The sequence below is a fragment of the Pseudomonas sp. SM4 genome, assembly GCF_051913165.1.
Taxonomy (GTDB): domain Bacteria; phylum Pseudomonadota; class Gammaproteobacteria; order Pseudomonadales; family Pseudomonadaceae; genus Aquipseudomonas.
The window spans coordinates 1-98690 of record NZ_JBODOE010000003.1; the positions used below are offsets into that span (position 1 = coordinate 1).

The 98690-nt window shown below is 59.5% G+C and carries 89 protein-coding genes, 2 tRNA genes, 5 pseudogenes and 1 riboswitch; of the genes and pseudogenes, 43 read left to right on the forward strand and 53 right to left on the reverse strand.

What is annotated here, in order from left to right:
* Positions 1 to 175: 175 nt before the first annotated feature.
* From ACQ4MY_RS05630 to ACQ4MY_RS05640, 3 genes are read left to right on the forward strand one after another with little or no spacing between them, the layout of a single operon-like run.
* Positions 176 to 835: a paraquat-inducible protein A gene (locus tag ACQ4MY_RS05630; protein ID WP_008079596.1), complete on the forward strand. Its 660-nt coding sequence runs from the start codon at positions 176 to 178 to the stop codon at positions 833 to 835.
* Complete coding sequence (locus ACQ4MY_RS05635; protein ID WP_008079595.1) at positions 822 to 1445, forward strand: paraquat-inducible protein A; 624 nt, start codon at positions 822 to 824, stop codon at positions 1443 to 1445. The genes ACQ4MY_RS05630 and ACQ4MY_RS05635 overlap by 14 nt, the downstream gene beginning before the upstream one ends.
* Complete coding sequence (locus ACQ4MY_RS05640; RefSeq protein ID WP_008079593.1) at positions 1438 to 3741, forward strand: PqiB family protein; 2304 nt, start codon at positions 1438 to 1440, stop codon at positions 3739 to 3741. Before ACQ4MY_RS05635 ends, ACQ4MY_RS05640 begins: the two co-directional genes overlap by 8 nt.
* A gap of 183 nt (positions 3742 to 3924) precedes the next feature.
* Here ACQ4MY_RS05640 and mksF read toward each other — a convergent pair whose 3' ends face one another.
* The 3 genes from mksF to mksB are packed head-to-tail and all read right to left on the reverse strand — an operon-like array spanning position 3925 to position 8745.
* Positions 3925 to 6765, reverse strand: a complete 2841-nt coding sequence (gene mksF, locus ACQ4MY_RS05645) for an Mks condensin complex protein MksF (protein WP_440094281.1) — start codon at positions 6763 to 6765, stop codon at positions 3925 to 3927.
* The gene (mksE, locus tag ACQ4MY_RS05650; protein ID WP_440094283.1) at positions 6762 to 7463 is read right to left on the reverse strand and encodes an Mks condensin complex protein MksE; all 702 of its coding nucleotides are present in this window, start codon (positions 7461 to 7463) and stop codon (positions 6762 to 6764) included. The genes mksF and mksE overlap by 4 nt, the downstream gene beginning before the upstream one ends.
* Entirely contained in the window at positions 7453 to 8745 is a 1293-nt protein-coding gene (gene mksB, locus ACQ4MY_RS05655) for an Mks condensin complex protein MksB (protein ID WP_008079590.1), read from the reverse strand. The genes mksE and mksB overlap by 11 nt, the downstream gene beginning before the upstream one ends.
* Positions 8746 to 8977: 232 nt before the next feature.
* Here mksB and ACQ4MY_RS05660 point away from each other — a divergent pair, with 232 nt between their 5' ends.
* Positions 8978 to 9724: an energy transducer TonB gene (locus tag ACQ4MY_RS05660; protein WP_158836236.1), complete on the forward strand. Its 747-nt coding sequence runs from the start codon at positions 8978 to 8980 to the stop codon at positions 9722 to 9724.
* Positions 9717 to 10169: a ribosomal protein S18-alanine N-acetyltransferase gene (rimI, locus tag ACQ4MY_RS05665; RefSeq protein ID WP_008079588.1), complete on the forward strand. Its 453-nt coding sequence runs from the start codon at positions 9717 to 9719 to the stop codon at positions 10167 to 10169. The genes ACQ4MY_RS05660 and rimI overlap by 8 nt, the downstream gene beginning before the upstream one ends.
* 139 nt (positions 10170 to 10308) lie before the next feature.
* On the opposite strand, the gene ACQ4MY_RS05670 is transcribed toward rimI, so the two are convergent.
* A complete protein-coding gene (locus ACQ4MY_RS05670) occupies positions 10309 to 10713 on the reverse strand; it encodes a serine kinase/phosphatase (RefSeq protein ID WP_440094286.1) in 405 nt (134 codons plus the stop codon).
* 141 nt (positions 10714 to 10854) lie between these two features.
* Here ACQ4MY_RS05670 and can point away from each other — a divergent pair, with 141 nt between their 5' ends.
* The gene (can, locus tag ACQ4MY_RS05675) at positions 10855 to 11499 is read left to right on the forward strand and encodes a carbonate dehydratase (RefSeq protein WP_008079586.1); all 645 of its coding nucleotides are present in this window, start codon (positions 10855 to 10857) and stop codon (positions 11497 to 11499) included.
* An 8-nt stretch (positions 11500 to 11507) separates the two neighbouring features.
* On the opposite strand, the gene ACQ4MY_RS05680 is transcribed toward can, so the two are convergent.
* From ACQ4MY_RS05680 to ACQ4MY_RS05690, 3 genes are all read right to left on the reverse strand, one after another.
* A complete protein-coding gene (locus ACQ4MY_RS05680; protein ID WP_158836225.1) occupies positions 11508 to 12032 on the reverse strand; it encodes an SET domain-containing protein-lysine N-methyltransferase in 525 nt (174 codons plus the stop codon).
* Between the two features lie 179 nt (positions 12033 to 12211).
* Entirely contained in the window at positions 12212 to 13378 is a 1167-nt protein-coding gene (locus tag ACQ4MY_RS05685) for a hypothetical protein (RefSeq protein WP_440094289.1), read from the reverse strand.
* 118 nt (positions 13379 to 13496) lie between these two features.
* Positions 13497 to 15197, reverse strand: coding sequence for an acid phosphatase (locus ACQ4MY_RS05690; RefSeq protein ID WP_440094291.1), 1701 nt, complete (start codon positions 15195 to 15197; stop codon positions 13497 to 13499).
* A gap of 147 nt (positions 15198 to 15344) precedes the next feature.
* Here ACQ4MY_RS05690 and ACQ4MY_RS05695 point away from each other — a divergent pair, with 147 nt between their 5' ends.
* Positions 15345 to 15635 carry a nucleotidyltransferase family protein gene (locus ACQ4MY_RS05695; RefSeq protein ID WP_440094293.1) on the forward strand — a complete coding sequence of 97 codons (291 nt, stop codon included), beginning with the start codon at positions 15345 to 15347 and terminating at the stop codon, positions 15633 to 15635.
* A 125-nt stretch (positions 15636 to 15760) separates the two neighbouring features.
* Positions 15761 to 15976, forward strand: a complete 216-nt coding sequence (locus tag ACQ4MY_RS05700; RefSeq protein WP_440094295.1) for a HepT-like ribonuclease domain-containing protein — start codon at positions 15761 to 15763, stop codon at positions 15974 to 15976.
* A gap of 36 nt (positions 15977 to 16012) precedes the next feature.
* Here the strand turns inward: ACQ4MY_RS05700 and ACQ4MY_RS05705 are convergent, their stop codons facing one another.
* On the reverse strand, positions 16013 to 17431 hold the full coding sequence (locus ACQ4MY_RS05705; RefSeq protein WP_440094296.1) for a short-chain fatty acid transporter: 1419 nt from the start codon (positions 17429 to 17431) through the stop codon (positions 16013 to 16015).
* A gap of 313 nt (positions 17432 to 17744) precedes the next feature.
* On the opposite strand from ACQ4MY_RS05705, the gene ACQ4MY_RS05710 reads away from it, so the two are divergent.
* From ACQ4MY_RS05710 to ACQ4MY_RS05740, 7 genes and pseudogenes are all read left to right on the forward strand, one after another.
* Positions 17745 to 19058, forward strand: coding sequence for an MFS transporter (locus tag ACQ4MY_RS05710; RefSeq protein ID WP_440094298.1), 1314 nt, complete (start codon positions 17745 to 17747; stop codon positions 19056 to 19058).
* A gap of 206 nt (positions 19059 to 19264) precedes the next feature.
* Positions 19265 to 19951 (forward strand): annotated as a pseudogene (locus ACQ4MY_RS05715) (PAS domain-containing protein); the annotation flags it as partial.
* Between the two features lie 102 nt (positions 19952 to 20053).
* Positions 20054 to 20491: pseudogene (locus ACQ4MY_RS05720) on the forward strand (methyl-accepting chemotaxis protein); the annotation flags it as partial.
* Between the two features lie 179 nt (positions 20492 to 20670).
* Positions 20671 to 21282, forward strand: coding sequence for a flavin reductase family protein (locus tag ACQ4MY_RS05725; protein WP_008079577.1), 612 nt, complete (start codon positions 20671 to 20673; stop codon positions 21280 to 21282).
* A gap of 92 nt (positions 21283 to 21374) precedes the next feature.
* Positions 21375 to 21935, forward strand: a complete 561-nt coding sequence (locus tag ACQ4MY_RS05730; protein WP_440094300.1) for a DUF2975 domain-containing protein — start codon at positions 21375 to 21377, stop codon at positions 21933 to 21935.
* Between the two features lie 7 nt (positions 21936 to 21942).
* Entirely contained in the window at positions 21943 to 22164 is a 222-nt protein-coding gene (locus ACQ4MY_RS05735) for a helix-turn-helix domain-containing protein (RefSeq protein WP_008079575.1), read from the forward strand.
* An 81-nt stretch (positions 22165 to 22245) separates the two neighbouring features.
* Positions 22246 to 22878 (forward strand): LysE family translocator, encoded by a 633-nt coding sequence (locus ACQ4MY_RS05740; protein WP_440094302.1) that lies wholly within the window; start codon positions 22246 to 22248, stop codon positions 22876 to 22878.
* Between the two features lie 136 nt (positions 22879 to 23014).
* On the opposite strand, the gene ggt is transcribed toward ACQ4MY_RS05740, so the two are convergent.
* Positions 23015 to 24847, reverse strand: a complete 1833-nt coding sequence (gene ggt, locus ACQ4MY_RS05745; RefSeq protein ID WP_440094304.1) for a gamma-glutamyltransferase — start codon at positions 24845 to 24847, stop codon at positions 23015 to 23017.
* Between the two features lie 269 nt (positions 24848 to 25116).
* Here ggt and ACQ4MY_RS05750 point away from each other — a divergent pair, with 269 nt between their 5' ends.
* A complete protein-coding gene (locus tag ACQ4MY_RS05750; RefSeq protein WP_440094306.1) occupies positions 25117 to 26217 on the forward strand; it encodes a DUF2817 domain-containing protein in 1101 nt (366 codons plus the stop codon).
* 211 nt (positions 26218 to 26428) lie between these two features.
* Here the strand turns inward: ACQ4MY_RS05750 and ACQ4MY_RS05755 are convergent, their stop codons facing one another.
* Genes ACQ4MY_RS05755 through ACQ4MY_RS05765 form a run of 3 tightly spaced genes read right to left on the reverse strand, consistent with a single transcriptional unit; the run spans position 26429 to position 30549 of the window.
* A complete protein-coding gene (locus ACQ4MY_RS05755) occupies positions 26429 to 27586 on the reverse strand; it encodes an MFS transporter (protein ID WP_440094308.1) in 1158 nt (385 codons plus the stop codon).
* A gap of 48 nt (positions 27587 to 27634) precedes the next feature.
* Positions 27635 to 29191, reverse strand: coding sequence for an aldehyde dehydrogenase family protein (locus ACQ4MY_RS05760; RefSeq protein WP_440094310.1), 1557 nt, complete (start codon positions 29189 to 29191; stop codon positions 27635 to 27637).
* Entirely contained in the window at positions 29131 to 30549 is a 1419-nt protein-coding gene (locus ACQ4MY_RS05765; protein WP_440094311.1) for a hypothetical protein, read from the reverse strand. Before ACQ4MY_RS05765 ends, ACQ4MY_RS05760 begins: the two co-directional genes overlap by 61 nt.
* 569 nt (positions 30550 to 31118) lie before the next feature.
* Here ACQ4MY_RS05765 and ACQ4MY_RS05770 point away from each other — a divergent pair.
* A pseudogene (locus tag ACQ4MY_RS05770) lies at positions 31119 to 31421 on the forward strand (DUF2817 domain-containing protein); the annotation flags it as partial.
* A 190-nt stretch (positions 31422 to 31611) separates the two neighbouring features.
* Complete coding sequence (locus ACQ4MY_RS05775; RefSeq protein WP_440094313.1) at positions 31612 to 32001, forward strand: helix-turn-helix domain-containing protein; 390 nt, start codon at positions 31612 to 31614, stop codon at positions 31999 to 32001.
* A 73-nt stretch (positions 32002 to 32074) separates the two neighbouring features.
* Here the strand turns inward: ACQ4MY_RS05775 and ACQ4MY_RS05780 are convergent.
* The 6 genes from ACQ4MY_RS05780 to ACQ4MY_RS05805 form a co-directional block, all read right to left on the reverse strand.
* Positions 32075 to 32151, reverse strand: a tRNA-Met gene (locus tag ACQ4MY_RS05780).
* Between the two features lie 86 nt (positions 32152 to 32237).
* A complete protein-coding gene (locus tag ACQ4MY_RS05785) occupies positions 32238 to 33692 on the reverse strand; it encodes an amidase (RefSeq protein ID WP_440094315.1) in 1455 nt (484 codons plus the stop codon).
* Between the two features lie 60 nt (positions 33693 to 33752).
* Positions 33753 to 34799 (reverse strand): ABC transporter substrate-binding protein, encoded by a 1047-nt coding sequence (locus ACQ4MY_RS05790; RefSeq protein WP_440094317.1) that lies wholly within the window; start codon positions 34797 to 34799, stop codon positions 33753 to 33755.
* A 27-nt stretch (positions 34800 to 34826) separates the two neighbouring features.
* Entirely contained in the window at positions 34827 to 35633 is an 807-nt protein-coding gene (locus ACQ4MY_RS05795) for an ABC transporter permease (protein ID WP_008079566.1), read from the reverse strand.
* Positions 35633 to 36553 (reverse strand): ABC transporter permease, encoded by a 921-nt coding sequence (locus tag ACQ4MY_RS05800; protein WP_008079565.1) that lies wholly within the window; start codon positions 36551 to 36553, stop codon positions 35633 to 35635. Before ACQ4MY_RS05800 ends, ACQ4MY_RS05795 begins: the two co-directional genes overlap by 1 nt.
* 15 nt (positions 36554 to 36568) lie before the next feature.
* Entirely contained in the window at positions 36569 to 37687 is a 1119-nt protein-coding gene (locus ACQ4MY_RS05805; RefSeq protein WP_440094319.1) for an ABC transporter ATP-binding protein, read from the reverse strand.
* 226 nt (positions 37688 to 37913) lie between these two features.
* Between ACQ4MY_RS05805 and ACQ4MY_RS05810 the strand changes: the two genes are divergently transcribed.
* Positions 37914 to 38816 carry a LysR substrate-binding domain-containing protein gene (locus tag ACQ4MY_RS05810; protein WP_440094321.1) on the forward strand — a complete coding sequence of 301 codons (903 nt, stop codon included), beginning with the start codon at positions 37914 to 37916 and terminating at the stop codon, positions 38814 to 38816.
* On the opposite strand, the gene ACQ4MY_RS05815 is transcribed toward ACQ4MY_RS05810, so the two are convergent.
* A complete protein-coding gene (locus ACQ4MY_RS05815; protein WP_440094322.1) occupies positions 38809 to 40866 on the reverse strand; it encodes a methyl-accepting chemotaxis protein in 2058 nt (685 codons plus the stop codon). The two genes, ACQ4MY_RS05810 and ACQ4MY_RS05815, sit on opposite strands and share 8 nt — an antisense overlap.
* A gap of 503 nt (positions 40867 to 41369) precedes the next feature.
* Here ACQ4MY_RS05815 and ACQ4MY_RS05820 point away from each other — a divergent pair.
* Positions 41370 to 42587 (forward strand): MFS transporter, encoded by a 1218-nt coding sequence (locus tag ACQ4MY_RS05820; protein WP_440094324.1) that lies wholly within the window; start codon positions 41370 to 41372, stop codon positions 42585 to 42587.
* Between the two features lie 180 nt (positions 42588 to 42767).
* Here ACQ4MY_RS05820 and ychF read toward each other — a convergent pair whose 3' ends face one another.
* The 8 genes from ychF to ACQ4MY_RS05860 form a co-directional block, all read right to left on the reverse strand.
* Positions 42768 to 43868, reverse strand: coding sequence for a redox-regulated ATPase YchF (gene ychF / locus ACQ4MY_RS05825; protein ID WP_007912904.1), 1101 nt, complete (start codon positions 43866 to 43868; stop codon positions 42768 to 42770).
* A gap of 22 nt (positions 43869 to 43890) precedes the next feature.
* Positions 43891 to 44475 (reverse strand): aminoacyl-tRNA hydrolase, encoded by a 585-nt coding sequence (pth, locus tag ACQ4MY_RS05830; RefSeq protein ID WP_008079560.1) that lies wholly within the window; start codon positions 44473 to 44475, stop codon positions 43891 to 43893.
* Positions 44476 to 44646: 171 nt separating this feature from the next.
* Positions 44647 to 45246 (reverse strand): 50S ribosomal protein L25/general stress protein Ctc, encoded by a 600-nt coding sequence (locus ACQ4MY_RS05835; protein ID WP_008079559.1) that lies wholly within the window; start codon positions 45244 to 45246, stop codon positions 44647 to 44649.
* A 142-nt stretch (positions 45247 to 45388) separates the two neighbouring features.
* Positions 45389 to 46330 carry a ribose-phosphate pyrophosphokinase gene (locus ACQ4MY_RS05840; protein ID WP_003171603.1) on the reverse strand — a complete coding sequence of 314 codons (942 nt, stop codon included), beginning with the start codon at positions 46328 to 46330 and terminating at the stop codon, positions 45389 to 45391.
* 45 nt (positions 46331 to 46375) lie between these two features.
* Positions 46376 to 46450 (reverse strand) — tRNA-Gln (locus ACQ4MY_RS05845).
* Between the two features lie 36 nt (positions 46451 to 46486).
* The gene (gene ispE, locus ACQ4MY_RS05850; protein WP_440094327.1) at positions 46487 to 47338 is read right to left on the reverse strand and encodes a 4-(cytidine 5'-diphospho)-2-C-methyl-D-erythritol kinase; all 852 of its coding nucleotides are present in this window, start codon (positions 47336 to 47338) and stop codon (positions 46487 to 46489) included.
* Positions 47339 to 47341: 3 nt separating this feature from the next.
* Positions 47342 to 47959 carry a lipoprotein insertase outer membrane protein LolB gene (gene lolB, locus ACQ4MY_RS05855; protein WP_440094329.1) on the reverse strand — a complete coding sequence of 206 codons (618 nt, stop codon included), beginning with the start codon at positions 47957 to 47959 and terminating at the stop codon, positions 47342 to 47344.
* A 3-nt stretch (positions 47960 to 47962) separates the two neighbouring features.
* Positions 47963 to 49687: a tetratricopeptide repeat protein gene (locus tag ACQ4MY_RS05860; RefSeq protein WP_008079556.1), complete on the reverse strand. Its 1725-nt coding sequence runs from the start codon at positions 49685 to 49687 to the stop codon at positions 47963 to 47965.
* Positions 49688 to 50036: 349 nt separating this feature from the next.
* On the opposite strand from ACQ4MY_RS05860, the gene hemA reads away from it, so the two are divergent.
* The 6 genes from hemA to ACQ4MY_RS05890 all read left to right on the forward strand — a co-directional run bounded on the left by hemA (position 50037) and on the right by ACQ4MY_RS05890 (position 55398).
* The gene (gene hemA, locus ACQ4MY_RS05865; RefSeq protein WP_440094331.1) at positions 50037 to 51323 is read left to right on the forward strand and encodes a glutamyl-tRNA reductase; all 1287 of its coding nucleotides are present in this window, start codon (positions 50037 to 50039) and stop codon (positions 51321 to 51323) included.
* Positions 51320 to 52402, forward strand: a complete 1083-nt coding sequence (gene prfA / locus ACQ4MY_RS05870) for a peptide chain release factor 1 (protein ID WP_008086180.1) — start codon at positions 51320 to 51322, stop codon at positions 52400 to 52402. Before hemA ends, prfA begins: the two co-directional genes overlap by 4 nt.
* Positions 52403 to 53233: a peptide chain release factor N(5)-glutamine methyltransferase gene (gene prmC, locus ACQ4MY_RS05875; protein WP_008086177.1), complete on the forward strand. Its 831-nt coding sequence runs from the start codon at positions 52403 to 52405 to the stop codon at positions 53231 to 53233.
* Positions 53227 to 53982, forward strand: coding sequence for a molybdopterin-synthase adenylyltransferase MoeB (locus tag ACQ4MY_RS05880; protein ID WP_008086176.1), 756 nt, complete (start codon positions 53227 to 53229; stop codon positions 53980 to 53982). Before prmC ends, ACQ4MY_RS05880 begins: the two co-directional genes overlap by 7 nt.
* The gene (murI, locus tag ACQ4MY_RS05885; protein WP_008086174.1) at positions 53975 to 54766 is read left to right on the forward strand and encodes a glutamate racemase; all 792 of its coding nucleotides are present in this window, start codon (positions 53975 to 53977) and stop codon (positions 54764 to 54766) included. Before ACQ4MY_RS05880 ends, murI begins: the two co-directional genes overlap by 8 nt.
* 113 nt (positions 54767 to 54879) lie before the next feature.
* The gene (locus ACQ4MY_RS05890) at positions 54880 to 55398 is read left to right on the forward strand and encodes an acyloxyacyl hydrolase (RefSeq protein WP_008086172.1); all 519 of its coding nucleotides are present in this window, start codon (positions 54880 to 54882) and stop codon (positions 55396 to 55398) included.
* Positions 55399 to 55493: 95 nt separating this feature from the next.
* On the opposite strand, the gene ACQ4MY_RS05895 is transcribed toward ACQ4MY_RS05890, so the two are convergent.
* From ACQ4MY_RS05895 to ACQ4MY_RS05950, 12 genes are all read right to left on the reverse strand, one after another.
* Positions 55494 to 55799 (reverse strand): YkgJ family cysteine cluster protein, encoded by a 306-nt coding sequence (locus ACQ4MY_RS05895; RefSeq protein ID WP_008086170.1) that lies wholly within the window; start codon positions 55797 to 55799, stop codon positions 55494 to 55496.
* A 52-nt stretch (positions 55800 to 55851) separates the two neighbouring features.
* Positions 55852 to 56343, reverse strand: coding sequence for a DUF2878 domain-containing protein (locus tag ACQ4MY_RS05900; RefSeq protein WP_440094335.1), 492 nt, complete (start codon positions 56341 to 56343; stop codon positions 55852 to 55854).
* Positions 56336 to 57601: a class I SAM-dependent methyltransferase gene (locus ACQ4MY_RS05905; protein ID WP_440094336.1), complete on the reverse strand. Its 1266-nt coding sequence runs from the start codon at positions 57599 to 57601 to the stop codon at positions 56336 to 56338. Before ACQ4MY_RS05905 ends, ACQ4MY_RS05900 begins: the two co-directional genes overlap by 8 nt.
* Positions 57588 to 58403 (reverse strand): DUF1365 domain-containing protein, encoded by an 816-nt coding sequence (locus ACQ4MY_RS05910; protein ID WP_440094338.1) that lies wholly within the window; start codon positions 58401 to 58403, stop codon positions 57588 to 57590. Before ACQ4MY_RS05910 ends, ACQ4MY_RS05905 begins: the two co-directional genes overlap by 14 nt.
* The gene (locus tag ACQ4MY_RS05915) at positions 58400 to 59647 is read right to left on the reverse strand and encodes an NAD(P)/FAD-dependent oxidoreductase (protein ID WP_440094340.1); all 1248 of its coding nucleotides are present in this window, start codon (positions 59645 to 59647) and stop codon (positions 58400 to 58402) included. Before ACQ4MY_RS05915 ends, ACQ4MY_RS05910 begins: the two co-directional genes overlap by 4 nt.
* Positions 59644 to 60426: an SDR family NAD(P)-dependent oxidoreductase gene (locus tag ACQ4MY_RS05920; protein ID WP_008086161.1), complete on the reverse strand. Its 783-nt coding sequence runs from the start codon at positions 60424 to 60426 to the stop codon at positions 59644 to 59646. The genes ACQ4MY_RS05915 and ACQ4MY_RS05920 overlap by 4 nt, the downstream gene beginning before the upstream one ends.
* Positions 60423 to 60845: a nuclear transport factor 2 family protein gene (locus tag ACQ4MY_RS05925; protein ID WP_008086159.1), complete on the reverse strand. Its 423-nt coding sequence runs from the start codon at positions 60843 to 60845 to the stop codon at positions 60423 to 60425. The genes ACQ4MY_RS05920 and ACQ4MY_RS05925 overlap by 4 nt, the downstream gene beginning before the upstream one ends.
* Entirely contained in the window at positions 60838 to 62283 is a 1446-nt protein-coding gene (phrB, locus tag ACQ4MY_RS05930; protein WP_440094342.1) for a deoxyribodipyrimidine photo-lyase, read from the reverse strand. Before phrB ends, ACQ4MY_RS05925 begins: the two co-directional genes overlap by 8 nt.
* Before the next feature lie 16 nt (positions 62284 to 62299).
* Complete coding sequence (locus ACQ4MY_RS05935) at positions 62300 to 63241, reverse strand: MerR family transcriptional regulator (RefSeq protein WP_440094343.1); 942 nt, start codon at positions 63239 to 63241, stop codon at positions 62300 to 62302.
* Entirely contained in the window at positions 63241 to 64203 is a 963-nt protein-coding gene (locus ACQ4MY_RS05940; protein WP_440094345.1) for a YbgA family protein, read from the reverse strand. Before ACQ4MY_RS05940 ends, ACQ4MY_RS05935 begins: the two co-directional genes overlap by 1 nt.
* A gap of 181 nt (positions 64204 to 64384) precedes the next feature.
* Positions 64385 to 64603 carry a TIGR02450 family Trp-rich protein gene (locus tag ACQ4MY_RS05945; RefSeq protein ID WP_440094347.1) on the reverse strand — a complete coding sequence of 73 codons (219 nt, stop codon included), beginning with the start codon at positions 64601 to 64603 and terminating at the stop codon, positions 64385 to 64387.
* A complete protein-coding gene (locus tag ACQ4MY_RS05950) occupies positions 64600 to 65586 on the reverse strand; it encodes an NAD(P)/FAD-dependent oxidoreductase (RefSeq protein ID WP_008086150.1) in 987 nt (328 codons plus the stop codon). The genes ACQ4MY_RS05945 and ACQ4MY_RS05950 overlap by 4 nt, the downstream gene beginning before the upstream one ends.
* Before the next feature lie 197 nt (positions 65587 to 65783).
* Here ACQ4MY_RS05950 and ACQ4MY_RS05955 point away from each other — a divergent pair, with 197 nt between their 5' ends.
* Together ACQ4MY_RS05955 and hemH are read left to right on the forward strand one after the other, a co-directional pair.
* Positions 65784 to 66686 carry a TIGR01777 family oxidoreductase gene (locus tag ACQ4MY_RS05955; protein WP_440094349.1) on the forward strand — a complete coding sequence of 301 codons (903 nt, stop codon included), beginning with the start codon at positions 65784 to 65786 and terminating at the stop codon, positions 66684 to 66686.
* A 13-nt stretch (positions 66687 to 66699) separates the two neighbouring features.
* Positions 66700 to 67725: a ferrochelatase gene (hemH, locus tag ACQ4MY_RS05960; protein WP_440094350.1), complete on the forward strand. Its 1026-nt coding sequence runs from the start codon at positions 66700 to 66702 to the stop codon at positions 67723 to 67725.
* A gap of 115 nt (positions 67726 to 67840) precedes the next feature.
* Here hemH and ACQ4MY_RS05965 read toward each other — a convergent pair whose 3' ends face one another.
* Together ACQ4MY_RS05965 and upp are read right to left on the reverse strand one after the other, a co-directional pair.
* Entirely contained in the window at positions 67841 to 69115 is a 1275-nt protein-coding gene (locus ACQ4MY_RS05965) for a uracil-xanthine permease family protein (RefSeq protein WP_008086144.1), read from the reverse strand.
* Positions 69116 to 69117: 2 nt separating this feature from the next.
* Positions 69118 to 69756, reverse strand: a complete 639-nt coding sequence (gene upp / locus ACQ4MY_RS05970) for a uracil phosphoribosyltransferase (protein WP_007912842.1) — start codon at positions 69754 to 69756, stop codon at positions 69118 to 69120.
* A 174-nt stretch (positions 69757 to 69930) separates the two neighbouring features.
* Between upp and ACQ4MY_RS05975 the strand changes: the two genes are divergently transcribed.
* The 3 genes from ACQ4MY_RS05975 to ACQ4MY_RS05985 all read left to right on the forward strand — a co-directional run bounded on the left by ACQ4MY_RS05975 (position 69931) and on the right by ACQ4MY_RS05985 (position 71443).
* Positions 69931 to 70488, forward strand: a complete 558-nt coding sequence (locus ACQ4MY_RS05975) for a hypoxanthine-guanine phosphoribosyltransferase (RefSeq protein WP_008086142.1) — start codon at positions 69931 to 69933, stop codon at positions 70486 to 70488.
* 124 nt (positions 70489 to 70612) lie between these two features.
* On the forward strand, positions 70613 to 71092 hold the full coding sequence (locus tag ACQ4MY_RS05980) for a hypothetical protein (protein ID WP_008086141.1): 480 nt from the start codon (positions 70613 to 70615) through the stop codon (positions 71090 to 71092).
* A gap of 63 nt (positions 71093 to 71155) precedes the next feature.
* Positions 71156 to 71443: a PA4642 family protein gene (locus tag ACQ4MY_RS05985; protein ID WP_440094353.1), complete on the forward strand. Its 288-nt coding sequence runs from the start codon at positions 71156 to 71158 to the stop codon at positions 71441 to 71443.
* 223 nt (positions 71444 to 71666) lie between these two features.
* On the opposite strand, the gene mqo is transcribed toward ACQ4MY_RS05985, so the two are convergent.
* Both mqo and ACQ4MY_RS05995 read right to left on the reverse strand, forming a co-directional pair.
* Positions 71667 to 73175: a malate dehydrogenase (quinone) gene (gene mqo / locus ACQ4MY_RS05990; RefSeq protein ID WP_440094355.1), complete on the reverse strand. Its 1509-nt coding sequence runs from the start codon at positions 73173 to 73175 to the stop codon at positions 71667 to 71669.
* 707 nt (positions 73176 to 73882) lie between these two features.
* The gene (locus tag ACQ4MY_RS05995) at positions 73883 to 74116 is read right to left on the reverse strand and encodes a hypothetical protein (protein WP_008086138.1); all 234 of its coding nucleotides are present in this window, start codon (positions 74114 to 74116) and stop codon (positions 73883 to 73885) included.
* Positions 74117 to 74321: 205 nt separating this feature from the next.
* On the opposite strand from ACQ4MY_RS05995, the gene ACQ4MY_RS06000 reads away from it, so the two are divergent.
* Positions 74322 to 74906 (forward strand): YajG family lipoprotein, encoded by a 585-nt coding sequence (locus tag ACQ4MY_RS06000; RefSeq protein WP_008086137.1) that lies wholly within the window; start codon positions 74322 to 74324, stop codon positions 74904 to 74906.
* A gap of 160 nt (positions 74907 to 75066) precedes the next feature.
* On the opposite strand, the gene ACQ4MY_RS06005 is transcribed toward ACQ4MY_RS06000, so the two are convergent.
* Complete coding sequence (locus ACQ4MY_RS06005; protein ID WP_008083982.1) at positions 75067 to 75273, reverse strand: hypothetical protein; 207 nt, start codon at positions 75271 to 75273, stop codon at positions 75067 to 75069.
* A gap of 193 nt (positions 75274 to 75466) precedes the next feature.
* Here ACQ4MY_RS06005 and ACQ4MY_RS06010 point away from each other — a divergent pair, with 193 nt between their 5' ends.
* A complete protein-coding gene (locus ACQ4MY_RS06010; RefSeq protein ID WP_053123707.1) occupies positions 75467 to 75745 on the forward strand; it encodes a hypothetical protein in 279 nt (92 codons plus the stop codon).
* Positions 75746 to 75885: 140 nt separating this feature from the next.
* On the opposite strand, the gene ACQ4MY_RS06015 is transcribed toward ACQ4MY_RS06010, so the two are convergent.
* Positions 75886 to 77049, reverse strand: coding sequence for a 1-acyl-sn-glycerol-3-phosphate acyltransferase (locus ACQ4MY_RS06015; RefSeq protein ID WP_440094358.1), 1164 nt, complete (start codon positions 77047 to 77049; stop codon positions 75886 to 75888).
* A 142-nt stretch (positions 77050 to 77191) separates the two neighbouring features.
* On the opposite strand from ACQ4MY_RS06015, the gene ACQ4MY_RS06020 reads away from it, so the two are divergent.
* From ACQ4MY_RS06020 to ACQ4MY_RS06030, 3 genes are read left to right on the forward strand one after another with little or no spacing between them, the layout of a single operon-like run.
* Positions 77192 to 77374 (forward strand): CPXCG motif-containing cysteine-rich protein, encoded by a 183-nt coding sequence (locus ACQ4MY_RS06020; RefSeq protein ID WP_007912820.1) that lies wholly within the window; start codon positions 77192 to 77194, stop codon positions 77372 to 77374.
* Between the two features lie 9 nt (positions 77375 to 77383).
* Complete coding sequence (locus ACQ4MY_RS06025; RefSeq protein ID WP_008083988.1) at positions 77384 to 77644, forward strand: putative signal transducing protein; 261 nt, start codon at positions 77384 to 77386, stop codon at positions 77642 to 77644.
* A 36-nt stretch (positions 77645 to 77680) separates the two neighbouring features.
* Positions 77681 to 78304, forward strand: a complete 624-nt coding sequence (locus tag ACQ4MY_RS06030; protein ID WP_440094360.1) for an SOS response-associated peptidase — start codon at positions 77681 to 77683, stop codon at positions 78302 to 78304.
* Positions 78305 to 78403: 99 nt separating this feature from the next.
* Here ACQ4MY_RS06030 and ACQ4MY_RS06035 read toward each other — a convergent pair whose 3' ends face one another.
* Positions 78404 to 79246: a methyl-accepting chemotaxis protein gene (locus ACQ4MY_RS06035; RefSeq protein WP_440094753.1), complete on the reverse strand. Its 843-nt coding sequence runs from the start codon at positions 79244 to 79246 to the stop codon at positions 78404 to 78406.
* 12 nt (positions 79247 to 79258) lie between these two features.
* A pseudogene (locus ACQ4MY_RS06040) lies at positions 79259 to 80635 on the reverse strand (HAMP domain-containing protein); the annotation flags it as partial.
* Positions 80636 to 80807: 172 nt separating this feature from the next.
* Between ACQ4MY_RS06040 and ACQ4MY_RS06045 the strand changes: the two are divergent.
* A complete protein-coding gene (locus tag ACQ4MY_RS06045; protein WP_158836139.1) occupies positions 80808 to 81626 on the forward strand; it encodes a M48 family metallopeptidase in 819 nt (272 codons plus the stop codon).
* A gap of 199 nt (positions 81627 to 81825) precedes the next feature.
* Here the strand turns inward: ACQ4MY_RS06045 and ACQ4MY_RS06050 are convergent, their stop codons facing one another.
* The 3 genes from ACQ4MY_RS06050 to ACQ4MY_RS06060 all read right to left on the reverse strand — a co-directional run bounded on the left by ACQ4MY_RS06050 (position 81826) and on the right by ACQ4MY_RS06060 (position 84670).
* Entirely contained in the window at positions 81826 to 82410 is a 585-nt protein-coding gene (locus ACQ4MY_RS06050) for a TMEM165/GDT1 family protein (RefSeq protein WP_158836137.1), read from the reverse strand.
* Positions 82411 to 82498: 88 nt separating this feature from the next.
* Positions 82499 to 82623: riboswitch (yybP-ykoY riboswitch) on the reverse strand.
* Positions 82624 to 82673: 50 nt separating this feature from the next.
* The gene (locus ACQ4MY_RS06055; protein ID WP_440094362.1) at positions 82674 to 83672 is read right to left on the reverse strand and encodes a methyltransferase; all 999 of its coding nucleotides are present in this window, start codon (positions 83670 to 83672) and stop codon (positions 82674 to 82676) included.
* Between the two features lie 32 nt (positions 83673 to 83704).
* On the reverse strand, positions 83705 to 84670 hold the full coding sequence (locus ACQ4MY_RS06060; protein WP_440094364.1) for a 2-hydroxyacid dehydrogenase: 966 nt from the start codon (positions 84668 to 84670) through the stop codon (positions 83705 to 83707).
* Positions 84671 to 84955: 285 nt separating this feature from the next.
* On the opposite strand from ACQ4MY_RS06060, the gene ACQ4MY_RS06065 reads away from it, so the two are divergent.
* Positions 84956 to 85585, forward strand: coding sequence for a LysE family translocator (locus ACQ4MY_RS06065; protein WP_008084004.1), 630 nt, complete (start codon positions 84956 to 84958; stop codon positions 85583 to 85585).
* A 99-nt stretch (positions 85586 to 85684) separates the two neighbouring features.
* On the opposite strand, the gene ACQ4MY_RS06070 is transcribed toward ACQ4MY_RS06065, so the two are convergent.
* The gene (locus ACQ4MY_RS06070) at positions 85685 to 86449 is read right to left on the reverse strand and encodes an AraC family transcriptional regulator (protein WP_440094366.1); all 765 of its coding nucleotides are present in this window, start codon (positions 86447 to 86449) and stop codon (positions 85685 to 85687) included.
* A gap of 85 nt (positions 86450 to 86534) precedes the next feature.
* Here ACQ4MY_RS06070 and ACQ4MY_RS06075 point away from each other — a divergent pair, with 85 nt between their 5' ends.
* The 5 genes from ACQ4MY_RS06075 (at position 86535) to ACQ4MY_RS06095 (ending at position 96236) form a co-directional block, all read left to right on the forward strand.
* Positions 86535 to 87719 carry an MFS transporter gene (locus ACQ4MY_RS06075; protein ID WP_440094367.1) on the forward strand — a complete coding sequence of 395 codons (1185 nt, stop codon included), beginning with the start codon at positions 86535 to 86537 and terminating at the stop codon, positions 87717 to 87719.
* 146 nt (positions 87720 to 87865) lie between these two features.
* Positions 87866 to 89548, forward strand: coding sequence for a fatty acid--CoA ligase (locus ACQ4MY_RS06080; RefSeq protein WP_158830462.1), 1683 nt, complete (start codon positions 87866 to 87868; stop codon positions 89546 to 89548).
* A gap of 335 nt (positions 89549 to 89883) precedes the next feature.
* Entirely contained in the window at positions 89884 to 91773 is a 1890-nt protein-coding gene (locus ACQ4MY_RS06085; protein ID WP_440094368.1) for a DUF1302 domain-containing protein, read from the forward strand.
* Positions 91774 to 91800: 27 nt separating this feature from the next.
* Positions 91801 to 93165, forward strand: coding sequence for a DUF1329 domain-containing protein (locus ACQ4MY_RS06090; RefSeq protein ID WP_440094370.1), 1365 nt, complete (start codon positions 91801 to 91803; stop codon positions 93163 to 93165).
* A gap of 338 nt (positions 93166 to 93503) precedes the next feature.
* Positions 93504 to 96236: a LuxR C-terminal-related transcriptional regulator gene (locus ACQ4MY_RS06095; RefSeq protein WP_440094372.1), complete on the forward strand. Its 2733-nt coding sequence runs from the start codon at positions 93504 to 93506 to the stop codon at positions 96234 to 96236.
* 95 nt (positions 96237 to 96331) lie between these two features.
* Here the strand turns inward: ACQ4MY_RS06095 and ACQ4MY_RS06100 are convergent.
* Together ACQ4MY_RS06100 and ACQ4MY_RS06105 are read right to left on the reverse strand one after the other, a co-directional pair.
* Positions 96332 to 97518, reverse strand: a pseudogene (locus tag ACQ4MY_RS06100) (IS3 family transposase); the annotation flags it as partial.
* 137 nt (positions 97519 to 97655) lie between these two features.
* The coding region (locus tag ACQ4MY_RS06105) for a calcium-binding protein (RefSeq protein ID WP_440094373.1) at positions 97656 to 98690 on the reverse strand (1035 nt) is incomplete at its 5' end.

The following is a 98690-nucleotide window of genomic DNA, read 5'->3' on the forward strand; positions in this document are numbered from 1 at the left end:
TGTGAGAGTAGGTCATCGTCAAGATTAAATTCCGAAACCCCAATTGCGAAAGCAGTTGGGGTTTTGTTTTGCCCGCAAGAAAAGTTTTTCAACTGCGATCAGCGAACAAATTTGCACAGTTATTTTCAAACCAGAACACTAGAATAGCCCCACCTTATTCGGAGCCAGAGCCTTTATGTCAGAGTCGGTTGACGCCCCAGGGCTGTCAGATTTACCGCTGGAAGACTTGGTGGCCTGTCACGAGTGCGACCTGCTGATGCGCAAGCCAACGCTTGCCCACGGCGAGAAAGCCCTCTGCCCGCGCTGCGGTTACGAACTGTACGCTCACCGTCATAACGTGGTGCAGCGCAGCCTTGCCTTGGTGATTGCAGCGTTATTGTTGTACATCCCGGCAAACTTTTTGCCCATCATGCAGCTCAATATCCTCGGACAGTCTTCGCAGGATACGGTCTGGAGCGGCGTTCTCGGCCTGTTCAACACCGACATGCAGGGCGTTTCGATTGTCGTATTCCTGTGCAGCATGGCCATACCGCTGCTCAAGTTGCTGTGTCAGCTGTTCGTTTTACTGACGATTCGTTTCAACTTCGGCCGTAGCTACGGTCTGCTGCTCTATCGCATTTACCACCACCTCAAAGACTGGGGAATGCTCGAGGTTTACCTCATGGGCGTACTGGTGGCGATCGTCAAACTGGCGGACATGGCGGCGATTACTGTAGGCCTCGGGCTGGCGTGTTTTATCGGACTGTTGTTGGTACAGGTCTGGCTGGAAGTGGTGATGTCACCGCATCAGATCTGGCAGGCGTTATCAGGAGAAGACGCGCATGCGGGCGATTGATGCGGGCATTCTGGTCTGTACCGAATGTCATGAGTTAAACAGGCGGGAAGCGGACACCGACGAGCAAACCTGTACCCGCTGCGGTGCCTTGGTTCACGCTCGCCGGCCGAACAGCCTGACCCGCACCTGGGCGCTGCTGATCACGGCCGCGATCATCTATATTCCGGCCAATGTTCTGCCGATCATGACTGTCAGTTCTTTGGGGCAGGGTGATCCGAGCACCATCATGTCCGGGGTGATCCAGTTGGTGCAGCACGGCATGATTCCGATTGCCGCGGTAGTCTTTATCGCCAGTATTCTGGTGCCGACCTTCAAACTGGTCGGCATCGCGCTGCTGCTGTTTTCGGTGCAACGACGCCAGCCGTTGTCGGCGCGTCAGCGCATCTGGATGTACCGCTTCATCGAGTTCATCGGTCGCTGGTCGATGCTCGATATTTTTGTGATCGCCATTCTCGTGGCGGTCGTCAACTTCGGCCGGCTAGCCAGTGTCGAAGCCAATCTTGGCGCCATCGCCTTCGCCAGTGTGGTGATTCTGACGATGCTCGCCGCAGTAACTTTCGATCCCCGACTGATTTGGGATAACACGGAGTCGGACGACGACCATGACTGATTTGCCCGTAGCGAAAACCCGACCGGCCTCGAACTGGTCTGCCATTTGGGTACTGCCTCTGATCGCGCTGATCATCGGTGGCTGGCTCGGCTGGCGTGCCTATTCCGAAACCGGTATCGAGATCCAGGTCCGCTTCGAGAGTGGCGAAGGCATCCAGGCCAACAAGACCGAAGTCATGTACAAAGGCATGTCGGTCGGCAAGGTCAAGACGCTCAAGCTCGATGACGAGGGCAACTCCAAAGGCGTGATCGCCACCGTGGAGATGAACAAGGACGTCGAGCAATACCTCAAGACCAGCACGCGCTTCTGGCTGGTCAAACCGAGCGTGACTCTGGCCGGTATCACCGGACTGGAAACCCTGGTTTCGGGTAACTACGTCGCCATCAGTCCTGGTGAAGGCGAGCCGACTCGCAAGTTCAAGGCGCTTTCCGAAGAGCCGCCGCTGTCCGACGCCAAGCCTGGCCTGCACCTGACCATCAAGGCTGATCGACTCGGTTCACTGAGCCGCGGCAGCCCGGTGTTCTACAAACAGATCAAGGTCGGCCAGGTCAAAAGTTACCTGCTCTCGGAAGACCAAAGCACCGTTGAACTGAAAGTCTTCATCGAACCGACCTACGCCAAACTGGTGCGCAAACACACGCGTTTCTGGAACGCCAGCGGCATCAGCATCGACGCCAACCTGTCCGGGGTAAAAGTGCGCAGCGAGTCGCTCGCCAGCATCGTCGCCGGTGGTATCGCCTTCGCCACGCCGGAAAACCGCAAGGACAGTCCGCCGACCGATCCAAGCCTGCCGTTCCGTCTCTACGAGGATTTCGACGCCGCTGCTGCCGGGATTCGCGTGAAGGTCAAACTCAGCGACTTCGAAGGCCTGCAGGCTGGCCGCACGCCGGTGATGTACAAAGGCATTCAGGTCGGCAACCTGAAAGCCTTGAAGGTCGATCCGGATCTGAACAGCGCCACCGCCGAACTGACGCTTGATCCTTTGGCCGAAGATTATCTGGTCGACGGCACGCAGTTCTGGGTGGTCAAACCGTCGATTTCCCTGGCGGGTATCACTGGGCTGGAAGCTCTGGTGAAGGGTAACTACATCGCCGTACGCCCGGGTGACAAAGGCGCTGCACCGAAACGCGAGTTTGAAGCACGGCCGAAAGCGCCGCCACTGGATCTGCGCTCGCCGGGCCTGCACTTGGTGTTGTTCACCGATACCCTTGGCTCGATCGATGTCGGCAGCCCGATCCTGTACAAGCAGGTCAAGGTCGGTTCGGTTCAGAGTTATCAGTTCTCCAAGACGCGCAAGCAGATCATCGTCGGCGTGCACATCGAGAAGGAATACGAAAACCTGGTCAACGCCTCGACGCGTTTCTGGAACGTCAGCGGTGTCACCCTCACTGGTGGTCTGACTGGCGGTATTCAAGTAAAAAGTGAGTCGCTGCAAACCCTGATGGCCGGCGGTATCGCCTTCGAAACGCCGCAAGCCAAGGCGCCGCTGCAGAAGCGCATCCCGCGTTTCCGTCTGTTCGCCAATCATGACGATGCCAGCAAAAAAGGCAGCGTAGTGACGATCAAAGTCGATCGCGCCGACGGTCTCAGCAGTGGCACGCCGGTTCGCTTCAAAGGACTGGACGTCGGCAAGATTGAAAGCGTCGATCTGACTGATGACCTGCAGTCGGTCATCCTCACGGCGCGCATCACTGAAGTGCCAGAAAAGATCGCGCGAGTTGGTAGTCAGTTCTGGGTGGTCAAGCCTGAGCTCGGCCTGATCAAGACCGAGAATCTGGAAACCCTGGTGACCGGCAAGTACATCGAAGTGCAACCGGCGGCGAAGAATCTTGGCCCACAGAAGAACTTTGTCGCGCTGGCCAATGCGCCGGAAGTGACCAAGCAGGAAGCAGGGTTGAGTCTGGTACTGAGCGCTGCCCGTCGTGGTTCGCTGAAACCGGGTGTGCCAGTGACTTACCGTGAAATCACTGTGGGTAAAGTGACGGGGTATGAACTGGGACAGACCGCAGATCGGGTGTTGGTGCACATTCTGATCGAGCCGAAATACGCGCCACTGGTGCGCAGTGGCAGCCGGTTCTGGAACACCAGCGGTGTTGGGTTTGATATCGGGTTGTTCAACGGGCTGACAGTGCGAACCGAATCGCTGGAGACGGCGATTCAGGGCGGGATTGCTTTTGCTACGCCGGAGGGTGAACGTATGGGCAACCCGGCGCGGGCTGAACAGACTTTCCCGTTGTTCGACAAGTTTGAGGATGAGTGGCTGACGTGGGCGCCGAAGATTTCACTCGGTAAGTAAATCCTGCGGTGTTTGAAGTGGCGCCATCGCGAGCAGGCTCACTCCTACAGGGGAACGCATTCCAACTGTAGGAGTGAGCCTGCTCACGATTACGCCCGCAAAATCAACACAAATCCCAAGCATAAAAAAAGGCCGCGATCCCATCAGATCGCGGCCCTTTTTTTGCCTTTCAGTTAACGCCGATCAAACCGCATCCAGCTCCGGTTCATCTGCCTCAACATTCACCGTCGCCTTCACCACATCATGGCGACGGATGTACTTCCAGTCCGCCTCATCAATGTAGATACCCGCCGGGCCGCTGCCGCCTTCGAGGTCGATCGCGACACTGGCGCAGACCTGCGGCTTCACGCTCGCCAGAATCGGCACGAAGCCCAGTTGCAGGCTGGTTTCCAGCAGTGCGGCCTGGTTCTTCTCGTCGATGTCCGCCGCCTCGTCGAGGTAATACGGCAGTCGCACGCGGCCGGCCAGATCGCGATCCATCAAGTGCAGCAACAAGTACATGTTGGTCAGCGCCTTGATGGTCATGGTCGTACCGTTGGACGCCGCGCCGTCGATGTCGGTGTGAATCACCGGCTGGCCGTTGACCTTGGTGATCTCAAACGCCAGCTCAAACAGATCCTTGAGACCGAGCTGGTTGTGGTTTGCCGCCACCAACCGCGCCAGATATTCCTTGGCCTCTTCGTTCTTGTTGTCCTGCTCGGCGCTCTGGCTGAGGTCGAACACCGACAGGGTTTCGCCTTCTTCGTACTGACCGGCGCTGTGGATGATCTGATCGATGTGCTTGAGCGCTTCCTTGTTCGGCGCGAGAACGATGCGGAAGCTCTGCAGGTTGGAGACCTGACGCTTGTTGATCTCGCGGTTGAACAGCGCCAACTGGTGCTCAAGGCTGTCGTAGTCGCTGCGAATGTTGCGCAAGGTGCGGGCGATATCGGTGACCGCCGCACGACGGGCCTTGCCCAGCGTCAACGCTTCATCGGTGCGGTGCGCGTAAGCGTTGATCAGCAGCGACAGACGGCGCTCCATGTCGTCTTCGCTGTCGAACTTGGCCACGCCCTTGAGGCGCACTTGCGCGTACAGCGCTTCGATTTGACCGTCAGCGCGCAGCAGGCCTTGCCAACTGTCCTGATAGTCGTTGAGCAGCGGCAGCAGGTTGTCCATCGAATCGTCGACCGGATCCATGAACGGCGTACCGAACGGCAGATCCGCCGGCAACAGCTGACGACGGCGCAGCGCATCGTCGAGCGTGCGTTGCTTGGCTTCCATGTCGGCGATCTGCCGGCCGACCAGTTGCAGCTTGGCCGACAGTTGCTGGACGCGTTCGGTGAAGGCATCGCTGGAACGCTTGAGTTCGTCCTGTGCGCCTTCCATCTGCGCCAGTTGCTCGAGCTTGTCGCTTTCTTCAGCGCTCAAAGTCTGCGTACGGCGGAAATCTTCCAAGGCTTTCTGCGCGTCCAGCACTTGCTGGTACAGCGCTTCGGTCTGGGTCTTGCTCGCGGCGCGGTCGGCAGCAACGGCCTGTTGGGTTTTCAGTTGCTTGAGTTCTTTTTCCAGACGCTCTTTCTGATCGCGCAACGCGGCACGGTCGGCCAGCGCTTGCAGGGCCGGCGGTTCGATATTGGAGATGTCGATGGACAGGCCCGGCACTTCGAAACGCTCGCCCTTGAAGCCATCAAGGATCAGCTCGACCGATTTGACCCACTCGCCATCGTCGTCGAGGGTGATGCCGTGTTCGCCCAGCGGCAGGCTGAACAGTGCGCTGTTGAACAGGCGCATCAGGCGCTCGACGTCCTGTTGCGAGAACTCTTCGCGCAGACGCGCATAGCTGTTGTTGTCGGCGTGATCGAGTTGCAGCTTCACCGACTTCAGGCGTTTTTCCAGATCGCGCAGACGCTCTTCGAGATCTTCGGCACTGAACTGACGCGATTGCGCCAAGGCACCGGCCAGTTCGTCGTGCGCGTCTTTGGCCGCGAGCAACTGTTGCTCCAGCACTTTGACGTCATCGACCAAGGCGAAGCGATTCTTCAACACCGACAATTCGCCGAGCCAACGCTGGATGCCGGAAATTTCCCGCTCCAGACGCATCAGTTCCTGGGTGCCACCGCGCTGATCGTTTTGCAGACTGTCCTGCTCACCACGGTAATGGTCGGCCTGAATCGTCAATTCTTCCTTGCGCGCACTGGCGTAATCCGACCAAGTACCGAGCAACGAGTCGAGCAGCGGCGACAGCCGATGCAGTTTGCCGCGCAGCACGTCGCGCTGTTTCACGCCGTTGGCCAAGGCTTCAACCAACGGGCCGGCAGCGACCAGCGAGTTGTAGTCCTGTTCCATACGACGCACGTCGCGGAAGGCTTCTTCGCACGCGGCGATGTAGTCGACGCTGCCCGAACGCAGGCTGTGTTCGAAGGCATCAAGGAACAACTGCTTGAGCTTGGCCGCAGTGATTTCGCGCATGTGCAGCAGGTTGATGAACAGTGCGCGGAAGGTCTTCAGGCTCTGCTCGCTGGTGGAGCGCAGCGGGATCAGGGTCAGATCCAAAGGAATAGACGTGTGACCGCCCACCAGCAAACGACGCAGTTCATCCGGCTTGAGTTCGTAGGCTTTCAGGCCTTCTTTCTCAAGGTTGCTGAACAGCTCTTTCTGGCGCAGGCAGGTGTCGTTCTTCTGGTAATGCGCCAGATCGAGCTTGCCGGCGTAGGCGAAGAACTGGTGACCGAAACCACCGCCCGGGCCGCGCCCGACCACGCCGATCACGTGCGGGCCGTGCGGCAGATTCACTTCGACGAGGATGTAGCTGGTGTCGGAAGCGAAGTAAAAGCGCCGCGATTGTTCGAGGCTGTACTTGCCGAAACTCATGTCCGACATGCGCGCCAGAATCGGGAACTGCAAGGCGTTGATCGACGCCGATTTACCGAGGTTGTTCGCGCCGTAAACCGACAACGGTTCTTCCAGCGGAAACAGGCCGAGGCTGTAACCGGCGGTGTTCAAAAGGGCAAAGCGGCGGATGCCGTAGCGTTCCTGGCTCATGCGTCGGACTCCTGTTCTTCGGCAATGGCGCGAGCCAGTGCTTCTTCTTCGCTCTCTTCATCGAATTCGGTGAGATCGAGCGGGTCGTCGGTTTCGAGGAATTTGGCTTCCGCCGCTTCGTCGATCAGCACCGGGGCTGGCAGCGGCAGAACGCTGTGCACGCTGGCCGCGAGATCGCGGTCTTGCTGCACCGACAGGCACACGTCGAGGAAACGGTGCATCGGCGGCAGGAAGCGATACACACCGTTTTCTTCGCCGGCGAAACCCAGTTGAGTCATGCGGCGCATGATCTTTTCTTCGAGTTCTTCAACGGTCTGCACTTCGGCCTGAATGAACAGGTCGCGGTACTTCTCCAGCAACGATGGCAGTTCTTCACGGCCGAGGCTGCCGCCATCGAGCACGGCGATCGGGTCGCGGCCCTGATCGGCCAGGTGCTCGACGAGGATGAAGGTGAACAGCGCCAGACGCTGGGCAGTCTTGTTCACCGCCGCTGCGGCCATGTCCGGTACGAAGTAGTAGAAACCACGGGTGTCGCAGACCAGTTCAAAACCCAACGCCTTGAACAGCGTGCGGTACTGATCCTGGAAGTTCGACAGTTGCGCGTACAACTCCGGATCACGGCGACTGACGTGGTAACCCTTGAACAGCTCACGGAAGATCGGCGCGAGTTGCGACAGTTCGGAAAGATCAAGTTGCATTTGAAGTACCTGCAGAGAGGGCGCTCGCAGAATCCTCGGCGGCGCTGTCGCTGGCCGAGAGCAGGGCGAAGGAGCGCAGGCTGACCTGGTGCTCGTGAGTGTGGTATTCGCGGCGTTCCAGACGCTCGCGCTTGAAGCGTTTTTCCCGCGACAGGCGCGAGAACCAGTAGAGCAATTCGTCGGTGGCGCCGTCCGGTTCCTGCTCGAGCAGCCAGGTCATCAGATCCGGCATCGGCAGGGCTTCTTCGCAACGGTCGACCATCTCGCGCACGGTGCGTGGCGCGCGGGGGGCTTCGCCTTTCTGGGTTTTGTGCGCTTTCGGGAAACGCGCCGGTTTCGGCTCGAAACGCGCCAACGCATACACGTAGGCTTCGACCTGACTGGCGCTGCCGAGAAAGGTACTTTGCGGACGGGTGAACAGCGGCATCGCCGCTTGCGGCACGGCGTCGATGCCTTTGCGGCGAATCGCCGCCAATGCGAGCGCAGCACCACGGGTCACGGCGTTGTGCCGGCGTGCTTCTTCACGCAGCGGCAGTAGCAGTTCGCGGGCGTGACGCAACGTCAACTGAGCGCTGGTCTGCATTTCGAGGATGCGCGCGTGGGTGCGCAACAACATGTCGTCATCAACCAAGTGACCGAGGCGCTGTTGCTCGCTGAGCATCTTCAGCAACACGGTTTCGACCTTGCGCACGCCTTGTTCGAAGGCACCGTCGGCGTTCACCAGATCGATCATCGGCTCGACGTATTCGTCCCAGGTCGCCAGTACTTCGGCGTACCGCTGACGCAGCGGAATCTGCCGGTCGCTGGTCTTCGCGCGTTCGGCCACCGCCACCAGCGCCTGTTCGTCGTTGTCGAGTTTCTTCAGCACGTCACGCACGCGCATGTCGAGCAAACGCAATTGGCGCGCGAGGTCGTGGCCGTCGCGGATGTCGAAGGCGTCCTGGATGTAACCAGCCAGACGTTCGAGGTGGCGCAGATACGCTTCAATTTCCAGGCACAGGCCCAAGCGGTGTTCACGGCGCAAGTACGCCAGGAAGTCGTGAATCTGCGCGTTCAGCTCGAAACGGTTCGGGCTTTTCGCCACCGGAATCAGAATATCGAGGCGAATCCACACGTCGAGCAGGCTGGTGATGTCCTGTGGCGTGCTGTCCAGTTGTTGGGCGGCCAGTTGCGCGCGCAGTTCGTTGAGGCTCAATGTGCCTTGGTCGAAATGCTCGCACAAAGGCTCCAGAAGCGCCCAGTGTTCAGCGAGGGCGCGCAAGACGCGCTTGGGTTCGATCATCGGAATGCCCGGCTGGTTGGCAATGAAAAGCGGCGATTGTACTGCATCATGAAGGAGGCGATTCACTCTCGGGACGGACTGTCGCGTTTCTCCCTGTGGAAGACGTTGATCAAGTCTATCGATCAACAACGGGCGATCTTGAGCGAAGGGCGGTAGAATCAGCCCACTTCAGTTATCCACAAGTGGCCGACCCTTGCTAATCGAGTCCCGCCGCCGCGCCTATTTGAACGCCATGCAGGTGGTCAACTGGCTGCCGCGCACCGAATTGCCTTTCGCCGCGCCGTCGCGGCCCGAGCTGCTGGACATGCCCGAGCCAGAGGTAGAGGCGCCGATGGTGCTTGCTCCGCAGGCCGAGGCGCCGGTGCAACCGACCGCTCGTCCGAGCGAACGGCCGAAAATCGAAGTGCCGCGCCCTTCGCTGGCCAGCACCCGAACCAACGCCAAACCGGTGGAAGCGGCCGACGACACCCCCGTGGTGGCCAAACCCGCGCCGGTGCCGCCACCGCGTTTCGCTCTGCAATTGCTCCGTGCCGGGCGCTGTCTGCTGTTGGTCGAGTTACCCACAGGCGAACCGTTCCAGAGCCGCGACCCGGCTTATCTGCTGCTCAAAGACATGCTGCGCGCCGCCGGTCTGCCGGATGCACCGCAAATCGTCGGCGAGCCAGTGCGTTGGCCGTGGCTCAATCGCGGCACCATGGATCAGGGCCCGGAGGCGGCGCGCGACTTCGTCCAGGGTTTCCTTTCGGTACAAATGGAAGCCGCACCGTGCGCCTGCCTGTGGCTGATCGGCCTGCCGGCAGTGCGTTTTGCCGGTGAAGCGGACGCTGAAGCATTCAATCGTGAATTGCAGATCGAAGGTCTGGGCTCGGCCTGGGCCATTCCCGGTCTGGAGTTGTTAATGGAAGAGCCACAGCGCAAGGCCGCCGTGTGGCAAGCCATGCGTCGGCTGATGGCGCGCTGGAAAGAATCGAATGAGTGACGCTGTAACCTTCCGCCCGATGATCGAGGCGGATCTGGACGCTGTGCTGAAGATTGAATTCGCCGCGTACAGCCATCCATGGACTCGGGGCATTTTTCTCGACGGCTTGGGCAAATACCAGATCTGGCTGATGTTCGAAGGGCAGCAACAGGTCGGGCATGGCGTGGTGCAGATCATTCTGGATGAGGCGCACCTGCTCAATATCACGGTTAAACCGGAGAATCAGGGGCGAGGCTTGGGGCTGACGTTGCTCGAGCATTTGATGTCGCGGGCCTATGCGGCGCAAGCGCGGGAATGTTTTCTCGAAGTGCGCGACAGCAATCGCTCGGCGTTCCGCTTGTACGAGCGCTATGGTTTCAACGAAATCGGCCGGCGCCGGGATTATTATCCGGCGGTGGGCGGGCGCGAAGACGCTGTGGTCATGGCCTGCACCCTGGTCGACTGATCCCCTGACTCATTCTGCGGATACAACATCCCCCTGTAGGAGCTGCCGCAGGCTGCGATCTTTTGATCTTGTTCCGGGTCATGCAAAAAAAGATCAAAAGATCGCAGCCTTCGGCAGCTCCTACAGGAAGGCGCGTCTGTTAGCGGTTACCGTCCAGCGGGTCGCGCCGCGCCAACTCCGCTTCATCCAGCCCGTTACCACCGCCGATATCATCTTCATCGACCAGGCTCAAGTCCCAATCTGCCGGATTACCTTCACCGGCCTCTTCGGCATCCCGCGCGCCATCCTCATGGATCAGGGTTTCCGGGCTCATGTCATCGTCCGTTGGCTCATGATCGCTGACCGAAGCCCCGGTCATCCCCGCCTCGCGCACGCGCTCATTGGGCATCAACTGCTCGCGTTCACGTTCTGGAATCTCATCACCAATCTTCGCGCTCGGCTCGTCTTCATCGAAATCCAGCTCATGCACCGAACCCATGCGGTCTTCGTTATCATCGATGGGCTCCGGTTGCACCGCATCGTAAGGGCGTCGTGAATCAGTCATGGCAAATCCTCATACTGTGGGCCTTACTAAGGTGGACTCACCAGGCACACGAGAATTCCCATGAAATCACTTGCGTTGGCGGCGTGACCCCGACGGGCGGTCGACTGTCATACCAGCGCATCTTTCTTGAGGCCTAACAGCATGCACGACTTACAAGACCTGATTGATAACAACGAGCGTTGGGCTGACGCGATCACCAAGGAAGACCCGGATTTCTTCGCCAAGCTGGCGCGCCAGCAAACGCCGGAATACCTGTGGATCGGCTGCTCCGACGCCCGCGTGCCGGCCAACGAAATCGTTGGCATGTTGCCCGGCGACCTGTTCGTTCACCGTAACGTTGCCAACGTGGTGCTGCACACCGACCTCAATTGCCTGTCGGTGATTCAGTACGCGGTCGATGTGCTCAAGGTCAAACACATCCTTGTCACCGGCCACTACGGCTGCGGCGGTGTGCGCGCCTCGATGCAGGACCGTCAGTTCGGCCTGATCGACGGCTGGCTGCGGTCGATCCGCGATCTGTACTACGAAAAACGCGAAGAACTGGCCAAGTTGCCGACCGAAGAAGAGCAGGTCGATCGTCTCTGCGAACTCAACGTGGTCCAGCAAGTGGCCAACGTCGCCCACACCAGCATTATCCAGAACGCCTGGCATCGCGGGCAGAGCCTGTCGATCCATGGATGCATCTATGGCATCAAGGACGGTCGCTGGAAAAGTCTCAACACCACCATCAGTGGTTTCGAGCAGTTGCCGCCGCAATATCGTTTGCGTCCGGTCGGCGCGCCGTAAGACACGCGTCAGCGCCCGCTCGAATGTCGCCAGCGCTGGAGAAAACGCTGACCTTCAAGGTTGGGTGGATCGTCGTAGCCGGTGATCCACCCGCGACAGAGCGACGCTCCGCACGTGCAGGCGAACTGCTGCAGGAGTTTGTCTTCGGTGGCGGCGTAATCCATGGTCAGGCGCTCGCCACTGTGGATATCTTTCAGCGCCCACAGCCATAACTCGCTCATGTCGAGAAAGACGTTGGGGTCGCAGGAGTGCTCCAGCAGGCCGCAAAAACGCGGGTCGTAAATGTGAATGCCGATCTGCAACTGGCGGGTTTGCCGACACCGATAGGGCAGCAATTGCCCGGACACCCGGCACATCCGACTGATACGCAGAAAATCCCGCCGGGCCACCACTGCTGCGCCATTGCCCGCGTCCGGGTGAACGATTTCGAAATCAAGGCAGGAGGGGAAACCCAGGCGAACAGGCAGTCCGGCGAACGGATAAATCCCTTTTGCATCCCTCGCCTGACTGGCTTGAAAGGCATGACTGTTCATAACGTTCCTTGTTGTTCGGGTGTTGCGACTCCCGAAGGCTGACGTCCTGTCAGTCCTGCAACACGTTCTGTGGAACCAATCGTCGTGTATGTGCCGAGACGGGTCTACTGTCAGATCTGACAGGCGCGATAGACGCATCCCGCGTCAGCTCTGGCTGACACAGGAATACCCTTCACCGATTACAGATGCGGTGCTGCAACGTCGGCTTGCGGCAGTGGCGCCTGCAATTGCTTGAGTTGCGCCTTGATTGGCGTCGAGGCGCATTTGGCGGCGGCCTCTGCCTGGCTCAGATTACGGATCGAGGTGTAGAACAGTTCGCAGGTTTTGCCTTTCTGCGTCACTTGCCAGGTCTGCGTGCAATTGTTGAGCGTGGTCTGCGCATTGCTTGCCGGTCTGGTGCCCATGTCGGCCTGCCAACAGGCGGCGCTCAAGTCCTGACCCATGACCTTGAGGCCGGCCGCGTCTGCCTTGGCCGCGTCGCCGTCGTAGCTCGCCGGGTCAGCGGCGTACCAGATGTAGCTCGGATGGTTGGAGCCCAATACCGGCACTTTCACGCCTGCGCTCGGGCTGATGCTCGCCAGGCCCAGGACATTCACGGTCGGCCCGTATTGCTGCTTGATCCAGTTACGCACCGGCGCACCGAATGCGACCATCGGCAGGGTGGTGCCGGCGGCGTTCTGGCTGAACTGTTGGACCAGCGTGGTCTGATAGTCCTTGAAGTAGTCATAAACACCTTCGAGATCCTTGCCCGCACTGGACGGCGCCGCGATCGGCGCGATGTCGATGATGGTCTGGAAGGCGGGCGTCTGCTCGGCGGGAATGCCGTTGAAAGTGAGCAACGCTGCCCAGCGATCGGTGGTGTTGGAACGTAAATAATCCTGCGCCTGAGTCAGTGAGTAATCCGGCGGGAAGTGCAGCAACTCAATACTTTTGCGATTTTCCAATGCCATGCCCAGCGGCAGGAACAGGTACCAGCTGTACGCCCACTTGCCGTCGGCGTTGAGTTTGCTCGCGCCGGTATAAGCCAGGTCGCCAGCGTCGAGCAGCGCGGACAGCGGCTTGTCATAGCCCTTCGGCACGCCACTGATTTCAGCGTAGAGCTGGCCGTTATCGTTTTTCACCAGAACCCTGGCGTCGGTGTAGCCGTCGCGCTGCACGCTTTGGCTCAGGTAGTGGGCGACGGTCTGCTCCAGCGACCAGTTGCGAAAGCAGATCACGTTGCAATTGTTGGGATAGGCGAAGAGGCGCGTGACGCGCTCGGTGCTGCCCAGCTTCAAGTCGACATCGGCGTGGGCGGCCGCGCTCAACGTCAGCGCGGCGAGGGTCAGTCCTGCGAGTTTGAACATGCTCAGATCCTTTTCAGCGTGGTTCCCGTCGGTCGGGGGCGGCTCATAGTGGATCAGCCGCGTGGCGCAGAAAAGCGGTCATGCGCAGTTTTTTGCGCCACCTCGCAGGGCCCTTTGCTCAGGCCCGGAACTGCAGGGCGTTGGTCAGATCGCCCATGGGTTTCTGGCCACGGGCGATCATCGCGTCATCGCGCTGCTTGAGGCCGTCGAGCGTTTCCAGTTGGAACACCCGGGTGATCAGACGCAGGATCGATGCGGTGTCGTACACCGTGTGATCCACCGTACCCTTGCGGGCAAACGGCGACACCACCAACGCCGGCACCCGTGACCCCGGCCCCCAGCGATCGCCTATGGGCGGCGCGACGTGATCCCACCAGCCGCCGTTTTCATCGACCGTGACGATCACCACCATGTTTTTCCACTGCGGGCTTTCACGCAAAACCTTCAACGCGCGGACGATATGGCGATCCCCTGAGGCAACGTCGGCGTAACCGGCGTGCATGTTCAGGTTGCCCTGAGGCTTATAGAAACTCACCGCCGGCAGCTTGCCGGCCTCGGCATCGGCGAAGAACTTGTTGCTGGTTGACTCGTCACCCAGACCGGCATCGCGCAGGCGTTTGTCACGCTCGGCGGGGTTTTCCGGGCCTTGCTGTTTGAAGTAGTTGAATGGCTGATGGTGATACTGAAAGTTGGGGATTTTCGGGATGCCGCCGGAATCCTTGAACTGCTCCAGCGTCGCTTGCCACGCACCGGCGTACCACGCCCAATCGACATTCTTCTTCGACAGCTTGTCGCCGATGTGCTCGTGAGTCTGCGGCACCATGACATTGGGCAGATCGGGCTTGGCATACGCCGGGCGTTGCGGGTCGCGAATCCACGTCGGCCAGTAGGGCGGGGCGAGCGTGTTGACGCCAAAACCATCCGGGGTCAATGCACTCGGGCCGAACTGCGGCGGGCCGGTCATGGCGCTGGCTGGGGACTGTTCCAGCGGTTTCAGGCGCGAATCTTTCGGATCGTCGCTGTGCAAGGCAGCGATCTGCGACTTGGCCACCGAATTGGCCGCGTCCGGATAGAACGGCGCGGTGGCGCTGATCAAGTACTGGTGGTTGAGGAACGAGCCGCCGAAAGCGCCCTGGAAGAAGTTGTCACACAGCACGAATTCCCTGGCGACATCCCACAGGCGCAATGAATAGCGACTCTGGGCGTAATGGCCCATGGTCAAACCGCCGGAGTCCGCCCAGGCGACGAAGCTGTCGTTCTTGCCGCCATTGATCTGCATCTGGTTCTGGTAGAACACGTGCCACAGATCGCGCGTCACCAGGCCGAACGGCAGATCCTCGCCGCTCGGGCCTTTAAGGGCGAACGGCGCGTTGGGCAGGTTTTCCTGAAACTGCGTGGCGCTGGGGTAGGTCACGCCATCGAGGGTTTGCGGGCCGATCTGCAAGGTGCCGCCCCAGACGGGCGGCAAGGTTTGCAGCAATGAGCCGTCGCGATCACGTTGCTGATAGTCGGCGGGATTGAGCGCCGCCAGCGGCTTTTCGACACCGGGGAAATCACCGAACAGGTTATTGAAACTGCGGTTCTCGGCGTAGATCACAACTACGGTTTTCACCTGCTCGCGCAGGGCCTTGTCCAGTTCGGTCGGGGTTAACGGATGTTCGGCCGGTTTGCCGGGCTGTTCGCCGGTGTTGCCACAGGCCGCCAGCGTCGCGCCGACACCGAGCACCGCGACACCCCCGAGGAAGCGGCGGCGACTGGTATCGGTGGGATTGTCGGATTCAGGGGAAGGTGCGTCGGTGCCGTCTGTTTCGTCGATCATGTCTCAGCCCGCTTTGCTTAAATGTTTCAGTATGTTTCGGGCGGACGCTAGCAAGGGTGTGTGACGGTTGGGTTACATAAGGCGCGGTGTTTGCAGCTCTCGAGCCCTGCTAGACTGGCGCTACATTGAATCTGGCATGGGTGAACCATGAAACCTTCCACTGCTCTTGATTTGCAGCGATCAGCCGTTCGCGAGGTTATAGGCCGTTTTCGCGTGGCCAATCCTCGGGTGTTTGGTTCCGCGTTGTTAGGTACGGACATGGAAGGAAGCGATCTTGATTTGTGGGTAGATCCCCTGCCCGGCACTACCCTGTTCGATCTAGGTGGGCTTCAAGTTGAGTTGGAGGACCTGCTGGGTGTCACTGTTGATTTGCTGACTCCAGGAGACCTCCCGCTGAAATTTCGCCAGAAGGTTCTTGATCAGGCCCGTCCCGTATGACCGAAAACCGCCTCAGCGATTACCTTGAGCACATGCGCCAGGCGTCGAGCGATGCGTTGATCTTTGTGTAAGGCCTGAGCAAGGAAGAGTTCGTTGACGATAAGCGAACTCAGCAAGCGGTCATCATGAGTCTGATCATCATTGGCGAGGCCGCGACCAAAATAATGGACCGCTTTCCGGATTTCGTGGCGCAGCATCCAATGATTCCCTGGCGCAATATGCGCGGAATGCGTAACCGGATTGCTCACGGTTACTTCGATATCAACCTGGCTGTAGTGTGGGAAACGGTTCATTGCGCTTTGCCTGAATTACTAGCCTCCTTACCCACCGCGTCAGATTGATTGCACCCGCCCTGAAGCAGGTGCAATCAACTCAAACTACGGCATCACCGGCGGCGTATACGCCAATGTCGTCCCCAGCGCCCACAGCAACAGCAGCACCAGTGGCGTGTGCACCAGCAACTGCACGAACGAGAAGCCGATCAGATCCCGCGCCTTCAACCCAAGCACCCCGAGCAACGGCAGCATGTAGAACGGGTTGATCAAGTTCGGCAGGGCTTCCGCCGCGTTGTAGATCTGCACCGCCCAGCCAAGGTGGTATTGCAGATCGTTGGCGACCTGCATCACGTACGGCGCTTCGATGATCCACTTGCCGCCGCCCGACGGAATGAAGAAACCGAGAATCGCCGAATACACGCCCATCAGCAGCGCATAGGTGTCGTGCGAGGCGATGCTGACGAAGAACGTCGAGATGTGATGCGCCAGGGTTTGCGCATCGGTGCCTTTGACCGTGGTCATCAGCGCGGCGATCGAGCCGTACAACGGGAACTGGATCAATACGCCGGTGGTGGTCGGCACCGCACGGGCCACGGCATCGAGGAAGCTGCGCGGACGCCAGTGCAGCAGGGCGCCGAGCATGATGAACAGAAAGTTGTAGGTGTTCAGCCCGGAGATCGCGGTGATCGCCGGTTTGGTCGAAAACTCGTGGAACAGCCATCCCGCCGCCAGCAGCACCAGCACGATGATCAGCAGCGGGCTGTGTTCCAGCCATTCACCCGGGCGGGTGCGTGGTTGCAGCGGCGGCAGATTGAAGGCCGGGTCAATGCCGCAGGCCTTGGCGTCCCGCGCAGAGTTCGGGCCGGGCGCGGTGGCGTAGGCGATGATGATCGAGATCACGATCAGCGCCAGCAGCATGACCCCGGACTGCCAGAGGAAAATGGTTTCGGTGAACGGAATCACCCCGGTGATCGACAGGATCGATGGCGGCAGGCTGCCGGGGTTGGCCTGCAACTGTGCCGCCGACGAGGACAGGCCCAACGCCCATACCGCGCCGAGGCCCAGATACGCTGCGGCACCGGCGGCGCGGTAATCCATTTTCAGATCGCTGCGGCGGGCGAGGGCGCGCACCAGCAAACCGCCGAACACCAGCGACAGGCCCCAGTTGAGCAACGAGGCGACCATCGAGATCAGTGCGACCCAGGCCACGGCGGAGCGGCCGTTCTTGGGGATTCGCGCCAGACGGTCGATCAGTTTTACAGCGGGCGGCGAACTGGCGACGACGTAGCCACCAATCACCACAAAGGCCATCTGCATGGTGAACGGGATCAGGCTCCAGAAACCATCACCGAAGGCCATGGCGGCATCGGTGGGCTTGGCGCCCATCGCCAGCGTCGCCAGCGCAACGATGATGACGGCCAACGCGGCGAACACCCAGGAATCGGGAAACCAGCGTTCGGCAAAACTTGAACAGCGCAGGGCAAAGCGCGCAGAGCGGCTATCTTCGATATCAACGGCCACAGGAATACCTCGGATTTTTATGGTTATTGTGGTGTTGCGGATGAAACAGCCATTACCTGTGTAGGAGCGAGCCTGCTCGCGATAGCGTCCGTTCATTCAACATGTGAATTGACTGATCTGGCGCCATCGCGAGCAGGCTCACTCCTACAGGGGTTTGACCGTGGGAGTCGCCATGTCTCAACAGTAATTCAACTGCCGACGCTTTGTGAGCAGGTTTTGCAAAACCGGGACTATGGTCTAACGGGTTGTCCATCCGCCCGTTTGCGTAGACCATGGGCGCCTTGGTTTTTTGCCTGATCCAGAGTTCTTTGCCATGACTGCCCAATCCACGGCCAAACCCGCGCCGTTCAGCCGCTCCGACTACAAGACCCTCGGCCTTGCGGCCCTTGGCGGGGCGCTGGAGATCTACGATTTCATCATTTTCGTATTCTTCGCCCTGACCCTCAGCCAACTGTTCTTCCCGCCAGAAATGCCCGAGTGGCTGCGTCTGCTGCAAAGCTTCGGCATCTTCGTCACCGGCTATCTGGCTCGGCCGCTGGGCGGGATTCTGATGGCGCATTTCGCCGATAAACTCGGGCGCAAGAAAGTTTTCAGCCTGAGCATCCTGATGATGGCGCTGCCATGCCTGCTGATCGGGATCATGCCGACGTATGCGCAGATCGGCTATTTCGCGCCGCTGCTGTTGCTGGCGCTGCGCATCCTGCAAGGCGCGGCGGTGGGCGGTGAAGTGCCGAGCGCTTGGGTGTTCGTTGCCGAACATGCGCCGACCGGCCATCGCGGTTATGCGTTGGGCTTTCTGCAAGCCGGGCTGACCTTCGGTTACCTGATCGGCGCGCTGACCGCGACGTTCCTGGCACAAGTCTTCACCCCGACGGAAATCCTCGATTACGCCTGGCGTTATCCGTTCCTGCTCGGTGGTGTGTTCGGCGTGATTGGCGTTTACCTGCGTCGCTGGCTGAGCGAAACCCCGGTGTTCATGGCCATGGAAGCGCAACGCGACGCGCGCGTCGAACTGCCGTTGCGCACGGTGCTGCGTGAGCATCGGCTGGCGATGTTGCCGGCCATGCTGCTGACCTGCGTGCTGACCTCGGCGGTGGTGGTGTTTGTGGTCATCACCCCGACGATGATGCAGAAAACCTTCGGCATGTCCGCCAGCCACACCTTCGCCCTCAGCGCCTTGGGCATCGTCTTTCTGAATATCGGTTGCGTGCTCGCCGGGCTGCTGGTCGACCGCATTGGCGCCTGGCGTACGGTCATGCTCTACAGCTTGTTGCTGCCGCTGGGCATTGGCGTGCTCTACGGCTGCCTGATCAGCGGCGGCGACTGGATTGGCATCGCCTACGCCATTGCCGGTCTCGCCTGTGGCGTTGTCGGCGCGGTGCCTTCGGTGATGGTCGGTTTGTTCCCGGCGCGCATTCGTGTGTCGGGCATTTCCTTCACCTACAACATTGCTTACGCCGCCTGGGCCAGTTTCACACCGCTGTTGCTGATCGGTCTGATGCCGTGGAGCCCGTGGATCTGTGTGATTTTCTGCGCGGTGATGGGCGTGGTAGGCATTCTGGCTGCGGCGTATTTCGGCGCGCGGATGCCGCGTACGGGACAGTGTCAGGTGGCGGGCCCGGCCTGATCGTGCGCAGTCGAATTATTTTTGACTGACGGGTCGCAAGGGCGCTTCAGAAAAACTTTCCAAGGCCGATGGTTAGGCTGCATCCCGCTTTCTATCCTGCCCATCGGTACCTTGCCATGTTCAACAAACGCCTGAAGCAAGAGCTGGCCGCTCTTCGTGAAGAACTCTCCAGCCTTGTACAAGTGAAGGAAAGCCTGGAAAGCGAGATGCTGGTGCTGAACCTTGAGCCCGATGGCCGGGTGCAGTCAGTCAACCAGAACTTCCTCAACGAGATGCTCTACAAGAGCCACGACCTCATTGGTCGGGCGATTGAAGACATCGTACCGGTGCATGTGAAGTCCGACGATTTCCATCATCGCTTCAAGAACGCCCTGACCCGCGGCGAGCATTTCGCCGGCGCCATCCGCCTGATGCGCGGCAATGGTGAAGAGGCGTGGCTGCGCTCGATTGTGCAGCCGGTGCGCTCTTCGGATGGGCGGATCAAGCACATCTCGATCTTTGCCAGTGACCTGACCCGCACCATCGAAGCGTCTCGCGAACATGAAAACCTGATCGGCGCGCTGGTGCGTTCCACGGCAGTGATCGAGTTCGATCTCAATGGCAATGTGCTGAACGCCAACGACCGCTTTCTCAACGGCATGGGCTACAGCCTGGCGCAGATCAAGGGCAAACATCACCGCATGTTTTGCACGCCGGAGGAGTACAACAGCGTTGATTACCAGAATTTCTGGCGACGTTTGAACAATGGCGAATTCGTGGCTGAACGGTTCAAGCGAGTCGACAGTCATGGTCGTACGGTCTGGCTGGAAGCGTCCTACAACCCAGTGGTCGATGCCAACGACAAACTGTACAAAGTGGTGAAGTTCGCCACGGTGATCACCGATCAGGTCAATCGCGAACAAGCCGTGGCCGAAGCCGCCAACATTGCCTACAGCACCTCGCAGCAAACCGACAGCACCGCCCAGCGTGGCACCACGGTGGTGACCGAAGCGGTCAACGTGATGCGCGATTTGTCCAGGCACATGCAAACCGCCGGGGAAGGCATCGAAGCGCTGAACGAGCAGTCGCTGGTGATCGGCACCATCGTCAAAACCATCAGCGGGATTGCCGAGCAGACCAACCTGCTGGCGCTCAACGCGGCCATCGAAGCCGCGCGGGCCGGTGAGCAGGGCCGTGGCTTCGCGGTAGTGGCCGATGAAGTACGCCAACTGGCCTCACGTACCAGCCAGGCGACCGACGAGATCGTTGGTGTGGTGCGACAGAATCAGGAAATGGCTCGCAACGCCGTGGCGCTGATGACCGACGGCAAGCTCCAGGCTGAACAAGGCCTGGCGCTGGCGGCAGAGGCGGGCACGGTGATCGTCGAGATTCAGGACGGCGCGCAGAAAGTCGTCAACGCCGTCGGCCAGTTCGCCAACCAACTCTCGCACTGAAGCCCCACCCAATCACTGTAGGAGCTGTCGAGTAAAACGAGGCTGCGATCTTTTGACCTTAATGTTGAGGTCCAAGATCAAAAGATCGCAGCGTTCCGCCGCTCCTGCAGGTTTTTCACCAGCAGATATTTCGGTGCTGGCGCTACAATCGGCTCCTTTTCTCCCCGGAGCAGATCCCCATGAGCGATTCCCACCGCCGCCCGGTTCCCCTCAACAAAGCCTACCGGTTGCTCAACCACGGGCCGACCGTATTGGTCAGTGCCGCTCATGACGGCCAGCGCAATATCATGGCCGCCGCCTGGGCGATGCCGCTGGATTTCGAACCGCCGAAAGTTGCCGTGGTGCTCGATAAAGCGACCTGGACGCGGCAGTTGCTCGAAGCATCGGGCACGTTCGTCCTCAACGTACCGTGCGCACAACAGGCCGATATCGTGCAAACCGTCGGCACCACTTCCGGTCTGGATCTGGTTGGCAATCAGGGCCACGACAAGTTCGAAGCGTATGGCCTGCAAACTTTTGCCGGAGATCTCGTAGACGCGCCGCTGCTCGACGGCTGTGTTGCCTGGCTTGAATGCCGGCTGCTGCCGGAGCCGCACAACCATCAGCAGTACGATCTGTTCCTCGCCGAAGTGATTGCCGCTCACGCCGATGCGCGCGTATTCAGCGAAGGGCGCTGGCATTTCGACGGCCACGATTCACTGCGCACGCTGCACCATGTGGCGGGCGGGCATTTCCTCACCATCGGTGATGCGCTGGATGGCAAAGTGCTGGAGGCGAAACCATCTGTGTGAAATATAAATTAACGTTTTGCAGTAATTAATTATTGTTTTACGATAATTTTATCGTCTATGGTTTGTCTCACATTCATTCTGTGAGGCATCCCATGACTTCCGTTTCTCTCGCGCAATTCAGCCGTCGCATGGCCACGATCACGCTGCTGCTGATCATTCTCATGCTGGTACTCAACGCCGCAGTCTGGTTATTCCCGACGCTGGGCAGCAAGGACGGTCTGGGCCTGGGGTTCGCGTTGAGCGAACGCCAGCTCTCGGACATGACCAGCGCTGCTGCGGTGTTTCCGTGGTGGCAAACCCTGGGCGCCATCGTGCTGTCGAGTATTCCCCTGATCGCACTGGCCTTTGGTTTGAAAGCGCTGCGCCGTCTTTTCCAGTGCTACGCCACGGGTGAGTATTTTTCCGCTGAAGCCGCCGGTCATCTGGGCAAGGTCGGGCGCGCCGTGGCCCTTTGGGTACTGCTGGATTTTCTCTGCGAGCCAATGCTCAGTCTGTGGGTTACGCAAAACGCACCGGTCGGCGAGCGAATGGTGACCCTGAGCGTCACGGCTTCCACCTTCGTCGCGCTGTTCATGGCCGGCTGCATTTCGATCATTGCGCGCATCCTGTCGCAAGCCAGCGAAGTGGACTCCGAAAACCGTACTTTTATTTGAGATCGCCATGTCTATCGTGATTCAGCTGGATGTGATGCTCGCCTTGCGAAAAGTCAAATCGAAGGATTTGGCCGCAGCCATCGGCATCACCGAGGCCAATCTGTCGTTGCTCAAGCAGGGCAAGGTCAAGGGCCTGCGTCTGGCAACTCTGGACGCCATCTGTGAATACCTGAACTGCCAACCCGGCGACCTTTTGATACGCGTGCCGGATGGCGAACCTGCTGTTTAAAAGCAGTGTTCAACCCATGGCAAAACGCTGTGGGATGCTGCAAGGTATGGGGCATTGTCGAATCAATCAGGCACATGCCCCATGGATCTCTCAACTGTGAGCTACTTTGCTCCACTGCTGTCGCTGGCGCTGTTGTGGACAGTCGCGGTGATCACGCCGGGGCCAAACTTCTTCAATATCGCGCAACTGGCCGTCAGCCGTTCGCGGCGCCATGGCGTCGTCGCCGCACTTGGCGTGGCCAGCGGCACGGTGCTCTGGGGCTTGGCTGGCGGGCTGGGCATCCAGTCGTTGTTCAGCGCCGCACCGACGCTGTACCTCAGTTTCAAGATCGCGGGTGGCTGCTACCTGATCTACCTCGGCCTCAAGCAATTCAAGCGCAAAGCCGCTACCGCGCCGGGTACGCTGGATGCGTCGCAGCAAACACTGCGCGGCGCCTATGCCCGGGGCTTTCTCGGCAACATGACCAACCCGAAATCGGCACTGTTTGTCGCCACCATCTTCGCTACTGCAATGCCGGCACACATACCGCCGTTATTGCTGGCGCTGGCGGTGCTGACCATGGCCACGCTGTCATTCAGCTGGTATTGCAGCGTCGCACTGTTCTTCGCCAGCCGCCGGATGGCGAGTATTTACGAACGCTCGCGTAAGTGGCTGGATCGACTGGCGGGTGGCTGCTACTTGCTGTTTGGCGCGCACTTGGTGGCGAGCCGTTGAGCGAAAACAGGCTGAACGAACAGAACTTGTGGCGAGGGAGCTTGCTCCCACCGGGGCGCGAAGCGGCCCCAATCTTAAATCCAGGAGCAGGGCCTGCTGCGCAGTCCAGCGGGAGCAACCTCCCTCGCCACAATCCTCAATCCCCCAAAGCTTCGCCTTCACGCCGCGGATCCGCGCCACCTTCGAGCGTTGCTTTGCCCTGCGCATCCTTGACCCGCACGATGGCCTGAGTGCCGCTGGTCATGTCGATTTCGTTCACGGCATGTCCCTTGTCTTTCAGTGCTTGAATCAGCATCGGGCTGAACTGGCCTTGCTCCAGTTCGGTCGGGCCATTGCGGCTGCCGAAGTTGGGCAGGCTGATGGCGCTTTGTGGGTCGAGGTTCCAGTCGAGCAGGCCGATGGTGGTTTTTGCCACGTATTCGATGATCTGCGAGCCGCCCGGTGAGCCGACGCTGGCGAGGAATTCGCCGCTGTTGCGATCGAAGATAAGCGTGGGAGCCATCGACGAGCGTGGGCGTTTGCCGGGTTCGACGCGGTTGGCGACTTTTTGGCCGTTCTCTTCAGGGATAAAGGAGAAGTCGGTCATCTGGTTGTTGAGCAGAAAACCCTGAACCATCAGGTGCGAACCGAACGCTGCTTCGATGGTGGTGGTCATCGACACGGCACCGCCGAGGTCATCCACCGCGACCACTTGTGACGTCGAGATACGCAGTGGCGAACGGTCGGGCGCGTAGGCCACCTGCACACCCGGCGGTGTGCCAGGTTTAGCGGTGCCCATGCTGCGCTCGCCGATCAGGCTGGCGCGGCTGGCCAGATAACCCGGGTCGACCAGGCCTTTCACTGGTACAGGAACGAAGTCAGTATCGGCCACGTATTGCGCACGGTCGGCGTAGGCCTGACGTTCAGCTTCGGCGATCAGGTGCACCGCTTGTGGCGCGGGTTCGATGCCGGCGGGTTTGTCAGTTTTCACCGGTTTCAGTGGGGTGAGTGACAAGCGCGGATCGCGGGTTTCCAGCGCCTGCAAGGTGCCGAGAATCTGCGCCACCGCGATGCCGCCCGACGACGGTGGCGGCATGCCGCAGACCTGCCAGCGTTTGTAATCGGTGCACAGCGGCGCGCGTTCTTTGGCTTGATAGTGCTGAAGATCGTTCAGCGACAGGCTGCCGGGGTTGGCATGGCCCTGCACTTTGGCGACGATTTCTTCAGCGATCGGGCCTTTGTACAACGCATCGGCACCTTCATTGGCGATGCGTTTGAGCACGGCGGCCAACGGTGGATTCTGCAAGCGCGAGCCGACGGCTTTGACGCTGCCATCAGCGTTGAGGAAATACTTGGCCATGTCGGGCGAATGGCGGATCACCGGGTCTGATTCCAGCAGCGAGTGCAAACGCGGCGAAATCGCAAAGCCTTGCTCCGACAGTTTGATCGCCGGTTCAAACAGCTTCGCCCAAGGCAGGCGACCGTGTTGTTTGTGCGCCAGCTCAAGTGCACGCAATACACCCGGCGTACCGACTGAGCGACCGCCGATCTGTGCCTGTGGGAACGACATCGGTTTGCCGTCAGGGCGCAGAAAGAGTTTCTCGGTAGCACTGGCCGGTGCGGTTTCGCGGCCGTCATAGGTGCGCACCTGTTTACCGTCCCACAACACGATCATCGCGCCGCCACCGATGCCGGAGGATTGCGGCTCAACCAGCGTCAGCACCGCTTGCATCGCAATCGCCGCATCAATCGCCGAACCGCCCTGACGCAGCATCTCGCGACCTGCTTCAGCGGCCAATGGATTGGCAGCCGCTGCCATGTGTTTGCTGGCGTGACGGGTTTGCAGATCGGTACGGAAACCGGACGCGGCTTCCGGTGCCAGCGGCAAAGTCGAGGAGGGCGGGGCGTTGCAGGCGGTGAGGGTCAGGGCGCTGATGATCAGTGTCAGGGCAGGCAGGCGAAAGCGCTTCAAGGGCAAGGCTGAAAACACGCGGGCTCTCCGTCCGTGGATTAAAAGTCTGAGGGACTTTATCGACCGCTCGGTCGCGACGCAAACCGGTGGGCATTTTTGTCTTTCTTTTCGGGGCGGATGTTCGCTAGGGTCAGCGTCAATTGACTGACCGCACACGTCCCCCTGTAGGCCTTCGCCTGCTCGCGATAGCGGTGGGTCAGTCAGCAATGATGTTGGATGTGATGACGCTATCGCGAGCAGGCGAAGGCCTACAGAGGTCAAACCATAAAAATCACAAGAGGCCAAGAATGCACAGCGAGTTCCCCACCGACTCCACTTACCGCAATCAACGCGAACAGTTCCTGGCCGCCGCCAACGCCGCCGGCGCCACGCTCACCTCCTACGCACATCCGCGCTGTGGGCCATTTGGCGAACCGTTGAGCACCGACGTCGCTGTGCTCGGTGATCCACAGGCCAAACGCCGATTGGTAGCGCTCAGCGGTACTCACGGCGTGGAGGGGTATTACGGTTCCGACTGCCAAATCGATTGGCTGAAAGATTTCATCCCTGGCTCCCTGCCCAAGGATGTCGCGGTGGTCATGGTGCATCTGATCAATCCATGGGGCACCGCATGGCTGCGCCGGGTCAACGAAGACAACATCGACCTCAACCGCAATCACCTGGATTTCACCGTGCCGCTGCCGGACAACCGCGCGTACGCCGCACTGCATGAAATCTACGCCTGCACCGAACTGAACGGCGCCGAGCGTCAACTCGCGGATGCCATGCTCGATGCGCAAATCAACGAACACGGCTGGCCAGCGGTAATGTCGATTGTCGAGGGCGGTCAACACAGTCATCCCGACGGACTGTTTTACGGTGGCCGCGCGCCGAGCTGGTCGAATCGCACCTTGCATCAAATCATCGAGGCGCACCTGGCTGGCGCTGAAACCGTGATGTGTTTCGACCTGCACACCGGCGCCGGCGAATACGGTCATCCGATGTTGCTGACGATTACGCAGGCACCTTACCCGGCACTCGCGCAAGCTCAGGCAATTTACGGCCCATGGCTCTACACCCTGCACACCGGCGCCGACACGTTGAGCGAAACCGGAGTGGCAGCGACGGCTACCGGATACACCTCGCAAGCGTTGCTCAATGTTTTACCGGATGTGCAGTTGATGCCGTTCGTGATCGAGTGCGGGACCTATCCGGGCGCGGACGTGCACCGGCATTTGCGTGATGACCATTGGCTGCATCTGCACGGCGATCCACTGGATGCAACGGGGAGGGCGATCAAGCTGAATCTGCTCGAACAGTTTTATCCAGCCGATCCTGACTGGCGCGCGATGGTCGGTTTGCGCACCCGGCAGATCTGGGCCAAAGGTCTGGCGGCACTGGCTGACTAATAGTGGCGAGGGGATTTATCCCCGATGGGCTGCGAAGCGGCCCCAATGTTCATCCGGTAAAAAGGTCATCTCGTGCCCCATCGAGGATAAATCGCCCTCGCCACAACGGGCATAAAAAAACGGCCTGCCTTGCGGTAAGCCGTTTTCAGTACGTGTAAAACGTCGAAAAAACCGACGGCGCCGAAGAAAAACTCCCCGGCCTCAGCGTTTTTTATCGCAACGCTTTCACCCTGACCGTCCTTCTGAACAGCGGCAACGCGAACAACACAAACAGCGCCGCCGCAGCAGACAGCGCTAACGGCAGGCCGTGGGCGCTGGTTGTCATCGCTGCGCTGCTGACCAAGGGCCCGAGCAAACTGCCGACCCCCCATAAAAAACCGGCGCTGGCATTCGCGGTGACCAGGTCGGGGCCCTTGAACCCTTCGCCGATCAGAATGATCGCCAGGGTATAAACGCCGCCAGCAACGGCGCCGAGTACCACAAGGCTTGGCCAGAGCAAGAGGGGATAGTTCATCAACCACGGCAAGCAGACACCGATGGCCAGAGAAAGCACACCGCACCCCAAATAGACAATCGGCCTGGCAACGTTGTCCGAGAGCCAGCCCAGTGGGAACTGGAAGGCCGCGTCACCGAGCAGAATCACCGTCACCATGAGCGCAGCGAATTTGATCGCATAGCCGTGATCGGCAGCGTAAACCGGAAACATCGAGAGGATCACGCTATCGAAAAACGAGAAGAAAATGATGCCCATACACAGCGCCGGCGCCACTTGAATGAAGCCCAGCACCGAGAACGTCTTGCTTTCCGAATGCCCGTGATGCTCCTTTTGCCTGGGCAAGGTGAACCAGATCATCCCTAGCGCCAATAGATGTCCGCCAATCACCACACTGATCACCTGGGGGCCAGCAGTGCCGAAGAGGGCCACCATCCCGGGCCCCAGTAGCTGGAACACCGTAAAGCAGGTGGTGTAGATCGCGACAACCCGGCCTCTGTAATGGTCCTCGGCGATTTCATTCACCCAGGACTCCCCCAGAATAATGATCACCCCCGCCGCGAGCCCCATCGCAAACCTGGCCAGTGCCAGGGCGTACACCGTCGAGGCGAAGAACTCGACGGCGGCCACGCTCAGGGTCGACAGGGCGAAACATCCCAAATAAATATGTCGACGGCTCAGCCGCTGGCAGATCCAGTCCACCAGAAAGGCCGACAGCATCATTCCGGCTGCGGGCAGTGCCGACATCACGCCGATATGCACAGCCGACGCTCCCGCCTGGTACAGGCGCAACGCAACCACTGGCACGGTCGAACCGATACATAACCCGACAATGGAAACGCCGAGTACCAGCGCCGCCAACAATAATCTATTCATTCATCACACCTCAGGCTCACTGCCCATCGATAGCTGGCCCGCGCACGCTCAAACCGCCACGAGATGCTCGTGGATATCCCGTTGAGGCAACGTCGGTTTGGCAATTCGCACGCCGTTCACATACAGGCAGGACGCCGCGACCCCATACCCGCCGTAAGGGTTGTAGCCCTTCTCCACGACATGCAGGTCGGTGTTGTTCAGCACAGTCTCCGCGGCATGTTTGCCTGACGCTACCAGCTCGTCGATGTAGCCACTGCTGCCAAACAACGATACGTACATGGAATTGGGGGCATAGAGCGGATGTTCGAAGTAGCCCGCCAGCTCGCTGTCATCTGCATAAGGTTGAACGAAGAACACGGGGGCAAAAAACTCTTTGTAGTTGCCGCCCAGCGACAATGGCCGCTCGAACACGGTTGGACGTATCAACCCGCTGATCGGATTGATCTCGCCGCCATACGTACAGTGTTCGCGATACTCCTTGAACATCTTCACCACTTTCAACGTATGGTCAGGGTCGCTATTGGGGCCGACGATGTTCTCTTTGCGTGCGTAATCGCCCACATAGTCCTCGCACTTGACCAGCTCTTCGCGCAGCCGACGGATGAACTCACCGTAGACCTGGCGATGCACCAGGATGCTGTTGGGACCGGCGCAATCCTGTCCCTGGTTGTACAACACCACCCGCAGCGCACTTTCGATCGCGGTGTCGATTGATGCATCTGCCGACACCACCAGTGGGTTATGGCCCGCCCCGTTGAGGATGAACAAGGTGCGCTTGAGGTAGGACTTTCTGACTTTGGTCGCGTTTTCCGGCGTGCCGGTAAAAATAACCACATCGGACATCGCAGCGGTCTGGCTGACGAACGTTTCTTTGTCGGCAAAAGAGACATTCAGGTTCGGAAAGAAGCGCTCCAGCTGCAACGACTCCAGCAACTTCCTGTAGTGCGAGTGCATCGCCGTCGGTGGTCGAAGCCAGGCTGAATCGGCCAGCAATGAAGGAATAATGCCAAAACACGTCGTGGCATAGATCGGCTGGTTGAGCGGCAAGTAACTGGTCACGCAACGCACCCGGCGTTCAAAGAAAGGGCTGTTAAGCGCCAGGCACTCAAGAAATTCGACACACCGCTCAATCTCATCCACCGCCACGTTGTAGCATTCGAACCCCGAAAGGCTCTCGGCAATTGCCTCACTGTTGCTTCGAAGATGCTGTGCAAACGCTGCGGCACGGGCTTTGACCTCTTCGAAATCGATGGCTTCCAGCACTTGCCGGGCCTCTGGTGGCCTTTCAATCGTGGCCATCGGGCGCGGAACTTCGGACAACTCGGTGGTGGCTTGATTGAACTGCACTTCGCTCATGGTTTCACTTTCCCTGTATTGAGTTGCCTGTTTGATCCGTGATTCGAGTTGCGCACTAAAAGCCTGAACACCCAGACGATTGACGTACCCGTGGAGTCGCGGCCCGCTTTCCTCGCCGAACAGACAGGCGTAAAGCATCCGGTAAGCATCGCCGTGACTGGCGACGCCAACCTGATCGAAGATTTGCGTTATCTGTTCGCGAGTAACCGGTCCTGGGTGGACCGCCAGTTGTTTGAACTGCTCCGACATCCGATAGAGCACCGACTCCCCGTTCTTGTTGAGCATCCGTGGCAGGAAAAGTGGGCAACTCGTTCCTGGTAATAGGTAAATGCTTTCTGGACCACATCGGTGAAGCCGTCATCCGCCACGATGTCCTGTCGGGTTTTGTCGTGCTGGAGCAGGTAGTGGTAAGCCGCATCAATGTTTTCTGGATGGCAGGCAGTAAAGATGTTCAGCATCCGCTGATAGGTGGTGCGACGCTTGCCATGGCGCGGTGGGCGATGGAAATAACCGACGGGATTGTCATCGTCGCCCTCGACCATGCGCGCATGGTCAGCCCGGTAATGGTCATAGGCCTTGATCGACACCTGAGGGTGGAAGCGCGTGGTGCGATAAGGGTTGTTGAACATGAAATGCTGCAACGCCCCCTCGGGCATGTATTTGCTCACTTGCTCCAGAGAAAAGCCATTGCCTTTGCTTTTGGATATTTTTTTGCCGGCGATGTCGGTAAACAGCCCGTACTTCATCAGGATCGGAGCTCGCACATCCAATACCTGGCAGATATCGCGCACCGTATTCGCCGAGTCGGTCAGGTCTTCGCCATGCATTTCAAAAGCAATATTGCGGTGAATCAGGCGCATTGCCCAATCGGCCTTCCATTGCAACTTGCAGTGACCATCCAACACTGAGGTGGTGATGTCTTCGCCAATCGGCTCGTCGGCGTAGTACTCCTGTGACGTAATGCTGTATTCCTCGCCTGGCCGGTTGATCAGCAGGTCTGGCGGGATCTGATAGACAATTTCCCCGTGCTGCACATCCACATGCCGAACCACCAGATGCTCGATGATCCGCCCTGAAAAGCGCGAAACGGGCATGAACATGCTGTAGCTCTTTCTACGGGTAATTCCCAGACGTGAGGCCACGACCTGATTGATCGCCTCCATTCGAGAGAGAAACTGCTTGATGGTCGAGTTGTAGTAACCGGATCGATAGAGCGCACTGTTTTCAATCAACTGATAGTCGAGCGCATAGGGCATCAGTGCCTGATCAAGTCGAGCGTTAATGCCTGCCGACAGACTGCCCGCCTGTTCAAATGGGTCGGGAATATCGCACAACGGTAGCCCCAGACTACTTTGCAGGAGCTGCGGCTGAGGGAATGTTCCGGGTACTTTTCGCAGCGCGTCCAGATCGTCGGAAACAATAAACAGCCGGGTTTCCTTGCTGGATATTTTCTCGAAGGCGGTTTTTACGATGCTGACGCGCAACACCTCACACAACGTTCCGATATGGGGAAGCCCGGAGGGTCCGAAACCTGCGCCGAACGCGACGACCCCATTGTTATCGGCAGTTCTTTCCTGAATTTGCCGAGCAAGACTCTTCCACCACATGCAGTGAACTCCCTGTTAGATGCATCAAAAGACCCGCCCCACCCAAGTGGACGTCCCGTTAAAAAGGCTCAGGCAATCGCTGACAGGCAGGCCAAGGCACCCGGCCAGTTATCAGGAAGGCAATAGGTTCAATAACGACTTAGCGTTTTTGGGGGGGAGGAGAGAAAGTAAAGGCAAACAAAATGCTGCGACGACGACTGTTCGCAACATGGCTATCGAAAAGGGCGATATCCGGGCGGACATGCGCGATGAGTCGATGTGGGCTCAATAAGGAAGGGAACATGAGAGTATCAATAACCAGATATTCGCAAACGCTTCTACCTACGCGTTCGCCGTGTTCGATTACAGGCAGGCAACAAAACGCCTACCAACCCTTGTAAAAATGAAGCTCCTGATCTGGTACTGATGTGTGCCGTCATCCGACTCAACCTTGAGAAATGACTGACACGATCAACGGAAACAGCCTACGTCAGCGGCTCATCAGAAATCAATCCCCCGGACATTAACCCCACCAGACAAAACCACAAGGGTTCATTCTGCTCTGGAGAGTGCGTCCGATTGCCTGACGCGAAACCGGAGTGGCAGCGACGGCTACCGGGTACACCTCACAGGCGTTGCTCAATGCTTTACCGGACGTGCAGTTAATGCCGTTGGTGATCGAGTGCGGGACGTATCCTGGGCCGGATGTGCATCGTTATTTGCGCGATGACCAGTGGCTGCATCTGCATGGCAATCCGCCGGATGCGACGGGGAGGGCGATCAAGTTGAATCTGCTGGAGCAGTTCTATCCGGCTGATCCGGAGTGGTGCGAGATGGTCGGTTTGCGCACTCGACAAATCTGGGCGAAAGGGTTGTCGGCGGCGGCTTGCTGAAAAGGCATTTCGCGCCTGTAGTACCTCGCCCCCGACCTAGCGGTTGTTCTGCATTTCTCCTACAAACCTTTCAGGTCGACAACTTACGCGCCTTTACCTGAGGATGTTTTCTGTTGTTTTTCCAGGATGGATTTCAGATGAAAAGGATGAGTCCGTTGCCAATCAACTCTATTTTCAGTCGGCCATTGTCATGAGTATTTCCAATGAGGATCGCGATTTTCTGGTGGCGCTGGGCAGTCGCATTGCTCACTTACGCACAGTGCACGAGATCACACAGACGCGGTTTGCACGGGCCTTAGGTCTTTCCCGGCAAACCTTTCAGGGCTACGAGGAGGGCACGCGCAGCATGCCGGTCACGACACTGGTGAAGATGGCATTTGCGCTTCGCGTGCCTGTTGAGGACCTGCTTGGGGTGCCTTCGTACACGGAGACGCCCAGACGCAGCTTGACCTCGACATGGTATCGACGCCTGCAGTCCATCAATGAGCTTTCGAAGGTTCAACAGAAGGTCATTGCGCAGATGCTCGACGCCCTGATCGCACAGGCAGCGACCAAAGCGAGCGAAGAGAAGGATGTTTGAAGTGACAGATCACTTCGACTTTTCTCGAGACATAAAAAAACGGCCTACCTTTCGGTAAGCCGTTTTTAGTACTTGGTGGCTACACAGGGACTTGAACCCCGGACCCCAGCATTATGAATGCTATGCTCTAACCAACTGAGCTATGTAGCCAAGTGGCGCGCATTATTCCCCTGAAATGGAAAAGCGTCAAGCGTAAATTTAAAAATTTTTTCTACGCTTTCAACCGTTTATCAAAATCACCGGCTGAGCAGCGGCGAAGGGCAGCGTTGGAACCAGCGGCTGGCCTGTTCATAAGCGTGCGCCAATTGCAGGACAGCGAAGTCGGCCTGGTGCTTGCCGATGATCTGCAACCCCATCGGCAAACCGTCCGCATTGAACCCCGCCTGGACGTTCGCAACCGGGCAACCCGACAAAGTGCCGGGAATCACGACTTCCATCCAGCGGTGATACGTGTCCATCGCCACGCCCTCAATCGACGTCGGCCAAGGCTGGGTTTTATCGAACGGGAACACTTGGGCGCTGGGCAATAGCAGGTAATCGTACTTTTCGAACAGCCGAGAAATCGCCCGATACCAATCGCTGCGAACCACTGAGGCGGCGAACACTTCGCTGGCCGACAGCTTCAGGCCGTTTTCCACTTCCCAAATCGCTTCCGGCTTCAACAATGTACGCTTCTGTGGATCGGCATACGTCGCGCCCAAAGACCCCGCGACCATCCAGTGCCGCAACGTCCGCCAACTGCTCCACAGCCGCTCAGGCGCGAAATCCGGCAGAACGGACTCAACGTGGCAGCCGAGGCTCTCAAAGTCGGCAAAGGTCTTCTCACACAGCGAGAGCACGCCTTGCTCCATCGGCAGATACCCACCGAAATCGCCCAGCCAACCCAACCGCGTGCTTTTGAAGTCACGCCCCAGCGGAGCGGCAAACGCCTCACCGGATTCAGCGATGGACAGCGGCGCCCGCGCATCACCGCCAGCCTGCACCGACAACAGCAACGCCGCATCTTTCACACTGCGCGCCATCGGCCCTTCGTAACCGAGCTGATCAAAAAACAGATCGGCACTGTCATCGAACGGCACACGTCCCTGCGACGGGCGAAAACCAAAAATGTTGTTGAACGCCGCCGGATTACGCAGCGAACCCATCATGTCGCTGCCATCCGCGACGGGCACCAGATGCATCGCCAGCGCGGCCGCCGCGCCACCGCTACTGCCGCCCGCCGTCTTGCTCGGGTCGTACGCGCACGCGGTGGCGCCAAACAACGGGTTGTAACTCTGCGAACCGAGGCCGAATTCTGGGGTGTTGGTCTTGCCGATAATGATCGCCCCAGCAGCCTTGATCCGCTCGACCATGATGCCGTCGCGCTCAGGCACAAAGTTTTTGTACAACGGCGAACCCAGCGTGGTGCGGATGCCCTGGGTCAGCGACAGATCCTTGATCGCATGGGGCAGGCCATGCATCCAGCCCCGGTATTCGCCACGCGCCAGTTCGGCATCGCGTTCGTCGGCCTGAGCCAGCAGATGTTCCGGTGATTGCAGGCTGATCAACGCATTGACCAGCGGGTTGAAACGTTCGATATGGGCAAGGTAAGTCTGCATCACTTCCCGGCAGGAAACCTGGCGCAGGCGAATGCGGTCGGCGAGCTCGTGAGCCTGCAACAGGACCAGTTCGCTGATGTTATTAGAGTTCATTGCAAGCGGCCTTTCAGACGGCTGGAAAAACGCCCCGCCAGTGCGACGGGGCGGTAGCGATCAACGCATCAGGTTGGTCCAGAGACGGTCAGCGAGGCGGATCGCGCCTTCACCGCAGGTCTTGCTGAACACCACGTTGGTGCCCTCGGGAATGTGCAATTCCGGCGCGTCCTTGAGCGCTGCGTCGAGGAACGGTTCGACGCCTTTGATCGGGCTCTGGTGCTTGAGGAAGTTCTGCGTCATCGCCGAGTTTTCCGGCTGACTGAGGAAGGCGATAAACGCCTTGGCATTCGCCGGATTTTTGCTGCCGGCAGGGATGACCATGTTGTCGACCCAGGCCAGCACGCCTTCTTTCGGGTAGAGGTATTTCAGTGTCGGTTTCATCTCGCGAGCACGCATCGATGAACCACCCCAGAACATCGACATATCGATTTCACCCGAGGCGAGATTCTCGCGAATCGAGCCGGCCTTGGAGCTGTAGGTTTTCACGAATGGCTTCTGCGCCTTGAGCAGCGTCAGCACCTGCTGCATCTGTTTCGGGTCTTCGCTGCACAGCGGAATGTTCAGGTACAGGCTAGCCATGTCGACCATGTCGCTGACCGAGTCGAACATGTTGATGCGCCCCTGCAGCTCGGCTGGCGGCTCATACAAAACCTTGTAGCTGTCGGCCGCGCCTTTGTAGCGCGCGCTGTCGAGGACGACGCTGGTGGTGCCCCAAATGAACGGCACCGAATACGCGCCCTCCGGGTCCCAACTCGGTTTTTTCAAGTTATCCACAACGCTGGCGTAGTAGGGCTCTTTGACCGGGTCGAAGCGTTCCAGCAGGTTTTCCTTGATCAGAATCGGCACGAACTGGTGCGACGGAATCGCCACGTCATAACCGGCGCCACCCTGTTTCAATTTCGCCAGCAGCGTCTCGTTGGAATCGTAGGAATCGACGGTGACTTCGATACCGGTCTGCTTCTGGAACTTGGCGAGAATCTCCGGCGAAAAGTAGCCGCTCCAGCTCACCACGTTGAGTTTCTCGGCGGCCTGAACGCTGCCCGTCATCGCCAGCGGCACAGTCAGGAACAACGAAGTGCCAACGCTTTTTATCCACTTGCTCATGATATTTCCCCACAGGTCGTAGAAGGTTCAGGCGTTCTTTTTGCCCAACAGGTAAGAGAGGCTGACGAACAGCACCGAGACGCCGAGGATCAGCGTCGACACGGCGTTGACGTCGGGTGTCACGCCCATGCGCAGCAGGCCGAAAATGAAGATCGGCAGGGTTGTCGTGCCGGCCTGCGAGACCATCATCGAGATGACGAAGTTATCCAGCGAGACGATGAAGGCCAGCATCAGCCCGGAGAAAATCCCCGGCATCAGCAGCGGCAGAGTGACCTTGCGAAAGGTGCGCCACGGGCCGGCATAGAGATCGGCCGAGGCTTGTTCCAGCGACAGGTCCATGTCGTTCAATCTTGCGCGAATCGGCAGGTAGGCGAAGGGAATGCAGAACACCGTGTGCGCGATGATCAGGTTGCCGTAACCCAGCGACAGACCGATGGTGGAGAACAGCGCCAGCGTCGCTACACCAACGACAATTTCCGGCAACACCAGCGGCAACATGATCGCGCCCATCGACAATTGCAGACCCTTGAACTTGGCGCCGCGCGAGGTGCCGAGGGCAGCGAGGGTGGCAATCGCCGTGGCGATCATGCTTGCGCAGACGGCGATCAACAGGCTGTTGCCGGCGGCCTGGCGCAAGGCCTGATTGGCGAACGCGGCGCGATACCAATCGAGGCTGAAACCGGTCCACACCGTCGCCGATTGGTTGGCATTGAAGGAGAACACCACCAACACCACGATCGGCGCGTAGAGGTACAGATAGAACAGAAAACTGAAGCCGCCGAAGCCGGGGAAGTCCTGCACACCCAGCCCTTTGCGTTTGAATAGGCCGATCATTACGCACCTCCTTTGGCGATGCGCTGGCGCTCAGCGCGCAAGGCATAAACGGTCAGCACCAGCATCACTGCGGCCATCAGCACCAGCGACAACGCCGCGCCAAACGGCCAGTTACGCGCATCGCTGAACTGCCGGAAAATCAGGTTGCCGAGCATCATCCGCGTGCCGCCACCGAGCAGTTCCGGGGCGATCATCGCGCCCAGACACGGCACGAAGGTGAGGATGGCGCCGGCGAGAATTCCCGGTTTGGCGATCGGCAAGACGACTTTGCGCAAGGTGCGGATGCGCCCGGCATAGAGATCCTGCGCGGCTTCGAGCAGGCGGATATCCATCTTTTCCAGCGTCGCGTAAATCGGCAACACCACGAACGGCGCATAGGTGTAAACCAGCCCCAGCAGCACCGCGCCGTCGGTGTACAACAACTGCAATGGTTCGTGGATAACGCCCATGCCCATCAGGCTGTTGTTGATCACTCCGGTGTTACGCAGCAGCAGAATCCACGCGTAAGTGCGGATCAGCAGGTTGGCCCAGAACGGCACGGTGATCAGAAAGATCAGCAAGCCGCGACGATGCGCCGGCTGCATCGCCAGCCACACGGCGACCGGAAAACCGATCAGCAATGTGATGATCGTGGTCAGCCCGGCAATGCCGATCGAGCGCAGGGCGATGAGCAAATACGAGTCGGCAAAGGCGAGGCTGTCGTCCAGTTGGCGCTCGAACAGCAGCGAGGTGTAGGCGTCACTGCTGAAGACTTTATTGACCCCGCCGTAGGGGTTGGCCTCCATCAGCGAATAGCCGATGACGATGAGAATCGGCACCACCAGAAACAAACAGATAGCGATCAGCGCCGGGCTGACCCCGAGGAAACTCTGGAAGGCTTTGCGCCGCTCCAGCGTGTTGGCAATCGGTAAGGCGTGCATGGCAATTCCTCCGGCTCAATCGTGCAGGACGCTGGCGCTGCCCTGGTCGAACAGCAAACCGGCCTGGGAGCCGACCGCAAAGCGCAGGCTTTGGTCGACGCAATTGGGCGTACGCACGGTGAGGCGCGAACCGTCGCTGAGGCTGACCTGATATTGCAGATCAGTGCCGAGATAGATCTGCGCTTCGATCCGGCACGGCAGCGCGGTTTCGGTAGCCGCTGGCACCAGATGCAGACGCTCAGGTCGTACCGACAGGCTGACGTTGGCGCCGACCTGCACATCGCTGCACGGTTGCGCGGGCAGCGGATGCCCGGCAGGCCCGGCGAACCACGCCTTCCCGTCCTCAACGCGAGTGACGGTGCCTTCGATGAAATTGGTTTCGCCGATGAAGTCGGCGACGAAGCGATTACGCGGGCGTTCGTAGATATCTTCAGGCCGACCGACCTGCTGCACTTCGCCTTCGGACAATACGGCGATGCGGTCGGACATGGTCAGCGCTTCTTCCTGGTCGTGGGTGACGAAGATGAAGGTGATGCCGGTCTTGGCCTGGATGGTTTTCAACTCTTCGCGCATCGCCTGACGCAGCTTGAGATCGAGTGCCGACAGCGGCTCATCGAGCAACAGCACTTTCGGATGCGGTGCCAAAGCGCGGGCGAGGGCGACACGTTGTTGCTGACCGCCCGACAGCTGCGCCGGTTTGCGATTGGCGAAGCGCTCCATCTGCACCAGCGCCAGCATCTCGCGCACACGCTCGGCGATTTGCGCCTTGGTGAGGACTTTGCCCATCGGCTGTGATTCGAGGCCGAATGCCAGGTTCTCGGCGATGGTCATGTGCGGGAACAGCGCGTAATGCTGGAACACCGTGTTGACCGGACGTTGGAACGGCGGGCGATCAGCGATGTTTTCGCCGTAGAGAAGAATCTCGCCTTCGGTGGGAAATTCGAAACCGGCGATCATCCGCAGCAGCGTGGTCTTGCCGCAGCCGGAAGGGCCGAGAAGGGTGAAGAATTCGTTGTCGCGGATGTCCAGGTCGATGCTTTTCAGCGCCACCGGACCGGTCTGCGGATCACCGTAAACCTTGCGCACTGAGCGGATCGAGACCGCCAGCGTTTGCAGCGAATGCAGGGCATTCATGCGTTACCTCCGATTCCCCCATCGCCTGCGACTCGCTTTGCAAAGCGTTGCCGTCGGGCCATGGATATTATTTTTTTGGGCAGGATCGAGATTGCGTTCGGGTGTGAAACCAGCTGTTTTTTTGTTTTGCTGTGGCTCGATTATCAGCCAGGGGTTGCGCGGCGCGACACTTCAATTTAAACATGGCAGGTGTTAGTTAATTTAACAGTCGAAGGTGCCAGGAATCATGCCCGACCACCGTTTGCCACCGCTCAACGCGGTGCGTGCCTTTGATGCCGCTGCGCGTTTGGGCAGCTACGTCGAAGCCTCGAAAGCCCTGCACGTGACCCAGCCTGCGATTGGCCGCCACGTGAAATTGCTCGAGGACTGGTTGGGCATTCAATTGTTCGAGCGCACTTCGCGCGGGGTCAACCTAACCCCGGCGGGGGACAAGTACCACCGCAAGATCAGCGCCGCTTTGCAGTTGATCATTGAAGCGGGCAAGGAAGCCCGGCCGAAAGATGCTGAGCGCTGGCTGCGGATCATGGTGGTGCCGGGTTTCGCCAAGCGCTGGTTGATGCCTCGGATCGAAGCGCTGCGGCATTTGCGCCCGGGATTGAAACTGGCGATCGAGCCCAATTCGACCTTCACCGAAGTGGACGGCAAGAGCGCCGATCTGGGCATCGTTTACGGCCTCGATGGGCAATACGCGGACTCACGGGAAGCGCTGATTTGCCCACGGGTATTCCCGATCTGCACACCGGCGTATCTGGCCAGCATCGCCCCGATCAGCAGTCCCGCTGACCTGGTCAGAAACGATCTGATCCACGTCGATGACGGCGAGTGGTGGAACCTGTGGTTCGCCGCGCACGACCTCGATATCCATCTCAATTCTGACATGCTCTACGTCAACAACGATCACGCGCTGTCCGTGGCCGAGAGCGGGCAGGGGATCGCGCTGGCCAACGAGGTGCTGGTGCGTCATGAACTGGCCAGCGGCAAACTGGTGCGTGCGGTCGATGCTGAGGTGAAGCTTGAGAGCTATCGAGTGCTGACGCCGTCCGCCGAACTCTCGGCGGATGTGGCGTGGTTTATTCAATGGCTCAAGGCTGAACTGGAAACGGACTTCCCCGAGGCTGTGATCAACTGAGGCGGAAGCGTGCGGTGTTGTCGCTTAGCGCCTTGCTGCCTTGGCTGAGGGTGTCTGCGGCAAGATTCACTGCGCGTGCGCCTTCCAGCAAACGTACGGCGGCCTGATCGACCTGCTGGATATTGCCGCTGACCTCATCGGCGGTACTCGCTTGTTCTTCAACGGCTGTGGCGATCTGCGCCAGGGTATCGGTGACGCTCTGCACGGCGCTGGCGATTTCGCCCAGGCGTTCACCGAGACCGGTGACCGACTCGGCATCGGTTTGCGCCTGGCCGCACGCCGCTTCCATCAAGCTCACCGCTTCGTTGACCGTGGCGCGCAAGCTGTCGACCGTGCCGGCGATCTGCGCGGTGGATGATTGCGTGCGTTGCGACAGGCTGCGCACTTCGTCGGCGACCACGGCGAAACCGCGACCCTGCTCACCGGCACGCGCAGCTTCAATGGCCGCGTTGAGCGCGAGTAGATTGGTTTGCTCGGCAACGCCGCGAATAGTGTCGACCACCAATTGAATCTGCTGGCCTTGCTCGCTGACTCGACCGAGTGCCGCTGCGGTGTCGTTCAAGCGTTGATTGAGCTGCTGAATACTCGCCGTGGTGCGTTGGCTGTCGCGGCTGCTGTCAGCAGCGATGCGCTGGGTGTGCTGAGCGCTGCCTGAGGCCTGCTCACAGCTTTGCGCCACGCCTTGCGAGGTGGCGGCCAATTGCGTGGCGGCTGCGGCGATCTGGCTGATCTGCAACTGTTGCGCTTCGACTTCGCCGAGGGCGCCGCTGGAGTGCTCGTTGAGGCTGCGCACGGCATGGCTTAACTGCGAGGTCTCGTGATCGACGCCGAGCATGCTCGTGCGCAGTTGCACCACGGCAACGTTGAGCGCAGTGCTGATCGCCGCCAACTCATCGCGGCCCACCACCGGCACTTGCAGGCTCAGGTTGCCGTCGCGCAGAGCTTCGGCGAGCAGGGTGATGCCGCTGGCGCTGCGGCGAATCGAAGCTTGCAGGCAGATGAACAGATACAGCGCCGCGAGCAGCAGGCAGCCGAAGATCGCCGCGACGATGATGAACTGACGGATCGCCGAGCCGTGATAGGCGTCGAGTCGTTGATCCAGCGACACCAGTGATTGCTGGCGCAGGGCGGCGAGATCGGTCAGCAGGGCATCGAGGTTGCGCTCGAAGTCGTCCGGTTTGAGCGTGATGCTGCCGCCGAACACGCCGTCGTCGAGCACCTTCAGGCCGCTGTCGAGACGTTTCAGGCTGTCGTGGTATTGGCTGGCCCAGCTCTGTTGATCTTTCGGCAAGCGTGCTTCGAGCAGCGTGGCGGTTTTCACCAGTTGTTCGCGGGCATCGCCGATGCGGCTGCGCAAGTCGCGTAATTGCAGACGGCTTTGCAGGGTGAATTGGCCGGAGACGACCGAGGCTTGACCGACGGCGGCGAGGCGGCCGACCCGTTCGATCAGGTCCGGCGCGTGTTGCGTGGAAATCTGCGTGAGCAGATAGGTTTCCAGCCAGGGTGCGAGGGTCAGGCGATTGTCCATGACGATCTGTTCGCGCAACGCCTGCAGAGCGCTGAGGGCGTTGGTGAAACGGTCGTAACCGTCTGGCCACCAGCCGACGCTGCTGAGGCTTTTCGAATCCAGACCATTCAGAGCGGTTTGCAGCGCCTGATAGCGGCTGAGGGTTTCGTCTTCGGCACCTTCGTTTTTCAGGGCGTTACCCAAGTCCGTGGTGGCTTGCACAACTGCCGGTTGCACCGTGTCGAATGCGCCCATGGCGGCGAGGGTAGCGGGCGTCGGCTGGCGATTGGTTTCCGTGGCGCGCCAACGGGCGGCGCGATCACGTTGGGCGGCGAGCAGGTTGTCCAGCGCATCCAGCGCCAGCAACTGGCGCACGCCGGCACGTTCGCCGGAAATCAGATTGAGCTTGTCGCGATAGTCCTGGCCGATCATCAGCAGACTGCCGGCCAACGGCAGAATGAACAGCAGAAACAACAACTGGAATTTACCTGCGAAGCCAAACCGCCCCAGCAATTTGATCCCCGGTGAAAGGAAAGCCTGCATGCCCCATGACTCCTCTGGACACCACGCACCAATGGCGTGCATCGCGGTCGTGCGACCTGGATGTTGTGCCCTGCTAAAAGGCCTCGAAAGTTCACTCTCGCCCGCTCTGTAGGCCGGCTCTGTAGCGAAACTTCCCATTGTCGGTGCCCTTTGTAAGGGCGCCGCGTTCAAGAGATGAAACAAGGCAAGATTCAGACCATGGCGTTGCGCTATCACTCATCCCATGTAGGAGCTGCCGAAGGCTGCGATCTGTTGATCTTTGTTTTCAAGATCAAGATCAAAAGATCGCAGCCTTCGGCAGCTCCTACATAATTCATGTCAGTCAGTCAGTCAGTCAGTCAGTCAGTCAGTTGGTCAGTTGGTCAGTCAGTTGGTCAGTCAGTTGGTCAGTTGGTCAGGTTTAGTTGGTTAGTTAGCTGGCTAAGGGGATGGCGCTCGCGCACTGAAAAATGGCACATTGACGCACCTGCCTGTGCGCACCCATCTGTTGTCCGGAAATTCTCATGGCTATCAGCAACGCTCAGACCGCCGCTGCCTCGGCGCCCGCTGCTCCGCAAAGCAGTCCATTGGTGATGCGCATCATCGGCGCGGTGGCGCTGGCGCATTTGATCAACGACTTGATCCAGTCGGTACTGCCGTCGATCTACCCGATGCTCAAGGCCAAATACGATCTGAGTTTTACTCAGGTCGGCCTGATCACCTTGACCTTCCAGTTGACGGCCTCGCTGTTGCAGCCGTGGGTTGGCTATCACACTGATCGGCATCCGAAACCATGGCTACTGCCGGCCGGTTCTATCTGCACGTTGATCGGCATCGTGATGATGTCGATGGTCGGCAGTTTTCCGTTGATTCTGCTGGCGGCGGCGCTGATCGGCATCGGCTCCTCGACGTTCCACCCCGAGGCCTCGCGGATTGCGCGGCTGGCTTCCGGTGGACGTTTTGGTCTGGCGCAATCGACCTTCCAGGTCGGCGGGAATGCCGGTTCCGCGTTCGGTCCGCTGCTGGCGGCGGCGATCATCATTCCGTTCGGTCAGGGCAACGTGGCGTGGTTCGGCTTGTTCGCGGTATTTGCGCTGTTCGTGATGTACCGCATCAGTCGCTGGTACGCCCATCACCTGAACCTGTTCAAACTCAAGGCCGGCCAGGCGGCAACTCACGGGCTGTCGAAGGGCAGGGTGACCAGTGCGTTGGTGGTGCTGGGGCTATTGGTGTTTTCGAAGTATTTCTACATGGCCAGCCTGACCAGTTACTTCACGTTCTACCTGATCGAGAAGTTCGACCTGTCGGTGGCGAGTTCGCAACTGCACCTGTTCCTGTTCCTCGGTGCGGTAGCGGCGGGGACCTTCTTCGGCGGGCCGATTGGCGACAAGATCGGGCGTAAGGCGGTGATCTGGTTCTCGATCCTCGGCGTGGCGCCGTTCACGCTGCTGATGCCTCACGTTGATCTGTTCTGGACGACTGTCCTCAGCGTGGTGATCGGCTTCATTCTGGCGTCGGCGTTCTCGGCGATTGTGGTGTATGCGCAGGAACTGGTGCCGGGGAATGTCGGGATGATTGCCGGAATCTTCTTCGGTCTAATGTTTGGTTTTGGCGGGATTGGCGCGGCGTTGCTGGGGCATCTGGCGGATGTGCACGGGATTGAGTACGTGTATTTCCTGTGTTCGTTCCTGCCGTTGTTTGGCGTGTTGGCGATCTTCTTGCCGCGTACCAAAAGGGCCTGATTCACACATGACCATTGTAGGAGTGAGCCTGCTCGCGATAGCGGAGTGTCTGTTACAGTTGATTCGACAGACATACCGCTATCGCGAGCAGGCTCGCTCCTACAGGGGAATGTGTTGAGGCATAAATGTCAGGCACAAAAAAGCCGCGTATCAAACGCGGCTTTTTCTTGGGCGTAATGCTTACACGTTGAATCGGAAGTGCATCACGTCGCCGTCCTTGACGATGTAATCCTTGCCTTCCAGACGCCATTTACCGGCTTCTTTGGTACCGGCTTCGCCCTTGTACTGGATGAAGTCGTTGTAGGCGATGACTTCGGCGCGGATGAAGCCTTTCTCGAAGTCGGTGTGGATCACGCCGGCAGCCTGAGGTGCGGTGGCGCCGACTTTGACGGTCCAGGCGCGGACTTCTTCGACACCGGCGGTGAAGTAGGTCTGCAGGTGCAGCATTTCGTAGCCGGCGCGGATCACGCGGTTCAGGCCAGGCTCTTCCAGGCCCAGGGCCTCAAGGAACATGTCCTTCTCTTCGCCGTCATCGAGCTCGGCGATTTCCGCTTCGATCTTGTTGCAGACCGGAACAACCATTGCGCCTTCTTCTTCGGCAATGGCGCGAACCACGTCCAGGTGCGGGTTGTTCTCGAAACCGTCTTCAGCGACGTTGGCGATGTACATGACCGGTTTGGTGGTCAGCAGGTGGAAGCCCTTGATCACGGCTTTTTCGTCCGCGCTCATGTTCTTCATCAGGCTGCGTGCCGGCTTGGCTTCGGTGAAGTGCGCGATCAGTTGCTCAAGCAGAGCCTTCTGAACCACGGCGTCCTTGTCACCGCCCTTGGCGTTACGCGCGACTTTCTGCAGTTGCTTCTCGCAGCTGTCGAGGTCGGCGAAGATCAGTTCCAGGTCGATGATTTCGATGTCGCGCTTCGGGTCGACGCTGTTGGAAACGTGGATCACGTTCTCGTCTTCGAAGCAGCGCACGACGTGAGCGATCGCGTCGGTTTCACGGATGTTGGCGAGGAACTTGTTGCCCAGGCCTTCACCTTTCGAGGCGCCGGCAACGAGACCCGCGATGTCGACGAATTCCATGGTGGTCGGCAGGATGCGCTTCGGATTGACGATGGCCGCCAGTGCTTCCAGACGCGGATCCGGCATCGGCACGATGCCGCTGTTCGGCTCGATGGTGCAGAAGGGGAAGTTCTCGGCCGCAATACCGGATTTGGTCAGGGCGTTGAACAGGGTGGACTTGCCGACGTTAGGCAGGCCGACGATGCCGCAATTGAATCCCATGGTGTTTCCCCTCGGAGTAGAGTCAGGCCTTCTGGCTGTGCAGGTTTTTCATCGCGCGGTTCCATTCACCGGCGAGGATATCCGGCAGCACGCCGAGGGCAAAGTCGATGCTGGCATCGAGTTTTTCCTGTTCGGCGCGTGGCGCACGACCCAGGACGAAATTTGAAACCATACTGGCGACGCCCGGGTGGCCAATGCCAAGCCGCAGGCGGTAGAACGTATTCTGATTGCCCAGTTGCGCAATGATGTCGCGCAACCCGTTGTGACCGCCATGGCCGCCGCCCTGCTTGAGCTTGGCAACGCCCGGAGGCAAGTCGAGTTCGTCGTGCGCCACGAGGATTTCTTCAGGCTTGATGCGGAAGAAACCGGCGAGTGCCGCCACGGCCTGGCCGCTGCGGTTCATGTAGGTGGTGGGAATCAGCAGACGAACATCCTGACCCTGGTGCGAATAGCGCCCGGTCAGGCCGAAATATTTGCGATCGGCCACAAGATTCACATTCTGTGCGTGGGCGATGCGCTCAACAAAAAGGGCCCCTGCGTTATGCCGGGTCTGGTCGTATTCGGCGCCTGGATTTCCCAGGCCAACGATCAGTTTGATGGCAGTCACGATAGGGGCCCTTCCTTTGAGTGGTGGATAACATCGCCGCGATCAGGGATAGCGGCGAAAGTGGACGAAAAATGCTCATTTACCATGAATGTAAACTCCGCGATCTCGCCCGCTTTCTCGCTACGTTCCAGTCCGCGATGTTACTTGCTCACTCAGGCTGAACAGAGTGAATTACTCTGCTGCGCCTTCTTCAGCTTCTGGAGCAACGCGTGGAGCGTGTACGTTTGCAACAGCTTTGTCGTCACCGTGAGCCAGTGCAACGAACTCAACGCCTTTAGGGGCTTTGAGGTCGGACAGGTGAACGATTGCGCCGATTTCCAGAGCCGACAGGTCGACTTCGATGAACTCAGGCAGATCTTTCGGCAGGCAAGTTACTTCGATTTCGTTCAGGACGTGCGAGATCTCGCCGCCTTTCTTGGTCGGAGCTTCTTCACCAACAAAGTGCACAGGCACGATAGCGGTCAGTTTCTGGCCGGCTACGACACGTACGAAGTCAGCGTGCAGAACGTGACCCTTGGACGGGTGACGTTGCAGAGCTTTGATGATGACGTTCTGCTTTTTGCCGCCAACGTTCAGTTCGATAACGTGGCTGTAGGCAGCGTCGTTTTCGAGCAGTTTGGCAACTTCTTTGGCCAGCATGCTGATGGATTCAGGGGCTTTTTCGCCACCGTAAACAACAGCTGGAACCAGAGCGGCGAGACGACGCAGGCGGCGGCTCGCACCTTTCCCCAGGTCGGAACGCAGTTCAGCATTCAGAGTAAAATCGTTCATTGTGTATCTCCAAAATAGCCATGACCGGGTTGACGTTTGCGACCAGCGCCAAACACGGTATGGGCAAAAAAGCCCCGCCCCGACAGGAATGCCGGGGCGGGGCGCTTTTCGTCAACGAGACATTTCGAGAAGGGCAGGGCCCTTAACGGAACATCGCGCTGATCGATTCTTCATTGCTGATGCGGCGAACCGCTTCGGCAACAACCGGTGCGATATCCAGTTGACGGATACGTGCACAGGCTTGTGCTGCAGCGGACAGCGGGATGGTGTTAGTCACCACCAGCTCGTCCAGCACGGAATTTTCGATATTCTCGATGGCCCGACCCGACAGCACAGGGTGTGTGCAGTAGGCAAAGACCTTGGCTGCGCCATGCTCTTTCAGGGCCTTGGCCGCGTGGCACAGAGTGCCGGCGGTATCGACCATGTCATCGACCAGAATACAGGTACGCCCTTCGACATCACCGATGATATGCATCACTTCAGAGTGATTGGCTTTCTCACGGCGTTTGTCGATGATCCCGAGATCCACGCCCAGGGATTTGGCAACAGCCCGTGCACGCACGACGCCACCAATGTCCGGGGACACAATCATCAGGTTTTCGAAGCGCTGATCTTCAATGTCATCCACCAATACTGGGGAGCCGTAGATGTTATCTACCGGAATATCGAAGAAACCCTGAATCTGGTCAGCATGCAGATCAACCGTGAGAACACGGTCGATGCCGACTACGGTAAGCATGTCAGCGACGACTTTCGCGCTGATAGCCACACGTGCGGAACGCGGACGGCGATCCTGACGGGCATAACCAAAATAAGGAATAACAGCAGTGATACGAGTAGCCGAGGAGCGGCGGAAGGCATCAGCCATCACTACCAGTTCCATCAGGTTATCGTTGGTCGGAGCGCAAGTCGGCTGAATAATGAAAACGTCTTTACCGCGAACGTTTTCATTGATCTCGGCAGTAATTTCGCCGTCGGAGAACTTACCGACAGAGATGTCACCGAGAGGGATATGCAGCTGACGTACAACACGCCGAGCCAGATCGGGGTTAGCGTTCCCCGTAAAGACCATCATCTTGGACACGCGCAGTACCTAGAGGCTGAGGGTAACCTGGATGAGTATAGAAAATGGCAGGGGCGGCTGGATTCGAACCAACGCATGGCAGGATCAAAACCTGCTGCCTTACCGCTTGGCGACGCCCCTGTATCTGTTGCATCAAGTGCCGTGCACTTGGTTCCTTTAGAGCAGATTTTGCAGCTTGCGGTGCAACATCGAAACGTTGCTGCCTTTCGCTACAAACCCTGTAAGGGTCTCTGTCAGAAGGGCCGAGACTTTATCAGCTTCAGCTTTGCTTGGGAAGCCCCCAAACACACAACTTCCAGTTCCGGTGAGTTTTGCTTCGGTAAATTTACCTAGCAAATCCAATGCGTTACGTACTTCTGGATAACGCCTTGCAACCACCGGCAAGCAGTCATTTCGACTGTTTCCCTCGGGAACGGGGCGCACTTTAATGGGCGGCGTGTTACGTGTCAACAAAGGATCGGAAAAAATTTCTGCCGTACTTACAGAGACTTGCGGTACGAGCACCAGATACCACGGTTCTTCGGGATCGACCGGGGTCAGTTTCTCGCCCACGCCCTCGGCGAAAGCTGCGTGACCACGGACGAAAACCGGGACGTCGGCACCCAGCGTCAGGCCCAGAGTAGCCAGGCGATCTTCATCCCAACCCAACTGCCACAAATGATTGAGACCGAGCAAAGTGGTCGCCGCATTTGAACTGCCGCCACCAATGCCACCGCCCATGGGCAGCACTTTGTCGATCCAGATGTCGATACCGAGCGTAGAGCCAGACTGTTGCTGAAGCATTTTCGCCGCGCGCACGATCAGGTTACTGTCATGCGGCACGCCGGCAAACTCGGTGTGCAGCTGAATCACGCCGTCATCGCGCACGGCAAAAGTGATTTCGTCGCCGTAGTCGACAAACTGAAACAGCGTCTGCAACTCGTGATAACCGTCTTCACGGCGACCGAGAATGTGCAGCATCAGATTGAGTTTGGCCGGCGAGGGCAGGGTCAGGCGTGCAGCGGTCATGCGTTATTGCCCCAACTTGCGCGGTTGCCAGGTCTTGATCACCAGCGTGACGTCGAGGTCGGTGCCGTGCAGCTTGATGCGCTCGGGCAACCAGTAACCGTTTTGTTCGGTGTACGCGGTGTATTCGACTTTCCAACCATCCTGTTCCAGGTTGGCCAGACGGCTGTCTGCGTCCAGGTTCAGGCGACTTTTGCTGTCCGGAGCCGGCAGGCCACGGACCCACCAGGCCAGATTCGACACCGGCAGTTTCCAGCCCAACTGCTCTTCCAGCAGGGCTTCCGGGGATTGCGATTCGTAGCGGCCCTGATTGGCGACTTCCAGCGACACCTTGCCCGGACGCCCGGTCAGGCGTGCAGCGCCACGACCCAGCGGGCCGGACAGACGAATATCGTAGTAATCCTGACGTTGCAGCCAGAACAGCGTGCCGCTACCGGAATCTTTCGTTGCGCGGATGCCGATCTTGCCGTCGATCTGCCAGCCGTCGAGGCCGGTCAGTTGCTGTTTGTTCGCGGCCCATTGAGCCGGACTGCCGTGGCCCTCGACCGATTCACGGGTGCCGAAACCCGAGCAGCCGGCGAGCAGGGCGATGAAGCTGAAAACAATAACGTGGCGCAAAAACATGAGTTAAAGAGTCTCGGATCCGGTCAGGCGCTTGATGGTGCTGCGCAGAATGGTGCTGTCGGGCTGATCCTTGAGGAATTTGCCCCAGATTTGTTTGGCTTCACGCTGATTGCCCTTGGTCCACAGCACTTCGCCCAGGTGAGCGGCGACTTCGTGGTCAGGGAAACGCTCCAGCGCCTGACGCAGGTATTTCTCGGCGTCATCCAGATTGCCCATGCGGTAATTCACCCAGCCGAGGCTGTCGAGTACGGCCGGGTCTTCCGGATTGATCTGGTGCGCCTGCTCGATCAGCGCCTTGGCTTCAGCGTAGCGGGTGGTGCGGTCGGACAAGGTGTAACCCAAAGCGTTCAGCGCCATGGCGTTGTCCGGATCACGCTTGATGATCAGGCGCAGGTCTTTTTCCATCTGCGCCAAGTCGTTGCGTTTTTCCGCGAGCATCGCCCGGGTGTACAGCAGATTCAGATCGTCCGGGTATTGCAGCAAGGCTTGCTGCAAGACTTTCCAGGCCTTGTCGTCCTGTTTGTTGGCCGACAGGGTTTCCGATTCGATCAGGTACAGCTGAATCGCGTAGTCCGGTTGCTCGTCACGCTCGGCGGCGAGTTTGCTTTGTGCTTCAGCGGTCTTGCCGTTGTTCATCAGGATATCGGCCTGACGCAATTGCGCCGGCAGATAGTCGTTGCCGGGGCCGACCTGGGCGTACTCGATGAGTGCGCCTTGCGGATCGTTACGCTCTTCGGCGATGCGACCAAGGTTCAGGTGCGCCGAATCGACGTGGCTTTCACGGGCGATCAGGTCTTCCAGATAACCCTTGGCCTCGTCCCAGGCTTTGGCTTCCAGACACACCAATGCCAGCGAATAGCGCAGTTCGTCGTCTTCCGGGTATTGCTGAACGAGGCTGGAAAACTCTGCCTTGGCATCGTCCATCCGGTCTTGCTCAACCAGCATGCGCGCGTAAGTCAGGCGCAGGCGCTTGTCGTCCGGGTATTTCTTGATGCTTTTTTGCAGAAGTGGCAGGGCTTCGTCGCCGCGGTTCATGATCTGCAGAAGACGGGCGCGCAGCAGAATCGGGGCGATTTCGCCTTCTTCCGGCGGATGGTCTTCGAGCAGGGTCAGGGCCGCTTTATTGTCGCCGTCCTGCTGCAGGAGCAGCGCCTTACCGAAAATCAGTTGGCTGTTGTTCGGGTGACGCTGCAGCAGACGGTCGAAACTTTTCATCAGACCGTTGCGGGTTTCCTGGTCGGTGTCGGCCGCTGACAGGGCGAGGAAGTCGAAGTGGGTATCGCCCTTGCCCTGCAGGACTTTCTCCATATAGACCATCGAGTCGTCGTAACGCCCGGCGCGCGCCAGTTGCACGGCAGCAGCGCGTTGCGCTTCGAGGTCGTCCGGCGCGTTTTTCGCCCAGATCAGTGCGGTATCGAGGGCCGGTTGATCGGCGCCCAGATATTCGGCGATACGGAATGCACGCTCGGAGACGCCCGGATCCTGCGTATTGATCGCCTGAGTCACGTAGTTGTCCAGGGCAATGTCGAAACGATTGCGCTGGCCGGCGAGTTCGGCACTCAACAGGCTGAAAACGGTTTCCTCGCTGAACGAGCTGTAAACCTTGGGCTTTTCAGGCACGGGCGTGGTGTCTTCGACCGGCGGTGTACCGTCCGGCGACACGGGTGCCAAGGCCTGGCAGCCGCTGAGGAAGACAAAAGCAAGGAGCAACGCGGAAGATCTATTCATATAGGAAGAGGACGACTAACCTGCGGTCGGATCATCATGACACAAGCCTTCGGCCAAACATAACCGCTCAGGCAATTTACGCTGATCCCATGTAGGAGCTGCCGCAGGCTGCGATCTTTTGACGTTGATTGAGACGCGGAGCGTCCCGGGCTGCATTCCCACGCCGAGCGGGGGAACGATCAATCAAAAGATCGCAGCCTGCGGCAGCTCCTACACGGTGGTGTGTACATGAACGAGAATGGATCGCAGCATAAGGTGGATACAATAAGGGCGATAGATATCCAATAGTTGTTCTGAATCTGGCGAAGTAGGACAATTGCCGGCTTCACGTCACCACCAGCGACTTTGAATGGCCTTCCTTGCACTCGGTATCAACCACAAGACTGCTTCAGTAGACGTCCGCGAGCGCGTGGCCTTTACGCCTGAGCAGCTGGTGGAAGCCTTGCAGCAGCTCTGCCGACTGACCGACAGCCGCGAAGCTGCGATCCTTTCGACCTGCAATCGCAGTGAGCTTTATATAGAACAGGATCAGCCGTCGGCGGATATCGTGCTGCGCTGGCTGGCCGATTACCACCATTTAAGCCTCGATGAGCTGCGCGCGAGTGCTTATGTGCATGAAGATGATGCGGCAGTTCGTCACATGATGCGCGTCGCCTCCGGGCTCGACTCGCTGGTGTTGGGCGAGCCGCAGATTCTCGGCCAGATGAAGTCGGCCTACGCCGTGGCCCGCGAGGCCGGCACCATCGGTCCGCTGCTGGGGCGACTGTTTCAGGCGACGTTCAATGCCGCCAAACAAGTGCGCACCGACACGGCGATCGGTGAAAACCCGGTGTCCGTGGCATTTGCGGCGGTCAGCCTGGCCAAACAGATTTTCAGTGATTTGCAACGCAGCCAGGCCCTGCTGATCGGCGCTGGCGAGACCATCACGCTGGTCGCCCGCCATTTGCATGAGCTGGGTGTGAAGCGCATCGTCGTCGCCAACCGCACGCTCGAACGTGCCAGTTTGCTCGCCGAACAATTCGGCGCTCACGCGGTGTTGCTGTCGGACATCCCGGCAGAACTGGTGCGCAGCGATATCGTGATCAGTTCGACTGCCAGTCAGTTGCCGATTCTCGGTAAGGGCGCGGTAGAAAGTGCACTGAAGCTGCGCAAGCACAAGCCGATCTTCATGGTCGACATCGCCGTTCCCCGTGATATCGAGCCAGAAGTCGGCGAGTTGGACGACGTTTACCTCTACAGCGTCGACGATCTGCACGAAGTGGTCGCCGAAAATCTCAAGAGCCGTCAGGGCGCAGCGCAAGCCGCTGAAGAGATGGTTTCGGTCGGTGCCGATGATTTCATGGTGCGCCTGCGCGAGCTGGCGGCGGTCGACGTGCTCAAGGCCTATCGTCAACAGAGCGAACGCCTGCGCGACGAAGAGCTGCAAAAAGCCCTGCGCCTGCTGGCCAACGGCGGCAACGCCGAAGACGTGCTCGGGCAACTGGCCCGTGGCCTGACCAATAAACTGTTGCATGCGCCCAGCGTGCAACTGAAAAAGCTTTCTGCCGAAGGCCGCCTCGATGCGCTGGCCATGGCCCAGGAACTCTTTGCCCTTGAGGGCTCACCGGATAGCTTTTCGGATAAAAAACCGCAATGAAAGCGTCACTGCACAATAAGCTGGACATCCTCCAGGACCGTTTCGAGGAACTGACCGCGCTGCTCGGCGACGGTGAAGTCATTGCCGATCAGAGCAAATTCCGCGCCTATTCCAAGGAATACGCCGAAATCGAGCCGGTCGTACAAGGCTATAAAAAGCTACTCAGCGTACAAAGCGATCTGGAAAGCGCGCAGGCGCTGCTCAAGGACAATGACCCGGACATGCGTGAAATGGCCGTGGAAGAAGTCCGCGAAGCCAAAGAATCGCTGATCACCCTGGAAGCCGACCTGCAGCGTATGTTGCTGCCGAAGGATCCCAACGATGGCCGCAACGTCTTCCTCGAAATTCGCGCCGGCACCGGTGGCGACGAGGCGGCGATCTTCTCCGGCGACCTGTTCCGCATGTACTCGCGTTACGCCGAGCGTCGCGGCTGGCGCGTGGAGATCCTCTCGGAAAACGAAGGCGAACACGGTGGCTATAAAGAAGTCATCGCGCGCATCGAAGGCGACAACGTTTACGGCAAGCTGAAATTCGAATCCGGCGCGCACCGCGTACAGCGTGTCCCCGCCACCGAATCCCAGGGCCGTATCCACACCTCGGCCTGCACCGTAGCGGTATTGCCCGAGCCCGACGAGCGCGAGGCCATCGAGATCAACCCGGCGGATTTGCGCGTCGACACGTTCCGTTCCTCCGGTGCCGGTGGTCAGCACGTCAACACCACCGACTCGGCGATCCGCATCACGCACATCCCGACCGGCACCGTTGTCGAGTGTCAGGAAGAGCGTTCCCAGCACAAGAACCGCGCCCGGGCGATGGCCTGGCTGTCGGCGAAACTCAATGATCAGCAAACCGCAGCGGCGGCGAATGCCATCGCCAGCGAGCGTAAGTTGCTGGTCGGTTCCGGCGACCGTTCCGAGCGCATCCGCACCTACAACTTTGCTCAGGGCCGGGTCACCGATCATCGCGTCAACCTGACCCTGTATTCCCTCGATGAAATTCTCGCCGGTGGCGTTGAAGCGGTGATCGAGCCGTTACTGGCCGAATACCAGGCTGACCAACTCGCCGCGATAGGTGAATAAATGACCATCATTGCCAGCCTGTTGCGCGCCGCCGAACTGCCGGACTCGCCCACTGCGCGTCTGGACGCCGAATTGCTCCTGGCCGCCGCACTGGGCAAGTCGCGCAGCTTTCTGCACACCTGGCCCGAGCGCATCGTGCCGAGTGACGCGGCGCTGACCTTTGCCGAATACCTGCAACGTCGCCGTGGCGGTGAGCCGGTGGCCTACATTCTCGGTCAGCAGGGTTTCTGGAAACTCGATCTGGAAGTCGCGCCGCACACGCTGATCCCGCGCCCGGACACTGAATTGCTGGTGGAAGCGGCGCTGGAATTGCTCCCCGCGACCCCGGCCACAGTGCTCGATCTCGGTACCGGCAGTGGCGCAATCGCCTTGGCCTTGGCCAGCGAGCGTCCGGCGTGGAAAGTCACGGCGGTGGATCGCGTACTCGAAGCCGTGGCCCTCGCCGAACGCAATCGCCAGCGCCTGCATTTGAACAACGCCACGGTACTCAGCAGCCATTGGTTCAGCGCGTTGGAAGGTCAGCGGTTTCAGTTGATCATCAGCAACCCGCCGTACATTGCCGCCGCCGATCCGCATCTGGTCGAAGGCGATGTGCGCTTCGAACCGGCCAGCGCCTTGGTCGCCGGTGAAGACGGCCTCGATGATCTGCGCTTGATCGTCGCTCAGGCCCCGGAGTATCTGCAGGCCGATGGCTGGCTGATGCTCGAACATGGCTATGATCAAGCCGAAGCCGTGCGTGATCTGTTGCTGACGCGCGGCTTTGAAGAAGTCCACAGCCGCACCGATCTGGGCGGCCATCAACGCATCAGTCTGGGACGCCTGCCGTGCTGAATGATCAGGAATTGCTGCGCTACAGCCGGCAGATTCTGCTGCAACACATCGACATCGATGGCCAGTTGAAGCTCAAGGACAGTCGCGTGCTGATCGTCGGCCTCGGTGGTCTCGGCGCGCCGGTAGCCTTGTACCTGGCGGCGGCCGGTGTCGGTGAATTGCATCTGGCGGATTTCGACACGGTCGATCTGACCAACCTGCAACGGCAGATCATTCACGACACCGACAGCGTCGGCATGAGCAAGGTCGACTCGGCGCTCAAGCGTCTGGGCGCGATCAATCCCGAGATTCAACTGATCGCCCATCGTCAGGCACTGGACGAGGATTCCCTCGCCGCCGCCGTGGCAGCGGTGGATCTGGTGCTCGACTGCTCGGATAATTTTTCCACCCGTGAGGCCGTCAACGCTGCGTGTGTAGCTGCGCGCAAACCGCTGGTTAGCGGTGCGGCGATTCGCCTGGAAGGGCAACTGTCGGTGTTCGACCCGCGTCGCGATGAAAGCCCGTGTTATCACTGCTTGTACGGCCACGGCAGCGAAGCCGAATTGACCTGCAGCGAAGCAGGTGTGGTCGGGCCTCTGGTGGGTCTGGTCGGCAGCCTTCAGGCGTTGGAAGCGTTGAAGGTGCTGGTCGGTTTCGGCGAACCGCTGGTAGGCCGTCTGTTGCTGATCGATGCACTGGGCTCGCGTTTCCGTGAGCTGCGCGTCAAGCGTGATCCGGGTTGCAGCGTCTGTGGCTCGCGCCATGCGTGAAGCGCCGATCGGCGTGTTCGATTCCGGGGTCGGCGGCTTGTCGGTACTGGCAGAAATCCAGCGCTTGCTGCCCAATGAGTCGCTGCTCTATGTCGCCGATTGCGGGCACATTCCCTACGGTGAGAAAACCCCGGAATTCATTCGCCAGCGCTGCAGCGTGATGGCCGGGTTTTTCCGCGAGCAGGGCGCCAAGGCGTTGGTGTTGGCCTGCAATACCGCGACCGTTGCCGGTGTCGCCGATCTGCGGCGTGATTTTCCCGATTGGCCGCTGGTCGGCATGGAGCCTGCGGTCAAACCGGCGGCTGCCGCGACCCGCAGCGGTGTGGTCGGGGTACTCGCCACCACTGGCACGTTACAGAGCGCCAAGTTTGCCGCGTTGCTCGATCGCTTCGCCACCGATGTGCGCGTGATCACCCAACCTTGCCCCGGGCTGGTCGAGCTGATTGAAAGCGGTGATCTGCACAGCGCTGCGTTGCGCACGCTGCTGCAACGTTATGTCGATCCGCTGTTGGCCAGCGGTTGCGACACGATCATTCTCGGCTGCACCCACTATCCCTTTCTCAAGCCGATGCTCAAGTCGATGATCCCTGCGGACATCAGTTTGATCGACACCGGCGCCGCCGTGGCGCGGCAACTGCAGCGCTTGCTGGCTGAACGCGAGCTACTCGCTGAGGGGCCAAGTCAAGCAGCGAAGTTCTGGACCAGCGCCGATCCGGGTCATTTCAGAAAAGTCCTGCATGTGCTGTGGCATTCGTCTGGCAGCGTGCAACCGTTCGATTTGTAAAAATAATGTGAAACAAACATGGAAATAGGCTGAACTTCTGTTGAAGCGCAGATTTCTATAGCGTTGAATTACCTTAAAAACCAAACGATCGTTCCGGAAAAGGAAGTTTCAAAGTGAAGCGACTATTCTGCTTGGCCGCGATTGCGGCCGCACTGATGGGGCAAAGCATTACCGCACAAGCTGCAGGCGTTGAATTCGCCGTTGGGGCCACCAGCGACTCAACCATGACCTACCGCCTGGGGATGAATTTCGATTGGGACAAGAGCTGGCTACAGAGTGACGTCGGTCGCCTGACCGGTTACTGGAGCGGCGCCTATACCTATTGGGAAGGTGACAAGACCTCCAGCAACAACAGCCTGTCGTTCTCGCCAGTGTTTGTTTACGAGTTTGCCGGCCAGTCGGTCAAACCGTATATCGAAGCGGGAATCGGCGTTGCCGCGTTCTCCAACACCAAGTACGAATCCAACAACATTGGCGGCTCTTTCCAGTTCGAAGACCGTCTTGGTTTTGGTCTGCGTTTCAACGGCGGGCATGAAGTCGGGATCCGTGCGACGCACTATTCCAACGCCGGCCTGGCCAGCAGTAACGACGGCGTAGAAAGCTACGCGCTGCACTACACCATGCCGTTGTAAGCACGATCAAAAGATCGCAGCCTTCGGCAGCTCCTACAGGTGAAACTCAATCTCATGTAGGAGCTGCCGAAGGCTGCGATCTTTTGTTTTTGGGATCAGCGGTAAGCCGTGGTAATCCCTTGGCGTTCTTCGATGCACTCGGGCGCACCCATTTCGAATTCGCGGCAGATCAGTGGGCGTTTTTCGTAGATCGTGCACATCATCGTGTCGCGATCCAGCGCCGCGCACCAGCCGTCGTCCAGACGCAACATCACTTCGCCGCCCCACTCATCGGTATCGATAAAGCGATCAGGCACGCCGGTGTCGGTGATCAGCATCACTTCGAGCTGGCAGCAGCACGCCGCGCAGGTTGAGCAGGTGACGGCAGGCTCGGTGATTTGCTGGTGGGGAATGGTTTTCATGGCGCCAGTGTAAGGCAGTCGCCGAGGTGCGTGTGAAAGGTCTGACAGACGCTCAGCTCGCCAGCCGCCGAGCCATCGCGTGCAAAAGCGGAAACAGCAGCGCCCAGAGCAGGCCGATGCCAATCAGTGTCGGTAATTCGCCGTAGGGGAATTGCACCCCGGCCAGTCGTCCTCCGCCGTAATACGACAACGCGCCACCGACCGCGCCCAACCCACTTGCCAGCCACCAGGGCCGGCCACTCCATTGCAGACAATGACGCAACGTGGTTGCGAGCAACGCCCACAACAGCATCAACCACAACGGAATCAGTGGCGATTGATCCTGAAACTCAAACACCCCCACCGCACGCAAAACGCTATCCACCGCCGTGCCGACAATCACTACGCAAAGAATCAAACGCCCTTCAGCCGCCCAACTGCTAATCCAGCTCAAATGCACCACCAGCACCGCCAGCGCCAGCAACAACCACAGACTGTTGCCGCCGACCACGCAGGTCAGCCAACCGATCTGGAACAACACGGCATTGGCAACACGCTCAAGCATCGAAGCGGCCAAGCAGTGGCGCAGTCATCGCGGCAGGTTTGGCCAGCAGCAATTGCGCGGTGCCGATGGTGCGTTCGAGAAATCCACCTTCGCAGTAGCACAGGTAAAACTCCCATAACCGCAGGAAATAATCGTCGTAACCCAACTCGGTCAAACGACCATGGGCACGGCGAAAGTTCTCGTGCCACAGGCGCAGGGTCTTGGCGTAATGCAGGCCGAAATCTTCCATGTGCAGCAGGTTCATGTCGGTGTCGCGGCTGACCACTTCGAGCATCTTCTGCACACAGGGCAGGGCGCCGCCGGGGAAGATGTAGCGTTGAATGAAATCGACGCCGCGTTTGGCCTGTTCGTAGCGCTGCTCGCGGATGGTGATCGCCTGGATCAGCATCAAACCGTTGCTCTTGAGCAGGTGCGCGCACTGTTTGAAGTAGGTCGGCAGGAAGCGATGGCCGACCGCTTCGATCATTTCGATCGACACCAGTTTGTCGTACTCGCCGGTGAGGTCGCGGTAGTCCTCCAGCAGCAGCGTCACTTGATCCTGCAAACCCAGTTGTTCGATGCGCTGGGCGGTGAAGGCGTATTGCTCTTTCGACAGTGTCGTGGTGGTCACGCGGCAACCGTAATTCTGCGCGGCGTAAAGCGCCATGCTGCCCCAGCCCGTGCCGATCTCCAGCAAATGGTCGCTGGGCTTGAGCGCGAGCTTCTGGCAGATGCGCTCCAGCTTGTTCAACTGCGCCTGTTCCAGGGTGTCTTCGGGGGAGAGGAACTGCGCCGCCGAATACATCATGGTCGGGTCGAGAAACTGCTCGAACAGATCGTTGCCAAGGTCGTAGTGCGCGGCGATGTTCTTCTGCGAACCCTTGCGCGTGTTGCGGTTGAGCCAGTGCAGGCCTTGCACCAACGGCCGGCTGAGACGGGCCAGGCCACCCTCCATTGCATCGAGCACGTCGAGGTTGCTGACGAACACGCGCACCACCGCCGTCAGGTCCGGCGAACTCCAGTAACCGTGAATAAACGCCTCGCCCGCGCCGATCGAGCCATTGCTGGCGACCATGCCCCAGACGGCCGAATCCAGGACATGGATCTCCCCGAGCAACGCACTGCCCGGCGTGCCGAACATCAAGCGTTCGCCATCCTCGACCACCAGCAGTTGCCCGTGTTTGAGCTGACCCAATTGGCGTAATACACCGCGGCGCAGCAGCGAACCGGTCAAACCGTTGGTGCTGAGCCGACTGACCGACAGGCTAGAGGATTTCATGGCGGTGCTCCTTGGGAGGCACAGTGGCGGTTTGAAAGCTGCCGTCGGCAGCCTGATGAGCAAAGATCGGTACGCGTTTGAGCAGCAGCCGTAGCGCTTGCCAGTAAATCGCTAGAGCGGTTTTCGCGGTCATCCACGGGAAGCGCCGCAAGTAACGATGCAAGCTGTGACGGTCGAGGCTTTCGCGTTGCAGATTGAGCGTCGCGTCGAACAGTTTGTCCTCGCCCTGCCAGTCGGCCATGTGCACGCCGAGGGTTTGTGCGGCGGGGCTGAAACTCATGCGGTATTCGAGATCACGCGGCAAAAACGGTGACACGTGAAAGGCCTTGGCCACCGCAAAATGCTGATGCAGATCCTGCCGGCTGACCGGTGCGCGCGCCGGCAACACGTAGTGATAGCGCTCGCGCCATGGCGTGTTGGTGACTTCACAGACAATCGCCGCCAGTTGCCCGTCGGCTTCGTGGCAATAGAAAAAACTCACCGGATTGAACGACAAGCCCCAACTGCGCGCCTGGGTCAGCAGGCAGACTGAGCCTTGTGGTTCGTGGCCGATGGCCGCGCCGACCAACTGGCGCACGGCATCGATCAGGCTTACGCCGCGACTGGTAAAGGTCTTCAGGTAATCGGTCTCGCGAAAAGAAAATGGCGCAAAGCGGCTGCGCCCCGCCAGCGGCGATAACGCCAGCACCGCGTCCTGCTCGCTCAGGTCGAGATAGAGCAAGCCGATCTGGTAGCGGAATGCATGCACGCGCGGCGAAAAGCGCCGATGGCCGATCCAGCCGCTGTACAGGGCGCTGTTCATAGGGTTTCCCCGAACGCCGACGCCACGCGCAAGGCGCTGACCACGCCGTCTTCATGGAAACCGCTGGCCCAATAGGCGCCGCAATAATGCGTGTGTTGCGCACCGTCCAGTTCCGCCCAGCGATGCTGTGCCGCCACCGCCGCGAGGCTGTATTGCGGATGGGCGTAGGTGTATTTGGCGAGCACTTTGAACGGGCTGATGCCGGCACTCTGATTGAGGCTGACGCAGAACGTGGTATCGCTCTGAATGCCTTGCAGAATGTTCATGTCGTAAGTGACTGCGGCGTGAGTATGGCCGGGGCCACCGAGGCGATAATTCCAGCTGGCCCACGCCAGTTTGCATGTCGGCAGCAGGCGTGTGTCGGTGTGCAGCACCACCTCATTATCGGCGTAGGGCAGGGCGCCGAGGATTTTGCGTTCGGCATCGCTGGGACTGGCGAGCAATTGCAGCGCCTGATCGCTGTGGCAGGCGAACACCACTTTGTCGAAATGCTCGATCCCGGCCGAGCTGTGGATAACCACGCCGTGTTCATCGCGATCGACGCGCGTCACCGGGCAACTGAGGCGGATCTTGTCTTTGAACGAAGCGCTCAGCGGCGCCACGTAGGCGCTGGAACCGCCTTCGATGACCTGCCATTGTGGACGATCACTGACCGACAACAGTCCGTGATTCTTGAAGAAGCGCACGAAAAACTGCAGTGGGAATTTGAGCATCTCGGCCATCGGCATCGACCAGATCGCCGCGCCCATCGGCACGATGTAATGCAGGATAAAACGCTCGCCGTAGTTGCCTGCTTTCAGGTAGTCGTCGAGGGTCATGTCGCTGGCGATGCGCAATTCGGCGAGGTCGCGCTGGGCTTCTTTATTGAAGCGCAGAATGTCGCGCAACATGCCCCAGAACCCCGGCGACAACAGATTGCTGCGCTGGGCGAACAGGCTGTTGAGGTTGTTGCCGTTGTATTCCAGGCCGGTGTCCGGATCGCTCACCGAGAAACTCATTTCAGTCGGTTTGAACGCCACGCCGAGCTGGCCGAGCAAACGGATGAAATTCGGGTAGGTCCAGTCGTTGAACACGATGAACCCGGTGTCCACCGCGTACTGCTGGGCGTCGACCGTCACCTCGACCGTGTGCGTGTGGCCACCGACCCAGTCGCTGGCCTCGAACACGTGCACGTCATGTCGACGATTGAGCAGGTAGGCGCAGGTGAGCCCGGCGATCCCGCTGCCGACGATGGCGATTTTCATGCTGGATCCCGCAGCGGCGGCGACTTGCGCACCATGCGCTTGCCGATCGCCAGTTGCAGCCTGGCGGGGAGTTTCGACAACGGCCACAGCGCGGCCATGAACAAGGCCGGAAAGGCGATTTCCAGCGGACGGTCCTTGAGTTTGGTGAAGATATGCCGCGCGGCTTTATCCACAGGCCAACTGAGCGGCATCGGAAAATCGTTCTTGGCGGTCAGCGGCGTTTCGACGAAACCGGGGCTGACCACGGTGACTTCAATGCCTTCGTCCGCCAGATCGATGCGCAGCGATTCGAACAGGTAACGCAGCCCGGCTTTCGATGCGCCATAGGCTTCGGCTCGCGGCAGCGGCAGGTAGGTCACCGAACTGGCGACGCCGATCAGGTGCGGCGCGGTGCCTTTGCGCAACAAGGGCAGGGCTGCTTCGATACAGTAGCTGCTGGCGAGCAAATTGGTGCGCACCACGTGCTCGATGATCGAGGCATCGAATTGCTTGGCATCGACATATTCACAGGTGCCGGCGTTGAGAATCACTGAGTCCAGCGAGCCCCAGATCTCGGCGATCTGTTCACCGATTTCGCGCACGGTCTGGCTGTTGGTCAAATCCCCCGGTACCACCAATACCTGGCCCGGATAGCGCTGTGACAAGACCTTGAGCGGGGCGGTCTGACGGGAACTGACCGCCAGGTGCGCCCCGGTTTTCAGAATTTCTTCAGCCAGCGCCGCGCCGATGCCACTGCTGGCCCCGGTCAACCAATAACGCCGTGGAGGTGTACGACTCATCCCATTCTCCTTTTTAGCCAGGTGATCACCCGGCCCAATACGGGTAAATGCTCATACAACAGCGCCCCGGCATCGAAGTAATCCCGGTGGCGATAAACCTTGTCGCGCCAGAGCAGGTGCGAGCAGCCGCTGACGCGAATCACCTGGCCACCCGCCAGACGCGGGTGGCGATAACTCATGACCCAGCGCAGATAACCTTCGCCGTCGCCGATCTGATCGAAGCCATGAAAATCAAAACGCAACTCGCTGACATTGGCGTACAGCTCGCTGAAATAATTGTGCAGTTGCTTCAGTCCCTGCACTTCGTGCAATGGGTCGGTGAAATGAATGTCATCGCTGTACAGCTCGCCCAGGCGGTGCAGGTTGTCTTTGTTCAACTCGCAGAATTGTTGGGCGAAGCGGCGCAGGAACTCACTCATCATCGCCCTCCATTACCGTGCGCGATGGCAGGCTCTTGAAGGCGGCCAGTGCGCGCTCGCGTGAGGCGCTGAGGTTGACGATGGGCGACGGATAATCGGCGACGCCAAACAGCCCGCCGAGGCTCGCCGGGTTGTGGATTTGCTTTTTGTTCAGCCCGGCCAGTTCCGGTAACCAGTGCTTGATGAACAGGCCTTCGCTGTCGAATTTCTCCGACTGGCTCAGCGGGTTGAAAATCCGGAAGTACGGCGCGGAGTCGGTGCCGGTCGATGAACTCCATTGCCAGCCACCGTTGTTCGCCGCCAGGTCGCCGTCGATCAGATGACGCATGAAAAAGCGTTCGCCTTCGCGCCAGTCGATCAACAGGTTTTTGGTCAGGAACATTGCCACGACCATGCGCAGACGGTTGTGCATCCAGCCGGTTTCGAGCAATTGGCGCATCGCCGCGTCGATGATCGGCAGGCCGGTACGCGCTTCTTGCCAGGCGGCAAGCTCCTCTGGCGCATCACGCCAGGCCAGCGCCTCGGTTTCCGGGCGGAAGGCGCGGTGGCGCGAGACTCGTGGATAACCAACCAGAATGTGTTTGTAGAACTCGCGCCACAGCAGCTCGTTGATCCAGGTGACGGCGCCGACCTTGCCGCTTTCGAACTCGCCCTGATTGCTTTGCAGCGCGGCGTGCAGGCATTGGCGTGGCGAGATCACGCCCGCCGCCAGATAGGCCGAGAGTTGACTGGTGCCGGGTTTGGCCGGGAAGTCGCGTTCGCTTTTGTAGTAATCGATTTGCGCGTCAGCGAAGGTGTCGAGGCGGCGCCGCGCTTCTTTTTCACCCGCCGGCCAAAGCGCTTGGAGGGATTCGCTCGGGGTGGCGAAGCCTTTGACCGAATCAGGTATCGGGTCGCTGTCGATCTTGAGTTTCGCCTGCTTGCCCGGCGCCTTGACCGGCGCCGGCATCGAGCGGTGCAGGCGTTCGTAACAGACCTTTCTGAACTGGCTGAAGACCTTGAAGTAAGTGTCGGTCTTGGTCAGCACGGTGCCAGGTTTGAACAGCAACTGATCGAGGTAACTGTGAAATTCGATGCCCTCGGCCCGCAGGGTTTCAGCCACTGCGGCATCGCGACGGCTTTCGTGCACGCCGTATTCTTCGTTGACGTGAACCGCTTCGACCTGCAGTTCGCGGCACAGTTTGAGCAGTTCCGCCGGGGCGTGATCCCAATGAGTGGCGGTGCGAATCAACAAGGGAATGTTCAGCGCGTCGAGGCTTTGGCTCAGTTCTTTGAGATTGCGCAGCCAGAAGTCGACCTTGCATGCGGCATCGTCGTGATCCAGCCATTGCTGCGGGCTCAACAGGTACACGGCCACGGTCGGGCCGCGCGCTGCGGCGGCCGCGAGGGCGGTGTTGTCATGTTGGCGCAAGTCGCTGCGCAGCCAGATCAATTGCATGAGATTAAATCCATCATTAAATCAGCCCACACTGAACGAGTGCCTGGTGCGCCGAGAGCGGATCTTCAGCCAGGTACACATCAGTGATCTCGGAAGTTTTTACGGACAACTCGGCGTGGTGGATGCATACCGTTGGTCCGACAATCATTTTTGGACAACTGACTCCGTTCAGTAGCTTGGGGAGCTGCGACAGGTTCATGGCTTTGCTGGAATACAGCAGTACGCCACGAGCCTGCAGGTGTTCGACCGCCAGCGCCAATTCGCCGGCCGGTAACGGCCAGTCGAAGACTTGCACCGGGCAATCGGCGCTGCTGATCAGCCACGCGCATAGCCACAGGTGAGGTTCCAGTGACAGGTCGGAATGGTTGATCAACAGCAAGGGCGCGGCGTGCAACTGACGATTGTTATGGTAGATGCGCGCGCCGAATTTGCTGCGTAACCAGGAAAAAAAGAACACGCGCTCCATCTGTGCACCAAATTGGCCCTGCCAACGCTGTTCGAGGTCGGCCAGCAGCGGCAGCAGCAACTGCTCACACAAGGTGCGCGGCGGGTAGAGCGCCATCGCTTGATTGACGCTGTCGTCGAGGTTGCGTTCGTTGAGCTGGATGACCGCCGCCAGCAACGTCTGGCGCAGCGGGTGCCAATCGTTCTCCTCGGTGGGCGTGAAGGCTTGCGGGGTGTCGAGCAGCGGCTTGACCTGACTGACCGCGACGCCACGGTTGAGCCAGGTCAGGATGGTCAGAATCCGTTGCACATGTTCGGCCGAATACAGCCGGTGTCCCTTGGGTGTGCGTTGCGGGATGACCAGTCCATAACGTCGCTCCCACGCGCGCAGGGTGATCGCGTTGACGCCGGTCTGCCGCGCGACTTCGCGGATCGGCAGCCAGCCTTCGTCGAGGGCTTTCTTGAAGTCGGCGCCGAGGTCTTCCTGGGCGCTGGAATCGGGTTTGTCGTTCATCAGATGGCATTTCGCAGGCTGAGGTTTTCCGGGTGCGGCTGCAGGTAAACCTGTTGCGCGATGTACGGATCGGGGTGTTGGCGAAAGTGATGCTTGAGCAGCGTCAACGGCACCACCAGCGGCACGATGCCGAGGCGGTACTGGCCGATGACGTGGACCATTTCCTGTTTGTCTTCGGCGCTGATCACCTGTTTCAGGTAACCGCTGATGTGCAGCAGCACGTTGCAATGAGTGCCGCGCGTGGCGCATTTTTTCAACGCCGCCATCAACTCGCTGAAATAACGCGGGCCGAGTTCGGCCGGATCGCTGTGCGCCATGTTGCCCAGCAGTTTGCCCAGTGCTTTGTATTGCAGCGGGTTGTGCGCCATCAGCTGGTATTTGTAGCGCGAGTGGAATTCAGTGAGGGCGCGACGGCTGAGGCCGTTGGCGAGAACTTGCTGCCAGGCACTGTAGGCGAAGACGCGGGTGATGAAGTTTTCCCGCAGCACCGGATCGTTGAGGCGTCCGGCTTCTTCCACCGGCAAATCCGGGTGTTGTGCGCAGAAGGCCTGGGCGTAGATGCCACGTCCGCCGCCATTAACCGGCGCGCCGTTGGCGTGGTAGACCTTGACCCGTTCCAGCCCGCAGGACGGCGATTGCTGCATGAAGATGTAACCGCAGATGCCCTCGAGTTCGGCGGCCATTTCCTCGCCGTACGCCGCCAGTGGCTGGGTGACGTTGATCGCCGGATTCACTGTGCCGATGGCTTCAGGATTGTCGGGATCACCGACGAGGCGGATCGGCTCGCGCGGAATGCCGAGGCCGATGGCGACTTCCGGGCAGACCGGGGTGAAATCGAAATATTCAGTGAGGGTGCGGCTGCACAGGCGTGATTCCTTGTGGCCGCCGTTGAAGCGCACCTCGGCTCCCATCAGGCAGGCGCTGATGGCGATTTTCGGTTTGGCGGCGGGAAGGGCGAGCATAGGCACCTCGAATCTAAACCTGTACAGAGATCAATCTCTGTACAACATTGGCTTAGCATAGATTCAAAGGTGTACAAGTCAAATTGTTTGTACAACTTTCTGTAAGAGCTGCCGAAGGCTGCGATCTTTTGATTTTGCTTTTACAACCACAAGATCAAAAGATCGCAGCCTTCGGCAGCTCCTACATGAGCCAACCGATTTTCCAGTGAGTGCTGTTTTGTAGCGCTTGCCAATCGAGGCGTTCAATGCGTTTGGTCAGCACCGCCTGCAACTCGATTTCCAGCACCGTGCCTTCCTCATCGCGGAACAGCTCGGTCACCAGAAAGTGTTTTTCACGGTTCTGCGGGTGGGCTGCTGTCCATTTCGACAGCAGCAATTTGCGCGGGTTGATGCGGTTCATTGCAGGTGTTCGTGCAGGCGACGCGCAGCCTCCTGACCACTTAGCCATGCACCCTCCACACGCCCCGACAGGCACCAGTCGCCGCAGGCGTACAAGCCCAGATCGGCATCGGCCAGCGTGCCCCATTCATGACCCGTCGCCGGGCGGGCATAGAGCCAGCGATGGGCGAGGCTGAAGCTCGGTGCCGGCATCGCGCTGTGCAGCAGTTCAGCGAACGCGCCGTGCAGTTGCTCGATCACCGCTTCCTTGGACAGGTCAATGTGTTGCCGGCTCCACGCGCTGGTCGCATGCAGTACCCAAGTGTCGAGGGTGTTGTCGCGCCCCGGTTTGCTGCGGTTGCGCGCCAGCCAGTCCAGTGGGCTGTCCTGTACAAAGCAGCCCTCAATCGGTGTATCCAGTGGCGTATCGAAGGCGAGGGCGACGGCCCAGGTCGGGTCCATTTTTACTCCGGCAGCGGCGCCGGCGAGTTTCGGCGCAGCGGCCAACAAAGCAGTGGCCTGTGGCGCTGGCGTGGCGATCACCACATGGCTGAAAGGGCCGTGCGTGAAGCCCTCGGCATCTTGCAAATGCCAGTGCTGTTCACCCCGGAAAACCTCGGTGATGCGGCAGGCGAAATGCACTTCCAGACCGTCAAGCAAGCCACGGGTGATGGCGCTCATACGCGGCGCGCCGACCCAACGGGTCTGCTCGTCCGGCGACAGGTTCAGTTGCCCGCCCTGATAGGTATAGAGCTGCGGCGTCCACTCGGCGACCCAGCCCTGGCTTTGCCAACGCTGTACCTCGGTGACGAAGCGGCGGTCGCGGGCGGTGAAGTATTGCGCGCCCAGGTCCAGCGAGCCGGCGTCGCTGCGTTTGCTCGACATGCGCCCGCCGCTGCCACGGCTTTTATCGAACAGTTGCACGGTATGCCCGGCCTCTGTCAGAGCCTGGGCGGCGGAGAGTCCGGCGATGCCGGTGCCGATGATTGCGATAGGTACAGTCATAGGGGCCTCGTTTACCTTTCTGTACAGACTACGCCGTGATTGAAACCTGTACAATTTTGTTTTCTGGTATAACTTCTAGCGTTCTCGTTCTGACAGCTTGGCCTATGGTTAAACAATAGAGCCTGCCCGATAGAAAAGATCCCTGCTTTTAAAAATAGACTAGTGATCCGGGTTAAACGCCACGCGAGGAAGATGTCATGCACATATTGCTGACCGGCGGTACTGGTTTGATCGGACGTCAGCTCTGCCGGCACTGGTTGGGGCAGGGCCATCGCTTGACGGTGTGGAGTCGCAAACCGGAGAAGGTTGCGAAGATCTGCGGTGCGCAGGTGCGTGGCATTGCGCGTCTCCAAGACATTGGCGAAGAACCGCTGGACGCGATCATCAACCTTGCTGGCGCGCCGATTGCCGATCGGCCGTGGACCCATCGCCGCAAGGCGTTGCTGTGGAGCAGCCGCATCACCCTGACGGAGTCCTTGCTGGCATGGCTGGAAACCCGATCACAGAAACCGGCGTTGCTGATTTCCGGTTCGGCGATCGGCTGGTACGGCGATGGCGGTGAACGCGAACTGACGGAAGAATCGCCGCCGGTGATCGACGATTTCGCCAGTCAGTTGTGCATCGCCTGGGAAGAAACCGCGCAACGTGCCGAAGCGCAGGGCATCCGTGTGGTGCTGGTGCGAACCGGCTTGGTGTTGTCGGCCGAGGGCGGCTTTTTGTCGCGGTTATTGCTGCCGTTCAAGCTGGGTCTGGGTGGGCCTTTGGGCAATGGCCGGCAATGGATGCCGTGGATTCATATCAACGACCAAATCGCCCTGATTGATTTTCTTCTGCACCGCGATGAGGCCAGTGGTCCTTATAATGCGTGCGCGCCAAAACCTGTGCGCAATCGCGAATTTGCCAAGACGCTGGGCAGCGTTTTACACCGCCCGGCGTTCATGCCGATGCCGACGCTGGCACTGAAAGTCGGCCTCGGCGAGATGTCTTTGTTGTTGCTCGGCGGCCAGAAGGCTACGCCGGCACGCTTGCTGGAAGCGGGTTTCACTTTCCAGTTCACGGATTTACGCGCGGCCCTGGATGATCTCTCCAGCCGCCTCTGAAATAGGACGTTGCATGACCGATCACGCTTTGCTTCTGGTCAACCTAGGTTCCCCGGCCTCAACTTCTGTGGCCGATGTGCGCAGCTACCTCAACCAGTTCCTGATGGACCCGTACGTGATCGACCTGCCCTGGCCGGTGCGGCGTCTGCTGGTGTCGCTGATCCTGATCAAACGCCCGGAGCAGTCGGCCCACGCCTATGAGTCGATCTGGTGGGAGGAGGGCTCGCCGCTGGTGGTGCTCAGCCGTCGTCTGCAACAGCAGATGAAGGCGCAGTGGACTCAAGGCCCGGTAGAACTGGCGATGCGTTACGGCGAACCGTCGATTGAAACCTGCCTGCTGAAACTGGTCGCGGCGGGGCACAAGCGCATCACGCTGGCGCCGCTTTATCCACAGTTCGCCGACAGCACCACGACCACGGTGATCGAAGAAGCCAAGCGAGTGATCCGCGAGAAGAAGCTCGAGGTGAAATTGTCGGTGCTGCAGCCGTTCTACGATCAGCCGGAATATCTGGATGCGCTGGTGGAAAGCGCCAAGCCGCATTTGCAGCAGGATTACGATCACCTGTTGCTGAGTTTTCACGGTTTGCCTGAGCGGCATCTGACCAAGCTTGATCCGACCGGCAATCATTGCTTCAAGAATGACGACTGCTGCAAGAACGCCTCGCCGGCGGTCATGGCGACCTGTTATCGCGCGCAATGCCTGCGCACGGCGGCATTGTTTGCCGAGCGCATGGGCCTGCCGGATGGCAAATGGTCGGTGTCGTTTCAGTCGCGTCTGGGGCGGGCGAAGTGGATCGAACCGTACACCGAAGCGCGGCTGGATGAACTGGGTAAAAGCGGTGTGAAGAAGTTGCTGGTGATGTGCCCGGCGTTTGTTGCCGACTGCATCGAAACGCTGGAAGAAATTGGTGATCGCGGCAAGGAACAGTTCCGCGAAGCGGGGGGCGAGGAGTTGGTTTTGGTGCCGTGCCTGAATGATGACACGCATTGGGCGAAAGCTTTGGCGACTCTCTGCGAACGAGCGCCGCTGGCGTTGTGATGATCGTTCCCACGCTCCGCGTGGGAATGCCTCTAGGGACGCTCTGCGTCCAGTGACGCGGAGCGTCACGGGCTGCATTCCCACGCAGAGCGTGGGAACGATCAGATCTAAAGTTTTAGATCAGCGGCTCATCCGCCTTCTTGTTCTTCCAGCCGTCATTGCCCGGCAGAATCAGGTTCAGCGCAATCGCCACCACCGCGCACAGCGCGATGCCTTTGAGGCCGAAGTCGTCTGGACCGGTGCCGGTGCCGACCAGCACACCGCCAATCCCGAACACCAACGTCACCGAGACGATCACCAGATTGCGCGCTTCACCCAAATCGATCTTGTGACGGATCAGGGTGTTCATCCCCACCGCCGCGATCGAACCGAACAGCAGGCACAGAATCCCGCCCATCACCGGCACCGGAATGCTTTGCAGCAGCGCGCCAAACTTGCCGATGAACGCCAGGGTGATGGCGAAAACCGCCGCCCAGGTCATGATTTTCGGATTGTAGTTTTTGGTCAGCATCACCGCGCCAGTCACTTCGGCGTAGGTGGTGTTTGGCGGGCCGCCGAACAGGCCAGCTGCGGTCGTGGCAATACCGTCACCGAGCAGGGTGCGGTGCAGGCCCGGCTTCTTCAGGTAATCACGACCGGTCACGCTACCCACGGCAATCACGCCGCCGATGTGCTCGATGGCCGGAGCCAGTGCCACCGGAACGATGAACAGGATCGCCTGCCAGTTAAACTCCGGCGCGGTGAAGTGCGGAATCGCAAACCAGGGCGCAGCGGCAATCTTCGCGGTGTCGACCACGCCGAAATAGAACGACATGGCAAAACCGACCAGCACACCGGAGATGATCGGCACCAGACGAAAGATGCCTTTACCGAATACCGCCACGATCAACGTGGTCAGCAGCGCCGGCATCGAGATCAGCATTGCGGTCTGGTAGTGGATCAGTTCCGAACCGTCGCCAGCCTTGCCCATCGCCATGTTCGCGGCAATCGGCGCCATGGCCAGGCCGATGGAGATGATCACCGGGCCAATCACTACCGGCGGCAGCAAACGGTCAATGAAGCCCGTGCCTTTGATCTTCACGGCCAGGCCCAGGAAGGTGTAGACGAAACCGGCCGCCATCACGCCGCCCATGGTCGCGGCGAGGCCGAACTGGCCCTTGGCGAGAATGATCGGAGTGATGAAAGCGAAGCTCGACGCCAGAAACACCGGCACCTGACGCCCGGTGACGATCTGGAACAGAATCGTCCCAAGACCTGCGGTAAACAGTGCCACGTTCGGGTCCAGGCCCGTGATCAGCGGCATCAGCACCAGGGCGCCGAAAGCCACGAACAGCATCTGGGCGCCGGACAGCACCGTGCGCCAGAGCGGATCGTTGAACTCTTGCTGCATGGTTACGCGTCCTTCTGCTTGGTGCCGAAGATCTTGTCACCGGCGTCGCCAAGTCCAGGGATGATGTAACCGTGCTCGTTCAAGCGCTCATCGATGGACGCGGTGTAGATGGTCACGTCCGGGTGAGCTTTTTCTACTGCGGCAATGCCTTCCGGCGCGGCAACCAGCACCATCGCGCGGATGTCTTTGCAGCCAGCCTTTTTCAACAGGTCGATGGTCGCAACCATCGAGCTGCCGGTGGCGAGCATCGGGTCGATGATCATCGCCAACCGTTCGTCGATTTCCGGAACCAGTTTTTCCAGATAGGTGTGCGCTTGCAGGGTTTCTTCGTTACGGGCGACGCCCACAGCGGAAACCTTGGCACCCGGGATCAGGCTCAGCACGCCTTCAAGCATGCCGATGCCGGCACGCAGGATCGGCACGACGGTGATCTTCTTGCCGGCGATCTTCTCGACCGACACGGTGCCGCACCAGCCTGCAATATCGTAGGACTCCAGCGGCAAATCTTTTGTAGCTTCATAGGTCAACAGGGCGCCGACTTCCTGAGCGAGCTCACGGAAGTTCTTGGTGCTGATATCGGCGCGGCGCATCAGGCCGAGTTTATGACGGATCAGCGGATGGCGGATCTCGAGGATGGGCATGGAAAAACTCCGGCGGCGGGCAAAAAAACCGGCCTAGATTAATCTATCCGAGGGTGATGTCCTATAGGACATTCTGTACGTTAGTCCATAAAGGCTTGATTCGGCCCCCCGAGATGCGTACCTTTGCCCGCTTTTCGCAGCCATACCCCCCCACATTCCCCCCTGGAGAGCGCCATGTCCGCTGATCTCGAGCATATCCGTCAAATCATGCGAGAGGCTGACTGCCTGTACACCGAAGCTGAAGTCGAGGCGGCCATCGCCCGTGTCGGTGCACAAATCAACGAACAACTGGCTGACAGCAACCCTGTGGTGTTCTGCGTGATGAACGGCGGCCTGATCTTCTCCGGCAAACTGCTGACGCATCTGCAATTCCCGCTGGAAGCGTCCTACCTGCACGCGACCCGTTATCGCAACGAAACCAGCGGCGGCGACCTGTTCTGGAAAGCCAAGCCGGAAGTCTCGTTCATCGACCGCGACGTGCTGATCATCGACGACATCCTCGACGAAGGTCACACCCTGGGCGCGATCATCGACTTCTGCAAACACGCCGGTGCGCGCAAAGTGCACACCGCCGTGCTGATCGACAAGGATCACGACCGCAAGGCGCGTCCTGACCTGAAAGCCGATTTCGTCGGCCTGCCGTGCATCGACCGCTACATCTTCGGTTACGGCATGGACTACAAAGGCTACTGGCGCAACGCCAACGGGATCTTTGCCGTTAAAGGCATGTAAGCAAGATCAAAAGATCGCAGCCTTCGGCAGCTCCTACAGGTTCAATGTAGGAGCTGCGGAACGCTGCGATCTTTTGCTTTTAATCCCATGCTAGAGTGCTCGGCCCCGCCCCCCGGAGCCTGTCATGCGCCTCTTGATCCGCAGCCTCGCCGCCCTGTTGCTGGCCCTCAGCCTGCCGCTGTCCGCCGCGCCGATGCACAGCCAATTCCTGCCGCCGGACGATCTGACCGTACGCGATGCCGAGCCCGAGCAGCAGCAACTCATGCAGGTCACCGACTATTCCGTTGTGGTGGGCGCGCAACGCCAGTCCAATCAACAACCGATCCCGGTCACCTCGCCGCTGCTGATCCGCCTCAAGGGCAAGTCTCTGAACAAGGGCGCGACCATCACCCAGGTATTGGTCAATTTCGATGGCGAAAGCAAAAGCCTGAAAAAGCCGATCTACGACGACAAGAGCAAAACCCTGACGTTGTTTTATCCACAGGCCCAATACCGGGTGATCATCGATTTGCTGCGCAATGACACCGTGTATGTGCAGTTCCTCAGTTACGCCAATGGCCATATCTGGGCCGATTTGCACACCGGCAGCACGCGTTCGCGTTGAGCCCGGCGGCAGGGCAGGGGTAAACTGCCCGCCCCGTGTAATGTCTGCGAGCTGGAGTCGGCAATGCGTAAAGATAAGAAACAAGTGATTGGTGACGAGATCGGCGATGAGCAGATCAAGCTGTTCCTCGATTTTGAGCCGGTCGACGCCACTTCGCCGTCGCTGCACAAACTGATCAAGGCTTACCGTGGCTTGCGCATCGATGACTTCGAGCGCTTCCTGGGCTTCTTCGTTGCAGCTGGCTACGACATCGATGGCAAGGACGAGCAGGGCAAGACCTTTGTTGACCTGATCGCCGATCAGCGCAACGCGCCGGAATACATCGAACTGATCGAAAAGTCCCGCACGTGAGGTGTCCCCAATAACTGTGGCGAGGGGATTTATCCCCGTTCGGCTGCGCAGCAGTCGCAAAATCAGTGAGTGCGGTTTGCCTGACATACCTTATCAGCAGGGTTTGGGGCCGCTTCGCAGCCCAGCGGGGATAAATCCCCTCGCCACAGAAGTCTTGCCAATGTTCACGCGTAAAAAAACGCCCCGCACTCTCTGAGTCCGGGGCGTTTTCTATGCGGCGTGATCAAGCGTAGCTTGGTGTCTCGCTGCTTTCTTCAACCAGTTCCAGCGCGATGTTGTTCTGCGTGTTGATCTTGCGATACAGCGCAGCATCGGTCTCCAGCACCTTTTCACGGGCCGGGAAGATCTCGGCCAGTTTGCCAGCCCACTCACCCTTGGCCTTGGCCGGGAAGCACTTCTCGATCAGTTCCAGCATGATCGAAACGGTCACCGAGGCACCCGGCGAAGCACCGAGCAGGGCGGCGAGGGAGCCGTCCTTGGCCGACACCAGTTCGGTGCCGAACTGCAGGATGCCGCCCTTTTTCGGGTCTTTCTTGATGATCTGCACCCGTTGGCCGGCCACTTCCAGGCGCCAGTCTTCGGCTTTCGCTTCAGGGTAGAAACGACGCAGGGAATCCAGACGCTGCTCCATCGACTGCATCACTTCGCTGACCAGGTACTTGGTCAGGTCCATGTTGTTTTTCGCCACGGCCAGCATCGGCCCGATGTTGCCGGCGCGAACCGACAGCGGCAGGTCCATGAAGGAACCGTGCTTGAGGAACTTGGTGGTGAAACCGGCGTATGGCCCGAACAGCAGGGATTTCTTGCCGTCGACCACGCGGGTGTCCAGATGCGGCACCGACATCGGTGGCGAACCCACGGCGGCCTGGCTGTAAACCTTGGCCTGGTGGTGTTTGACCACTTCCGGGTTGTCGCAACGCAGCCACTGGCCGCTGATCGGGAAGCCGCCGAAGCCTTTGCTTTCTTCGATGCCCGACGCCTGCAGCAACGGCAGCGCCGCGCCACCCGCGCCGAGGAAGACGAATTTGGCGTCGACTTCGCGGGTACTGCCGCTGTTGACATCCTTGATGCTGACGGTCCAGCCAGCGCCGTTACGCTTGAGGCCGGTCACGCGCTTGCAGTATTTGACTTGCGTGTCCGGGGCGCTGGTCAGGTGCTTGAGCAACTGATTGGTCAGCGCGCCGAAGTTGACGTCGGTGCCGTTCATCACGCGGGTCGCAGCGAGGACTTCGTCCGGCGAGCGGCCCGGCATCATCAGCGGCATCCACTCGGCCATTTTGGCCTTGTCTTCGGTGTATTCCATGTCGGAGAAAGCGTGGTGCTTGCTCAACACGTCAAAGCGTTCCTTGAGGAACGACACACCTTTATCGCCCTGGACGAAACTCAGGTGCGGTACCGGGCTGATGAAGGATTTGCACGAGCCGAAGGTGCCTTGCTTGGTCAGGTACGACCAGAACTGCTTCGACACCTCGAACTGGGTGTTGATGTGCACGGCTTTCTTGATGTCGACGGTGCCATCAGCGGCTTGCGGCGTGTAGTTCAGCTCGCACAGGCCGGCGTGACCGGTACCGGCGTTGTTCCACGGGTTGGAACTCTCCGCAGCACCGGAATCCATCAGCTCGACGACTTCCAGCTTGATCGCGGGGTCGAGCTCTTTGAGCAGTACGGCAAGGGTGGCACTCATGATGCCGGCCCCAACCAGTACTACGTCGACTGCTTCGTTATGCGCCATTTAACGCGTCTCCAAAATCTGCAGCACCAAATTGTCGGCATGGCTGCCAGGCGTTCCGGGACAGATCAGTTGTGCCCCAGCTATCCGTGGTCAGGTCGCCATGTCCGAATCTTCGCAATTTTTCGCAACTTCGACGGATGCGTGCGGCCAGGCTTCAAGAGCTCCATGAACTCATTTCAGCACGTGGCTGGCAATTCGACTTATGGTCGAGACATCCGTTTTTGTGCAACCAAATCCGTAGCGGACAGGCTTCAGGCTCCGATATTCGAGGTATACCCGGTCCTGTGTCGTTGGGCTGTTTCAGACGCTAATGGTGCATGTTCAGACGCAAAACTTTTCATTTGCTCGCCACACTCTTGTGAAGTTGTGAAAACCCGTTTTTTTCACGCTCTTTTGAAGACGTGAACCTCAAAAAAGGGCTGTCCGGGCTTGGCACCGTGCCCGAGGGCAAAAACAACGCGGCGGCCGAGCGTCATGACAGCTCTGCAGATTCGCGAAAAGCGGGGTTTTTGCCGGAAGAACAGGCAAGCGCGCCAACTTCACTCGATCTGTGTGGGCGGCTCTCTGTGGGCGATTTTTGATGTCGATGCATGCGCATTGACGCTGTTGCGGGGCCCGATCAGGAGACGTCCTTATAATCGGGGGGAGATTGTATCGAAGAAATGCGGGCAGTTGCTCGTGTTTAATGACTTTTATTAGGCATCCGGTCAGATGCTCAACATCGCCTGCACCCGTGCGCGGGGCTGCGACACCATGACGCGGGCGCTGGCGGGCAGTGGCTGGTGCAACCAGTTGAGGCGAATTTCCTCGATTTCCACCCAACCGTCGCCCATCGGTTGCAGGCTGCACTGCTTGAATGCCTGGCAATGGCCGTTGCGGTCGAGCAGCGCGAAGCTGCGGTGCAGCGGACGAGGGGCGAACAACGAGATCAGATAACGCATGGTCGAGTACCTTGTTGGAGGACTGGTTTGGAGGTTGGCAAAGGGCCGTGACGTCAACGTGTATGACAGGTGAACAATCTGTGACAGGAACCGCGTTCGGCAGGGTTTGTCAGACATTGCAGTATTCGCTGTCGGGTGCTGGTGACCCGCAGTGGCCCACCGCTATACTGCCGGCCTGTTTGTGCCTGATTCTGGAGAGAAGAGCATGTTGCAACGCCTGTTGTTCGGTTTGATCACTGTGGCCGGTTTGACCCTGGCCGGCTGCGCCCACAGCCCGCAACAACTGAATCCGGAGCCGAAGCTGACCACGCAGTTGCCTGCGGTCGGCCGTGGCCAGCCCGTTGTCGTGCGTGTGGTTGACGGTCGTCCGTCGCCAACCCTCGGCACCCGTGGCGGCCTGTACCCGGAAACCAGCGCCATCACCGTGCAGCGCGAGCAGATCCTGCCGAAGTTGCAGGCTCAGGCTGAAGCCGCCGTGCGTCTGTTGGGCTTCACCCCGACCAACAACGCGCCGAATGCGCCGCAGCTGACCGTGACCCTGGCCGAGCTGAAATATCAGTCGCCGAAAGAAGGCATGTACGTGACCGAGGCGACCATCGGCGCGACCTTCCGCTCCGACGTGCAGAACGCCAACCGCCGTTACAGCGGTCGTTACGGTGCGTCGCTGGACCAGCGTTTCGGCATGGCGCCGAACCAGGAAACCAACACCAAGCTGGTGAGCGATGTGTTGAGTGATGCGCTGACGCGTCTGTTCAAGGACCCGACCGTAGGTCAGGTGCTCGCTGAGTAAGCTGTCGGCAGATGCAAAAAAGCCCGGTGCCAGTGATGGCCCCGGGCTTTTTCATGCAGATCGATTCCCTGTAGGAGCTGCCGAAGGCTGCGATCTTTTGATCTTAAAACCAACATCAAAAGATCGCAGCCTTCGGCAGCTCCTACATGGGGGATTTCATTCAGGCGGCCTGGGAGTAGAAGTCGAGGACGCTGACGCCGGTCAGCAGGTCGGTCTCGGGTAAATCGGCATGTTGATGCCCGCCCAGGGCGCAATACACCAGCCAATGGCGATCCTGAACATTGAAGGCAAGGCTGCCAACGAGGCTTTGTTGTTCGTCGTAAGGGGTGATGAGGTAGAGACGGTCCTGGTTTTCAGCGTGAAGCATGTCGCGTTCCATGTGCGTTTCGAGGCGCGCAGGGTGCTACATCCACATGACGATGCCGTGACACAGGACAGCCATCGGTCGATTGTCATGTAATTTGTCGCAAAGGCTGGGGCAGAGGAGGACGGTTTCGGTAGAATCCGCGCCGCGGTCGTCGATCTGGCGCCTGTCATACCGGTTTAGATAGAGGTCTGTGATGTCGCTGCACTTGATGACGCTGTTTACCGCCCATCCCGCCAAATTGATCAACCTGCTGGCGCTGCTGTTGGCGTTTCCCGGCAGTTGGCTGTTGCACGCCACCCGTCGCCGTGAACAGCGCGCGATGGCCAGTATTGCCGCTCAGCGCAACGCGCAGCCGAACGCCGAGCCCATTCTTGATTGGGCGACCTTGCGCATGAACCGGTTTTTCTATCGATTTGGTTTTGCTTGCCTGGGGCTGGCACTGATCGTCTCGTGGATCAGCACGCGTTACTGAATCTGATGCAAAACCTGTGGCGAGGGGATTTATCCCCGTTGGGGTGCGCAGCGCCCCCAGTTTTTACCTGAGAAAAACAGGGCCTGCTGCGCAGTCCAGCGGGGATAAATCCCCTCGCCACAATTGCTCAGCGCTGTTGATTAAAGCGGCAACCCAGCCTTCACCCGGTATTGATTACGCACCGGCGTCGCATATTGCAGCACCAGATACGGACGGTGCTCTGCAGGGCAAGCGTCCAGGCGTTCTTGCCATTCTTCCTGGGCCTTGGCCAGTTCATCCGCCGCAAACACCTCGGCAGCCTTCGGCACATTCAATTGCGCATCAGCATCAGCCCACTGCGCATACGCCAGGTAATGCACCGGGAATAACCGGTAGCCGCCAAGAATCTGCTTGTCCATCTCGACTGCCAATTGCTTGGTGTCTTCGAACAGCTCGGTGATTGGCGGTGCGAAGTTCACGTGCACGCGGCCCTTGTAGCCGGTGATGCCCTTGGCGATGCTCACGTCATCTTCGCCCGGCGCTTTTGCGTAGGTGCCGGTGGTGGCGCGGATATACAGCTCTCGAGCCTTGGCCTGGTCGCACGGGTCGTACTCGTAGCTGATCGACACCGGGGTGACGTTCAGCGAGCGAATGACTTCGCCGAACGGCTCGTCCTTGCGGCTCATGTGGAACATCTTGAGGATCGCCGACTCGGTGCGATCATCGCCATCCTTCGCCCGACCTTCAGCCTGCGCGATCCAGATCGACGCGCAATCGTTGCGGATCGAGTGGTTGATGTACGCCGACAACAGCTGATACGCGGCCATTTTCTCGCGACGGCCGGTGATCGAACGGTGGACGATAAAACTCTTGTTCAAGCGCATCAGGTCGCTGACAAACGGCTTCTGCAGCAGGTTGTCGCCAATCGCAATGCGCGGCGTCGGCAGGCCGGCGTGGTACACGGCGTAGTTGACGAAGGCCGGGTCCATCACGATATCGCGGTGGTTGGCGATGAACAGATAGGCGCTGCCCGACTTGAATTGCTCGACACCGGTGTAGGTCACGCCGTCGGTGGCGCGCTCGATGGTGTGGTCGACGTAGGACTCGACCTTGTCCTGCAACGTCGCCACCGAGGTCACGTCGGCGAACTCACGACGCAGCCGATGGGCTATAAGTGGTTTGAGCATCCAGCCGAAGGCACCGGCAAAACGCGGGAAGCGGAAGTGGGTGAGGATATCTAGAAACGCCTTGTCGCCGAGCAGTCTTGCCAGTACCACAGGTACTTCGCTGTCGTCGTAAGGTCGGATGGCATCGAATTCGCCCATCATGCTCTCTTGTTGGAAACGGCTAGGGTAAGTAAAGGTTTTGATCGAAAACCAACGGGGCACGGTCTGAAAAGGTAGCCAGACAAAAATAGCCCTGCAAATAGACCGGCGATTATACGCACAAGTCACTTGGGAGACCGCGATGCTGGAACCTGCTGAATACGAATGTCCTTATTGTGGGGAAACGGTCGAGACGTCAGTGGACCTGTCCGGTGGCGATCAGACCTATATCGAAGATTGTCAGGTGTGTTGCCGGCCAATCACGTTTGTCTTGCAGGTACACGAAGAGGACTGGTTTCTGGAAGTCTTCAGCGAAAACGAGTGAGGCGCGCCCATGCAGCGAATCTACGAGCCGGAAAACCTGATGGAAGGCGAAATGCTCAAGGGCATGCTTGCCAGCGAAGGCATCGAGGCGCATCTGGTTGGCCGCGATTTGCTCGGTGGTACGGGCGAATTGCCGATCTTCGGGTTGTTGGCACTGTCCGTCGATAACGACCAGGCCGAATACGCCCGCGAGTTGATCACCGCGTACAATGCCGCGCTGCCGCTGCCCGGCGATGAACCGGAGAGCTTCCCCGGGACGCTGGTCTGTTAGGCTGAGCTTCGTTTTACTTCAGAGTCGTGCTGCCCCATGTGTGGACGTTATGCCCTGTTTCGCTGGAACCGCGATTTCGCGGCCCTGCCAGGTTTTCCCGCCGATCAGCAGGCGCAGTGGAACATTTCCCCCAATGATTCGGTGTTGATGCTGCGTGCCGGTGAAGACGGCGAGCGTACGTTGGCCCGCGCGCGTTGGGGGCTGACGCCGCCGTGGCTGACCGATATGTCGAAAACCCCGGCGCATGCCCGCGCGGAAACCGTGGCCGAACAACCGATGTTTCGTGAGGCGCTGCGCCAGCGTCGCTGCCTGCTGCCGGCGAACGGGTTTTACGAATGGCGCGGGACCCAGCGCAAGCGGCCGTTCTGGCTGACGCCGGGCGAGGGTTCGTCACTGTTTTTTGCGGCGATCTGGGAGGCTTATCCGGTGCAGGAACAGGTCTGGTTGAGTACGGCGGTGATTACTCAGCCGGCGTCGAGTCAACGCCGGCCGTTGATTCTTGATGAGGCAGGGCAGGCGGCATGGCTTGATCCGGAGACACCGTTGCATGTGCTGCAAGGCTTGCTCGCCAGTGAACCGGTCGCATTGCGTGAGCGGGTGTTGGCGAACCTGATCAATGATCCCAAACTCAATGGGCCGGAGTGCCTGACCCCGGGTTAATTTGAAAAGCGAAAAGATCGCAGCCTTCGGCAGCTCCTACAGGGAAACGCACATATCCATGTAGGAGCTGCCGAAGGCTGCGATCTTTTGATCTTGCCCTTAAACCTTGAACTGATTGATCAACCGCCGCTGCTGTTCCGCCAACTTGGTCAGATCGGCACTTGCCGAACTCGACTCGTCCGCACCGCCCGCGACCTCATTGGCCACCTGTCCAATGTTGATCACGTTGCGATTGATGTCATCCGCCACCGCGCTCTGCTCTTCCGCCGCACTGGCAATCTGCGTGTTCATGTCGTTGATCACCGACACCGCCTGGGTAATCGTCTCCAGCGCCTCAGCCGCTTTCGCCGCGTGCTGCACGCTTTCGTCGGTGCGGTTCTGACTGTCTTCCATGACCCGTACCACGTCGCGGGTGCCCTGTTGCAGTTGCTGGATCATGCTCTGGATTTCTTCGGTGGCCTTCTGCGTTTTCTGCGCCAGATTGCGCACCTCATCCGCCACCACCGCGAAACCGCGACCTTGCTCGCCGGCACGCGCCGCTTCAATCGCCGCGTTCAGCGCGAGCAAATTGGTCTGCTCGGCGATCCCGCGAATCGCTGTGAGGATCGCGTTGATGTTCTCGCTGTCCTTCGCCAGCGTCTGTACCACGCCCACGGCTTTGCCGATTTCCAGCGCCAGCACGCCGATCGAATTGGACGTGTCGCGGACGATCTGCATGCCCTGACTGGCCGCTTGATCGGCATGGCTGGCGGCTTGTGCAGCCTGCGTCGCATTGCGCGCAACGTCCTGCGCGGTGGCGGTCATTTCCTGCACGGCGGTGGCGACCTGATCGATCTCGGCCATTTGTTTCTGGATGCCGATGTTGGTGCGAATCGCGATGTCGGCGGTGTGCTCCGAGGAATCGCTGACGCTTTGCACCGACGTCACCACCTGCGTGATCATCGCCTGCAATTTGGCCAGGAAGGTGTTGAAGCCCTTGGCGATCGAACCGAGTTCATCGCTGCGATCACTGCTCAAGCGGCGGGTCAGGTCACCTTCACCCTGAGCGATGTCGTTGAGCATCGCGACCATCTGCTTCAACGGCCGGGCAATGCCGTGGCCGACCAGCCAGATCACCAGCAGGCCAAGGCCGGCGATCAGCAGACCGACCATGGCCATGCCGAAGGTGTCGGACTTGCGTTGCGCATCGAGGTCGCCCTGCAGTTTCTGCAGATCGGCCATCACCGCGTTAAGCGGCAATTGCAGCATCAGTGTCCAGCGCGCGTTGGTCTGGCCGATGCCGAACGGCAGGTAAAGCTCAATGCGGCCCTTGTCCTTGTTGACCGAGTAAGTCACTTCGCCGCTCTTGAGATTGGCCATGTTGGCCGTTTGCTCGGCGTCGAGGATGTCGCTGATTTTCTCGCCGAATTTGCTCGGGTCCTTGGTGTAGGCAACGATCCGGCCATTGCCGCCGACCAAGGCCATTTCACCGGCGCCGCTGTAGAGCTTCTGGTTCGCGCCGAGGAGCATTTCCTGAATGAAGTTCACCGACAGGTCGGCGCCGACGATGCCCTGGAAGGTGCCGTTGAGCATGATCGGTTCAATGAAGGAGGCGAGCATGACGATCTTGTCGCCGACCTTGTACGGTGCCGGATCGATCACGCAGGATTTTTTGCTCTCTTTCGAGCACAGGTAGTACTCGCTGGCGCGCACGCCGGTGGAGAGGACTTTCTGGTCATCGACGTCGGCCAGTTTGTCCAGGCCCAGCGTGCCGTCGTCATTGCGGAACCACCATGGCAGAAAGCGCCCGTTGGCCGCATCGATGCCGACCACGCCGGTGCCGACGTAAGCCGCGTCATTGTGATCGAGGGCGTTTTTCTCCCAGCCGATGTAGGTGCCGAGGATCTTCGGGTTTTTTTCTACGTTCTCTTTGATCAGGCTGATCAGTTGTTCGCGGCTGACATTCACGCGCGGCTGACCATCGGCGCCCGGCGTGCCGAGCAGGGCGTTGACCCGTACCAGGCCGCCGGCAATCAGCAGCGGTGCTTCGAGCTCGCGCTGGATCTGGCTGACCTGGGTTTGCGCCAGTGCGCTCAGGCGTTGTTCGATGACTTGCTCGAATTGCGCCTGGGTGCGCTGCTGCACCATCTCCTGGGTGCGGGCGCCGGCAAACAGCGCATACAGCACCAGCGCCGCCACCACGCTGAGCACAATGGCGCCGGCCAGGGCGGCGACGGAAAACTGGATCGACTTGAACTTCATGGGAGCTCCGCACGCAAGAGGACGTCTGCGGTGATGTATCGGCAGCGGGCAGGGCGCCATGAGCGTGGCAGGGTGGAATTGGCAGGGCATGTCGCAAATGGATCACTGCGTGCCGCAGTTGTTGTGGGCTGGTCGGTGGTGTGAATTTTTTACGACAGCCGCGGTGTGAAATGTCTGAAAGTCGCTACAACACGTCCGTTGTATCTGGCGCCGATACAATTACCCGCCTAGGATACGCGACAGGTTTTCAGGGAGCTTTTGAATGAACAAGACATTGGTTGTAAGTGCACTGAGCGCAGCGCTGTTGCTGGCCGGTTGTCAGTCGGTCAACACCACCAGCGGCGGCGCCGTGGGGGTGGAGCGCAAGCAGTACATGTTCAGCATGCTGTCCTCGCAAGAGGTCGACCAGATGTATGCCCAGTCGTATCAGAAGACCGTCGGCGAGGCGTCCAGCAAAGGTGTGCTGGACAAGACCAGCCCTGAGGCCAAGCGGGTGCAGGCGATTGCCAACCGTTTGATCGCCCAGGCGCCGAACTTCCGCCCGGATGCGGCGCAATGGCAGTGGGAAGTCAATCTGATCAAGAGCGACGAACTCAACGCCAACTGCGGGCCTGGCGGCAAGATCATTTTCTACACCGGGCTGATCGACAGCCTGAAACTCACCGACGATGAAATCGCCGCGGTCATGGGCCACGAAATCGCCCACGCCCTGCGCGAGCACGGTCGTGAAGCGATGTCCAAGGCGTACGGGATTGAAATGGCCAAGCAGGGCGCAGGCGCATTGCTTGGTCTGGGTCAGGACAGTCTGGCGCTGGCCGACACCGTGGCCAACTACGGCATGACCCTGCCGAACAGCCGCGCCAACGAGAACGAAGCCGACCTGATTGGTCTGGAACTGGCTGCTCGTGCCGGCTACAACCCGAACGCCGCGATCACCTTGTGGAACAAGATGAGCAAGGCCTCGGAAGGTTCGCCGCCGGAGTTCATGAGCACTCACCCGGCGTCGGCCAGCCGGATCGCTTCGTTGCAGGCCGCGATTCCAAAAGTCATGCCGCTGTACGAACAAGCCCCGAAGTCCTAAGAGTCGAAGGACACAACGATTCTTCAGGTTGGGAGGGCTGTTGTGGCGAGGGGATTTATCCCCGATGGGCTGCGAAGCAGCCCCAAAACCTGCAAATGCGTTATGTCTGACACTCTGAGGCAGCAGGTTTGGGGGCGCTTCGCGCCCCATCGGGGATAAATCCCCTCACCACAGGTTTTGAGCAGTTCAGCAAACGGGGTTAAACCCAGCCGCTGCTCTGCATCGCCTTGTACACCGCCACGATTGCCAGAATCATGAACGCCGAAGCCGCCAGGCGACGGATCAAGGTCAGCGGCAATTTGTCGGCAGCAAAATTACCCGCCAACACCACCGGCACGTTGGCAATCAACATGCCCGCCGTCGTCCCGATAATTACCAGCCACAGCTCCGGGTATTGCGCGGCGAGCATCACCGTCGCGACCTGAGTCTTGTCACCCATTTCAGCCAGGAAAAACGCGATCAGCGTGGTCAGGAACGGCCCGAACTTGCGTGCGGTGCTGGTTTCATCGTCGTCCATTTTGTCCGGGACCAGTGTCCACAGCGCGGTGGCCGTGAAGCTTGCGGCGAGAATCCAGTGCAGGACCGAGTCCGAGAAGAAACTGCCGAACCAGGCGCCGACCGCACCGGCTGCTGCGTGGTTGGCCAGGGTCGCGGCGACAATACCGGCAATGATCGGCCAGGGTTTGCGGAAGCGAGCGGCGAGAATCAGCGCGAGCAGTTGCGTCTTGTCGCCGATTTCGGCCAAGGCAACGATTGCGGTGGGAACGAGTAACGAGTCCAGCATCAGGATTTTCCTAAGGGGCGGGTCGACACGGCTATGACACGTACAGCCTTCCCGCCCCGGGTAAGGTGTGCGTGTCATAGGTCTTGTCAAACCCTGCGATCCGTCTGCTGCGGACGCTTGGGTCGCATACGCCATGATCTGAGGATCAAGTATGTTGACGTATGCCGGACGAGCTTGGCGCTCGTGGGAGACTACTCCCCTAGGACGGAGCGGATTCTGCCTAGGCAAATCCGATTGAGCAAGCCTCTTTTTTGAAAGAAGTTCTAGCCGCGCTTGGCCCGGTAGATGCGGAAACCATTGCCTTCGGCCTTGATCGCACACACGCCCAGATGCTCCTCGATCAGTGGTTGATACTTCAGGAAGCTGTTGGCGACCAAGCGCAGTTCGCCGCCGTTTTTCAGATGTTTGGCCGCTTTTCGCAGCAAGTTCTCGGTAGCGAAATAATCGGTGTGCACGCCGACATGGAACGGCGGGTTGCTCAGAATCGCGTTCAACCCCATCGGCGCCGCATCGATACCGTCACCGGTCAGCACCTCGGCTTCCAGACCGTTGGCGGCCAAGGTCAAGCGACTGCTGGCAGCAGCAAACGCATCGACGTCGAGCAACGTCACCTGATTGTGCGGATAGCGACGTTTGACCGCAGCGCCCAACACACCGGCGCCACAACCGAAGTCGAGCAGATGGCCGCTGGGCAACTTGTCCAGATGCTCCAGCAACAAAGCGCTGCCGCGATCCAGTCGACCGTGGCTGAACACGCCCGGCAGGCTGATGACTTTCAGCGGGCCTTCAGCCAGTGGCAATTCATAAGTCTGCGCCAGGCTTTCCAGGGATTTCGCTTCAGGGGCATTGGCCACGGTCACTTGCCAGAGTTGGCAGTGCCGCGCGCTGTCGAGCTTGCGTGGCTTGCCGAACGGGTTGAGCTGTTTGGAGGCGCCTTCGATGCCGCTGCGCTTTTCCCCGACCAGAAACACTTCGCGCCCAGCCAGACGCGAAGCCACGGCATTGAGGATGTAATCGGTCAGGTCCTTGGACTTGGGCAAGAACACCACAGCGCTGTCAAACTCACGCTCCGGAACATTCACACCGAAATGGCTGCGACCGTCGAAGCGAGCGTCCAGCGCCGCTTGATCGCCGGCATGCCAGCACCAGCCGAACGCATTGGGCAAGCGCCCGAGCAAATCATCGGCGGGCAAACCGGCGAGCAACAACGATCCTTGAAACAACTCGGGCTGACGAAGCAGTACTTCACTGCGCGGATCCATAACTGCTCCTCAAAAAAAAGTGCCGCAGTTTATCAACTGACGACCCGCAGCGCCTTAGCGCTGAAGAACGCCTGAGCGTTTTCGGTCAATTGGCCGACGATGCGCTGCCGCGCTTCGACGCTGCCCCAAGCGTTGTGCGGCGTGACGATCAGGCGCGGAATGTCGGCGGCCAGCAGCGGATTGCCTTGAGTCGGTGGCTCGACACTCAGCACATCGGTGGCCGCGCCGCCGAGGTGACCGTTGCGCAGGGCATCGGCCAGCGCCTGCTCATCGATCAGGCCGCCACGCGCGGTGTTGACCACGAACGCGCCGGGTTTCATCGACGCCAGCTCGCGCGCACCGATGAAGTGGCGGGTGTGTTCATTCAGCGGGCAGTGCAGGGTAAGGGCGTCGATTTGTGGCAGCAGTTGCTCAAGCGGCAGGCGATCCGGGCGAGCAGGGCGGCCCGGAATCTGCCCGAGCAACACGCGCATGCCGAACGCTTCGGCCAAACGCGCTACAGCGCCGCCGAGTTCACCGTGGCCGAGCAAACCGAGGGTTTTGCCTTGCAGTTCAACGATGGGATAGTCGAGCAGGCAGAACTGTTTGGCTTGCTGCCAGCGCCCTTCGCCGACGGCTTTCTGGTAATCGGCCAGGCGCGTGGCGAGATTGAGCAGCAGCATGATCGTGTGTTGCGCTACCGATGGCGTGCCGTAACCCTGGCAGTTGCATACGGTGACGCCGTGGGCGCGTGCGGCGGCGAGATCGACGTTGTTGGTGCCGGTGGCGGCAATCAGAATCAGCTTCAGATCGGGGTTGGCGGCCATGGCGGCGGCGTCGATCAGAACCTTGTTGGAGATGGCGACGGTAGCGCCTTGCAGACGTTCGCTGACTTGCTCGGGCAAGGTCTGGGTGAACAGTTGCAGATCGCTGAAACACTCGCGCAACGGGCTGAGGTCGAGGTCGCCGAGGTCGAGCGAAGGGTGATCAAGGAAAACCGCGCGGCGCGTGTTCGTCATCAACTGTACCTTTTAGGCTTTGAGCGTTGGGCGTAATCTGCCGAGCCTACCAGATGAAACAAATCGTTACGCAGAGCCCGCCGCGGATATATGTCCCTGTGGCGAGGGGATTTATCCCCGTTGGGTTGCGAAGCAGCCCTAAAACCATTCACCTCGGTGTATCTGCTCAATCGCGTTCGCCGGGTTTACGACTGCTGCGCAGCCGAACGGGGATAAATCCCCTCACCACAAGTGCTGCGTTTCCTACAGATTTTTTATTGACCAAGCTGCCCCAGAGGAGCCCCCATGTACTGGACCGAGTTCTTGACCGTTGCACTGATCCACCTGCTGGCCGTCGCCAGCCCCGGCCCGGACTTTGCCGTGGTGGTGCGCGAAAGCGTGACCCACGGACGTCGCGCCGGTACCTGGACTGCCTTGGGTGTCGGTACGGCGATTTTCCTCCACGTTGGTTATTCGCTGCTGGGTATCGGTCTGATCGTGTCGCAGTCGATCGTTCTGTTCAACGCCTTGAAATGGGCGGCCGCCGCATATTTGCTGTACATCGGCTTCAAGGCCTTGCGTGCGCAACCGGCGAAAACCGTTACTGATGATCTGCACAAAGAGGCCGGCGTGCGCACAGCTCGCGGCGCCTTCACTTCGGGCTTCGTCACCAATGGCCTGAACCCGAAAGCGACGTTGTTCTTCCTGTCGCTGTTCACCGTGGTGATCAACCCGCACACGCCGCTGTCGGTGCAGGCCGGTTATGGCGTTTATCTCGCCGTGGCGACCGCGATCTGGTTCTGCCTGGTGGCGATGCTGTTCAGCCAGCAGCGCGTACGCGCCGGTTTTGCTCGCATGGGTCACTGGTTCGACCGCACCATGGGCGCGGTGTTGATCGCTCTCGGCGTGAAAATCGCCTTCACCGAAATGCATTGATCCTGCTTTGTAGGAGCTGCCGAAGGCTGCGATCTTTTGATCTTGGTCCTCAAAAAAAAGATCAAAAGATCGCAGCCTTCGGCAGCTCCTACATGGCTCCTACACGAGTTGGCTGAGCTTGCTCAGGGTGTTGAGGTAGTCGCGGGGATTCTCGCCCAGCAAACGGCGAAACATCGCGCTGAACGCCCGCGCGCTGGCGTAGCCCAAATCCTGCGCCACGCGCTGCACACTGTCGCCGGCGAGCAGGCGGGGCAGGGCTTCCATCAGGCGCAATTGCTGGCGCCAGGCATTGAAACTCATCGTTAACTGTTGCTGGAACAGCCGCGCCAACGTGCGAGAGCTGGCGCCGACCTGCTGCGCCCAGTCTTCCAGCGTGTTGGGATGATCGGGGGTGTGCAGCAGCGCCAGGCAAATATTCTGCAGGCGTCGATCAGTCGGCATCGGAATGTGCAGCGGCAGGTTTTCCAGGCTGGCCAGTTCTTCCAGCATCAATTGCTGAATCAGCGGATTGTCGGCATGCGGCGGGCCTTGCACGGCGCGCAGAATCAGCTCGCGCAGCAGCGGCGTCACTGCCAGCACACAACACTGCTTCAGGCTGGCCGGCGACCGCTCGGGAGCGATGAACAGCGAGCGCATCCGCACGTCGCCACTCATGAAAATCTCATGCGCCACTTGCGGCGGTATCCACACCGCGCGGCTCGGCGGAATCACCCATGCGCCCGACGCCGTGACCACCCGCATGATGCCGCTGGCCGCGTACAGCAACTGCGCCTCGCGATGCAGATGCAGCGGCTGGTGCGCGCCGTCGAGATAATCCCGGGGGTAGGCGCTCACCGGGCCGTGTTCAAAGTGGCTGATCAACATGTCTGATTCAATGACTTGCTTGGCAGGAATGCGCTTTCCGGCCAACTTAGCATAAGCGGCACACAACAACGTAAAGCGTGCCGCCATGAATCAATCGAGAAACGTTATTCGCTACATCAACGCCGCCCATGTGATCGATCACATGTTCATGCTGATTTTTCCCGCCGCCGTACTCGGCATGACCCAGGCCTTTGGCCTCGACTATGCCGCGCTGATCGGCCTGTCGCTGGGCGGCTTCATCGCTTTCGGTGCTTGCTCGCTACCGGCCGGTTGGCTGGGCGATCAATGGAGCCGGCGGCAAATGATGCTGGTGTTTTTCTTCGGCATCGGCGCCTCGGCGATTGTCACCGGCCTGAGCAGCAGCCCGACGATGCTGGTAATCGGCCTGACCCTGATCGGCATTTTTGCCGCGATCTATCACCCGGTAGGCACCGCAATGCTGGTCGCCTACGCACAAAACCGTGGCCGCGAAATCGGCATCAATGGCATGTGGGGCAACCTCGGCGTAGCGTTTTCGGCGCTGATCACCGGGTTGCTGGTGGCGCAGTTCGGCTGGCGCTCGGCGTTCCTCATACCCGGTGCGGTGGCGATTGTTCTGGGTGTCGGCTTCGCCTTGCAGGTGCGTGAGGAACCGATCCCCAAGCGTGCGCACACGCCATTGAAGGGCGCCGCAGGGCAGCGCATTTCGATGGTCATGGTCTTCGCCGTGCTGGCGCTGGCCACAGCTACCGGCGGCGTGGTGTTCAACGCCACCACCATGACCTATCCGAAACTGTTTCAGGAGCGTTTGCATGAGCTGTTCGCCTCCCCGCAAACCCTCGGTGTGGTGGTCAGCCTGGCGTATGCCTTCGGGGCGGTCGCGCAGTTGAGCATCGGCCGGGTTTTGCACCGGCTCAGCCTGAAATGGCCGTTCATTGTGTTGACGCTGTGCCAGGCGCCGTTGCTGTTTGCGCTGGCTTACGCCGATGGCTGGGCGGTGATTGCCCTCGGTGCGGCGTTCATGTTCGTGGTGTTCGGTCAGGTCACGGTCAACGATGCAATGGTCGCCAACTTCGTTGCGCCACAGTGGCAATCGCGGGTGTTCGCCTTGCGTTACTGTTTGTCGTTCGGTGCCAGTGCGACAGCGATTCCGCTGATTTCCTACGTCGAACCGCGCCATGGTTTTGTAGGCCTTTACTTGATTCTCGCGGGATTCGGCGCGCTGACCTTCCTCGCAGCAGTGGTTTTCCCACGGACACCTTCTGAGGCAGCTGTAGGGCAAACGGCCTGATCGGTGAAGAAAACCGGCAAATGCTGGCGCAAAGCTAGCATTTGTACGGCTCTGCAAATCATTCCTTTGGCTGATTTGGCTGGCGTATAAGGGTTCTAGAGTACAAATCTCTACGCCAACACCGTGCAGCCAGAAAAGGGATTCATATGTTGCAGACTCGCGTCATTCCCCCGGCCGATGGGGCCTACCAGTATCCATTGCTGATCAAACGGCTGCTGATGTCCGGCGCCCGTTACGAGAAAACCCGCGAGATCATTTACCGTGACCAGTTGCGCTACAGCTATCCGACGCTGATCGAGCGCGTGGCGCGGCTGGCCAATGTGCTGACGGCTGCCGGTGTAAAAGCCGGTGACACTGTGGCGGTGATGGATTGGGACAGCCATCGTTACCTGGAATGCATGTTTGCCATTCCCATGATCGGCGCGGTGATTCACACCATCAACGTGCGCCTGTCGCCAGAACAGATTCTCTACACCATGAACCACGCCGAAGACCGCTTTGTACTGGTCAACAGCGAGTTCGTCGGGCTGTATCAGGCGATTGCGCCGCACCTGACCACGGTCGAGAAAACCCTGCTGCTGACCGATCTGCCGGAGAAGACTGCCGACTTGCCGAACCTGGTCGGTGAGTACGAGCAACTGCTGGCCGCCGCGAGTCCGCAGTACGACTTCGAGGATTTCGACGAAAACTCGGTCGCCACCACGTTCTACACCACCGGCACCACCGGCAACCCGAAAGGCGTGTACTTCACCCATCGGCAACTGGTGCTGCACACCATGGGCGTGGCGACGATCATGGGCTCCATCGACAGCGTGCGCCTGCTGGGCACCAACGATGTGTACATGCCGATCACGCCGATGTTTCACGTGCATGCCTGGGGCCTGCCTTATGTGGCGACCATGCTCGGGCTCAAACAGGTTTATCCGGGGCGCTACGACCCGGAATTTCTCGTCGAGTTGTGGCGCAAGGAGAAGGTCACGTTCTCCCATTGCGTGCCGACCATCCTGCAGATGTTGCTCAACGCCAAAGGTGCGCAAGACACCGATTTTGCTGGCTGGAAAATTGTCATCGGTGGCAGCGCGCTCAATCGCACGCTGTACGAAACCGCCAAGGCTCGCGGTATTCAGCTGACGGCGGCGTACGGCATGTCCGAGACCGGGCCGCTGGTGTCCTGCGCGCACCTCAATGACGAGCTGATGGCCGGCAGCGAAGACGAACGCACTACTTACCGGATCAAGGCTGGCGTGCCGGGGCCATTGGTCGAAGCGGCGATTGTCGACGGCGACGGCAACTTCCTTCCGGCCGACGGCGAAACCCAGGGCGAACTGGTGCTGCGCGCACCGTGGCTCACCGAAGGCTATTTCAATGAACCGCAGAAGGGCGCCGAGCTGTGGGCCGGTGGCTGGCTGCACACCGGCGACGTCGCCACACTCGACAGCATGGGCGTGATCGACATCCGCGACCGCATCAAGGACGTGATCAAGACCGGCGGCGAATGGATCTCCTCGCTGGACCTCGAAGACTTGATCAGCCGGCATGTCGCGGTACGCGAAGTAGCAGTGGTGGGCATCGCCGATCCACAGTGGGGCGAGCGCCCGTTTGCGCTGCTGGTAATCCGCGAAGGGCACGTGATCGGGGCGCGAGAGCTCAAGGAACACCTCAAGCCGTTCGTGGAATTGGGGCACCTGAGCAAGTGGGCGATCCCGAGTCAGATTGCCCTTGTTACTGAAATTCCCAAGACCAGTGTCGGCAAGCTCGACAAGAAGCGCATCCGCCTCGACATCACTGAATGGCAGGCCAACAACAGCACCTTCCTCTCGACACTTTAGTGTCTGCTGGCGCGCCGAAAACGGCGCGCCAGACCCACCAAGCAAGCGCTTGGCTTGTGAAATCGAAAAATTCAGCCATCCTTGCCGTGCCGACGAGTGTCGGACTGGCGAAAGGACTGTTCCAGAGTGGTTGGCGACTGCAAATCACACTTTAGAGGGATCAAGCAGTACCCCCTGCTGGATATAGTCCGTTCAAGGATTTTTAAGAACGGAGCACACGCACTGATTGGGGCGAGTAACTCTGGAGTGATTTCGGGCAGCCCTGGCGTCCGCTCCTCCACAGCGTTTTTAAAAGTACTCACTGCCATAACAATAATGCACATGGAGTAGCGTCGATGACCTCAGTAAACCAGTTCTGGCGCCGGGCGAAACTGCCTCTGGCGGTCAGTCTTGCCTCTTCGCTCGCCGGGCCCGCATTCGGCGTCAGTTTCAACGTCGGTGAAATCGAAGGCCAGTTCGACTCGTCCCTGTCGATCGGTGCCAGTTGGTCTACTCAGAGCCCGAACAAGAACCTCATCGGCGTCAACAACGGCGGCCATGGCCTGTCGCAGACTTCCGATGACGGTCACGCCAACTTCAAGAGCGGCGAAACCTTCTCGAAAATCTTCAAGGGCATTCATGACCTTGAATTGAAATACGGCGACACCGGCGTGTTTGTCCGTGGCAAATACTGGTACGACTTCGAACTCAAGGATGAAAGCCGCCAATTCAAGGACATCAGCGATACGGGCCGCAAAGAAGGCGCCAAGTCGTCCGGCGGCCAGATCCTCGATGCCTTCGTCTACCACAACTACTCGATTGCCGATCAGCCGGGCTCCGTGCGTCTGGGCAAACAGGTGGTGAGCTGGGGTGAAAGTACTTTCATCGGCGGCGGCATCAACTCGATCAACCCGATCGATGTGTCGGCGTTCCGTCGTCCCGGTGCCGAGATCAAGGAAGGCCTGATCCCGGTCAACATGTTCTACGTGTCCCAGAGCCTGACCGAGAACCTCTCGGCCGAGGCGTTCTATCAACTGGAATGGGACCAGACGGTCGTCGATAACTGCGGCACGTTCTTCTCGCAGCCGGACATCGTTGCCGACGGTTGCAACGACAACTTGCGCGTCTTGAACAAGCGCTCGCAAATCCCGGCCATCGCCCTGGGGCCATTGGCTGCCAACGGTGTCAACGTCAACGAAGAAGGGGTTCTGGTGCGCCGTGGCCCGGATCGCGATGCGCGCGACAGCGGCCAGTGGGGCGCGTCCTTCAAGTACATGTACGAGCCACTCGATACCGAGTTCGGCGCCTACTTCATGAACTATCACAGCCGTGCGCCGATCTTCAGCGCCACCGGTGCTCCGCAATCGGTCTACAACACGGCGCGCGCGCTGCCGGGGCCTTTTGCGGCACTCGCTCCCCTGCTGGTCGCGGGCAACTCGAACTACTTCATTGAATACCCTGAAGACATTCGCCTCTACGGTCTGAGCTTCTCCACCACCCTGCCTACCGGCACGGCGTGGAGCGGTGAGATCAGCTACCGTCCGAACGCACCGGTACAACTGAACTCGACCGATATCCTGTTCGCCGGTGTGCGTCCGATCGGCGGCGCACTGACCAATGCTTCGATACTCAATGGCGTGCCGGGTCAGGATCTGCATGGTTATGAGCGCAAGGAAATCACCCAGATCCAGACAACGTTCACGCACTTCTTCGATCAGGTCATGGGCGCCAGCCGTCTGACCCTCGTCGGTGAAGTTGGCGCGACCTACGTTGGCGGGCTGGAAAGCCGTTCCGACATGCGTTATGGCCGCGATCCGGTGTATGGCCCGGGTGAGCTGCCGGCCACTGGTGGTATCAATACCTGCGCCAACATTCTCAATGCCAGCACTATCAATGGTGCAGGGCCGGGTTCGCCGCAGAACAACCGCAGCCGCAATTGCAACAACGACGGCTTTACCACATCGATGTCGTGGGGCTACCGCGGCCGTGCCATCTGGGAATACAACGATGTGTTTGCCGGTGTGAACCTCAAGCCTAACGTAGCCTGGCAGCACGACGTCAGCGGTTACTCGCCAGGCCCTGGCGGCAACTTCGAGGAAGGCCGCAAGGCGGTCAGCCTGGGTGTCGACGCCGAATACCAGAACACCTACACCGCGAGCCTGGCTTACACCAACTTCTTCGACGGCAAGTACACCACTGTGGATGACCGCGACTTCGTTGCGCTCAGCTTCGGCGTGAACTTCTAAGCACTGCATTTCAGGACGAACACACATATGAAAATAACAAAGAGTCTGTTCCACGCCGGTGTTCTGGGCCTGTCGCTGCTGGCGACCGGCGTCATGGCGGCGGTCCCCGCTGCCGAAGCGGACAAGCTGGGCAAGAGCCTGACCCCGATGGGCGCCGAAATGGCCGGTAATGCCGACGGTTCGATTCCAGCCTGGAAGCCGCTGCCGAAGAATGCCGGCAGCGTCGATGCGCGCGGTTTCCTGTCCAACCCTTACGCCAGTGAACAGCCGCTGTTCACCATCACCGCCAAGGACGTCGACAAGTACAAGGACAAACTGGCGCCGGGGCAGTACGCGATGTTCAAGCGTTACCCGGAAACGTTCAAAATGCCGGTGTACCCGTCCCATCGTGGTGCCACTGTGCCGGATGACGTATTCGCCGCCATCAAGAAGAACGCTACCACCACCAACCTGGTGTCCGGCGGCAACGGTCTGGAGAACTTCGACACGGCAGTGCCGTTCCCGATTCCGAAAACCGGTGTGGAAGTGATCTGGAACCACATCACCCGCTATCGCGGCGGCAGCGTGACCCGTCTGGTGACCCAGGCCACGCCGCAACCGAACGGCTCGTACAGCCTGGTGTACTTCCAGGATCAGTTCGTGTTCCGCGACAAGATGAAGGACTATGACCCGAAAAACCCGGGCAACATCCTGTTCTACTTCAAGCAGAAAGTGACTGCGCCGGCGCGTCTGGCCGGTGGTGTGTTGCTGGTGCACGAAACCCTCGACCAGGTGAAAGAGCCACGTTCGGCGTGGGTCTACAACGCCGGTCAGCGTCGTGTGCGTCGTGCGCCACAAGTGTCCTATGACGGCCCGGGTACTGCGGCGGATGGCCTGCGGACTTCCGACAACCTCGACATGTTCAACGGTGCGCCGGATCGCTACGACTGGAAGCTCGAAGGCAAGAAAGAGATGTACATCGCCTCCGACAGCTACAAGCTCGATGATCCGAAACTGAAGTACGCTGACATCATCAAGGCCGGTCACATCAACCAGGATCTGGCGCGTTACGAGCTGCGCCGCGTCTGGCATGTGGTTGCCACCCTGAAGGAAGGTCAGCGCCACATCTACGCCAAGCGTGACTTCTATATCGACGAAGACACCTGGCAGGCAGCCGTTATCGACCATTACGACGGTCGTGGCCAACTGTGGCGTGTGGCCGAGGCGCATGCCGAGAACTACTACGACAAGCAAGTGCCGTGGTATGCCCTGGAAACCCTCTACGACCTGCAGTCCGGCCGTTATCTGGCGCTGGGCATGAAGAACGAAGAGAAGCAGGCGTATGACTTCGGCTTCACCGCCACCACCAGCGACTTCACCCCGGCCGCGCTGCGTCAGGATGGTGTTCGCTAAACCGCTGTAACCCCGAGGCCGCATCCTCGTGAAAACGCCCCGACTGGTTCGGGGCGTTTTTTTTGATCAGATTTCCCTGCTTATGTAGGAGCTGCCGCAGGCTGCGATCTTTTGATCCTGCTTTTTTGGGGGGCAAAACAAAGTCAAAAGATCGCAGCCTGCGGCAGCTCCTACAGGGATTCGTCACCGGGCGCGATTGATCGGTGATGGCGGATTTTGTCGGCGCTGTGTAGCTTTTTTGTAGCCATTTGTAGCAGCGACCTTCATTACCGCTACGTTTAAGGCTAGTCTGCGGACATCTGCAATGCCGCCAACAGCCATTCGAACAAGAGCCGGCCATGACTGATCTGTCTCCACTTCCGGGTCCCGCAAGTGTTGCCGTCGCGGCATTGGACGGGCGTTTTTTTCGCCCGCCGTTGCCCGAGGGTTACGTGCTGCGGCCGCGCCTTTGCCAGCGCCTGGCAGCCGGGCTCGGTGGTCGGCTATTGCTGGTGAGCGCTCCGGCGGGCTTCGGCAAGAGTTCGCTGGCGGTGGAGTTCTGTCAGAGCCTGCCGGCGCAGTGGCAAAGTCTGTGGTTGGGCCTGAGCCCGCGTGACAGCGATCCGGGGCGGTTTCTGGAGCGCTTGCTCGAAGGCTTGCAGGATTATTTTCCGCAACTGGGCAGCCGCGCACTGGGCCTGCTGAAGATGCGTCAGCGCCATCAGCCGTTTGCGTTTGAAGAATGGCTCGACGGCCTGCTCGATGAACTGGCCCTGCACCTTGATCCGGCGGCACCCTTGCTGCTGGTGCTCGACGATTACCATCTGGCCCAGGGCCCGGTACTCGATCGCTGCCTGCAATTTTTCCTCAATCATTTGCCCGACGGCATGCTTGTGATGGTCACCAGTCGGCAACGCCCGGACTGGCACCTGGCGCGGTTGCGGCTGTCCCGCCAGCTGCTTGAACTGCACGAACAGGACCTGCGCCTGACCCACGACGAAGCCCTGACATTGCTCGATCGCCACAGCAGTTCACTGCGCGGCGAGGCACTGGAGAGTCTGATTCAACGCAGCGAAGGCTGGGTTGCCGGGCTGCGTTTCTGGCTGCTCGCGGTCGCCGAAGCCGGCAACGATGCCGCGTTACCGCAAGCGCTGAATGGCGGGGAAGGGCTGATCCGCGACTATCTGCTCGAAGAAGTCATCGATTGCCTGCCACCCGAAGTACAAGCCTTTCTCTACGACACCGCACCGCAAGAGCGCTTTTGCAGTGAACTGTGTGATGCGGTGCGCGAAGCCCATGACAGCGCCGAAATCCTGCGTTTTCTGCTCGCGCATCAGGTGTTTCTGGTGCCGCTGGATGAGCACGGGCACTGGTATCGTTATCACCACCTGTTTTCTGATCTGCTGCGCAGCCGGCCCATTGCCCAGCCGATGGTGCCGACCGCGACCCTGCACCTGCGGGCCTGTCGCTGGTTTAACGCGCAGGGGCTGCTCGACGAAGCGGTGGAGCAGGCCTTGCGCGCCGGGCACCTCGATGTGGCCGCCAATCTGGTGCAGAACCTTTCCGAGGAACAACTGCTCGCCGAGCAAAACGTCGGCATGCTGCTGCGCTGGAAAATGGACCTGCCCGACAGCCTGCTGATCAGCACGCCACGGCTGATCGTCCTCTACAGTTGGGCGCTGGGGCTGGCTTGCCAGCTCGATGCTGCCGAAGAGCTGTCCAGCCATTTGAGCCGTTTTCTGCCAGCGCCTTCGGCCACCGCGCAAAAGTCGATGCTGGCGCAATGGCTGGCGTTGAGCGGGATCATTGCCCGTGGTCGCGGCCATCGTGAACTGACGCTCAGGTATTGCAGCGAAGCATTGGAGAGCCTGCCCGCCAAACGCTACGGCCAGCGGCTGATGTGCCTGTCGACCCTGTCCAATCTGGCGATTGCCGATGGTGATCTATGGCGCGCCCGTGGTCTTAACCGCGAATCCCTTGAACTGGCGCAACGGGTCGGCAATCCGCTGTTTGAAGCGCTGGCCCATTACGACCGCGCGCGCGTATTGCAGTCGCGCGGTGAAATTCTGCGCGCGCTGGATGAAGTGCATCAGGGCCTGGAACGCCTGCGCGGGCTGTCGCCGCAACGCTTGTATGCGGTGCGTGCACGGCTGACGCTGTACGAAGGTTTTTTGTTGGCGATGCGCTTGCAGCCGCAAGCCGCACGCGCACGGTTACTGGCCGGGATCGGCGAGGCGCGCGCCTGTCGTGATATCAGCGTGTTGATCGGTCACTGCGTGATCGCCCGCCTGGACGGCGGCGCCGGCGAGTTCGCCAAGGCCTTCGCCGAATTGTCCGAAGCTGAACGGCTGATGCACATCTGGGACGTGCCCCCCATCTATTATCTGGCGATGATCACCCTGGTCAAATGCGAGCTGTGGCTGGCGCAGGGGCGCACCGATCTGGCCGAAGCCTGGTTGGCGCGGCTGGGCCAGACCTACACTGGCGAGCGCGCCGCCGCGCCACCGGAGTTCCATCCACAGTTGCCCCTGCACGTCGAGCTGCAACAAGCGTTGCTCGACAGGATTCAGGGCCAGCCGATGCTCGCCGAGGGGCGGCTGAACGTGTTGCATGAGAACGGCCGGCAAACCGGACGGCAATTGCTCAGCGTGATGGCGCTGACACAAAAAGTCGCGTTGCTGCTCGACAGTGGGCGGGAGCCGCAAGCGCGCAAAGTCCTCGGCCAGGCACTGGAAGCGGCCGCCGGGGGCGTCTTGCAGCCGTTCGATGCGTTGATGCAACAATCCCCGGACTGGTTGCGCGGGCAGCTGGCGCTGACCTCTGCGACAGCGGTCAGCCAGCAACTGCTGGCGCATTTTCCGCTTGCTGCCAGCCGCCCGATGGAAACCGCCGCCGCCGAACAACTCAGCAGCCGCGAGCTGGCGGTGCTGCAACTGATCGCGCAAGGCTGCTCGAACCAGCAGATCAGTGAGCAGTTGTTCATCTCGTTGCACACCGTGAAAACTCACGCCAGCCATATCAACAGCAAGTTGGGTGTCGAGCGGCGTACGCAGGCAGTGGCGCGGGCCAAGGAATTGGGTGTCTTGAGCTAGCGAGCCCTGTAGCGCGACAAAGTGTCCAGTCCTGAAATAGGTTTACACCTGTTTCGTTCTCAAAACGCCCGATGCACCGCATCGGGCATGTTTCATTTCAACGATAGATGCGGTCGCTTGCTGTTGTAGATGCTTACTGACTCGTCGACCATTTGAACCGCCTCAGCCAGATCCTTGGGTCGGTGAAGCAGAAACTCTGTCTTCAAGATTCCGTTAACCCGCTCTGCCAAGGCGTTCTGATAACAGTCATACCCATCGGTCATCGAGCACAGGATCCCATGCTTGGCATGCAGCTTCTGGTAGAGGTCAGAGCAATATTGCGAGCCGCGATCCGAGTGATGGACAAGCGCCTGATCGGTTCTTCTGCCCCGTAAAGCTTTGCTCATCGCTTGAATGACTGACTCGGCGTGCAAGGTTTCGTGGACGTGATGACCAACGATCTTGCGAGAGTAGGCATCTGTAACCAAGCTCACGTACGCAACGCTTTGCTCGGTGGGTAAATACGTTATGTCCGCGACCCAGACCTGTTCGGGACCAGTGGCGGTCACTTGATCGGGGCCAGGTTTCAACCGGTTGGGATGTCGGCGGAAGCGATGATGACTGTCAGTGGTCTTGTGATAGGCGCGCTTGCGTGGCACCAATTGGCGACTATCTCGCAGGATATCGAACAACCGGTCGCGACCGACTGTGCGCGATAGCTCCGGCTCGGACTGCATAAGGCCATGCAACTTGCGAGTGCCCAGTCGAGGCATCTGACGGCGTGTTTCCAAGACAAACCCCAGCACTTTTCGGGCATGGCTGACTTGCGCGTCATAAGCCCGGTTTCGCTTGTAGTACGCCTGCGGTGAAATACCCAGAAACTGGCAAGCCCTGCGAATACTCAGGCCTTGGATTTGCCCTTGGGTGAGGACTTGCCGGATCGCTTTTTTACGATAGAAACACCGTAATCATTCTTCAACACGTCAACGACCGCCTCGAAGAACTGGGCCTTCTGATTGGCAAGGGCGAGCTTTTCTTCAAGCTCCTTGATTCGCTGTTCAGGCGTCAGCGGCAAACTTTGCTCGTCCATCGGTCGGCTCCTCTGGGCGCGAATAGAGGCGCCCTGGCTCCAGTCCTGCCGCCCATGCTTGCGTAGCCACACCAACACAGTCGACCGACCCTGAGTTCCATAGCGCCGTTGAGCCTCTTTATAACTCAACTTGCCTTTTTCAACCTGATCAACGACTGCCAATTTAAAGCCCAACGTGTAATCACGCTGGCTGCGCCTTTTTCCCGTATCCATTGATTCCTCCTGAAGATAAGTCAGAAGGTGTAAACCTTATTCAGGACGGGACAAAGCCAATAAAAAAGCCCCGAACAGTCGGGGCATTTTGTATTCCCGGCCAGTTTCCCGGCCGGACTATTCCTGCTCGACCAGCGTCAGGCCACCAGATCGTTGGCTCCGAAGCTGTTCACACCAACCAATTGGATCTCGAAGTCCGCCCCGACATTGCCACTGACATTCCCCGACAAAATGTGATCGACGAAGCGCAGTTGACCTGCGCCGGTGAAGTCGCCTGCACCTATGAAGGTGAAACCATTGACTCCCGCGCTCATCAGGTTAGCGTCGAATGACCTGAAATCGATTTTGTCCCCTTCCAGGCTATTGAAGTCGTTAATGACATCACGATTAGTGCCAAGACCCATATCGCTCACGGCACTGAACCTGAAGGTGTCCGCACCCGCTCCGCCGATCATGGTATCGGCGCCCGCGTAGCCGTCGAGGATGTTGTTGCCGGCGTTACCAGTCAGTACATTGTCGAGGGCGTTGCCGGCAAGGTTGAGGTTGCTGCTGCCTAGCAGTACACCATCTTCGACATTGGCCGAGAGGGTGTAACTGACGGAGGTGCGAATCAGGTCGTGGCCCTCTGCGGCCAATTCGTTAACCGTGTCGAGCTGGTTGTCAACGTAGTAGATGTCGTCACCCGTCCCACCCATCATAGTGTCGATACCGGCACCGCCGTCGATAATGTCGTTGCCGGCGTAACCCGCGAGGATGTTGTTGCCGGCGTTACCGGTCAGGGTATTGTCGAGGGCGTTGCCGGCGAAGTTGAGGTTGTTGCTGCCCAGCAGCACGCCGTCTTCGACGTTGGCCGAGAGGGTGTAGCTGACGGTGGTGCGTACCATGTCGTGACCTTCGCCGACCAGTTCGGTGACGACGTCACTCTGGCTGTCAACGTAGTAGATGTCGTCACCCGTCCCCCCCATCATGGTATCGATACCGGCACCGCCGTCGATAATGTCGTTGCCGGCGTAACCCGCAAGGATGTTGTTGCCGGCGTTACCGGTCAGGGCGTTATCGCTGGCGTTACCGGCGAAGTTGAGGTTGTTGCTACCCAGCAGCACACCGTCTTCGACGTTGGCCGAGAGGGTGTAGCTGACGGAAGAACGCACCACGTCGTGACCTTCGCCGAC

Bases quoted from the DNA above. Each gene is read 5' to 3' on its own strand.
- ACQ4MY_RS06095 (WP_440094372.1), top strand. From the start codon at position 93,504: ATGACTGATCTGTCTCCACTTCCGGGTCCCGCAAGTGTTGCCGTCGCG.
- ACQ4MY_RS05735 (WP_008079575.1), top strand. From the start codon at position 21,943: ATGTCTATCGTGATTCAGCTGGATGTGATGCTCGCCTTGCGAAAAGTC.
- upp (WP_007912842.1), bottom strand. From the start codon at position 69,756: ATGCCCATCCTCGAGATCCGCCATCCGCTGATCCGTCATAAACTCGGC.
- ACQ4MY_RS05945 (WP_440094347.1), bottom strand. From the start codon at position 64,603: ATGAACCGCATCAACCCGCGCAAATTGCTGCTGTCGAAATGGACAGCA.
- ACQ4MY_RS05900 (WP_440094335.1), bottom strand. From the start codon at position 56,343: ATGCTTGAGCGTGTTGCCAATGCCGTGTTGTTCCAGATCGGTTGGCTG.
- ACQ4MY_RS06060 (WP_440094364.1), bottom strand. From the start codon at position 84,670: ATGACGAACACGCGCCGCGCGGTTTTCCTTGATCACCCTTCGCTCGAC.
- ACQ4MY_RS05995 (WP_008086138.1), bottom strand. From the start codon at position 74,116: ATGCGTTATCTGATCTCGTTGTTCGCCCCTCGTCCGCTGCACCGCAGC.
- ACQ4MY_RS05710 (WP_440094298.1), top strand. From the start codon at position 17,745: ATGACTGCCCAATCCACGGCCAAACCCGCGCCGTTCAGCCGCTCCGAC.
- ACQ4MY_RS05820 (WP_440094324.1), top strand. From the start codon at position 41,370: ATGGCTATCAGCAACGCTCAGACCGCCGCTGCCTCGGCGCCCGCTGCT.
- ACQ4MY_RS05950 (WP_008086150.1), bottom strand. From the start codon at position 65,586: ATGACTGTACCTATCGCAATCATCGGCACCGGCATCGCCGGACTCTCC.
- ACQ4MY_RS06015 (WP_440094358.1), bottom strand. From the start codon at position 77,049: ATGGGCGAATTCGATGCCATCCGACCTTACGACGACAGCGAAGTACCT.
- ACQ4MY_RS05785 (WP_440094315.1), bottom strand. From the start codon at position 33,692: ATGAACTCTAATAACATCAGCGAACTGGTCCTGTTGCAGGCTCACGAG.
- ACQ4MY_RS05955 (WP_440094349.1), top strand. From the start codon at position 65,784: ATGCACATATTGCTGACCGGCGGTACTGGTTTGATCGGACGTCAGCTC.
- ACQ4MY_RS05660 (WP_158836236.1), top strand. From the start codon at position 8,978: ATGCAGGTGGTCAACTGGCTGCCGCGCACCGAATTGCCTTTCGCCGCG.
- ispE (WP_440094327.1), bottom strand. From the start codon at position 47,338: ATGACCGCTGCACGCCTGACCCTGCCCTCGCCGGCCAAACTCAATCTG.
- ACQ4MY_RS05860 (WP_008079556.1), bottom strand. From the start codon at position 49,687: ATGAATAGATCTTCCGCGTTGCTCCTTGCTTTTGTCTTCCTCAGCGGC.
- ACQ4MY_RS05810 (WP_440094321.1), top strand. From the start codon at position 37,914: ATGCCCGACCACCGTTTGCCACCGCTCAACGCGGTGCGTGCCTTTGAT.
- mksB (WP_008079590.1), bottom strand. From the start codon at position 8,745: ATGATCGAACCCAAGCGCGTCTTGCGCGCCCTCGCTGAACACTGGGCG.
- ACQ4MY_RS05700 (WP_440094295.1), top strand. From the start codon at position 15,761: ATGAGTCTGATCATCATTGGCGAGGCCGCGACCAAAATAATGGACCGC.
- ACQ4MY_RS05805 (WP_440094319.1), bottom strand. From the start codon at position 37,687: ATGAATGCCCTGCATTCGCTGCAAACGCTGGCGGTCTCGATCCGCTCA.
- ACQ4MY_RS06030 (WP_440094360.1), top strand. From the start codon at position 77,681: ATGTGTGGACGTTATGCCCTGTTTCGCTGGAACCGCGATTTCGCGGCC.
- ACQ4MY_RS05690 (WP_440094291.1), bottom strand. From the start codon at position 15,197: ATGATCGACGAAACAGACGGCACCGACGCACCTTCCCCTGAATCCGAC.
- ACQ4MY_RS05800 (WP_008079565.1), bottom strand. From the start codon at position 36,553: ATGCACGCCTTACCGATTGCCAACACGCTGGAGCGGCGCAAAGCCTTC.
- hemH (WP_440094350.1), top strand. From the start codon at position 66,700: ATGACCGATCACGCTTTGCTTCTGGTCAACCTAGGTTCCCCGGCCTCA.
- ACQ4MY_RS05980 (WP_008086141.1), top strand. From the start codon at position 70,613: ATGCGCCTCTTGATCCGCAGCCTCGCCGCCCTGTTGCTGGCCCTCAGC.
- ACQ4MY_RS05730 (WP_440094300.1), top strand. From the start codon at position 21,375: ATGACTTCCGTTTCTCTCGCGCAATTCAGCCGTCGCATGGCCACGATC.
- ACQ4MY_RS05905 (WP_440094336.1), bottom strand. From the start codon at position 57,601: ATGAAATCCTCTAGCCTGTCGGTCAGTCGGCTCAGCACCAACGGTTTG.
- ACQ4MY_RS05895 (WP_008086170.1), bottom strand. From the start codon at position 55,799: ATGAAAACCATTCCCCACCAGCAAATCACCGAGCCTGCCGTCACCTGC.
- rimI (WP_008079588.1), top strand. From the start codon at position 9,717: ATGAGTGACGCTGTAACCTTCCGCCCGATGATCGAGGCGGATCTGGAC.
- ACQ4MY_RS06065 (WP_008084004.1), top strand. From the start codon at position 84,956: ATGTACTGGACCGAGTTCTTGACCGTTGCACTGATCCACCTGCTGGCC.
- ACQ4MY_RS05725 (WP_008079577.1), top strand. From the start codon at position 20,671: ATGAGCGATTCCCACCGCCGCCCGGTTCCCCTCAACAAAGCCTACCGG.
- ACQ4MY_RS05775 (WP_440094313.1), top strand. From the start codon at position 31,612: ATGAGTATTTCCAATGAGGATCGCGATTTTCTGGTGGCGCTGGGCAGT.
- ACQ4MY_RS05920 (WP_008086161.1), bottom strand. From the start codon at position 60,426: ATGAGTCGTACACCTCCACGGCGTTATTGGTTGACCGGGGCCAGCAGT.
- ACQ4MY_RS05975 (WP_008086142.1), top strand. From the start codon at position 69,931: ATGTCCGCTGATCTCGAGCATATCCGTCAAATCATGCGAGAGGCTGAC.
- ACQ4MY_RS05965 (WP_008086144.1), bottom strand. From the start codon at position 69,115: ATGCAGCAAGAGTTCAACGATCCGCTCTGGCGCACGGTGCTGTCCGGC.
- ACQ4MY_RS06025 (WP_008083988.1), top strand. From the start codon at position 77,384: ATGCAGCGAATCTACGAGCCGGAAAACCTGATGGAAGGCGAAATGCTC.
- ACQ4MY_RS05940 (WP_440094345.1), bottom strand. From the start codon at position 64,203: ATGCTCGCCCTTCCCGCCGCCAAACCGAAAATCGCCATCAGCGCCTGC.
- ACQ4MY_RS05670 (WP_440094286.1), bottom strand. From the start codon at position 10,713: ATGACTGATTCACGACGCCCTTACGATGCGGTGCAACCGGAGCCCATC.
- ACQ4MY_RS05755 (WP_440094308.1), bottom strand. From the start codon at position 27,586: ATGAATAGATTATTGTTGGCGGCGCTGGTACTCGGCGTTTCCATTGTC.
- ACQ4MY_RS06075 (WP_440094367.1), top strand. From the start codon at position 86,535: ATGAATCAATCGAGAAACGTTATTCGCTACATCAACGCCGCCCATGTG.
- prmC (WP_008086177.1), top strand. From the start codon at position 52,403: ATGACCATCATTGCCAGCCTGTTGCGCGCCGCCGAACTGCCGGACTCG.
- mqo (WP_440094355.1), bottom strand. From the start codon at position 73,175: ATGGCGCATAACGAAGCAGTCGACGTAGTACTGGTTGGGGCCGGCATC.
- ACQ4MY_RS06050 (WP_158836137.1), bottom strand. From the start codon at position 82,410: ATGCTGGACTCGTTACTCGTTCCCACCGCAATCGTTGCCTTGGCCGAA.
- ACQ4MY_RS06090 (WP_440094370.1), top strand. From the start codon at position 91,801: ATGAAAATAACAAAGAGTCTGTTCCACGCCGGTGTTCTGGGCCTGTCG.
- ACQ4MY_RS05815 (WP_440094322.1), bottom strand. From the start codon at position 40,866: ATGCAGGCTTTCCTTTCACCGGGGATCAAATTGCTGGGGCGGTTTGGC.
- ACQ4MY_RS05750 (WP_440094306.1), top strand. From the start codon at position 25,117: ATGCACAGCGAGTTCCCCACCGACTCCACTTACCGCAATCAACGCGAA.
- ACQ4MY_RS05760 (WP_440094310.1), bottom strand. From the start codon at position 29,191: ATGTCGGAGCAGTTCAAACAACTGGCGGTCCACCCAGGACCGGTTACT.
- ACQ4MY_RS06010 (WP_053123707.1), top strand. From the start codon at position 75,467: ATGTCGCTGCACTTGATGACGCTGTTTACCGCCCATCCCGCCAAATTG.
- ACQ4MY_RS05935 (WP_440094343.1), bottom strand. From the start codon at position 63,241: ATGAACGACAAACCCGATTCCAGCGCCCAGGAAGACCTCGGCGCCGAC.
- ACQ4MY_RS05925 (WP_008086159.1), bottom strand. From the start codon at position 60,845: ATGAGTGAGTTCCTGCGCCGCTTCGCCCAACAATTCTGCGAGTTGAAC.
- ACQ4MY_RS05685 (WP_440094289.1), bottom strand. From the start codon at position 13,378: ATGTTCAAACTCGCAGGACTGACCCTCGCCGCGCTGACGTTGAGCGCG.
- ACQ4MY_RS06085 (WP_440094368.1), top strand. From the start codon at position 89,884: ATGACCTCAGTAAACCAGTTCTGGCGCCGGGCGAAACTGCCTCTGGCG.
- ACQ4MY_RS06080 (WP_158830462.1), top strand. From the start codon at position 87,866: ATGTTGCAGACTCGCGTCATTCCCCCGGCCGATGGGGCCTACCAGTAT.
- ACQ4MY_RS05695 (WP_440094293.1), top strand. From the start codon at position 15,345: ATGAAACCTTCCACTGCTCTTGATTTGCAGCGATCAGCCGTTCGCGAG.
- ACQ4MY_RS05635 (WP_008079595.1), top strand. From the start codon at position 822: ATGCGGGCGATTGATGCGGGCATTCTGGTCTGTACCGAATGTCATGAG.
- ACQ4MY_RS06070 (WP_440094366.1), bottom strand. From the start codon at position 86,449: ATGTTGATCAGCCACTTTGAACACGGCCCGGTGAGCGCCTACCCCCGG.
- ACQ4MY_RS06020 (WP_007912820.1), top strand. From the start codon at position 77,192: ATGCTGGAACCTGCTGAATACGAATGTCCTTATTGTGGGGAAACGGTC.
- ACQ4MY_RS05835 (WP_008079559.1), bottom strand. From the start codon at position 45,246: ATGAACGATTTTACTCTGAATGCTGAACTGCGTTCCGACCTGGGGAAA.
- ACQ4MY_RS06045 (WP_158836139.1), top strand. From the start codon at position 80,808: ATGAACAAGACATTGGTTGTAAGTGCACTGAGCGCAGCGCTGTTGCTG.
- ACQ4MY_RS05985 (WP_440094353.1), top strand. From the start codon at position 71,156: ATGCGTAAAGATAAGAAACAAGTGATTGGTGACGAGATCGGCGATGAG.
- mksE (WP_440094283.1), bottom strand. From the start codon at position 7,463: ATGCAACTTGATCTTTCCGAACTGTCGCAACTCGCGCCGATCTTCCGT.
- ACQ4MY_RS05740 (WP_440094302.1), top strand. From the start codon at position 22,246: ATGGATCTCTCAACTGTGAGCTACTTTGCTCCACTGCTGTCGCTGGCG.
- ychF (WP_007912904.1), bottom strand. From the start codon at position 43,868: ATGGGATTCAATTGCGGCATCGTCGGCCTGCCTAACGTCGGCAAGTCC.
- ACQ4MY_RS06055 (WP_440094362.1), bottom strand. From the start codon at position 83,672: ATGGATCCGCGCAGTGAAGTACTGCTTCGTCAGCCCGAGTTGTTTCAA.
- ACQ4MY_RS05630 (WP_008079596.1), top strand. From the start codon at position 176: ATGTCAGAGTCGGTTGACGCCCCAGGGCTGTCAGATTTACCGCTGGAA.
- ACQ4MY_RS05910 (WP_440094338.1), bottom strand. From the start codon at position 58,403: ATGAACAGCGCCCTGTACAGCGGCTGGATCGGCCATCGGCGCTTTTCG.
- can (WP_008079586.1), top strand. From the start codon at position 10,855: ATGCACGACTTACAAGACCTGATTGATAACAACGAGCGTTGGGCTGAC.
- ACQ4MY_RS05795 (WP_008079566.1), bottom strand. From the start codon at position 35,633: ATGATCGGCCTATTCAAACGCAAAGGGCTGGGTGTGCAGGACTTCCCC.
- ACQ4MY_RS05680 (WP_158836225.1), bottom strand. From the start codon at position 12,032: ATGAACAGTCATGCCTTTCAAGCCAGTCAGGCGAGGGATGCAAAAGGG.
- phrB (WP_440094342.1), bottom strand. From the start codon at position 62,283: ATGCAATTGATCTGGCTGCGCAGCGACTTGCGCCAACATGACAACACC.
- ACQ4MY_RS06000 (WP_008086137.1), top strand. From the start codon at position 74,322: ATGTTGCAACGCCTGTTGTTCGGTTTGATCACTGTGGCCGGTTTGACC.
- mksF (WP_440094281.1), bottom strand. From the start codon at position 6,765: ATGAGCCAGGAACGCTACGGCATCCGCCGCTTTGCCCTTTTGAACACC.
- lolB (WP_440094329.1), bottom strand. From the start codon at position 47,959: ATGTTTTTGCGCCACGTTATTGTTTTCAGCTTCATCGCCCTGCTCGCC.
- ACQ4MY_RS06005 (WP_008083982.1), bottom strand. From the start codon at position 75,273: ATGCTTCACGCTGAAAACCAGGACCGTCTCTACCTCATCACCCCTTAC.
- prfA (WP_008086180.1), top strand. From the start codon at position 51,320: ATGAAAGCGTCACTGCACAATAAGCTGGACATCCTCCAGGACCGTTTC.
- ACQ4MY_RS06035 (WP_440094753.1), bottom strand. From the start codon at position 79,246: ATGATCACGCAGGTGGTGACGTCGGTGCAAAGCGTCAGCGATTCCTCG.
- ACQ4MY_RS05765 (WP_440094311.1), bottom strand. From the start codon at position 30,549: ATGTGGTGGAAGAGTCTTGCTCGGCAAATTCAGGAAAGAACTGCCGAT.
- hemA (WP_440094331.1), top strand. From the start codon at position 50,037: ATGGCCTTCCTTGCACTCGGTATCAACCACAAGACTGCTTCAGTAGAC.
- ACQ4MY_RS05640 (WP_008079593.1), top strand. From the start codon at position 1,438: ATGACTGATTTGCCCGTAGCGAAAACCCGACCGGCCTCGAACTGGTCT.
- murI (WP_008086174.1), top strand. From the start codon at position 53,975: ATGCGTGAAGCGCCGATCGGCGTGTTCGATTCCGGGGTCGGCGGCTTG.
- ACQ4MY_RS05790 (WP_440094317.1), bottom strand. From the start codon at position 34,799: ATGAGCAAGTGGATAAAAAGCGTTGGCACTTCGTTGTTCCTGACTGTG.
- ACQ4MY_RS05915 (WP_440094340.1), bottom strand. From the start codon at position 59,647: ATGAAAATCGCCATCGTCGGCAGCGGGATCGCCGGGCTCACCTGCGCC.